Source organism: Bradyrhizobium sp. CIAT3101 (genome assembly GCF_029714945.1).
Classification (GTDB): domain Bacteria; phylum Pseudomonadota; class Alphaproteobacteria; order Rhizobiales; family Xanthobacteraceae; genus Bradyrhizobium.
This window is the reverse complement of sequence record NZ_CP121634.1, coordinates 6,290,806-6,406,148: the sequence shown is the minus strand read 5'-3', so window position 1 is coordinate 6,406,148 and position 115,343 is coordinate 6,290,806. Positions and strand designations below refer to the sequence as shown.

Genomic DNA, 115,343 nt, shown 5'->3' with positions numbered 1-115,343 from the left:
ATGACCCAGAACGAGCCGCTCGCGCTGCTCCGCCGCACGCTCGGCGGTTATGCGCGGCACGTCAACTTCTCCCACGTCATCGTGCTCGGCCTCGGTTGCGAGGTGAACCAGATCGGCGGCTTGATGGAAGAGCAGAAGCTCGCCGGCCGCCTGCGCGCGATGGACATTCAGGAAGTCGGCGGCACCCGCAAGACCGTGGAAGCCGGCATCGCCTTCGTGCGCGAGGCGCTCGCCGACTCCAACAAGGTCAAGCGCGAGTCCGTGCCGGTGAGCGAGCTCACCGTGGCGCTGCAATGCGGCGGCTCCGACGGCTATTCCGGCGTGTCGGCCAACCCGGCGCTCGGTGCGGCCAGCGATCTCATCGTGCGTCACGGCGGCACCGTCATCCTGTCGGAGACGCCCGAGACCTACGGCGCCGAGCATCTGTTGACGCGTCGCGCCGTCAGCCGCGAGGTCGGCGAGAAGCTGGTCGATCTGATGCGCTGGTGGGACGAGTACACCGAGCGCGAAGGCGCCGAGATGAACGCCAATCCCAGCCCCGGCAACAAGGCCGGCGGTCTCACCACCATCCTGGAGAAGTCGCTCGGCGCGATGGCCAAGGCCGGTACCACCAATCTGGTCGACGTGCTGCGCTACGCGGAGCCCGTGACCAAGCGCGGCTTCGTGTTCATGGATACGCCCGGCTACGATCCGGTCGCCGCCACCGGCCAGGTCGCCGGCGGCGCCAATCTCGTCTGCTTCACCACCGGCCGCGGCAGCGTGTTCGGCTGCAAGCCCGCGCCCTCGATCAAGCTCGCGACCAACACGCCCATGTACAAGCGCATGGAAGAGGACATGGACGTCAATTGCGGCACCATCCTCGAAGGCGAGGAGAGCGTGCAGGAGTGCGGCCAGCGCATCTTCGATCTCATCCTCAAGACCGCGTCCGGCCAGCCGACCAAGAGCGAAAGCTTCGATTTCGGCGGCGCCGAGTTCGCGCCCTGGGTGCTTGGCGCGACGATGTAATGCGCGAGCAGCCCGTGCCGTAGGCACGGTCTGCCCGTTGTTAATGCTTGATCGAGGTCACCAGCGGTGTTCTGCTCAAAAAAGCTGCTGGAGCACCGTACCCCGTGTCGATCTACGTCGCATTACACCACGTCACGCACTACAAATACGACCGCCCGATCGATCTGGGACCGCAGACCATCCGCCTGCGGCCGGCGCCGCACACGCGCACGCCGATCCTGAGCTATTCGCTCAAGGTCACCCCCGCCAATCACTTCGTCAACTGGCAGCAGGACCCGCAGGGCAACTGGCTCGCGCGCTACGTCTTTCCGGAGAAGACCACCGAGCTGAAATTCGAGGTCGACTTCACGACGCAGATGACCGTGGTCAACCCGTTCGACTTCTTCGTCGAGCCCTACGCCGACAGCTTTCCGTTCGAATACCCGAAGGATCTCAAGACCGAACTGGCGCCGTATCTCGAGACCATCAAGCCCGAGCCCGCTTTCGCAAAATATCTCGCCTCGATCCCGCGCGAAGCCCCGAACACGGTCAACTTCCTGGTCGACCTGAACAGGGCGCTGCAACAGAAGATCAACTACGTCATCCGCATGGAGCCCGGCGTGCAGACGCCGGAGGAGACGCTCGCCTCCTGCGCCGGCTCGTGCCGCGACTCCGCCTGGCTGTTGATCCAGACCTTCCGCCATCTCGGCCTCGCCGCGCGCTTCGTCTCCGGCTATCTGATCCAGATCCGTCCCGATATCGACCCGATCGAGGGCCCGCCTGAAGTCGAGAACGATTTTACTGATCTGCACGCCTGGGCCGAGGTCTATCTGCCGGGCGCGGGCTGGATCGGTTTTGACGCGACCTCGGGCATGCTCGCAGGCGAGGGGCACATCCCCGTCGCCGCCACGCCGCATTATCGTTCGGCAGCTCCAATCTCCGGCGGTGCCGGCTTTGCCGAGGTCGAATTCGCCTTCGACATGAGCGTCCGCCGTATCCGCGAAGCGCCGCGCATTACAAAACCGTTCTCCGACGAATCCTGGACGCGGCTCAACGATCTCGGCGAGCAGGTCGACGGCGATCTCGCCGCGCAGGATGTGCGGCTCACCATGGGCGGCGAGCCGACTTTTGTGTCCGTGGATGATCTCGAAGCGGCGGAGTGGAATACGGAAGCCGTCGGTCCGACCAAGCGCGCGCTCGGCGACGATCTGATCCGTCGTCTGCGCAATCGCTTCGCGCCCGGCGGTCTGCTGCATTACGGCCAGGGCAAATGGTATCCGGGCGAGAGCCTGCCGCGCTGGGCGTTCGGTCTGTACTGGCGCAAGGACGGCGTGCCGATCTGGAAGAATGGCGACCTCATCGCCAGGATCGAGAATCCCAAGCGCGCCATGACCGAGGACGCCGAGGACTTCATGGAGGGCACGGCGGCGCGGCTCGGGCTCGATCCCGGCTACATCATTCCGGCCTATGAGGACACCGCATACTGGCTGCTGAAAGAGGCCGAGCTTCCCGTCAATGTCGATCCCTCCGACTCCAAATTGTCCAATCCGGAGGACCGCGCGCGCATGGCGCGCGTGTTCAATGAGGGCCTGCGCAAGCCACGCGGCTACGTGCTGCCGGTGCAGCGCTGGAACGCGCCGCCGCGCTGGCGCAGCGAGCGCTGGCAACTCAGGCGCAATCATCTGTTCCTGATGCCGGGCGATTCACCGCTCGGCCTGCGCTTGCCGATCGGCTCGCTCGGCTATGTCCCGCCCGGCGAATATCCCTACATCGTCGAGCAGGATCCGATGGAGGCGCGCGGCAAGCTGCCGGTATTCACGCTCCCGGAGCGCCCGAAAGCGCCACCGCGGGTCTCGCCCGAGAAGCTCAACACGTCCGTCCCCGTCCGCACGGCGCTGTCGATCGAGGTCCGCGACGGCGTGATCTGCGCCTTCATGCCGCCGGTCGAGCGCATCGAGGATTATCTCGAAATGATCGCGGCGGTCGAAGCCACCGCGGAGGAGATGCAGCTCCAGGTCCATGTCGAAGGCTATGCGCCGCCGTTCGATCCGCGCATCGAGGTGATCAAGGTGACGCCTGACCCCGGCGTGATCGAGGTCAACGTTCAGCCGGCCAGGAATTGGTGCGAGGCGGTCGACATCACCGTCGGGCTCTATGAGGATGCCGGCAAGATACGCCTCGGCGCCAACCGCTTCCTGGTCGACGGCCGCCACACCGGCACCGGCGGCGGCAATCACGTCGTCGTCGGCGGCTCGAGCCCACAGGATTCGCCGTTCCTGCGCCGGCCCGATCTGTTGAAGAGCCTGGTGCTGTACTGGCAGCGGCATCCGTCGCTGTCCTATTTCTTTTCGGGCCTCTTCATCGGCCCAACCAGCCAGGCGCCGCGCATCGACGAGGCCCGCCACGACAGCATCTATGAGCTCGAAATCGCGCTCTCGCACGTCCCGCCGCCGGGCTACCAGACGCCGCTGTGGCTGGTCGATCGTCTGTTCCGGCATCTGCTCGTCGACATCACCGGCAACACCCATCGTGCCGAGATCTGCATCGACAAGCTCTATTCGCCGGATGGTCCGACCGGCCGGCTCGGCCTCGTCGAATTCCGCGCGCTCGAAATGCCGCCGGATCCGCGGATGTCGCTGGCGCAGCAGCTCCTGATCCGCGCGCTGATCGCAAAATTCTGGCGCGAGCCGCAACAGGGCAAGTTCGTGCGCTGGGGCACCGCGCTGCATGACCGCTTCATGCTGCCGCATTTCATCTGGGAAGACTTTCAGGACGTGCTCTCAGAGCTCAAGAGCTCCGGCTATCCCTTTGAGCCGGAATGGTATCTGGCCCAGCTCGAATTCCGCTTCCCCGCCTTCGGTCGCGTCCACCATGGCGGCGTGACGATGGAGCTGAGGCAGGCACTGGAGCCCTGGCACGTGCTGGGCGAGGAGGGCTCGGCCGGCGGTACCGTGCGCTATGTCGATAGCTCGGTCGAACGGCTCCAGGTCAAGGCCGAGGGCTTCGTCGAGGGCCGCCATATCATCACCTGCAACGGCCGCCGCCTGCCGATGACCTCGACCGGCCGCTCGGGAGAAGCCGTGGCCGGCGTCCGCTTCAAGGCCTGGCAGCCGGCCTCCGGCCTGCACCCGACCATCCCGGTCCACGCGCCGCTGACCTTCGACCTGATCGACACCTGGAACGGCCGCTCGCTCGGTGGCTGCGTCTATCACGTCGCCCATCCCGGCGGCCGCAACTACGACACCAAGCCCGTCAACACCTACGAGGCCGAGGCGCGGCGGCTGGCGCGCTTCCAGGATCACGGTCACACGCCCGGGCCGATGCAAGCGCCGCCCGAGGAACGCACAAATGAATTTCCGCTGACCCTCGACTTGCGGACCCCGCTTCTGCAATGAGTATGATGGAGGGGCAGGGAGAGGCGCATGGGCGAGGGCGCGGCACAGGACGACAAGGCGGGTAAGGCGCCAGGACAGCGCGAAAGCCAGCGCGACGGCCAGCGCCGCCTCGCGCAATGGGTCCGCGACTATCGCCGCCTGCCCGGCATTCCCGACGAATTCCTGGGGGCCGACGGGGCCCCGCGCCCGGTCTGGGGCCGCTTCTTCGATGCCTTCGGCGGATTAGCGCCCGACGAGGTCGAGCGGCGCTTCGGCATGGCCGACCGCCACCTGCGCGAGGCCGGCGTCACCTACCGTGCCCCCGGCGAAACCGCCGACCGGCCCTGGTCGATCAGCCATCTGCCGCTGCTGATCGACGAGGCCGACTGGAAGCAGCTCTCCGCCGGCATCACCCAGCGCGCCGAGCTCTTGGAGCTCGTGCTGCGCGACATCTATGGCGAGGGCCGGCTGGTCGCGGAAGGTGCGCTGCCCGCCGGCGCCATCGCCGGCAGCCCCGAATATCTCCGCCCCGTCTGTGGCGTGCCGCCGCCGGGCGGGCGCTACCTCTCGCTCTATGCCGCCGACGTCGGTCGCGGGCCCGACGGCCGCTGGTGGGTGCTCGGCGATCGGACGCAGGCGCCGTCAGGCGCGGGCTATGCGCTGGAGAATCGCCTGGTGCTCTCGCGCGCCTTCTCCGATCTCTACAAGTCGATGAACGTGCCGCGCGTCGCGCCGTTCTTCGAGGCGTTCCGCGACAGCCTTCGGGCGCGCGCCGATCGCGACGAGCCGCGCATCGGCGTGCTCACGCCCGGCAGTTTCAGCGAAACCTATTTCGAGCACGCGACACTGGCGCGCTATCTCGGCTTCCTGCTGGTCGAGGGCGACGATCTCGCCGTCAGCGACAATCGCATCCACATCCGGACCGTCGCGGGGCTGAAGCGGCTCGACGTGCTGCTCCGTCGCGTCGATTCCAACTCGCTCGATCCGCTCGAGCTCGACGCCTCCTCGCATCTCGGCGTGCCCGGCCTGATCGACGTGCTGCGCAAGGACGGCGTCGTCGTCGCCAACATGCCGGGCTCCGGCGTGCTGGAGGCGAGGGCGCTGCTCGGTTTCCTGCCGGCGCTCAGCCGTCGCCTGCTCGGCGAAGAGCTGAAGATGCCGCATATCGCCACCTGGTGGTGCGGGCAGAAGTCGGCGCGCGACGAGGTGTTGTCGCGGCTCGACGAGGTCGCGATCGAAGGTGCCTACCGGCGCGGCGTGCCCGGCTTTGACAGCAATGGCCCGGTGCTCGCAAGCGAGCTCGATGCCGCGGGCCATCAGCGCCTGGTCGACGCCATCAATGCGCGCGGCATGGACTATGTCGGCCAGGAGGTGGTGCGTCTCTCGACCATGCCGGTGTGGGAGCAGGGGCAGCTCACGCCGCGTCCCTTCGTGTTGCGCGTGTTTGCAGCCGCAACGCCGGACGGCTGGGCCATCATGCCGGGCGGCTTCTGCCGGATCGCCGAGCAGCAGGACGCGCGCGCGGTGTCGATGGGGGACGGCGCCCGCGCGGCCGACGTCTGGGTGGTTTCGGAGAAGAAGGTCTCGACCGCGTCGCTGCTACCGGCGACCGACAAGGTCCGGATCCGCCGCATCGCCGGCGTGCTGCCGAGCCGTGCCGCCGACAATCTGTTCTGGCTCGGCCGCTATCTCGAACGCGCCGAAGCGACGCTGCGGCTGGTGCGTGCGCTGGGCTCGCCGAGCGGACCCAACAAGGGCACCGCGGCCTCGCTGCAATCGGCCGAACGCATCCAGCGCCTGCTGGTGACCTGGGGCGCGATCTCGCAGACCTCGCGCGCGGCGCCAAGCCGCATCGTCGCCGAAGCCTTGCAGAGCCCGGACCGTTTCGGTTCGGCGCTGTCGCTGGTGCGTTCGGCGCTGCGCACGGCGACCTCGTTGCGCGAGCGGCTGTCGCCCGATGCCTGGCAGGTCATCACCGAGATGGCCGATCGGCTCTCCTACGAGGTCGAGGACGACGACAGCGTGCTGAGCGCGGCCGAACTGACCTTGCAGGAGCTTGCGAGCTTCGCAGGCCTTGCGCAGGAGAACATGAACCGCGCCGCCGGCTGGCGCTTCCTCGATATCGGCCGCCGCACCGAGCGCGCCATCAACACCGCGCGCTTCGCGCGGCAGTTTGCCTATGACGAGGCCGGCGACGAGGACCTCGACATCCTGTTGACGCTGGTGGATTCCCAGATCACTTATCGCTCGCGCTATCTGCTGGCGCCGATCCTGGCACCGGTGCGCGATCTCGCTGTGCTCGACTGCTACAATCCACGATCGGTCGCGTTCCAGGTGATGACCCTGAACGAGCATATCGCCGCACTGCCAAGCCTGAAGGAGCACGGCCTGATCGAGCAGCCGCAGCGGCTTGCGGTGGCCGTGCAGTCGATGCTCGCCACGGCCGAGGCCGAGAAGCTCGAGGTCAAAACCCTGTTCGCGCTGGAGCAGGATCTGCTGAGCCTCGCCGAAGCGATCGGGCTGCATTATTTCCCGCACGGCCCCAACGCAAGCCGGCCGGAAAAGCTGACGGGGCTGGCGTGATCTACGACATAAGGCACGTCACCACCTACGAGTATGAGAACCCGGTCAGCTTCGCCCGCTGCACGCTGCGGCTCGAGCCAAAGAGCGGGAACGGCCAGGAGCTGATCTCGCACAAGGTCGAGATCCGTCCGCGTCCGTCCGAACGCCACGTCCGCCGCGACTTCTTCGGCACGCTGACCGAGAGCATCGTGATCGAGGCCGCGCATCGCAATTTGCGCATCGACTCGCGCTCGCGCATCTCCGTCGAGCGGAAGCCGCCGGCGCGCGATGCCGCGAGCCCATCGTGGGAGAGCATCCGCGACATCGCGTTCGAGGCGACGAGCCTCGGGCCGTCCTCACCGGTCGGTTATGTCTTTGCGAGCCCGCTGGTGCCGGTGCTGCGTCCGGTCAGTGCCTATGCGGCCGAGAGCTTTGCGTCGGGCGCGGGCATTCTCGCCGGTGCGGTCGACCTCATGCATCGCATCCGCACCGAGTTTCGCTACGACCCCAAGGCCACCGTGATTTCGACGCCGCTCAACGAGGTCTTCGACAAGCGTCACGGCGTCTGCCAGGACTTTGCTCATGTGATGATCGCAGGGCTGCGCGGGCTTGGCTTGCCGGCCGCCTATGTCAGCGGCTACTTGCGCACCATTCCGCCGGCGGGCCAGCCGCGCCTGCAGGGCGCGGACGCGACGCATGCCTGGGTGTCGCTGTGGTGCGGGGCGGAGCTCGGCTGGATCGACTTCGATCCGACCAACGATCTCCTGGTCGCCAACGATCACATCGTCCTGGCGGTCGCTCGCGACTTCTCCGATGTGTCCCCCGTCGACGGCATCATCGTCGGCTCGCCGAAGCAGAAGCTCGGCGTTGCCGTGGACGTGCTGCTGGTGGAGTGACCGTAGTTTCACCGATTCCCTTTTGTGACCGAATACGTCCAAGTGCAGGAAATTTGTTTCACCATGTTTCCTGGATGTGACGAACGGCTGTTCATTAACACGCTGTTAACGCTACCCCGCGACATATTGGCTCACTTTTAACGCTGCTGAAGCCGAGCCGATGGTCGAGGGACTTGCATTGCTGACGGACGCTGCCGAACAGGTGGCACTGTCGCGGATCCTGCGAAGTTTCAGGCCGGACCTGACGATCTGGCCGGTGTCTGATATCGCCGGGCTTCGCAAGCTCGAGCCCGCTTCGCTCCGCAAGGCCCGGCTTGTCGCCTTCGCGTCGAGCGTCATCGTGCCGGCCGACCTGCTCGCGCGCTTCGGCCATGGCGCCTACAATTTTCATCCGGGGCCGCCGAACTATCCGGGCTGGGCTCCGGCCCATTTCGCGCTCTATGACCGCGCAGATAGCTTTGGTGTGACCTTTCATGCCATGGCCGAACGGGTCGATTCCGGTGCGATCCTCGACGTCGTGTCGTTCCCGATTCCGCAGGCCTGCACCCTCATGGGGCTCGGCGAGCTCGCCTATGCGCATTTGCTGCAATTGTTCGAAGTGTGGGCGGAGCCTTTGGCGCGCGAGACGTCGCTGATGCCGCGGTGTGCGCTGTCCTGGAGCGGCCGCACCAATACGCGCCGCAGCTATCGGCAGGTCTGTGACATCCCGCTCGACATTTCCAGGGATGAGCTGTGGCGCCGCATGCGCGCCTTCGGCGGCAATCATTACGGCATCGCGCCGGCGATCAATTTGCATGGTGTCACCTTCACGGCGTCACCTCCGGAGAGCACATGACGTCACCTTCGATGGCTCTCGCAGCGCCTGCCACCGGCACGCCTGATGTTTCCGACATGCTGCGCGCCGGGCGCGAGCACTACCGGCGTGGCGAGATCAGGCACGCGATCGCCGTCTTTCAGGTCGGGCTCGCGCGTGCGGCCACGGCGTCGATCGGCGTGGCCGTCGATTGTGTGGCCGATCTTCACGCCGCTCTCGCCAATGCCTTCATGCTCTGCGACGATATCGCGTCTGCGGGAGAGCACTACAAGGCGGCCTTGCGTATCGCGCCGCATCTCGTCGCCTGCTGGTGCAATCTCGGCATCGTGCATCAGCGCCGCGGGCAGACACAGGATGCGATCGCGCTTTACCTCGAGGCGCTCCGGCGCAACCCGGGCCACCGGCCGTCGCGCACGAATCTGGTCCAGGCGCTGGTGACGACGCGGCAATTCGCGATCGCGAGGACGCTGCTGCTCGAATTGCTCGGGGAGACACCGGAGGATGCCGACCTCCGCAGCCAGCTTGGCAAGGTCTGCTTCGAGCTTGGCGAGACGGAGGAGGCCGTGGCGCAGTTCGAGCGGGCCGTGGCGCTCGCGCCCGGACAGGCGGAGAATTTCTACTGGGTCGGGGCGATCCGTCAGGCGCGGGGCGAGCAGGCCGCGGCGCAGGCTGCCTACGCCCTTGCCGCGCAGATGCATCCGATCCTGCGCAGGCCCGCCACCACATCGCCGCCGGCGTTTCGGGCGCTGGCGCTGTTTGCGCCCTTCGTCGGCAACACGCCGGTCGAATTCCTCTTCAAGGACTGCGCCTACCAGACCAGCATCCTGTCGCTGCTGCCCGGCAGCCAGCCTGATCTTGCGCTGCTCGCGCGCGAGGCTGACGTCGTGGTCAACCTCGTCTCCGACGCCGACCAGGGCGCGGAGGTGCTTCCGCTCGCCACCGCGATTGCACGCAGCCTCGGCAAGCCGATCGTCAACGATCCCGCAAAGATCCAGAACACCACGCGCGATGCGACCGCGCTGGCACTCACCGACGTCGAGGGCTGCCGGGTGCCGCGCACGATCCGCATTGCGGCCGGCGAGGAGCTTCCCGACGGCCTCGCGCTTGTCTTTCCGCTGCTGGCGCGCCAGGCCGGCATGCATGGCGGCGACGTCTTCGAGAAGCTCGAGGACGCCGCGGCGCTGGCCGCGTTCCTTGCGGCCCATGCCGACCATGACCGCTACGTCATCGATTATATCGACTATCGCTCCGCCGACGGCTTCTTTCGCAAATACCGGTTCTTGTTCATCGGCGAGGAGATCCTGCCTTATCATCTGGCGATCGGAGACGACTGGAAGCTCCATCGCGATGCCACCGACATGGGGCATCACGCCTGGATGCAGGACGAGGAGGAGCGTTTCCTGCGCGCGCCCGGGCAGGTCTTCGGTACGGCCCATTATCAGGCGTTGCGAGTCATTCGCGATCGCATCGGTCTCGACTATTTCGGCATCGATTGCGGTCTCGACCGGGACGGCGATCTCGTCGTGTTCGAGGTCAATGCCTCCATGCTGGTGCACGACCAGAATCCGGAATTTCCTTACAAGGACCCCTATATCCGCAGCATCAAGGTCGCGTTCGACGGGATGCTCGCGCGCTTTGCACGAGGGAATTGACGCCGCCGTCCGCAACGCGGTGCAGGCGCCTTAGCCCGATCGCGACGGGGACCCACCTCGCGCTCCATCCTTCCTCACAAGATGAACGGTCGGCCATTGGCCGGGCCGGCGAGCGGCCGCACGGCCTCGCCGCCCGGTGCATCGACCCGCGACCGCAACCATGATGCTGCGCGGCGGCACAATATCATATTTACGTATTTTGGGTCCCGGATTTGGCCAGTCGCCCCAGATTGGGCTATGCTGAACCTGCGTCGAGGGCGAGTATGAGGCGTCAGGAGCGAGCGTGGGACACCACCGACAGACGGGGCTGCATCCATGATCACGTTACCCAGACTGGCGGCTGAAAGCCTGGAGAAGCGGCTGGGCTCTTTCATGCGCCGTCGGTTCGGCGATGCCGCGGCAAATATGGTCGAGAGCGCCACCCGTACCACGATGGAATGCATCGGCAATAGCGACGCGCTCTATCACAATATCGAGCACACGATGCTTGTGACGTTGGCGGGGCATTGCATCCTCAGTGGCCGATATCTCCACACTCATTTGGACGCTGAGGACTATGTTCACGTCCTGATCGCATGTCTTGCTCATGACATCGGCTATGTGCGCGGCCTGTTCGAGGAGGATGACGAAGACGGCTTCCTGATCGACGCGGCCGGCACCAAGGTCTCGCTGCCGCGCGGCGCATCCGACGCCAGCCTGATGTTGTATCACGTTGACCGGTCGAAACTTTACGTAAAGAGGAGGCTGCGGCATATTCCGGGGCTCGATCCCGAACGCATTGCGCGCGCTATCGAGGGCACCCGGTTTCCAGCCCAGCAAGGCCAGGAGTATGACGCCGACGCCTCGATCCTGCGCGCCGCCGACTTCATCGGGCAGCTCGGCGATCCCAACTATCTGCGCAAGGCCAATGCACTCTATTACGAGTTCGAGGAGGTCGGCATGAACCGCCAACTCGGCTACGACTCGCCCGCCGACATCGTGAACCGCTATCCACAATTCTATTGGAATAGCGTCGCACCGCACATCCAGACCGAGATCGGCTATCTCAACCAGACCGAGATCGGCCGGCAGTGGATCGCCAATCTCTACAGCAACGTGTTCCGTGCCGAACGCGAGATCTCGCTGTCGGGGCCGCAGAAATAGCCTTTTCAGCCGGTCTGCGTGGCTGCACTGATGGTCCGGCCCTCGACGCAATCGCGCCGAACGGAGTCCAGGGTCCGCCGCAGCCAGGTTTTGATCGTGCCGACCGGCACCCCAAAGCGCTGCGCCAACATCAGCCTGCTTTCACCGTCGAGATAGGCCAGCGACAGCAATTGCCGGCGTTGATCCGGGAGCCGTTGGATCGCGCGGATCGCGATGGGTTGAGCGAGGTCGTAGTCGAATGCGTCGTCGGACTCGGAAACGTCGGGCACCGACAGGGCTTCGTCGAAATCCGCGATCGGCATTTGCTTGAGCCGCGCTGCGTCGATCGCCGTGTGGCGCATGATCGCGCACATCCAGGTGATCGGCGAGGAGCGACCTGGGTCGAAGTGAGCTGCATGCTTCCAGATCTTCAAATAGGCCTCCTGGAGGAGGTCGTCGATATCAGCGCTGGACGGCGCAATCGCGTGGGCGGTCTTGCGCAGCTTGTTGCGCGTCGCGGCAAAAAGTTCGGCGAAGGCCCGCTGGTCGTCGCGCCCGACCCGGGCGAGAAGATGGCTCAGGCGCTCGATCGTCGGATCCCGTGCCGTCAATCTGCCGCAGCTCATGTCCTCGTCCTCCAGCCTGATCTGCCAAGAGAACGACCGCGCAACGTGACTGGATCACATGAGGGCGTTCAAAGCCGCACGAAGGGGGAGATCAACCGGCCGAGCCAGCCGTGCATCTGCAAATCCCCGCTCATCGCCACGAGGCACAGGCACGGCATGTCGCTGCCGACGATCGGCTGATGATCGACCTCGCCGTCGCCGAAGTCGAAATCGCCGGGCCGATATTCGCCGCCCTGATGGCTGAAGCTGCCTTTGAGCACGAGCGTCAGCTCCGTCCCGGTGTGCGTATGCTCCAGCATGCGCGTGCCGGGTGCCGACCACAGCAGAAACGCGCGCGATTTGTCCGCGCCGGGCAGGATGATCGGCTGCATCTTGACCCCAGGCGCGACGCGCCGGCTCTTGCCGAACCGGCAACGGAGCAGGATCTCCGGGAGGTCGTCGTCAAGCAGCTCCACCGGTTGCGAGGAGGCCGCCGCCGGCGGTGACGCCGGTTCATCGATCCTGGCCAAGAGCGTTGCGAACGCGTCGTCGGCCATTGCGACCGGGGGCGCTTGCTCGAGCGCGGCACCCGCAAGCTGCTCGATCGCGGCGATGAAGCGCTGGCACCGCGGGCATCGTGCGGCATGGACGCCGATGACAAGGCGGTCGGCCTCGTCAGGCCGGCCGGCGGCAAAATCGGCCAGCAGATCTTCGGGGGGATGATGGTTGATGGTCATGTCAATCGTCCAAGAGATCTCTGAGCCGCGCCATGGCAAGCCTGATGCGAGACTTGACCGTTCCGAGCGGAAGTCCGAGCCGTTCGGCGATCTCGCCGTGCGGCTGCTCGTCGATGAACGACATCCGGATCACCGTGGATTGCTCCTCCGATAGTCGCAGCAGCGCTGCCGCCACGCGCGAGACGTCGTCGCTCCGGGTCATCATGGTCTCCGGCGATTCCGCGACGTCGGGCGTCTCATCCCGTTCTGCGCTCGCATTGGCCTTGGCCTGCCGTGCCGCTTGCCTCGCGGAATCGATGCGCAGATTGCGCGCGATCGTGAAGATCCATGCGGCCGCACCTGCGGACGCCGGATCGAACTGGGCTGCCTTCCGCCAAACCGTCAGCAGCGTATTCTGCGCGATTTCCTCCGCGGCGTCGGCGGTCATCCCGGTCTTGACCAGGAATCCCTTCACGCGCGGAGCAAAATGCTCGAACAAAAGCTTGAACGCGTCCCGATCGCCATGGGCCGCGACGCGTCCGATCAATTCAGCCCATTCCACTGTCGCCTTGGGCCTTTCGCCTATGAACCGTCGAGGCCGATCCCGCCGGGGAGCCGCCGCAAGGTGGCCGCGCCACAAGGGCCTGCTCACAGCTCGAAGACCGGCGTTCATGGAGCCTCGGTTGACATGTCGCTTCCATAACGACGGACGCGGTCATCCGGATCACCTCCAGAAGCCCTTAGTTTTAAGGGCCCTTTGTTTTAAGAGCCCCTTTGTTTTAAGGGCCCGGCTCGGCGACGACAAGCACCGGTCTCACTGGCCGTGGTTCGAACCGCCGGCTCGCATGTCCGGGGGCAGGCATGCAGGGAACGGCATTCGATAGGAGTTGGAACACCGCGCGGCGCGCGGTAATCTGTTGCCGCGAAGCGAGGGTGCAGCATGCAACAGAAATCCGTCACGACCGACATCCTCGACATCGCCTATCTCGAATACGGCGCGCCGGATGGCTGGTCCTGCATCATGGGCCACGGCTTTCCCTATGACGTGAACGCCTATGCCGAGGCCGCGCCGCTGATCGCGCAAGCCGGCGCGCGGGTGCTGGTGCCGTATCTGCGCGGCTACGGGCCGACGCGGTTTCGCTTCCCCGAGACGCTGCGCTCCGGCGAGCAGGCGGCGCTTGGCGCCGATCTGCTCGCCTTCATGGATGCGCTCGGCATCAGCCGTGCCGTCGTCGGCGGCTATGATTGGGGCGGGCGCGCGGCCTGCGTCGTCTCGGTGCTGCATCCCGAACGCGTGGTCGGGCTGGTCACGGGCAATTCCTACAACATCCAGGATATCGCTCGCTCCATGGAGCCGGCCTCGCCGCCGCAAGAAGCCGCGCTGTGGTATCAATATCTCTTCCACAACGAACGTGGCCGCCGCGCGCTGGAGCGCAATCGCCGCGGCTTTGCCCGTCAGCTCTGGGCGATGTGGTCGCCGACATGGGCCTTCGACGACGCGACCTTCGAGAAGAGCGCCGTTTCGTTCGACAATCCCGACTTTGTCGACGTCGTGATCCATTCCTATCGCCACCGCTATGCGCTGGTCGAAGGCGATCCCGCCTATGCGGCGATCGAGGCAAAGCTTGCAGAGCAGCCGCCGGTCCGCGTTCCCACGATCGCGATCGACGGCGACAGCGATGGCGTCATTTCCGGCACCGCGCACCACGCGCGCAAGTTCGAGGGCTTTTTCAAGCGGCGCGTCTTCGCCGGTGCGGGCCACAATCTGCCGCAGGAGCGGCCGGCCGAATGGGCCCAGGCCGTGATCGACGTGCGCAAGGCGGCCGCAGGATCCTGATTTTCGCGATTCCAGGAACTTTTCGCCGTCGCCGTCGTCCAATCCTGAGCTGCGCGTCAAGCTGCCAGGGAGATGACCATGACCGAGGACAAGAAGCCGAGCGGGCCCGACCTGACCAGGGGCGTGTCGCCGAGCGAGTTCAAGGACGGCAAGCTGCTCGGCCATGTCGGCGAGGACGACGTCCTGCTGGTGCAGACCGGCAGCGATGTCTTTGCGATCGAGCCGTCCTGCAGCCACTATCACGGCCCGCTCGCCGAAGGGCTGGTGGTGGGCGATACCATCCGCTGCCCCTGGCACCACGCCTGCTTCTCCATGCGCACAGGCGAGGCGACGCGGCCGCCGGCGTTGAGCGCCCTGGCGGTGTGGGAGGTGACGCGCGATCGCGACAAGATCATCGTTGCGCGCAAGCGCGAGGCGCCAAAACCGCCGTCGGCTCATCGCAGCGCACCGACAGGCGAAAAGTTCGTCATTGTCGGCGGCGGTGCGGCCGGCTTCGCGGCGGCCGAGACGCTTCGCCGCGAAGGATTTGCCGGCGCCATCACCCTGCTCAGCAGCGACGGCGCGATGCCGGTCGATCGGCCCAACCTCTCCAAGGACTATCTCGCCGGCAATGCGCCGGAGGACTGGCTGCCGCTGCGCAGCGAGGATTTTTACCAGGACGCCGGCATCGATCTCCGGCTCAACACCGATGTCTCAGCGATCGATCCGAAGACGCGCAGCTTGACGCTCGGCCATGGCGACAAGCTGCCGTTCGACCGGCTGCTGCTTGCGACCGGTGCAGAGCCCGTCAAACTCCAGATCCCCGGCGCCGACCAGCCGCATGTCCACACCTTGCGCTCGGTGGCCGACAGCCGCGCCATCATCAAGGCCGCGAGCGGCGCCAAGCGCGTGCTGGTGATCGGTGCGAGTTTCATCGGCCTCGAGGTCGCGGCGTCGCTGCGCGCGCGCAAGCTCGAGGTGCATGTGGTCGCGCCCGAGGAGCGGCCGATGCAGAAGGTGCTCGGGCCTGATATGGGCGACTTCGTTCGCGCGCTGCACGAGGAGAACGGCGTCAATTTCCACCTGAACGACACGGTCACGACGCTCGACGGCACGCGTGCGACGCTGAAGAGCGGAGCCGTGATCGATGCCGACCTTGTCGTGGTCGGCATCGGCGTCAAGCCGCGGCTTGCGCTGGCCGAGCAGGCGGGCCTTGCGATCGATCATGGCGTCAGCGTGAACGACTATCTCGAGACCAGCGCATCCGGCATCTTCGCCGCCGGCGACATCGCGCGATGGCCCGATCCGCATTCGGGGCAGAACATCCGCGTCGAGCACTGGGTGGTCGCGGAGCGGCAGGGCCAGACCGCGGCGCGCAACATGCTCGGCAAGCGCGAACGCTTCGACGCGGTGCCGTTCTTCTGGAGCCAGCATTACGACGTCCCGATCAACTATGTCGGCCATGCCGAGAGCTTCGACGACATCGCCGTCGACGGCAGTATTCCGGACAGGGACTGCCTGCTCAGGTACCGCAAGGGCGGCCGTGTGCTCGCGATTGCCTCAATTTACCGAGATCTCGACAGTCTCAAGGCCGAGCTCGAGATGGAGCGGTCGCGGCCTTGATTTGCGTCAAGGCTGGCGGCCTCCGCGGCTGCTCTGCTGGCTGTCGTCCTGGTGCCATCAGTGCTATCCTGAGATGTGCTCTGGGTCTTCACATTCAGGAGTAGCCGTCATGACAAGCGCTTCGGATACGTCTCCCAACCTCGGCCTCGGCTCGGGCCTTGCTGCGCTGCACGCCAAATGGGGCTGGATCGTCGCCCTCGGCGTCGTCTATCTCGTCACCGGCTTCATCGCGCTCGGCAGCATGGTGATGGCGACGGTGGCGAGCGTGCTCGTGGTCGGTGCGATGATGGTCGTCGCAGGGTTCACCGAGGTGATCGGCGCCTTCCAGATGAAGAGCTGGGGCAAGTTCACGCTCTGGGCCCTGCTCGGCGCGCTCTACATCGTCGCGGGCTTCCTGACCTTCGAGAACCCGTTGTTCGCAGCAGCGCTGCTGACGCTGTTCCTGGGTGCTTCGCTGCTCGCCTCCGGCGCGGTGCGGCTGTTCCTCGCTTTCAGCATGAAGCGCGAGAGCCCGTGGGTCTGGGTCGCGCTGTCCGCGATCATCACGCTGCTGCTTGGGCTGTTGATCCTGGCACGCTGGCCGGTCAACAGTGTCTACATCCTCGGCCTGTTCCTCGGCATCGATCTGATCATGGCGGGCGCCGGCTGGATCAGCCTCGGCTTCAGCATGAAGCGGCGCGGTTGATCGATCAGCAACTCGACGCAAGACCATCTTGCGGAACTCCGCTGAGCTGACGCGCTGGCAAAAGGCAGCACGCCGCGCGGTCGCCTCGCGCGGACGATGAAGCTCCGGGGAGAAACCATGAAAGCCGCTTTGGTCCTGGCCGCAGCGCTGGCTGCCGCCTGTCTGTCCGCGCCTGCCTCCGCACAGAAATCCTACGGTCCAGGGGTCACCGACACCGAGATCAAGATCGGCAACACGATGCCCTATAGCGGGCCGGCGTCGCCGCTCGGCATCACCGGGCGGGTGCTGTCGGCCTATTTCGAAGAGATCAACGAGAAGGGCGGCGTCAACGGCCGCAAGCTCAATCTGTTGTCGCTCGACGACGCCTTCTCGCCGCCGAAGACCATGGAAGCGGCGCGGCGGCTGGTCGAGGGCGACGGCGTCGCCTTCATCTTCGCGACCATGGGGACCGCGCCAAGCTCGGCGATCGCGAAATATCTCAACAGCAACAAGGTGCCGCAGCTGTTCTTGATCAGCTCGGCCTCGAAGTGGAACGATCCCGCCAACATGCCGTGGTCGATGGCGCTGCCCTGGGCGCCGAACTACACCAGCGAGGCCGCGATCGACGTGGCCTATGCCCGCGCCAAGAACCCGAATGCGCGCTTCGCCGTGCTCTACCAGAACGACGACGCCGGCAAGGAATATTTTCGCGGCGTCAAGGAAGCGCTCGGCGCTGACGCCGACAAGGCGATCGCGATGGCCTCGAGCTTCGAGGTCACCGATCCCACCGTCGATTCCCAGGTGCTGACGCTGGCCAACACCAAGGCCGACGTCTTCATGATCTACTCGGTGACGCCGCGCGCCTGCGCGCAGGCGATCCGAAAAGCGCATGAGGTCGGCTGGCAGCCGACGCGCTTCCTGGCCTCCGGCTGCGCCAACAAGGCGACCGTGATGGCGCCGGCCGGCCTCGACGCCGGCAAGGGCGTGCTGTCGCTCGGCTCGCTCAAGCCGTTCACGGCCGAGCCGAAGGACGATCCGGCGATGTCGGCCTATATCGACTTCATGAAGCGGCGCCTGCCCAATGCCGACATCAACAACGTCGCCGCGCTCTACGGCTATACGGTGGCCGAAGCGCTGGTGGTGGTGTTGAAGCAGTGCAAGGACAATCTGACGCGCGAGAACATCATGGCGCAGGCCTCGAACCTGAAGAATGTGCCACTGTCGCTGCTGCTGCCGGGGATCACGCTCAACACCACGCCGCAGGATTTCCGCCCGATCAAGGACGGCTACATGCTGCAGTTCGACGGCAATGACTGGGTGGTTGCGAGCGAGCTGCTGCGGGGGACGTGAGGCGGATCTCTCCGCGAGTCCGCACTCGTAGGGTGGGCAAAGGCGCCCTTGCGCCGTGCCCACGACCTCTCTCGATAGAAAGAAATGCGTGGGCACGCTTCGCTTTGCCCACCCTACGAGACCGACGCGCGACCAAGCGAACAGGAGACCATCATGGACTTTCAACACTCCGCCCGTTCGCTGGAGCTGCAGGAGCGCGTCGGCCGGTTCATGCGGACGCATGTCGAGCCGGTCGAGGAGCTCTATTACGAGCAGGTGAAGCCGGAAGCCGCGCGCTACAAGACGCCGCAAGTCCTGCAGGATCTGAAACGGCTGGCGCGGGAGCAGGGGCTCTGGAACCTGTTTCTGTCGGGCGAGCACGGCCAAGACTTTAACAACACCGGCCTGACCAATCTCGAATACGCGCCCGTGAAGGAGATCATGGGCCGCATCCTCTGGGCGCCCGAAGTGTTCAATTGCTCGGCGCCCGATGTCGGCAACATGGAGGTGCTCGCCAATTACGGCACCAAGGCGCAGCAGGAGCGCTGGCTGAAGCCGCTGCTGGAAGGCCGCATCCGCTCCGGTTTCTCGATGACCGAGCCGCAGGTCGCCTCCAGCGATGCCACCAACATCCAGTGTGCGATCACGCGCGACGGCGACGACTACGTCATCAACGGGCGGAAGTGGTTCACCTCGGGCGCGATGAACGAGGATTGCGAGATCCTGATCGTGATGGGCAAGACCGCGCCCGACGACCCTGATCGTCATCGCCAGCAATCCATGATCCTGGTGCCGAGAGCGACGCCCGGCGTCCGCATCATCAGGGACATGCTCACCTATGGCTATGACGACGCGCCGGTCGGCCATCCCGAGATCGTCTACGAGAATGTCCGCGTGCCCGCCGAGAACATGCTGCTCGGCGAGGGCCGCGGCTTCGAGATCGCGCAAGGCCGGCTCGGCCCCGGCCGCATCCATCATTGCATGCGGCTGATCGGCTGCGCCCAGCGTGCCCTCGAATTGATGTGCCAGCGCTCGGTCTCACGCGTTGCGTTCGGCAAGCCGCTCGCCGAGCAGGGCTCGGTGCGCGAGGACATTGCGCATTCCTTCTGCGAGATCGCGCAGGCGCGACTGCTCACGCTGCAGGCCGCCGACAAGATGGACCGCGAAGGCAACAAGGCTGCGCGTGACCTGATCGCCGCGGCCAAGATCGTGGTGCCCAGCATGGCCGCCCGCGTGATCGATCGCGCCATCCAGATCCACGGCGCCGCCGGCGTCTCGCAGGATACGTTCCTCGCGCGTGCTTACGTCTATGCGCGCTTCATCCGCATCGGTGATGGCCCGGATCAGGTGCATCTCGCCGCTGTCGGCAAGGAGCTGATCAAGCGCGGCGGCGTGATGGGGTAGCGAGGTTGGCGCCTCGTCGTCATCGCAATTTGAAGTCGAATCTCCGCTGCTTTCCGTGAGTTCGCAGTAGCTGCGTGAGCGCTGATCGTTGCGAAACAACGACATGCAGCGTGGCTGCAGTGTGGCGTCATTGCGGTTTTCGCGCGCGCTGCGCCATGCATTGATGTCGCTGACCACGTAAGACTCCGGATGTCGTGCTGCGCGATTCTTCGGAGTCATGTTGCTGACGCATTCCCTGTCTTAGACGTCGACAACGAAAACACTGTGCGGGACCGCTCTGGTTCCTGCGACGGTTCCACAGCCAGGGGTTGGCGCGAATCCGCAAAAGACTGGCGCAAGTTCAAAACGCTTCCGCGTTTGCTTGACCAGGTTCTGCGGCCTCGGGAACCGGACGATCGAAAATCAAAGGAGATGTAATGGTGTTCCGCTCGAGCGCCGCAATTTGCGGCGCCCTGGCTACGCTTGCCGTTTCTGTCAGCGTTGCTCGTAGTGAAACAGTTGGGGTTCATTCAAGTGCCGTCGTCGATGCCGCCTCGGGCAAGGGGATCGTCGGCGCAGCATCCACGTATAATCCATTCAAGCCCGGCAAGGAGGAAGGCGGTCCAAAGACAGCCTCGGGCGAGCGCTATGATCCCGAGGTCTGGACGGCTGCGATCAAGACGAGCCTTCGTCAGAAATTCGGTGGTGTCCAATTCGGTGCGAGACCGAAATTCGCGCTGGTCGAGGCCATCGGCAAGAAGGTCATCGTCAAGATCAATGACGTCGGGCCGCTCAGGCCCGGCCGCATCATCGATCTCAACGAACGGACCATGCGCCATTTCGATCCGAGCATGGAGCTCGGAGTCATTCCCGACGTGACGGTCACGCCGCTGGCCGGCGACGACTGGACTTGCGGGCCGGTTGGCTGAACGTTCGTTGATCTGGATCAACGAGGACATGCCGCGGGATGGCGCGATGCAATTGCGCCATCCCGTCCGCATCGCACCGGAGCCCCGTCATGTGGGTCCTGATGTACGTGTTTTCCTATTCGGTCAGTCCGGCCGCGACCAACGACCGGGCCGAATGGCGGCTGCTGCCGACCGTCGTGTTTCAGGAATTCTCGACCGAGGAGCGGTGCAAGGCGGCCAAGTCGACGCTCGAGGCGAGCTTGAGTCAGGCGGGAGCCAGGTTGAAGAGCGGCCTGGAAGATCTGAAGAGCCTGGGAAAGGCCGATCCAAGTCAGATCATCATCGCCTACAACGTGGAATGCCTGCCGAAATAGGCTGAACAACTTACCTGCTTGGCCCCGCGGCGAACGAGACCTGCCGTCGCCCGTAAATCTCCCAATGGACGTTTTGGCACAAACTGCACAGGTCCTTGACTCGATCATCGGTTAAGTTCGGGCATGGGCATTGAGTTGATCGTGCGTGTGGTGACCATTGCGGCCGGCGTTTTCACCGTCGTCGCCGTGTCCGCGCTCGTATTGCTCCATTGATCTATCTCAACTGGCGACCCCTGCGCGGGTATTTCCTGTCATCGGCAGGACATGCAAGCGGGGTGCAACGATGCGGCCGTGGGCTTTGCATTCGCTGGTTTGGGGCCTGACCGCCATCGGCCTGATAGCCATCGCCTCCATGATGCTCTGAGAATGATGCTCTGAGACGATGGGCCTGCGCGGCCCATTGCAGGCTGCAGCATGCCGATGGATGATGAGGCATGGCAGGTCAACATCCCATTCCCACCCTCATCGTCTTCGGCGGCCTTCCCGGCACCGGGAAGACCACGCTCTCGCGCGAACTGACGCGACGGATGGCCGCGACCTATATCCGCGTCGACGCGATCGAACAGACCCTGCGCGCGGCGGGCCGGGACGTCGGCCCGATGGGCTACGTCATCGCCAATGCACTGGCGGGAGAAAATCTGCGGCTCGGCCGCGTGGTTGTCGCGGACTGCGTCAATCCGGTGCAGGCCAGCCGTGACGGCTGGCGGCAAACGGCGATGCAGGCATCGGCGCGCATCGCCGAGATCGAAGTGATCTGCAGCGACGTGGCTCTGCACCGGCAGCGCGCGGAAGCACGCGCGTCCGACATCGCGGGCCTCAAACTGCCGAGCTGGCAGGACATCGTCGACCGGCACTATGAGTCATGGGATCGCGACCGTCTGGTGCTCGATACCGCCAATGATTCGATCGATCACCTGCTCGAACGTGCCGAGAACTATGTTCGCGACGGGATCGGGTGATCCGGCTTCACGCCCGCGCGACATTTTGTCAGCACGATCCCGTCATCATCCGTTCAAGATTCGCGGCTAGTGTTTCATTCGACGGTTGGTTCGCCGGATGTACGCGGACTGGATCGCAAGCCTCGGCCTTCGTGCCGGGGCTTTTCGTTTTTGGAGCACGAAAAAGCGCGGTCAGCCGCGCTTTCTTCGCGCTTCGTTGTAGCGGAGCGCGTCGACGATCACCTTGAACGCCGCCGAGTTCTGCCGCGAGGTCGGATAATAGATGTAGTAGCCGTCGAATTTCGGCGACCAGTCGTCGAGCACGATGACGAGCTCGCCGGACCGGACCTGCCGCGTCACCATGTCCTCGGGAAGGTAGGCGATGCCAAAGCCGTTCACGGCTGCCTCGATCATGGCGCGGGAGTCGTTGAAGGTCAGTTGCCCCTCGACCCGCACCCGGAGGTCGGGACCGTTTTTGGCGAACTCCCACACATAATGGCCACCGGCCGCCGCGCGCCGCTTGATGCAGACGTGATCGAGGAGATCCTGCGGATGCTTCGGCTTCGGATGCTGTTTCAGATAGGCAGGCGAGGCGACCGCGACCAGCCGCCAATCCGGGCCGACGCGCACGGCGATCATGTCCTTCTCGACGCTCTCGCCGAGGCGGATGCCGGCATCGAAACCGTCTTCGACGATGTTGCGAAAGGCCGTGTCGAGGCTGAACTCGACCTTGATGTCGGGATACTTTTTTAGCACCGGCGCCAGCTTCGGCCAGACCACCTTGTCCAGCGCGTGGTCCGAGAGCGTGATCCGGATGGTGCCGGACGGCGTGTCGCGCAGCGACATCAGCGCGGCGATATCGCGCTCGATCTCCTCGATGCGCGGTGCGACTGACTGCTGCAGTCGCTCGCCGGCCTCGGTCAGGCCGACGCTTCGGGTCGTGCGCGTGAGAAGCCGCAGGCCCATCTGCGATTCCAGCCGCTTGATCGTATGGCTGAGCGTCGACTGCACGACGCCCAGTTTGGCGGCGGCCTTCGTGAAGCTGCGCTCGCGGGCGACCGCCACGAAAGCCAGCAGATCGTTGAAATCCTGAGCTGCCATGGCCGTTACTATTCATGGCCTGCATCGATTAATGCAAGCAAATTATATCGGCTAATCGAACGCCGCACGGGGCTCTATGTGTTGCGATGAACGGCGCCGGGCTTGGGCGCTTACATACGGAACCCCTATGGACGTCACGACAGATCAGAAGACAGTGCAGCCGATGGCCGCATGGAGTGCGGTTTTCGCCGTGTCTCTTTGCGCCTCGACGCTCGTCGCAACCGAATGGATGCCGGTGAGCCTGCTCACGCCGATTGCGGACACTCTCCAGCTGACGGAAGGACAGGCCGGGCAAGCCATTTCCATCTCCGGCCTGTTTGCTATTCTCACCAGTCTTTTCATCTCGGCTTCGACGCGCGGGATCGATCGCCGATCGGTGCTGCTGGGGCTCACGAGTATCACGCTGGTTTCCGGCGTCGTCGTGGCCCTCGCGCCGAACTACCCTGTCTTCATGCTCGGGCGCGCCTTGGTCGGCATGGCCGTCGGCGGTTTCTGGTCGATGTCCGCCGCGACCATGATCCGCATCGTGCCCGCGAAGGACGTGCCGCGTGCACTCGCGGTTCTTAATGGAGGAAACGCGCTGGCGACGACGATTGCCGCGCCCATGGGGAGCTTCCTCGGGCAATATATCGGCTGGCGGGGTGCGTTCTTTTGCGTCGTGCCGATCGCGGCGCTGACCCTGCTTTGGCAATTCGTCACGCTACCGAAGATGCCGAGCCAGGAGCGCGCAGGCGCGGCGGCCGCCTTCAAGGTCCTGCGCCGACCGGAAGTGCCCTACGGGATGCTTGCAGCGGCGTTGTTCTTCCTCGGGCAGTTCTCGCTGTTCACCTATCTGCGGCCGTTCTTCGAAACGATCACGCGCATCGACGTCACGACCATTTCGGCGTTGCTGCTCGTGATGGGCGTGGCCGGTCTCGTCGGCACGTCGTTGATCGGGATGATCGTACGGCAACGTCTTTACACCTTGCTGGTGGTCATGCCGTTCGCAATGGCCGCGATGGCCGTCGCCCTCACGGTGTTTGGCAGTTCACTTGGCGCCACGACGGCGCTGATGTTCCTTTGGGGTTTCGTCGGCACTGCTGCACCGGTCGGCTGGTGGACCTGGCTCAGCAAGGCCTTACCGGATGACGCGGAAGCAGGCGGAGGCCTGATGGTCGCGGTGGTTCAGCTCGCGATCACGTTGGGCGCAGCAGGCGGCGGTGTGCTGTTCGACGGCAGCGGATATCGCGCCACGTTCCTGTTCAGTGCCGTCGTCCTCGTGCTCTCTTCGATCGTCATTCTGATCGGAGCGCTGCGCCGCAAGGTGAAAGCGGACTCGCAGTGCGCCGCCTGCGTGCCGGCGAGCGCCACTCCATAACGCAACTCATCAAGGAGGCAACAGATGCAGATTCGACAAGCAGGCTCCCAGGCGTCGATGCGGGCTCCGGCGGAGTATTTCACCGGCACGGTCCGTATCGATCCCCTGTTTCCGGCCACAGATCCGTCGCGTGTCGCCGGCAACCACGTCACGTTCGAGCCCGGCGCGCGCACGGCGTGGCATACGCACCCGTTCGGTCAAACCCTCATCGTCACGTCCGGCCGCGGCTGCGTGCAGCGTTGGGACGGCCCGATCGAGGATATCCGGCCAGGCGACGTGGTCTCGTTCGAGCCCGGCGAGAAGCACTGGCACGGGGCGTCACAACAGACGGCCATGAGCCATATCGCCATCCAGGAGGCGCTTAACGGCAGCCCGGTCGAATGGATGGAAAAGGTCAGCGACGAACAGTACGGCGCAGCTGCCGCCAACGGAGACCGATAATGAAAGCAACCGTCCTCCATGGGCCCGGCGATGTCCGCTATGAAACCGTCGACGATCCCAGGATCATTCACCCGACCGACGCCATCATCAAGCTGTCGGCCACCTGCATCTGCGGTTCCGACCTCTGGCCCTATCGCGGGCTACAGCCGAAGGAAGGCCCCGCTCATATGGGGCATGAATATTGCGGCGTTGTGATCGAGGTCGGCAGCGCCGTGCGGACCATCAGGCCCGGCCAGTTCGTCGTCGGCTCGTTTTGCCTTTCGGACAACACCTGCCCGCATTGCAAATTCGGTTTCCAGTCGTCGTGTGAGCAGCGGGAGTTCATGTCGGGCGCGCAGGCTCCCTACGCGCGCGTTGCGCTCGCCGATGGCACGCTGGTTGCGACCAGCGAGATGCCGGGACGCGATCTCGTCCCGCATCTGCTCGCGACCTCCGACGTGCTCGGGACCGGCTGGTACGCGGCAGACGCTGCGAACGTAAAGCAAGGCTCGGTGGTCGCGGTGGTCGGCGACGGTGCTGTCGGCCTCATGGGTGTGCTTGCAGCGAAAGAGATGGGCGCGGAGCGCATCATCGCCATGAGTCGCCACAAGACGCGGCAGGATCTGGCCCGGGAGTTCGGCGCCACCGATATCGTCGTCGAGCGTGGCGCCGAAGGCATCGCGCGCGTCAAGGAGCTGACCGGGGGCATCGGCGCCGACTCGGTGCTCGAATGCGTCGGTACGCAGGAAGCCATGTCACAGGCCATCGAGTGCACGCGTCCGGGTGGCACGATCGGCTATGTCGGCGTTCCCCATGGCGTGACCTTCGATGGCCAGGCGCTATTCTTCGGGCAGCGGCGCATGCTGGGCGGTCCCGCTCCGGTGCGGCGGTTCCTGCCCGATCTCATGGAGCGGGTGCTCAATGGACGAATTCAGCCGGGCAAGGTGTTCGATCTCACGCTGCCGATCGATCAGGTCGCCGAAGGCTACAAGGCCATGGACGAGCGCCGCGCGATCAAGACGATGCTGACGGTGTGACGGTGGGGCAGGGCGCCTGAGCGACGAGATTCAGCCCGGCGGAATTTCGTCGAGCGGCCAGATGGGACGGCGGACTTTTCGGTAGGACAGCTTGCTGTGATCGTTGGTGGCAAGGCCGCCGCTGTCGGCCAGGATCACCTCCTTGGCCATAGGCCCGAAGGCAGCCCGGAAGTGGTGCGCAGACTTGACTGCGACGATCCGGAATTGAGCCGGTTCTGCGCCGAGAATTCGGAACATTTCCTGATCGTAGGTCTGCAGCGTGTTGGTCGAGATCGCGATCGAGATGCCGTTGACCTCGAGCAAGGCCGCGGGCCCAAGCGTCATGGGCTGACCGGCATTCATCGGCCCCTCGCAGACGAAGGCGCCGTCCGACAGGCCGGTCACCCGCCCCGTGAGCGTGAGCGGAGGTCCGTAGCTGGCGGGATGCCGCTTGGCGCCGACAACGACATCCAGGCTGGCCCCAAGTCCAGCGGAATGGCAGCGCGCCGCGGCTTCGGGATCGCCGAGGACGCCGAACAGCACGCTTCGGATGTCAGCTTGCAGCAGCGCCTCCAGCAGGCGGACACCGTCGCCGTAGGCGCCCGAGCCCGGGTTGTCGCTGAAATCGCCGATCACGAGGGGGCGGGTATCCGCAACATCAGCCGCGGCTGCGGCGGCAAGCCTCATTGCGGTCGGCAAGTCCAGCGGTGTGACGGTGACCTCGGCGCGCCGGCGGATCATCTCGTCCTGGAGCGCGGTTGCGGCCTGCCGCGCGGCCGCTTCGGCGGCGTTGTGGGAGGCATCATAGGTGACCTGAACGCTGGGGCCGACCTCGGCAATATCAGCGCGGCTGAAGCCGGCGCAGACATCGACGGACAAAAGGCCGGGCGTTTGCGCCTGCATGTCCGCGGCGCGCACCAGCAGGTCGCTCATCACCCCGCCCTGGGTCCGCCCGTGATTGCATCCGTCGAGCAGCGGTCCCTGCAGGCGGAACACTTTCGGGCGGGTCGCGCCGTCCATCGCCGATTGCAGCAGTTCAGCGGCGCGAAACGCCGTCTCATATTGGTCGATGTGCGGGTAGGTGCGGTAGGGCAGCATGATGCTGGCCAGCCGGCCCATGCGTTCAGTGACGTTGGCATGCAGATCGAGCGTCACCGCAATCGGGATTTTTTCGCCGAGACGCTTGCGCAATCCTTCGAGCAGCGCCCCCTCGGCGTCGTCGTCGGTCTCGGTCACCATTGCGCCGTGCAATGCGAGGATGACGCCGTCGAACGGCCCCGTTTCGCAGGCATCAAAGACCAGGCGCTGCAATTCGGCCCAGCACTCGGCCGTCACCTTTCCGGATGGGGTGGCCGCGGCGGCGACCGGCTGCACCAGGGTCCAGCCGTAACGTCTGGCTGCGGCCAGATGCGCGGCGATCTCCATCCTGGTGTCGGCCAGCGCGGCGGCGATCTCGGCATCACGCAGAAACAGCCGCTTGCGATAATCCTCGAGCGTCGTCGGAACGATCGAGAAAGTGTTGGTCTCGTGGGCGACCTGTGCCGAGAGAACGCGCCGCGTCTGACTCATGGAATTTCCCTTTTTTGGTCTTGCTTCATCCAATCCGGCGAAAGCTCAGCCGCGTCGGCACGCATCGATCTCCTGCCTGCCGCGATGCATCCTCGCCACGCCCTGCGCCATATGCAATAGGCTAGTGCAATAGGCTTGCCGCTATCGGTCGTGGCTCTGCAGGCTCCCGATCAGCCGCCCAACCAGCTCGTCGATCTTGCCCAGCGCCGTTGGCGGATCGAGGAACTCGATATCGTCCACGTTCCAGTATTCGACGCGATGGGAAACGTCGGCAAAGCGACGCTCGATCATCGGCCGATGCTCGGCGTCCTTCAGCGCGACCACAAGCTTCGCCTCCGCGAAGTCGGCGACGGTGCAAAGCACCGGACCGCGCGCAGCGCCTCCCGGCGCGATGCCTTTGGCCTGCAAGGCGTTCAACGTGTAGGGCGACATCGGCCCCACGTTTTCAGGGAAGAGCTTGTCGGCGACGCCGCGCGAGAAGGCATGCCAACCCAGCCCTTCGCGCCCGGCCTGATGGTTGAACAGCTCTTCGGCGTAGCGGCTTCGATAGTAGTTGCCCGTGCAGAGAAACAGCACGCGATTGGTCTTGTTCATTCGAGCCGTGATTCCATCAACGATCTGCCCCATGCCAGCTGGCGGTCATGTGGTCCTGCAAGAACAAGCTAGCACGGATCCGCGCCGAGTGACACGTAGCTCTTTGAGCCCTCAACAGCGCAGCCTCGTAACGACCTGCGGCAGTGACGCCAGCAGCAGCACGACGCAGACGCAAAACAGCACAATGTCCTTGAACAGGAACTCGCCTGCCAGATTCCAGGCCATGGGGTCGGTCGAGATGCTCCATGTCACGACGCCAGGCGTGGTGAAAAAGAACGACCACGTGACGGCGAAAGTGACCACGCCCATCAATGATCCCAGCGCCGAGAGGATCGGGCTGAATGCACCGGCAGCCAGCAAGGCCGCAATCACGAGTTCGGTGACGCCGAGAAAGTAGGCTTCGCCTCGCAATCCGAAGATCGATAGCCACGAGACAAACGGGCTGTTGCTGATGAATTGCGCGATGCCTTGGGCCGACTGCGGCGTGAACTTCTGCATGCCGAACGACACGAAGATCACGACCATGACCCAGCGCAGGATCGCCAGCGGTCGATACGACCCAGCCCCGTCCTCTGCGATATGGAAGTTTGTTCTTGCTAGCTCTGTCATTTCACCGCCTTTGATGATGCATTCATTGCTGGCGGTACGGTCGCGCTCCCGGGCTCGTTACGTGCGCTGCGCGCGTTTCAGTTCACGATTGTGTGCGTGCAGCCCTGGCGAAAATTGTCGTGGAGCGCGGGAATAATTGATCTCGAAACGTAATAATGGCCGTTTGCCCCCGAACTCTCTCCTGGGCTCGAATTCAATACGGAGAACGACAATGCTTGGTGAGGTGATCGTGATCGGAGATCTCAAGCTGCGAGACGGCGCGTCGGGGGATGCGTACGATCGCCTCGGTGAGCGCATGTATGAGATCGTGAGCGGCCTTCCGGGATTTCAGTCCGTGAAATCATTCAAGGCGGATGACGGGGAGGAAATCACCGTGTTTCGCTTCGCCTCGGAACAGGCGCTCGAAGGCTGGCGGACCCATCCCGAACATATCGAAGCCATGAAGCGAGGTCATGCCGAATTCTACGCCAGTGGATTTTTGCAGATCTGCCGAGTCATCCGCGAAGTTGGCCCGTTCGAGCACGGGTGATGCGGCCGGGGCCGTGCCGGACGGTGTCTGCGGTAGGCGTGTTCAGTCGTCGCCTGAGGTTCGGGGGCACCCATGATGACATCATGCCGGTGTTTTGCCCGACGTGTCAAATTGATTTCGTAAAATCAGTAGTCGTGTGGCGTGGGGCTTGCCGCGCCTACTGTGCATCGGGTTGTTTTCGCGTTTTTGGTTTGAGCGGCCTGCCCGGAGCCGGCAGACGCCCGCGATCACCCGGCCTTGGCGATGCGGCTGTCCGAGCGCAGGTTCTGGAAGAATTTTTCCACCTCGCGCGACAGCGTGTCCGCCGTCGAGGTCAGGCTGCTCGCCGCCGTCAGCACCGAGGTCGCCGCCGTGTCGGTCTCGCCGATGGCGTCGCGCAGCGAGGTGATGTTGGCGACCAGCGTCTCGTTGCCCTGTGCTGCCGATTGCGCGTTGGAGGAGATCTCGCGCGTCGCCGCATCCTGCTGGCCGACGGCGCCGGCAATCGCCGATGTCACCTCGTTGATCTCGCGCACCGCGCCGCCGATCTCGCGGACGGCGTCGACCGCGTTGCGGGTGGAGGACTGGATCATCGCGACGTTCTCGCTGATGTCGGCGGTCGCTTTCGCGGTCTGACCGGCCAGTGCCTTCACTTCATGCGCAACGACGGCAAAGCCGCGGCCGGCATCGCCGGCGCGGGCGGCCTCGATGGTGGCGTTGAGCGCCAGCAGGTTGGTCTGCTCGGCGATCGTCTGGATGAGGGTCAGCACGCCGTCGATGCGCTGCGTGGCTGCGGCGAGGCTTTCGATCTCGGCGATCGATTTTTCGGTGCGCTGGCCGGTCTGCTCGACGGCGCTTGCGGACTGCCGCACCTGGCGGCCGATCTCTTCCACCGACGCCGACAGTTCCTCGGCTGCACCCGCCACCGCGGTGACGTTGTTCGAAGCCTGCTCGGTGGCGCTGGCCGCCGTGCCGGCGCGGCTGTTGGCATCCGCAGTGACGCGGGTGATGGTCTGCGCGGTCTCGCGCATGACGGAGGCGTTGTCGCTCAGCCCGCGCATGATCGCGCCGATCGCCTCGCGGAACGCGTCGACGGACTGCTCGATGTGGCGCGCGCGCTCTTCGCGTGCGGCGGAATCCCGCGAGACCTGCGAGGCGAGGTTGCGGTTGCGGCCCATCGCGTCCTGGAACACCTCGATGGCGCGGGCGAGCGCGCCGATCTCGTCGGCGCGGCCGGAGTGCGGCACCACGACGTTCTCGGCGCCGTCGGCAACCTGCTTGATGGTCGCGGTGATCGCGGCGAGCGGCCGCGCGATCGAGCGGGCGATGATGATGATGCCGATCACGACCAGCGCCAGCGCGACGCCGCCGAGGCAGGTCAGCACGAAGGACAGCGTGCGGTTGGTCTCGGTCTCGCGTGCGATCTGCCTGGCGCGCTCGGCATAGACCTTGGAGAGCGCCTCGAGATCCTTGTTCAGCGCGGAGCGCACGGCGCGGTTGGCGTCGTTGTCGCCCCATTCGCGGCCCGCGGCCGCATTGATCTCGACGCCGCGGCGCACGAGCTCCTTGCGGAAGTCGACGAACTGCTCGATGCGCTTCTTGAAAGTGGCGAACTGCTCGGAATCGTCAGCCTTGACGATGGTCTCCCAGCCTTTCACCACATTGAGGATCTGCTCGTTGAACTTGAGCAGGCCCTCGCCGTATTTCTTCACCACCGCCGGCTCGCTCGACATGTAGACGCCGCGCGACTCCATCACGACCGCATAGACCAGCGAGTTGACGCGCTCGACGTTCAGCGCCGCCGCATTGGCCGTCTCGATCGCGCTGGTCAGCTCGGCGCTGCGGCGGCTGTTGTAGTCGGACAGCATCGCGATCGCCGCGGTGAGCAGGGCGAACAACGCGAAGATCGCGTAGAGCTTGGTCGCCAGCGAGAAGCGGCCGGCCAGGCCGGCGGCATTCCCAGATCGGTCTGATGTCATGGTGCAGGGGCCCGAATGGCCGGGAGTGGCCGGACGCGCGATCGTCAAAAATGATGCAAAACTATGCAGAATGAAGATGGACGCGGCGTTAACGCGGCCCTGGGCCCCCTTCGCCCTTGGTCGAAGGAAAGGTAAGATATTTCAGCGTCTTGATCCGGGGGTATAATCTTCGGATCGCCTTGGAGTCGGTCACTGGCCGATGAACCTGCGGAGCTGCCTTTGGTCTACCGCCATACGATCGACGCCACGACCTACACCTTCCCCGACCTGCGCGACCTCCTCGCCAAGGCGACGCCGCCGCGCTCCGGCGACCGGCTGGCCGGCATTGCCGCTGGGACCGCCGAGCAGATGATCGCCGCGCGGATGGCGCTGGCGGACGTTCCCTTAAGTCAATTCCTCAACGAGGCCGTGATCCCCTACGAGGCCGACGAGGTCACCCGCCTCGTCATCGACAGCCATGACGCCAAGGCGTTTGCCCCCGTGGCCTCGCTGACGGTCGGAGCTTTCCGCGACTGGCTGCTGTCGGACGCCGCCACGTCGGAGGTCCTGCGCAAGCTCGCGCCCGGCATCACGCCGGAGATGGCGGCCGCGGTGTCGAAGCTGATGCGCAACCAGGACATGATCCTGGCGGCGCGGAAATGCGAGGTCGTCACTGCCTTCCGCAACACCATCGGCCTGAAGGGCCGGATGAGCACGCGGCTGCAGCCCAACCATCCCTTCGACGATGCCAGGGGCATCACCGCCTCGATCCTCGACGGGCTGCTGCTCGGGGCCGGCGATGCCTGCATCGGCATCAATCCGGCGAGCGACGATCCGGCCGTCATCGCGCAATTGTTGCGGCTCCTGGACGAGGTCATCGCTCGGTTGAAGATCCCGACGCAGGGCTGTGTGCTCACTCATGTCACCACGACGCTTTCGCTGATCGGGCAGGGCGTGCCGGTCGACCTCGTCTTCCAGTCGGTCGCCGGCACCGAGGCCGCCAACCGCAGCTTCGGCATCGACCTCGCATTGCTGAAGGAGGCGCACGAGGCCGGGCTGTCGCAAAAGCGCGGCACAGTCGGCGAGAACGTGATGTATTTCGAGACCGGGCAGGGCTCGGCGCTGTCGGCCAATGCCCACCACGGCGTCGACCAGCAGACCTGCGAGGCGCGCGCCTATGCGGTCGCCCGTGCCTATGCGCCGTTGCTGGTCAACAGCGTGGTCGGCTTCATCGGCCCGGAATATCTCTATGACGGCAAGGAGATCATCCGGGCGGGACTGGAGGATCATTTCTGCGGCAAGCTGCTCGGCCTGCCGCTCGGCATCGACATCTGCTACACCAACCATGCCGAGGCGGACCAGGACGACATGGACAACCTCCTGACGCTGCTCGCGGCTGCCGGCGTCACTTTCATCATGGGGGTGCCCGGCGCCGACGACGTCATGCTGAACTACCAGTCCACCTCCTTCCACGATGCGCTCTATGTCCGCGACGTCTTCGGCGCGGCCCGGGCGCCCGAGTTCGACGACTGGCTGGTCCGGACCGGGATTGCGGGTCCCGACTTCCGGCTTGCCCGCGACGCAGGCCTGTTGCCCGATTTCGCCTCCCGGTTGATCGCATGACCAAAAATCCCGCGAAAAACTTCCATCTGCCGGCGTGAACCGGGGAAACCATTGGCGCGTCTCACGAATTAGTTCGGTGCCACAATATTGAGGAATTCCGGTTGCAGCGTTACGCTATGTTTCTGGAGACCTCGTCAGTACCGTTCGTGGAACGTGGTTGGGGGAAGTTCGATGCGCGCTGAAAGCAACGGAACGAGCCGGCATATTCTCTGCGTCTTCCCGCGTTACACTTCATCTTTCGGCACCTTCGAGCATTCCTATCCGCTGACCGACGGCGTCCGAGCCTTCATGCCGCCGCAGGGCCTGCTGCTGCTCGCGGCCTATCTGCCGAAGGAGTGGCAGGTCAAATTCGTCGACGAAAATCTTCGCCGTGCGACGAAGGAAGAGTTCGAATGGGCGGAAGCCGTCTTCGTCAGCGGCATGCACATCCAGCGCCAGCAGATGAACGACATCTGCCGCCGCGCCCATGAGTTCGACCTGCCGGTCGCGCTCGGCGGTCCGTCGGTCAGCGCCTGCCCGGACTATTACCCGTCGTTCGACTATCTCCATGTCGGCGAGCTCGGCGACGCCACCAATCAGCTGTTCGAGATTTTGGCGCGCGATACATCGCGCCCCGAGAGCCAAGTCGTGCTGACGACCAAGGACCGCGTGCCGATGACGGAGTTTCCGATCCCGGCCTACGAGCTCGCCGACGTGAAACGCTATTTCCTCGGCAGCATCCAGTATTCCAGCGGCTGTCCGTATGAGTGCGAGTTCTGCGACATCCCCGGCCTCTACGGGCGCAACCCGCGCATCAAGTCTCCGGAACAGATCATCGCCGAGCTCGATCGTCTGCGCGAATGCGGCATGACCGACACCGTCTATTTCGTCGACGACAATTTCATCGGCAACCGCAAGGCGGCGTCGGATTTGCTGCCGCATCTGATCGAATGGCAGAAGAAAACCGGCTATGTGGTGCGGCTTGCCTGCGAGGCGACGCTCAACATCGCCAAGCGTCCCGAGATCCTCAAGAAGATGCGTGAGGCCTATTTCATCACCATTTTCTGCGGCATCGAGACGCCGGACCCGGACGCGCTGAAGGCGATGCACAAGGACCACAACATGATGGTCCCGATCCTGGAAGGCGTGCGCACCATCAACTCCTACGGCATGGAGGTGGTGTCCGGCATCATCATGGGGCTCGATACCGACAAGCCGAACACGTCGGAGGCTCTGCTCGCCTTCGTCGAGGAGTCCCGGATTCCGCTGCTCACGATCAACCTGCTTCAGGCGCTGCCGAAGACGCCGCTGTGGGACCGATTGGAAAAGGAAGGGCGCCTGGTCGATGACGAGGGGCGCGATTCCAACGTCAACTTCCTGCTGCCTTATGACGAGGTCGTCGCATCCTGGAAGCACGCCATGAGCGTCGCTTACGAGCCCGAGAAGGTCTATGCGCGCTTCCAGTATCAATGCGACGAGGTTTATCCCCATCGCCTCAAGATGCCGGTGCCGGACGAGATGAAGACCTGGCCGAACGTCAGGCGCGGGCTCGTCATGCTGCGCAATATCTTCTGGAAGGTCGGCGTGCTCGGCGACTACAGGCGGGTGTTCTGGAAATTCGCGCTGGGGCGGATCCGCCGCGGTGACATCGAAGGCCTGATCGGCTGCACCTTGATCGCGCATCACCTCATCACCTTTGCGCGGGCGGCATCGAGCGGCAAGCAGAACGCGTCGAACTATTCGATCCGACTGCGCGAAGCGTCCGTTCCCGCCGAATGAGCGACAAGCCCGTCCCGGCGCGCCCGACCGTCGACCTGCGATCGTTCACGCCCGCGCGCGTCGCGCTCGGGCGCAGTGGCGCGAGCCTGCCGACCAAACCGCTGCTCGATTTCACGTTGGCCCATGCCCGTGCCCGCGATGCCGTGCACGCCGCCTTCGACGCGCCGGGTCTGGTTGCCGGGGTGAGGGCGCTCGGCCTTGGCGCCACCGAGGTCACGAGCCGGGCCGCCGATCGCGGGGATTACCTGCGCCGGCCGGATCTCGGACGGCAGCTCGATGCCGGCTCCGCCGCAGCGCTGGCCGATGGCGCCATCGCACCGTGCCAGCTTGCAATCGTCATCGGCGACGGACTGTCTGCGGCGGCGGTCCAGGCCCATGCAGTCGCGCTGCTGCAAAGCCTGCTGCCGCTGCTCGGCGAAGGCGACGATGTCGCGATCGGCCATGTCGTCGTCGCCTCAGGCGCGCGGGTTGCGCTCGGCGACGAGATCGGGGCCATTCTCGGGGCGCGCATGGTTTTGATGCTGATCGGCGAGCGGCCTGGCCTGTCCGCGCCCGACAGCCTTGGTGCGTATCTGACCTTCGCGCCGAAGCCCGGACTGACCGATGCGGAGCGCAACTGCGTGTCGAACATCCACAAGGCTGGGTTGAGCCATCATGAGGCCGCGCTCAAGATCGCCTGGCTGGTCCGCGAGGGACTGGCGCGGGAGGTCACGGGCGTGGCGCTCAAGGACGAGAGCGCCGACCGCGCGCCGCGTCGAATCGGCACGGCTTTGCCCGAATGACGGGCAATTCGGCAAAATCGCCGCATCTTGATCGATTTGGAGACCCTTGGCGTGCTTGCGAGTCGGGCTCATCACCTGCTAAACCGCTGCCGGCGATTTTCCGCGCATTTTCAACGGGCAAGCCTCCCATTGGTATGGCGTTTTCAAGCCGTTCGCGGGGCGCAATAAGCTCACTGACCGAACCGATTTAGGAACTGGACAAGGCATGCTCGAAAAGCACCGCGAGAATGAGGTTCATGTCGACAAGGTCGAGCAGGGGCCTACGTCCTCCATCGCCTTCGGGCTGGAGCGCATCGGGCTGATCGCAGTCCGCGCGCCGATCGTCTCCTGCATCATCCTGCTCGCGCTGATCGTTGCCGCGGTGTTCGGCATCTATCGGATCAAGATCGACGATTCGCTGTCGCAGCTGTTCCGCTCCAACACACCGGAATTCCGCCAGTATGAAGCGGTGACCAAGAAGTTCCCGGCAGAGGAATTCGACGTCCTCGTCGTGGTCGAAGGCCAGAAACTCCTGGCACGGAAGAACCTCGAGAAGCTGCGCGACTTCGTCACCGACATGCAGCTGGTCGAAGGCACCCGCGGCCTGGTCTCGCTGTTCTCGGCGCGCCAGGCGCCGGCGCCGGGCAAGTTGCCGGCCGCGTTGTTCCCGGCCGAGCTGCCCGAAGGCGCGGCCTATGACCAGTTCATCGAGACCGTCAAAAACAACGAGATCATCCGCGGCAAGCTCTTGTCCGAGGACGGTACGCTCGCGCTGATCGTGCTGTCGCTCGATCCGGCAGTGGTCGCCTCCAACAAGCTCACCAAGACCGTTGGCGACATCCGCGCATTGATGAAGGAGGATCTCGGCGACACCGGGCTCAGCGTGCAGCTCTCCGGCGTGCCGGTGATGCAGCTCGAGATCCGCAACGCGGTCGAGCGCGACGGCCTCACCTACAACATCCTCGGCATTCTCGCCGGCTGCGTCATCGCCATCATCTTCTTCCGCAAGATCTCGTTCATGGTGGTGGCGGCGTTCCCCCCGATGATCGCGATCCTGATTGCACTCGGTGCGCTCGGCTGGGCGAATTTCAATCTCAACATGTTCCTGAACGTGATGACGCCGCTCATCATGGTGATCTCGTTCTCGGACTCGATGCAGCTTACCTTTGCCGCGCGTGACCGGCTGATCGCGGGCCAGGACAAGTTCACCGCGTTCAAGAATGCGGTGCTGGTGGTGGGCCCGGCCTGCGTGCTGACGCATGGCACCGCCGGCATTTCCTTCATCGCGCTCCAGTTCTCCGATTCCGACCTGATCCGCAAATTCGGTGAAGCAGGTCTCGCCGCGACCATCATCGCGCTGGTCACGGTGCTGTCGCTGGTGCCGGTGTTCGGCGTGCTGTTCGTACGCAACGAGAAGCTCTTTGCGGTCAAGTTCCAGAGCGCGGATGCCGGCGTGCAGGCGCTGCGCAATTTCTGCTACTGGATCGCGGTGCGCATGGTCGGCCGGCCCGGCCTGTTCAGCCTGATCGCACTGCTGTTCGTCGCCGGCCTCGGCGTCGTCTACGCCAATCTTCAGCCGCGCTACCGGCTCGCCGACCAGGTGCCCGACAAGCGCCAGGCGGTCGCCGCCAGCAACCGGCTCGACGCCAAGCTGACCGGCGCCAATCCGGTGAACGTCCTGATCCAGCTTCCCAAGGGCGAAACGCTCTACTCGCCGGAAACGCTGCAAACCATCGCCGACGTGCATGCGACCGTGGAGAAGGCGGCCGGCGTGGGCAATGTCTGGTCGCTGGAGACGCTGCGCCGCTGGCTGGCGGAAAAGGCCGGCAGCGACGATGTCGCAACCCTCAAGGAATATGTGAACGTCATTCCCGAGCATCTGGTGCGACGCTTCATCGATGCCGAGCAGGATGCGGTGGTCGTGGCTGGCCGCGTGCCGGACAAGGACTCCAGCCAGCTCCTGCCGATCGTCGACAAGCTCGACTCCGAGCTCGACGCCGTCCGCAAGAAGCATCCCGGCTACGAGGTTGCCGTCACCGGTCTCGCCGCCATCGCGGCACGCAATTCGGCCGGCATGATCGAGAAGCTGAACCGCGGTCTCACCGTCGAATTCGCGCTGGTCGCGATCTTCATCGGCCTCGCCTTCCGTTCCTGGGTGGTGATGTTTGCCTGCATCCTGCCAGGCATTTTCCCGGTGGTGATGTCGGGAACGGTGCTGTGGGCGATGGGCGAGGGGTTGCAATTCGCCAGCGTCGTTGCGCTCACCGTCTCGTTCGGCCTGGGCTTGAGCGCCACCATCCACTTCCTCAATCGCCTGCGATTGGAGAGCAAGCCGGGCGTCGGTTCGGCGCTGGCGGTCGAACGTGCGACGGTTCTGGTCGGCCCGGCGCTGATCCTGACCACGGTGGTCCTGGCCAGTGGCCTCGTCGTCACCGTGTTCTCGGACCTGCCGTCGCTTCGGCTGTTCGGCTGGCTCAGCGCCTTCTCGATGGTGGCGGCGCTGGTGGCCGACCTCTTCATCCTGCGGCCGACCGCGATGTGGCTGATCAACCTGCACGCCAAGCTTCAGGGCCCCGACAAGCCGGCGATCTGAGCGGGGCGGCAGACGCCGCCTCACGCTCACGCGTCGATGCGAACGATCCCGTACGGGTTGAACTTGAAATCGTCCTGGGCGTAATCCTGTTCTCGTGAGAGCGTGAGCTTGCGATCGCCCAGCGTCGCGTCGATGCCACGTTCGGCCATCGCGTCGGCGATCTCGTCCATGAGCTTCACCGCGTCACGATCGCTGCCGCGCGCTTTCGGCACATAGATCTCCGGCAGCCCGACGAGATGGAATCCAACGCTTTCGTTGTAGGCCGCGCCACCGAGCGGGCGCTTGGCGAAGGCGAGGCGACAGGTCCGCCCCATCGCGGCCGTGAGGGCGAGGCCCTGGTTCGTCTTCGCCGCCGCCTTGCACTCGCCGGCCAACTGCATCCACCGCTTGATCCCGTGGGCGACGCCCGCGCTCTCCCCCTTCACGGCGGTGGCTCCAGCCTCGATCAGCTCTTCGACGATACGCAAGGCCGCGGCCGAATAGGCGACCGCCTTCTGCTGCTCCATCGGCGGGCTCAGCACGTAGAGCACGGATTTGTGGCTGGCGACGGCGGCCTCGTCGGCGGCGGACCACGCATTGGGAAAGACGCGGTCCCAGCAGACCCCGAACGATCGCGGCATATGCGGATCGGGCTGCGCTTGTGAATAGCTGCGGTCGATCTCGAAACCGAAATCGGTGATCGTCTTTGCGACCGCTTTCGGCGGATGCAGCAGGCTTTCATCCTTGCCGAGGAAACAAAGCACGTGACGCGGTTTCACTGACGAAGCCGACATATCCGCTCCTCCCTGGGGTGGCGGTTGATCGTTGGCCCGGGCACGGTGAGTTGCGAGGAGCCCAACTCCCCAACCAAGTCCCCAAAGCAGCTGTCTGCGAAATCGGTCCATGTCAGTAAAAAGCCCCCGGCTCGCGAAAACCGGGGGCGTGTTCTCTTGGAAGCGGGAAGGGCGATCAGCCCTTCGTCATCGTGATATTGACGCCGCGGATCTCACCCTTCGACGAGATCTGCACGGTCTGCTTGGAGCCGTTGGTGCGCAGCGACAGATTGGCGGCGAAACCATTGGCCTCGACGAACACGTCGATCTGACCGCCGCCCGCGGTGCCCTGCAAATTGCCAAAGATGTTGCGGTTGGACTCGCTCCAGTTGCCGGAGATCCGCTCGCCCTGGCTCGTCACGTCGCTGGTGAGGTCGAACTTGTAGCTGTCGGACGCGCAGTGCAGCGCCTGCTTGAGGTTGAGGCCCGTGCCGGCAACCTTGTAATCCGCCTTGCATCGGATGCGCTCGGTCGAGCCGTCCGACAGATTCACGGTGCCGGTCCCGGTCCACGCCCCGTCGAAGCCGGCGAACGGCCCGGACGACTGAGCGTGGCTTGCCGCAACTGAGAAGAGCAGCGCCGCACCAATGCCGGCCGCCTTGATCGCCAGTTCAGATCGCCCAAAGAATTTCATCATCAATATCCCGTTTTGGAACCACGTCCGTTCATGACAGGACGTCTCGCCACATCGAAAGTTTAGTGTTGTGAGCCCGTGTCAGGTTCAAGAGCCTGCGCGGGTTCAAAGTCTAGCCGCCCACAATGTTGGGCTCGCGGAGCGGTCTTGCCACGAGCTGTCCCCGGATTTCCTCTGTTTCCATGTATTTCCGGCCGAAATGGCCGCTCGGACAGATGCAGCTCTGCAACAGGTATGCAGTAAAACGCCGCTTGCCCGAATTATGACGTAGTATCAAACCCTTACATCTGCCAATGAAGACCCAGGGAAGACCTGATTTGGTAGGCGCGGCGCCAATTTGGCCGCATTTACCAGCGCTTGTGCCTTCTCCGGTGCCGCTCTTTCCGCGGCAACTTGCCATCAGAACAATCCGTTCCCGTCGTCCGCCCTGTGCTGTCCGGGATTGGTGAGATTCTGCCGTCAGAATGAAGGAATACAATGCGTAAGCTTCTCGTCGCCCTCACCGTGCTGTCGGCCACCCTGTCCACGGCTGCGTTCGCCCAGCAGGGGCGTGGCACGGACGCCGAGCAGAAGGCCTGCACGCGCGACGTGCAGAAGTTCTGCCGTCCGGTCATCGACCAGGGCGATTTCACCATCCTGGCCTGCCTCAAGGAGAACCGGGCCAAGATCTCGCAGGCCTGCGACCAGGTCCTGAAGAACCACAACCAGTAAGCTCGGCCACTGGCCCACAAAGGCGGCCGTGGGGCCGCCTTTTTCAGGCCGGATCCGCAGGGCTGCCATCGAGAGACAGGATTGGTTTTGCGGCCGTATTCCCCTATATGGGGGCCGCGGCGGCGTCGCTGGCATGAGCCCGCGCGAGCGCAAAAGCCCTTCCTGTCCAAACGATTGTTGATCAGCCCTCGATGACCTCTGCGAGCGAATTGCGATCCGGCAAGGGTGACCGCGACGAGAATTTTCCCGTCGCGTCCTGGATCATTCATCCGCGTCATCGCGCGCTGATTCTGGCGTATTACAATTTCGTCCGCACGGCCGACGACATCGCCGACCACGCAACCCTGTCGGCGGACGAAAAGCTTCGCTATCTCGACCTGCTCGAGGCGGAACTGCTCGGCAAGGGCGACGCCCAGGCTGAAGCCGTCGCGCTGCGGCGTGCGCTCGCCGAACGTGGCATGGCGCCCCGCCACGCGCTCGACGTGCTCATCGCGTTCCGCATGGACGTGACAAAACTGCGCTACGAGAACTGGGACGAGGTCATCCACTATTGCCGCTATTCGGCGATGCCGGTCGGCCGATTCATGCTCGACGTCCATGGCGAGAGCACCTCGACCTGGGCCGCGTCGGATGCGCTCTGCGCGGGCCTTCAGATCAACAACCACCTCCAGGATTGCGGCAAGGATTTCCGCGAGCTCAATCGCGTCTATCTGCCGCGCGATGCCCTGGCCGCAAGCGGCGCCTCGGTCGAGCAGCTCGGACTTGCGCAGTCGCCGCCGGCGATGCTGGCCTGCCTCCAGGGGCTCGCCGTGCGCAACGAAGCGCTGCTGGGCGAGGGCAGGTCGTTAGCTGCGGAGATCCGGGATGTCCGCCTCGGCGTCGACGTCGCGGTGATCCAGGCCTATGCCGACCGTATCGTGCGCCTGCTCAAGGTGCGCGATCCCCTGCGCGAGCGCGTGCATCTGAACAAGTTTGAACTGCTCACCTTCAGCCTCGCCGGCATGATCGGCGAAGTCGGCCGCCGTGCGATCGGCCGCAAGGCCATCTCTAGTCCGGGGACTGCCCATGACGCTTGAGGCGACCGCGCCCAGCGCCAATTATGGCTCGTCCGCATCGAACAGCTCCTTCTACGCTGCGATGCGTATACTGCCGCGCGACCAGCGCGAGGCGATGTTCCAGATCTACAGCTTCTGCCGCCAGGTCGACGACATCGCCGATTCCGACGGCCCGCGCGACGAGCGGCTCGCCGCGCTCCAGGAATGGCGCAACGACATCGACGCGCTCTACCAGGGCAATCCGCCGCCGCGGCTGAAGGACTACGTCACCTCGGTGAAGACCTTCGGGCTGAAGCGCGAGGATTTTCTCGCCATCGTCGACGGCATGGAGATGGACGTGCCGCAGGACATCCGCGCACCTGACATGGCGACGCTGGATCTCTATTGCGATCGTGTTGCCAGCGCCGTCGGACGGTTGTCGGTGCGGGTGTTCGGCCTGCCGGAAGAGGACGGCATCCAGCTCGCTTATCACCTGGGGCGCGCGCTGCAGCTCACCAACATCCTGCGCGACATCGACGAAGATGCCACGCTCGGCCGGCTCTATCTGCCGCGCGAGGCGCTGCTGCATGCCGGCATCACCTCCAACGATCCGAACCGCGTGATCGCCGAGCGCGGGCTGCCGAAAGTCTGCCTGCCGCTGACGCAGCGCGCGAAGGCACATTTCGAGAAGTCGGACGAGATCATGAATCGCAACAGGCGCCGCGCGGTGCGCGCGCCGCGGATCATGTCGAAGTACTATCACGCCATCCTGGACCTCCTGATCGCGCGCGGCTTCAACGCGCCGCGCGAGCCGGTGCGTGTGTCGAAGGTCACACGCTTCGCGATCCTGTTCCGCTACGCTTTCATCTGATGCAAAACACAGCTCACATCATCGGCGCTGGAATTTCCGGCCTCTCCGCCGCTGTGCGGCTCGCCAATGCCGGCTTCAAGATCGCCGTGCACGAGGCGACGCACCAGGCCGGCGGCCGCTGCCGCTCCTACTTCGACGGCGCCACCAATCTCACCATCGACAACGGCAACCATCTGCTGCTGTCGGGCAACAGCCATGCGCGGGCCTATGCGCGATCGATCGGCACCGAGGCGGGGCTGGTCGGTCCTGAAAGCGCGCAGTTTCCGTTCGTCGACATCAAGACCGGGCAGCGCTGGCAGATCGATCTTGGTTCGGGCCGGCTACCGACCTGGGTGCTCGACGAGAGCCGCCGCGTGCCCGATACCGGGCTCACCGATTATCTCAAGCTGGCTCCGCTGATCTGGGCGTCGGAACAGACGCTGGTCGGCAAGTCCATTCCTACCGAGGGCACGCTCTATCATCGCCTGGTGCAGCCGCTGCTGCTCGCCGCACTCAATGTCGATCCGCCCGAAGGTTCGGCCGGGCTGGCCGGTGCCATCGTGCGCGAGACGCTGCTTGCGGGCGGGCAGGCCTGCCGTCCGCTGATCGCGCGCGACGGCCTCAGCGCCGTGCTGATCGAGCCTGCCGTGAAATTCTTGGACGAGCGCGGCCACACCGTTCAGCTCGGCCATGAGCTGCGGTCCTTCATCACCAGCGACGGCAAGGTCAGCGCGCTGAATTTCGGCGGCGAGGATGTGGTCCAGCTTGCTGCGGGCGACGTGATCGTGATGGCGGTGCCGCCACGCGCGGCGACGAGCCTGCTGCCGGGCCTGACGGCGCCGACCGAATTCCGCGCCATTGTGAATGCGCATTTCCGCTTCGAGCCACCGCCGGGCGCGGCGCCGATCCTGGGCGTCATCGGCGGCGTCGTCGAATGGCTGTTTGCGTTCCCGAACCGGCTCTCCGTCACCATCAGCAACGGCGACCGTCTCGTCGACATGCCGCGCGAGGAGCTCGCGCAGACGATCTGGAACGACGTCTGCGCGGCCGGCGGTGTCTCCGGCGAATTGCCGCCGTGGCAGATCGTGCGCGAGCGCCGTGCCACATTTGCGGCAACGCCGGCGCAGAATGCCCTGCGTCCGGGGCCGGTCACCGCGCTGAAAAACCTGTTCCTTGCCGGCGACTGGACTGCTACGGGATTGCCGGCAACGATCGAGGGATCGGTCCGGTCCGGTGATCGCGCCGCCGATCTGGTTTTGGCCGCAAAGCGGCCCTGACGGGCAATGTCCCCGTCACTTTCAATCGACACTCGGAGCAATCGAGCGACATGGATTCCGTGACCGCGACCAACCGCGAAGCTTTGGAATCGAGCATTGCGTCGGCCACGCAAGGCGTGCTCGGCCTTCAGCAATCCGACGGCCATTGGGTCTTCGAGCTCGAGGCCGACTGCACGATCCCGGCCGAATACGTCCTGCTGCGCCATTACCTCGCGGAGCCGGTCGACACCGCGCTCGAGGCCAAGATCGGCAACTATCTCCGTCGCATCCAGGGCGCCCATGGCGGCTGGCCGCTGGTGCATGACGGCGAGTTCGACATGAGCGCCAGCGTGAAGGCTTACTTCGCGCTGAAGATGATCGGCGATTCCGTGGACGCGCCACACATGGTGCGCGCGCGCGAGGCGATCCATTCCCGCGGTGGCGCCATCAACAGCAACGTCTTCACGCGCTTTCTGCTTGCGACGTTCGGCGTGGTGACATGGCGCGCGGTGCCGGTGTTGCCGATCGAGATCGTGCTGCTGCCATTCTGGTCGCCATTCCACCTCAACAAGATCTCCTACTGGGCGCGCACCACCATGGTGCCGCTGATGGTCATCGCCGCGCTCAAGCCGCTGGCGCGGAATCCGAAGGGCGTCGGCATCGACGAATTGTTCCTGCAGGATCCGCGCTCGATCGGCATGACCGCCAAGGCGCCGCATCAGAGCATGGCCTGGTTCCTGCTGTTTCGTTCGCTCGATGCGATCCTGCGCGTCATCGAGCCGATGTTTCCGAAGAGCCTGCGCAAGCGCGCGATCGATGCCGCGCTCGCGTTCACCGAAGAGCGGCTCAATGGCGAGGACGGCATGGGCGCGATCTATCCGCCCATGGCCAACATCGTCATGATGTATGACGCGCTCGGCAAGGACGAGAACTTCCCGCCGCGCGCGATCACCCGGCGCGGCATCGACAAGCTGCTCGTGATCAAGGGCGACGAGGCCTACTGTCAGCCCTGCGTCTCGCCGGTGTGGGACACGACGCTCACCGCACATGCACTGCTCGAGGCCGGCGGCGACAAGGCGGTGCCTGCGGCGAAGCAGGGTCTCGACTGGCTGATCCCGAGGCAGGAACTCGAGGTGAAGGGCGACTGGGCGGTGAAGCGGCCCGACGTGCGTCCGGGCGGCTGGGCGTTCCAGTACAACAATGCCCATTACCCCGATCTCGACGACACCGCCGTCGTGGTGATGTCGATGGACCGCATGCGCCGCGAGCACGGAGCGACCGGCTATGACGCCGCGATCGACCGCGGCCGGGAGTGGATCGAGGGCATGCAGAGCGACGATGGCGGCTGGGCCGCCTTCGACGTCAACAACCTCGAATATTACCTGAACAACATCCCGTTCTCGGACCATGGCGCGCTGCTCGATCCGCCGACCGAGGACGTCACGGCGCGCTGCATCTCGATGCTGGCCCAGCTTGGCGAGACCGAGAAGACCAGCAAGCACGTCGCCGATGGTGTCGCCTATCTGCGCAAGACCCAGCACCCGGAAGGCTCCTGGTATGGCCGCTGGGGCATGAACTTCATCTATGGAACCTGGTCGGTGCTCTGCGCCCTCAACATGGCTGGAGTTCCCCGCACCGATCCCATGATGCGCAAGGCGTCCGACTGGCTGGCCTCGATCCAGAACCAGGACGGCGGCTGGGGCGAGGACGCCGTCAGCTACCGGCTGGACTACAAGGGCTGGGAACCCGCCCCGTCGACCGCCTCGCAAACGGCATGGGCCTTGCTTGCCCTGATGGCTGCTGGCGAGGTTGATCACCCGGCCGTCGCCCGCGGGGTGGAGTACCTGATTGCAACACAGAACGAAAAAGGACTGTGGGACGAGCAGCGGTACACCGCCACAGGCTTTCCCCGCGTGTTCTATCTGCGGTATCATGGTTACCCGAAGTTCTTCCCACTATGGGCGCTGGCGCGGTATCGGAACTTGCGGAACACCAACAGCAGGGTGGTAGGGGTCGGGATGTGACTTTGGGGACGGGGGACTATATTACCGCGGGTAATGCCATTGATCCGCGGCCGATTCTGATCGTGACCGGATTGGTTCAGGAGGCCCGCATTGCTGCCGGGCCCGGAATGGCGGTTATTTGCTCGTCGAGCAGCCCGACCCAGTTGCGTGCGCTGCTGACGGTGGTGGATCCCCAGACGATTCGTGGCGTGATCTCGTTCGGTGTCGCCGGTGGGCTCGACCCGACGCTGCGTTCCGGTGACGTCGTGGTGGCGACCGAGGTGCTCTCGGGCGACGCCCGCTGGGGCGCCGGCCTGTCGCTCAGCGACGACCTCATCGACAAGCTGACCTCCGGCCGCCGCCGGGTCGTACGCGGTTCCCTGGCCGGTGCCGAGGAAGTGGTCACCGGGAGCTCCTGCAAGGCCGCGCTGCATTCGGAAACCGGCGCCTCCGCCGTCGACATGGAAAGCCACATCGCGGCCGCCTATGCCGCCGAAGCCGGTCTGCCGTTCGCCGCGGTCCGCGTCATCAGCGACCCCGCCCACCGCGCGCTCCCGGCGCTCGCCCGCGCCGCCATCAAGCCGAACGGCCAGATCGACCTCGCCGCGGTCCTGCGCGGCATCGTGCGCAACCCGGCGACGCTCCACGCCCTGGTCTCGACCGGCATCGACTTCAACCGCGCGCTGCGCTCGCTTCGTGGCTGCCGCGACTTCCTGATCGGCACCGAGCTGGTGGAGAGCGAGGCCGCGGTTTCCGAAGCGGCCTGAGCGGCTTCATCGAGCTGACAAAAGAAAAGGCCCGGTCGCAGGACCGGGCCTTTTTGCTGTTGGTGCCGACTTGCGCGCTTACGCAGCGGTCGAAGCCTTCCGTGCGGCCTTGGCCTGAGCTGCCTCGGCTTCGTCCTTGCGGATCTCGGAGAGCTTCTTCTGGACCTGCTCGGAGAAGATGTACTGCGCCGGGCGCTGCTTCGACATGTCGATCTCCGGCACCATCGGGCCCGAGGTCTTGATGCCGCGCAGCGACACCCACATCGCCTTGATCGGGTTGTTGAGAGCGGCGGTCGCGGCCGTCGGCTCGTAGCCGCAATGGGCCATACAGTCGGCGCACTTCTCGTACTTGCCGGTGCCGTAGGTTTCCCAGTCGGTGGTGTCCATCAGCTCCTTGAAGGTTTTTGCGTAGCCTTCACCGAGGAGATAGCAGGGCTTCTGCCAACCGAAGATGTTGCGTGCGGGCATGCCCCACGGCGTGCACTCGTATTCCTGGTTGCCGGCGAGGAAGTCCAGGAACAAGCCGGAATGCATGAAATTCCACTTCTTGCCCTTGCCCATCGCGAAGACGTCGCGGAACAGCTTCTTGGTCTTGGTGCGGTTGAGGAAGTGCTCCTGGTCCGGCGCGCGCTCATAGGCGTAGCCGGGCGACATCGAGACGCCGACACCGAGCTCGACGGTGAGGTCGAGGAACTTTGCGATCTCCTCGGCCGGGTGGCCGTCGAATATGGTGGCGTTGACGTTGACGGTGAAGCCGCGGGCCTTCGCCGCCTTGATCGCGGAGACGGCGCGGTCGAACACGCCCTTCTGCGAAACGGCCTTGTCGTGATGGTCCTTCAGGCCGTCGAGATGCACGGAGAAGAACAGGTACGGGGAGGGCTCGAACAGGTCGAGCTTCTTCTCGAGCAGCAGCGCGTTGGTGCAGAGCGAGACGAATTTCTTGCGCGCGACCAGGCCGCGCACGATCTCGCCGATCTCCTTGTGGATCAGCGGCTCGCCGCCGGGGATCGCCACCATCGGCGCGCCGCACTCGTCGGCCGCGTCCCAGCACTCCTGTGCGGTCATGCGGCGGTTGAGGATCGCATCCGGATAATCGATCTTGCCGCAGCCGACGCAGGCGAGGTTGCAGCGGAACAGCGGCTCCAGCATCAGCACGAGCGGATAGCGTTTGCGGCCAAGCAGTTTCTGCTTGAGCAAATAGCCGCCGATACGCATTTCCTTGAAGAAGGGGATTGCCATTACACGTTTCTTTCTGGGCTTGAAATTCGGGTAGGTCAGCTTGCAGCCAGTTGAGCCGGAAGCCTGAATTCGATGTTTTCCTCGCGGCCGGGGAGCACCGAGACCGTCACCGGTCCGATCCGCCGCAGCGCTTCGATCACGTCATCCACCAGCACCTCAGGCGCCGAGGCGCCGGCTGTGAGGCCGACGGTCCTGGCACCATTCAACCACTCCGGATTGAGCTCGCGGCCATCGGCGATCAGATAACTCGCGACGCCGGCTTCAGTGCCGATTTCGCGGAGCCGGTTCGAGTTCGAGCTATTGGCAGCACCCACCACCAAAATCACGTCAACCAGCTTGCTCAAGTCCCTTACCGCAGATTGGCGGTTCTGTGTCGCATAGCAGATATCCCGGATGTCCGGGCCTTGAATATCTGTAAATTTAGCTTGAAGGGCCTCGATAATGCCCTTGGTGTCGTCGACCGACAGCGTGGTCTGGGTGATGTAGGCCACTGGCGTATCCGCCGGCAGCGCCAGGGCCTTGGCCTCCTCGACGCTCTGGACCAGCAAAACGGGCCCGGGAACCTGGCCCATCGTGCCCTCGACCTCGGGGTGGCCGGCATGGCCGATCAGGATCAGGGTACGGCCCTTGGTGATGTAACGCTTCCCCTGATTGTGAACTTTCGTGACCAGGGGGCAGGTGGCATTGAGCACCGGAAGGTCGCGGGCGGCAGCCTCTTCCTCGACGCTGCGGGCGACGCCATGGGCACTGAAAACGGTGACAGCCTTCGGTGGAACTTCGGACAGTTCCTCGACGAAGATCGCGCCCTTGTTCTTCAGGCTCTCGACGACGTATTTGTTGTGCACGATCTCATGGCGCACGTAGACCGGCGGGCCATACTTCTGCAGGGCCTTTTCCACGATCTCGATCGCGCGCACCACGCCTGCGCAAAAGCCGCGCGGCTGCGCTAGATAAACTTCCATTGGACGCCCATCACGCAATTTGCACCAATCCGCTCAATTGTCCCGGGCGGCACCCCGATAGGGCCAATGTTGCAATATCCGCACCATTGGTGTCGCGACCGCGGTAACCGCCCACCCCATCTGGGCCCAGGCGCATGCAGGCACAGCACTTTGTGTCAAAAAATCGGCGGCAAGGAAAGGTGGAACAAGTCCAGCGGTTCCCGGCGACATCGATCTGAGGTATTATAATGCCGCATTTTACCTGAGCAAGATGGCGACATTTGTGCTCACCCCTTCGTCACTTTACCGCCTCATCTCCCCGGCTATACCGGCGCTCCCGCATGATTTTGCCACGGTCTCCCGGCGTTTACTTCGAACCTTGTTCCCGCGAGAGCTACCCAAAACAGCAATAGGTTTCGCCCGGGAACTCCGTTAAACAGCGGGCGTTTTCGGCAGGCTGTTAACACTAGAAAGAAAATACGTGCTGCAAAGCGTAGTCGTTGCCATCGTCAGGGCCTGTACCCGGTTTGCTACCCTTGTCGTCGTTCTCGGGCTCCTGCTGGCGGTGGGGGCGGGCTACTACACGTCCCAACACTTCGCCATCAACACCGACATCAATTCGCTGATTGCCCAGAATCTGGACTGGCGCCAGCGCGACCAGCAGTTTGACCGCGCCTTCGATCGTGACGCGACGATCCTCGCGGTCGTCGAGGCCAGGACGCCGGAGATGGCGACCGCAGCCGCGGACGCACTGTTTGCCAAGCTGAAGGACAACAAGACCGACTTCCAGTCGATGCAGCAGCTCGGCACCGGTGAGTTCTTCGAGAAGAACGGCCTGTTGTTCCTGCCGACCGAGGAAGTCGGCAAGATCACCAGCCAGTTCGAATCCGCAGCGCCCCTGATCGAGATCATGGCCGGCGATCCATCGATCCGCGGTCTGACCGGTGCGCTGGAGACCGGGCTCGCCGGCGTCAAGCGTGGGCAGGTCAAGCTCGACAGCACCGCGCGGCCGTTCAACCAGATCGCGGGGACGGTCGAGACCGTGCTCAACAAGGGCAATGCGAGCTTCTCCTGGCGCGAGCTCGTCAGCGACCAGCCGCTGTCGGATTCGGACAAGCGCGCCTTCATCGAGTTCAAGCCGATCCTCGACTACAACGCGCTCGAGCCCGGCAAGGGCGCCACCGACGCGATCCGCAAGGCCGCGGCCGATCTCGATTTTGCGACCAAATATCAGGCGCGGGTACGCCTGACAGGTCCGGTCCCGATCGCCAACGAGGAATACGCCACCGTCCAGGAAGGTGCTGTCGTCAACGGCGTCGGCACGGTGCTCGTCGTGCTCCTGATCCTGTGGCTTGCACTGCACTCCTCGAAGATCATCTTCGCGGTGTTCATCAATCTGTTCGTCGGCCTTGCGCTGACAACCGCCGCCGGCCTGATGATGGTCGGCTCGTTCAACCTGCTGTCGATCGCGTTCGCCGTGCTGTTCGTCGGACTGGGCGTCGATTTCGGCATCCAGTACAGCGTTCGCTACCGCTCGGAGCGCTACAAGCACGACGATCTCACCGCCGCGCTGGTGCGTGCCGCGAAGCGCTCCGCGGTGCCGCTGTCGCTGGCGGCCATGGCGACGGCCGCCGGCTTCCTCTGTTTCCTGCCGACCGATTACAAGGGCATTTCCGAGCTCGGCCAGATCGCCGGCGTCGGCATGCTGGTGGCGTTCCTCTCCAGCATTACGATATTGCCCGCGATGCTGAAGCTGCTGAACCCGCCGGGCGAAAAGGAGCCGGTGGGCTATGCCTTCCTGGCGCCGCTCGATTACTTCCTGGAGAAGCACCGCGTCCTGGTCGTGGGCGGCACGTTGCTGCTGGCGCTCGCGGGCCTGCCGCTGCTCTACTTCCTGAAGTTCGACTTCAACCCGATGAACCTGCGCAACCCGAAGGCCGAGTCGATCGCCACTTTCCTCGACTTGCGCAAGGATCCCAACACCGGCGCCAACGCCATCAACGTGATGGTCACCACGGAAGAGCAGGCCAAGCAGGTCGAGGCGAAGCTGGAGAAGGTGCCGGAAGTGTTGCGCGTGATGTCGCTCAACAGCTTCGTGCCGGAAGACCAGCAGCCGAAGCTGAAGCTGCTCGCGCAGGGCGCCAAGGTGTTGGGCCCCGCGCTCAATCCCGACCAGGTCGACGCGGCGCCGTCCGACCAGGAAAATGTCGAGTCGCTGAAATCCTCGGTCGAAAATCTGCGCCGGACCGCCGGTGACGCCAAGGGCCCGGGCGCGATCGCCTCGCGGCGGCTCGCGGACGCGCTGGAGAAGCTCGCCAATTCGGACGAGGCGACCCGCAACAGGGCACAGGACGTGTTCGTCACGCCGTTGAAGATCGTGTTCGACCAGCTCAGGAACGCGCTGCAGGCCGAGCCGGTCACCCTGAAGTCACTGCCGCCCGATCTCGTGAACGCCTGGAAGAGCAAGGACGGAATCATCCGCGTCGAAGCTCAGCCGAAGGGCGATCCCAACGACAACGACACGCTGCGCAAGTTTGCGGCAGCCGTGCTCGAGGCCGAGCCGACCGCGATCGGCGGACCGGTCTCCATCCTGAAATCCGGCGACACCGTGGTGAACGCCTTCATCCATGCCGGCATCTATGCGTTGCTGGTGATCGGCCTGCTGTTGTGGATCACGCTGCGCCGCGTCGTTGACGTGCTGATGACGCTGGTGCCGCTTCTGGTTGCGGGCGCGGTGACGCTCGAGATCTGCGTGTTGATCGGCCTGCCGCTCAACTTCGCCAATATCGTCGCGTTCCCGCTGCTGCTCGGCGTGGGTGTCGCGTTCAAGATCTATTATGTCGTGGCGTGGCGGTCCGGCAGGACAAACCTGCTTCAGACCAGCCTGACGCGCGCGATCTTCTTCAGCGCACTGACGACGGCGACCGCGTTCGGCAGCCTGTGGCTGTCGAGCCATCCGGGCACATCCAGCATGGGCAAGCTGCTCGCACTTTCTCTGGTGACGACGCTTGCCGCAGTGCTGCTGTTTCAGCCGGCCCTAATGGGCAAGCCCCGCAATCTCAGGGAGTAGGCAGATGTCGCCGACGGAATCGGCGGTTGCGCTCTTCTGACCAGGCTTGGCGGCGACGGCAGCGTTCTTCGGTGCCGTGGCCGCAGGTGCTGGCGCAGGCGCTGCAGCAGGTGGCGTGGTTGCGGCCTTTGGCGCCGCTCCGGTGGTTTTCGGTGCACCCTTGGCCATCGCATTGGAAGAGCTCGAAGGAATGGGTGGACCGACCCGGGTCCAGGTCTCGCCGCCGCACAGGAAGCCCAGCACGCAGCCCTTGATCTCGAGCTGGTCGGTGCCGACAGGCGTGATGGTCGCGCTGTACATCTGACCATCTTTCGCGTTGTAGACCTGACCCTCCCACTGCTCGGCGCCGGCCGCCTTCTTCATGTTGATCAGGGTCGCCATGCCCAGTGTCGGTCTGTTCTTTTTTGAGACATCGGGGTTGTTCTCGTCGCGGCCTCCGGGCTGCTTTTCCCAGGAAACCGCGCCCCACATGCTGCCGTTGCATTGGGCGACGCGGATATTGGCAACGCCGTCGGCGACCCGCCAGTCGCCGGTGGGATCGGCGGCAAGCGCCGGTGTCAGGCCGACGTAACCGCCCGCCAGTATTATTCCGGTGTAAATGGCCAAACGCATGAGTGTTCCTTGGCAGTGCAACATGGTTTAAAGCTGTGCTTGCGAAGATGGTCCGAAAAAGGGCAAAAGGCCGCACAGACCCTTTTCCGTTTGCTGACCGTTTTCAGTTGACGAAGCGGCCCTCAACCGAAGTATGTAGCGGATGAACAGTCCAAATCCAGACATGTCCCAGTTGTTCGCGGACCGTCAGGCCCAGCGCAGCACCCTGCATAATCGGTACCTGAACGAGCAGTTCGTCCGGGTTCTCAAGACCATCGGCTACGATGTCGGCTTCCAGAAGGGGCAGGGGCAGTACCTCTACGATCGCGAGGGTGCGCGCTATCTCGACCTCCTGTCCGGCTTTGGCGTGTTCGCAATCGGTCGCAACCATCCGGTGATGCGCGACGCGCTGAAGAGCGTGCTCGACGCCGATCTGCCCAATCTCGTCCAGTTCGACGTCTCGGTGCTCGCCGGCGTGCTCGCCGAGCGGCTGTTGAAATACGTTCCCTATCTCGACAAGGCGTTCTTCGCCAATTCCGGCGCCGAATGCGTCGAGGCGGCCATCAAGTTCGCCCGCGGCGCCACCGGCCGCCCCGGCATCGTCTACTGCGCCCACGGCTATCACGGCCTGACCTATGGCGCGCTGTCGCTGACGGGTGATTCGAACTTCCGCACCGGCTTCGAGCCGCTGTTGCCGGGGTGCACCTCGGTTCCGTTCAACGATCTCGCCGCGCTCGAGAAGGCGCTGGCCTCGCGCGAGGTCGCGGCCTTCGTGGTCGAGCCGATCCAGGGCAAGGGCGTCAACATGCCCTCCGACGAGTTCCTGCCGGGGGCCGCAGCGCTCTGCAAGAAGTACGGCACGCTGTTCGTCGCCGACGAGATCCAGACCGGCATGGGCCGCACCGGCCGCTTCCTCGCGGTCGAGCACTGGAACGTCGAGCCCGACATGGTGCTGCTGTCGAAGTCGCTCTCGGGCGGCCACGTGCCGGTCGGCGCCGTGCTGACGCGCAAGAACATCTTCGACAAGATCTTCAACCAGATGGACCGCGCGGTGGTGCACGGTTCGACCTTCTCCAAGAACGATCTCGCGATGGCCGCCGGCATCGCCACGCTCGACGTGATGGAATCGGAGAAGCTGATCGAGTCCGCCGCCAAGCGCGGCGCCGAGCTTCGCCTCGCGCTCACCCGCATGGTCCCCGGCTACGAGCTGATGAAGGAAGTGCGCGGCAAGGGCCTGATGATCGGCATCGAGTTCGGTCCGCCGAAATCGCTGCGGCTGCGGGCATCCTGGAACGTGCTGGAGGCCGCCAACAAGGGCCTGTTCTGCCAGCTCATCACCGTGCCGCTGTTCAAGGATCACAAGATCCTGACGCAGGTCGCCGGCCACGGCAGCCACACCATCAAGCTGCTGCCGCCGCTCACCATCACCGAAGAAGACTGCAACTGGATCGAGCGCGCGTTCGACGACGTCATCGCCGGCAGCCACAAGGTCCCCGGCGCGATCTGGTCGCTCGGCAAGACGCTGGTCGACAACGCGGTGCGGCGGTCGGCGTAGGACCCCGCGGCGTGGTGTCGCGACGTGCGACCTGCTGAAGCAGGACGCCTCCCAAAACGCCAACTCGGCACTTACTTTCCCGGCACTGATCTGGCCGGGAGAGGAGTGAGCCGTGCCTGTAACTGGTGGCTGCCATTGCGGCGCGATCCGCTATGAAGTGAACGGCGACACGATGGTGCACGCGCTCTGCCATTGCGTGGATTGCCGTCGCCATTCCGGGGCACCGATGGTTGGCTGGGCGATGTATTCGCGCGAAGCGGTCAAGCTCGTGCGCGGCCAGCCCAGCATCTATCACTCCTCTGAGCATGGACGACGTCACTTCTGTGCCGATTGCGGCACGGGGCTATTCTATATCAATGAAAGCCTGATGCCTGGCATCATCGACATCCAGAGCGGCACCTACGATCACCCCGATGCCGTTCCGGCCATGATGCACATCCAGGTCGCCGAGCGGATTGGCTGGATGGAGAGGGCACACGAACTGCCGGTGTTCGAACGATTTCCTCCGCTCGAATAGCGGCGGGACCGGCTCGTTCGCCAGGACTACACGGGGTAGTTCCAGGCGCGGAGGATGCCCAGGGTCAGTATTCCGCCGACGCCTGCGAGCACGGCGAGAGCTGCAAACCATATCCACTGCTTGCGGTCTTTCAACGCCAGCACCGCGGCACAGCCGGCAGCGAACATCGACGGCAGGGTGGTCGAGACAATCAGTAACGGAATCATTTTTGTCCTCCTTGATGACGGCTGCAATCTGCCGCGTTGCGCCTGGGAGGACCGTGAGACCCGTCACGTTGAACGTTCGCGGGGGCGGCGGTGAGGCCGCTATCCCTCCACGTTCGCCTTCATGGCCGTCTCGAACTTGTCGACGAACTCGGTAAGCTCGTCGCCGCCGATATCGCTGACGGCCCAGAAATTCAGGCCGCGCTCGCCCCAGCGGCGGCAGTTGAAGCCCTGCATGGTCTGCGTCTTCGGCGGCCGATGCTCGGTGCTCGCGGTCTGCGACACGAACAGGTTGATGATGTGCTGCCGGCGCTTGTAAACGACGGCGCCGATGGCGCGCGCATCGACATAGTCGAGCCGGCCGCCGACCAGCGTGAAGCCCTGCGCGGTGAGATCGATCACGGGCGGGGCGACGTCGAGCTTGCCGTTGAACCAGGGTTTGACCGTGTGCTGGTCGGTCGAGACGACGTCGATGAGATGGCCGGCCTGCAGCGAGCGCAGATGGGCGGAGACGACTTCCGAGAGGATGCGCTGCTGGTCGTCCTGGCGCAGCACGACGGCGACGACGCCGGAGGCGGCAAGCGCCGAGACTGCCGAACCCATCGCGAAACCGCGCAACACGGAGCGACGGCTCGGCTGCGGCCGCGCCTGCGGCATCGATGCCTCGATGCGGGCGCGCAGGCTAGCCGGCGCGCTGTAGCGCAGCTTGGTGTCGGCCAGCACGCGCTTCATCTCGCGCTGGGCCGTCAACTCGGCCGTGCAGGCGGGACAGCCGGCGATATGGGCTTCGACCTCGCGCGCATGGCCGGCATCGAGCTCGTTGTCGAGCAGCGCGTGAAGCAGGATTTGTGCTTCGTCGCAGGTCATTTCGAATGCTCCTCTTCCGCCGTCCAGGCCGCGCGCAGCATGGCGCGGGCGCGGGCGAGGCGGGACATCACGGTGCCGACGGGGGCACCGACGGCTTCTGCAATTTCACGATAGGACAGGTTGTTGATCTCCCGCAGCACGAAGGTTTCCTTGAACGGCTCGGCGAGCGCGTCGATCATCTTGCGAATGGCGCCGGCGTCGCGGCTGCGCAGGACCTCGGTCTCCGGGCTCGCCTCGTTCTCCTGCCACATCGGCGTCTGGTCGGCGGCGCCGGGCGTATCCTCGATCGCGGCGTGCGAGTGCGCGCGCCTGGCATATTCGGCGTTGCAGACGTTGCGCAGGATCGCGAACAGCCACGGCTTCATCGCCGGGCCGCGATAGCTGTCGAAGTGCTTCAGCGCACGCAAATAGCATTCCTGCACCGCGTCCTCAGCGTCGGAGGCGTCGCGCAGCAGATATCGTGCGAGCGTGTAGACGTCGTCGAGATAGGGGAGCGCCGCCTCGCGGAAGCGCTGCGCCTTCTGGAAATCGTCGCTGACGGGCATCGCCTCTCGCTTTGCCTCTTGCTGCGTTTCGTCCGTCGTTGCGTGCGCGTCGTTGTTGGGCCTGACCGAAGGCACGCGAGCCCGGCCGGCGTGGGACCACCGGCCGGGCAAGACAGAGATGCCTTGGTTGGAGACGTTACTCAACCTTGATCATCCCGGTCATGTGCGGGTGCAACGAACAAAAATACTTGTAGTCGCCCGCATTGGTGAAGGTGAACGTGAACTTGTCGTCGGTATCCAGGGTCTTGGACCGGAACTTGCCGGCCGACACCACCGTGTGGGGGATGTCGTCCCGGTTGGTCCAGGTGATGGTCGTGCCGACCTTGATCTTGAGTTCCGGAGGCTGGAAAACGAAATTGTCGATATGCACCTCCATGTTGCTGTCGTCGGCACGGGCGGTCGTGACGGGGATCAGGATGGCCGCGGCCACGGCGACCCCGAAGTCGCGGCGATTGAGTGTCTTCATTGTCAGCTTCCGTTCAGCCCTGAATCAACCCTGCAGCGGCGTGTCGATGATCGCGAGCCGCTGCTCGTTCTGCTTGAAGTTGATGCTGGCGACCCCGAGCATCGAACGGAGCTTGGCGTCCTCGACCTTCATCGGTCCGGGCGAGGCGGCGGTGCCCGGCGCCGGCTGCGGGAAGGCGGTCGAGCGCGCGGTGTGGAAGGTGACGTTGCCCTCGACCTTCTGCATCACCTGGTGGATGTGGCCGTTCAGCACGGTGACCGAGCCGAAACCCTTGACGTATTCGAGCGCGCGGCCGCCGTCCTCGGTGCCCCAGCCCCATTCCGGATAGACGGTCCAGAGCGGGATGTGGGCGAACAGCACGATCGGGGTAGACTTGGACTTGCCGCGGAGATCGTCCTCGAGCCAGGCGAGCTGCTCGGCGCCGAGATTGCCGAGGCCGCCGCCCTTGAGGTCGACGACATTGACGAGGCCGACGAAGTGCACGCCGCCGGCGTCGAAGGAGTACCAGCCCGCACCCTTGGTGCCGCGGCCGTAACGCTCGCGATAGAACTTCACCTCTTCGTCGAGGAAGTCATGCTCGCCGGGGACGTAATGCACGTCCAGCTTGGACTGCGAGATAATGCGGTCGGCATTGTCGAACTCGGAGGCTTTGGACAGATGGGTGATGTCGCCGGTGTGGATCATGAACGACGGCTTGACCGGCATCGCATTGATCTTGTTGACGGCTTCCTCCAGCGTGCCCAGCGCATTGGGGTTGGCCGGCTTGTCGAAGCCGACATGGCTGTCGCTGATCTGGAGGAAGGTCATGCCGGGCGCGGCGGCGGTGGCGGCCTCAGCTGAATCGATGATGCCGAGCGAACGCGGCACGCCGCCCGTGATGGTCCAGAGCACCCCGGTGCCGGCCCAGGTCATGCATTCCAGCACCTTGCGGCGGCTGACGCCGTCGTCCCCGTGATCGTGTCCGCTCATCGCACGTCTCCTTTGGCCCGGAATTGGGCTTCGGGGAGGTGATCGGGGGAGGGAGGGGTTATTCCCGGTTGCGATGACGTTTTCGTGAGGTTGGGTCACACAGGCCGGGCGCGGCCCGGCAGCGCGCCATTTGCTGCGCTGGTCCTGGGACTTGGAAGATGAACGGGGATCTACGCCGAAAATTCCCGGACCGCCCGCAGCACGAGGGCGGGAGCTTCCTGCGCCACGCAATGGCCGGCACCTTCGAAGGCGAGGGTACGGGTGTGCGGGATCAGCGCCACGGCGCGCGCGGCCATCTCCCTGTAGATCGGCCCTGACATCTCGGCGGTGGTCACCGTCACGGGGCATGCGATCTCGCCGAACCAGGCGAACGGATTGCCGCGCGCATCGCCGGTGTAAACCTGCTCCATCGCCTCGTAGATCGGGCGCAGCATCGCCGACTCGATCTCGGGCGTGCAGCAAAGCCGCACCCGGCCATCGCCGAGCGGCGTAAAGCCGTGCCGCACATAGGCCCAGAGCGAAGCCTCGCTCCAATCCGCAAAGGCGGGCGCGGCACGGTAGCGGTTGAAGACGGCCTCGTGATTGTCGAACTCCGCCTGCCGGCGCAGCGCGCCCTGCACGCGGGACAGCGATTGTTCGCTCAGTCCCACGGACGGATCGCGCGCCGCGTGCGGGTTCATCACGGTCGGCTCCATCACGAACAGGCGGGTGAAGCATCCCGGGAGCAGCTTGGCTGCCAGCAACAGATCGGTGGCGCCCGCGCTGTGGCCGATGCCGTAGACGTCGCGCAAGCCCAGCGCGCCGATCACCCGGCAGATATCGTCGGCATAGTCCGCAAAATGATAGACGCTTGGCTTGTGGCTCGCGCCATGGCCGCGGCGATCGAGCCCATAGACGGTGTAGGTCGCTGTGAGGTCGCGCGCGACCTCGTCCCAGACGTCGGCGACGAAGCCGGTGCCATGCACGAGCAGAGCTGGCGGCTTGCCGCTCTCGCCCCATTGCAGCATGGCGATCTCTGCGCCGGCGGGGCCGATGGAAAAGCGCTGAGGGATCATGGGGACGAGATGCTACTTCGCATCCTCCAGGATCATCGCAGCACCCTTCTCGGCGATCATCGCGGTCGGCGTGTTGGTATTGCCCGAAGTGATCGTCGGCATGATCGAGGCGTCGACGATGCGAAGACCGCTGAGGCCATAGAACCGCAGGCGCTCGTCGACCACCGCCATCGGATCGCTCACCGCGCCCATCTTCGCCGTACCGACGGGATGGAAAATCGTGGTGCCGATATCGCCGGCGGCTTTGGCGAGCGAGGCGTCGTCGTCGCCGACGGTGGGGCCGGGCAGATATTCGCTCGGGCGATATTTTGCCAGCGCCTCCTGCTGCATCAGCCGGCGCGTGGTGCGGATGGCATCGGCGCCGACCTGGCGGTCGTCGTCGGTCGACAGGTAGTTCGGCGCGATGATCGGCTTTTCGTCCGGCGTCGCCGAGCGCAGCCGCACGGTGCCGCGCGAGGTCGGCTGGAGATTGCAGGCGCTCACCGTGATCGCAGGGAAGCGGTGCAGGGGATCGCCGAACTTGTCGAGCGACAGCGGCTGCACGTGAAACTGGATATTGGCGCGCGCACGTGTCGCATCGGAGCGCGTGAAGATGCCGAGCTGCGATGGCGCCATGGTCAGCGGACCGCGGCGGCGGAAGGCGTAGTCGAGGCCCATCAGGCCGCGCCGGAACAGGTTGTAATAGGTCTCGTTCAGCGTCCGCACGCCCTCGACCTTGTAGATCGCGCGCTGCTGCAGATGGTCCTGCAGATTGCGGCCGACGCCGGGCTTGTCCATCACGATGTCGATGCCGAGCGGCGACAGCCAGTCCGCGGGCCCGATACCGGAGCGATGCAGCACCTGCACCGAGCCGATCGAGCCTGCCGAGAGGACCACCTCGCGCTTGGCACGCGCCTCGATGATCTCGCCGTTCTGGATGAAGCGCACGCCGACGGCGCGGCCCTGCTCGATGATGAGACGGTCCACCAGCACGTTCTTCTCGAGCCGCAGGTTCGGCCGGTTCAGCGCCGGCTTGAGGAAGCCGCGCGCCGACGACCAGCGCCGGCCGCGCTTCTGGTTGACGTGGAAATAGCTCGTGCCTTCGTTGTCGCCGGTGTTGAAATCGGGGATGCGCTTGATGCCCATTTCCTCGGCGGCATCGCCGACCGCATCGAGAACGTCCCAGGACAGTCGCGGCGCCTCGATGCGCCAGCCGCCGCCGGTGCCGTGATGCTCGCTGGCGCCCAGGAAGTGATCCTCCAGCCGCCTGAACAGCGGCAGCACGTCATCATAGCCCCAGCCGGTCATGCCGAGCTGGCGCCAGTGATCGTAATCGGCGGCCTGTCCGCGCATCGAGATCATGGCGTTGATCGCCGAAGAGCCGCCGATCACCTTGCCGCGGGGATAGGCGAGCGCGCGGCCGTTCAGGCCCGGCTCGGCCTCGGTCTTGAACATCCAGTCCGAGCGCGGATTGCCTATCGCGAAGAGATAGCCGACCGGAATGTGGAACCAGATCCAGTTGTCGTCCCCGCCGGCCTCGAGGATGAGGACGCGGTTGTTGGGCTCGGCCGACAGCCGGTTGGCGAGGATGCAGCCGGCCGTGCCGGCGCCCACGACAATGTAGTCAAATTCCCCTTCGAGCCGTCTTGGCATTCTGTTTCCACCCGGATGGTCTCAACGTTCAATCCTAATAGGCAGACGGAGAGGACCGGGACAAGTCCGGCCATGCCGCATGGCCGAGACCCGATCCCTTGGCATCCCTTGGCAGTTGGGTGGACTGGTGCTTGCATGGTAGACAGAGCTGCATTTTCAACAAAGTTCGAGACCCTCCATGCCCATCGTGAATCGCGTCGCCGACCTTCAACCCGACATCCAGGCCTGGCGGCGGGACATCCACCAGCACCCCGAGCTGCTGTATGATGTCCACCGCACCGCAGCATTCGTCGCGGATCGCCTGCGCGAGTTCGGCTGCGACGAGGTCGTGACCGGCATCGGTCAGACCGGCGTGGTGGGCGTGATCAAGGGCAACAAGCCGGCCGGCGAGGGGCTCAAGGTGATCGGCATGCGGGCCGACATGGACGCGCTGCCTGTCGATGAGCAGACCAACCTGCCTTACGCGTCCAAGACTCCGGGCAAGATGCACGCCTGCGGCCATGACGGGCACACCGCGATGCTGCTCGGCGCCGCGCGCTATCTCGCCGAGACCCGCAACTTCGCCGGCGACGCCGTCGTGATCTTCCAGCCGGCCGAGGAAGGCGGCGCCGGTGGCGCGGCCATGGTCAAGGACGGCATGATGGAGCGCTTCGGCATCGAGCAGGTCTACGGCATGCACAACGGCCCCGGCATTCCGATCGGCTCGTTTGCGATCCGGCCGGGCCCGATCATGGCGGCGACCGACGAGGTCGACCTCATGATCGAGGGCCTCGGCGGCCACGCCGCGCGTCCGCACAAATGTATCGATTCCGTTCTGGTCGGTGCGCAGCTGATCACCGCGTTGCAGTCGATCGTCGCGCGCAGCGTCGATCCGCTGGAATCGGCCGTGATCTCGATCTGCGAATTCCACGCCGGCAACGCCCGCAACGTCATCCCGCAAACCGCGACGCTGAGGGGAACGATCCGCACGCTGACGCCGGAGGTGCGCAAGCTGGTCGAGAAGCGGGTGCGCGAAGTCGTGGCGGGCGTCGCCCAGATCACAGGTGCGAAGATCGATCTGCACTACAAGCGCAACTATCCCGTGGTGAACAACCACGCCGCGGAGACCGAGGTGGCGTCGCGCATCGCCAGGCAGGTCGCAGGCGATGCCAATGTGCTCGAGATGTCGCCGCTGATGGGCGGCGAGGATTTCGCCTACATGCTGGAAGCGCGTCCCGGCGCGTTCATCTTCTGCGGCAACGGCGACAGCGCGGGCCTGCATCACCCCGCCTATAATTTCAACGACGAGGCGATCGTGTTCGGCACGTCGTACTGGGTCAAGCTGGTCGAGGAACAGCTCGCGGCGTCGTAAGCCAAGACGCAGGCAGACATGAAAAAGGGCCCGTGCATCGCACGGGCCCTTTGATGTGAGTGGCGGTGCTCTCTCAGAAGAGGTGAGAGAACAGATAGTACAGCGTGCCCGAGATGATCATCGCGGCCGGCAGGGTCAGCACCCAGGCCATGGCGATGTTGCGGATCGTGGACCATTGCAGGCCGGAGCCGTTGGCGGCCATGGTGCCGGCGATGCCGGACGACAGCACGTGGGTGGTCGACACCGGCAGGCCATAGATGTCGGCGGCGGCAATGGTGGCAGCCGCCGTGATCTCGGCGCAGGCGCCCTGCGCGTAGGTCAGGTGCGTCTTGCCGATCTTCTCGCCGACCGTCACGACGATGCGCTTCCAGCCGACCATGGTGCCGAGGCCAAGCGCGATGGCGACCGCGATCTTCACCCAGCCGGGGATGAACTTCGTGGCGCTGTCGAGCGAGCCCTTGTAGGCGTTGAGCACGGCGACGTCGTTGGCGCTGAGCTCGGCTTCCTTGTCCTTCATCAGGAAGCGGAGTGCTTCCGAGACGAGGTACATGTCGTTGCGGGTGTTGCCGACGAGGTCGGCCGGCACCTTGGCGAGCGAGCCGTAGGTGGTCACCTGCTTGGCGATGTCGCGCACGAGCACGGCGAGCGACGGGAACGTGCCGCCGTTGACTTCGTGCTGCGCGACATAGTTGGTCACGGCGGGGCGCGGATTGCCGATCACGCTGTAGCCGGCGGCCTTGCCTTCGATGATCTTGCTGGCGGCGTCCGAGTTCTGGATGAACGCGGCGATCTGGCCTTCCGGGAGCGCGCGGTTGAGCGCGTACGCAGTCGGCACCGTGCCGATCAGGATCAGCATGATCAAGCCCATGCCCTTCTGACCGTCATTGGAGCCGTGGAAGAAGCTCACCAGCGTGCAGGTGAGGATCAGGATGCCGCGGATCCACCACGGCGGCGGCTGGTCGCCCTTCGGCTCGCCGAACAGGGCCGGCGTGGCGCGCAGCAGCGCGGTGCGCAGGATCAGTAGCAGGCCGGCGGCGAGCGCGAAGCCGAACAGCGGCGACAGCAGCAGCGCCTTGCCGATGTTGGTGGCCTGGGACCAGTCGACGCCCGAGGTGCCGCTGCGGCCGTGCAGGACCGCGTTCATGATGCCGACGCCCATGATCGAGCCGATCAGGGTGTGCGAGCTCGAGGCCGGCAGGCCGAAATACCAGGTGCCGACGTTCCAGATGATGGCAGAGATCAACAGTGCGAACACCATCGCGAAGCCTGCGCTGGAGCCGACCTGGAGGATCAGCTCGACCGGCAGCAGCGAGACGATGCCGAAAGCGACCGCGCCCGAGGACAGCAGCACGCCGAACAGGTTGAACATGCCGGACCACACCACGGCGACGTGGGCGGGCAGCGAGCGGGTGTAGATCACGGTCGCGACCGCGTTGGCGGTGTCGTGGAAGCCGTTCACGAACTCGAAGCCGAGTGCGATCAGAAGCGCGACGAAGAGCAGGAGGAAGGGGGCGATGGTCTTGACCTGCGCGCCGGCTGCATCGACGTCGACCCAGATGCTGTAGGCGACGAAAAGCAGAGCGGCGGCGATCACCCCCATATAGATCACGCCGGTCAGCGGGTGAAATCCGCGATTGAGGTCTGGCCCCTTACTCAAGGCCGGCTCGATGGAGCCTGGCAAAGCAACGTCACTCATTGGAAATTCTCCTGTCCCAAGGCCCCGATTTTGCGCGCGGCATGTGACAGGCGGTTGAAATGGCGGCCACGCGGTTGAAATGATGGAACTTATCCACGCTCTGTTGCTGTGCGTGACAGCCGGCTCAGGCGGCGTGGGCGGACTTCTTCTGCAAGCGGGCTGCGATCGTCAGATCCTCGACAAAGCGCTGATATTCCAGCACCTTCGCTTGGGGATCGGGGAGCCGCAGCAGATAGGACGGATGCACCGTCACCAGAGCCTTGCGTCCGTCGGGGAGGTCTATGAGCCGGCCGCGGGTCTTGCCGATCGGCGTGATCTTGCCGAACACGGTCTGCGCGGCGGTGGCGCCCATCGCCACGATGAGCTCGGGCTGGATTGCCGAAACTTCCCGCTCATACCATTGCCGGCAGGCCTTGATCTCCGGCGTCGCCGGCTTCTGGTGCAGGCGGATCTTTCCGCGCGGCACGAATTTGAAGTGCTTCACGGCGTTGGTGACGTAGACCTTGCTGCGATCGACGCCGGCTTCCGCGAGCGCGCGGTCGAGCATCTGGCCGGCCGGCCCGACGAAGGGATGGCCGGCGAGGTCTTCCTTGTCGCCGGGCTGCTCGCCGACCAGCATGATGGTGGCGTCCTTCGGACCTTCGCCGAACACGGTCTGCGTCGCGTCCTTGTAGAGCGGGCAGGCACGGCAATGCGCGGCCTCCTCGCGGAGCGCTTCGAGATCGTTGGCAACGGTCTTGCGTATCATCGGAGCCTCCGGCCGCTTCTGAGGCTTGTGCGGATCGGTTGCGGCATTGGCGATCATGGCGCCGGTCATGCGCTCGGCATCCTCGATCAAGGGTTTAATGATCGAGGCCTCGGGCAGGTTCCTCCAGTATTTCTTCGGCATCTCCGTCTGCATCGCCTTCACCTTCAACCGCGCCGGGTTGAAGATGCTGGCGTAGTAACGCCGCCAGGTTTCTTCCAGCCGGTCTTCGCCCGGCGCCTCGCTCTTGCTCACGCCCGGCGTGAACGACAACGCGTGTCCGTCCCAATGCGCGCAGAGATCGGGCGTCAGGATCGACCAGGGCATGTCCGCAAAGCGCTTGGCGAAGAACGGGGCTGCGAGCTCGACGATGTGATGCTCCGGCTCGAACCAGGCGACATAATGCGCCGCGCGTTCGCGACCGATCTCGCGAAAGCGCACGAAGGCGTGCATCTTGTGCTCGTCGCGGTGAACCGCTCTCGCCATCGCCGTGACCAGCGCGACGTCAGCATCGGTTGCGACCTCGATGAGATCGTGATTGTCCCTCAATCGCCAGAGCAGGCGATAGAGGATCGCAAAGCGCTCGGGATCGCGATGCAGGATGGCGGCCTGGGCGAGGTCGACGAATTTTGCGGACACGCTGAAGGTGCCATCGTTCACCTCGAGGATCGGAGACGGCGCGGACGGTGCGAACAAGTCCGCTTCGCCGCCTTGCACGGCCCAGGTGACATCGACGGGCTGCACATGATGAAGCACGAGGCTGCGCGCGGCTTTGCGCCAGCCGTCGAAATCGGTTTCGGTGTCGAGGATGATGTACTGCATCAGAAGCCAAACCCCAGTTGCGTTGCCTTCGGCTTGAATCGTTCGATCAGGCGCGCCTCGTCGAGACGATGCGGTGCGGGCCGGTGATCGCTGAGCACGATGAACAGCAGTGCCTTGTTGCGGGGCACGTGCAGCCGCGCCAGATCGGAGAGGCGGATCGTGGTGGTGCGCCGCGTGGCGATGATGCGCTCGACCGCCTTGGTGCCGAAGCCCGGCACGCGCAACAGCTCCTCGCGGCTGGCACGGTTGACGTCGAGCGGGAAACGGTCGCGGTGGCGCAGCGCCCAGGCGAGCTTTGGATCGATGTCGAGCGGCAGCATGGCGCTGTCGTCGACGATCTCTGCAACGTCGAAACCGTAGAACCGCATCAGCCAGTCGGCCTGGTAGAGCCGGTGCTCGCGCAGCAGCGGCGGCTGGACCAGAGGCAAGGCGCGGCTGGCATCGGGGATCGGGCTGAAGGCGGAGTAATAGACGCGCCTCAATTTGTATGAGCCGTAGAGATTTGAACTTGTGTGAAGAATGGTGTGATCGGAGGCCGCGTCAGCGCCGACGATCATCTGCGTGCTTTGTCCTGCCGGCGCAAAACGCTGCGGTTTTGCTTTTGTCTTTGTGCTGCTGATATCCTCGGCCTCGTCGAGCTTCAGCCGCAGCCGGCCCATGGTGCGGCGGATCGCGCGCACGTCCTTCTCCGGCGCGAATTGCTGCAGGCTCGTCTCCTCAGGCATCTCGATGTTGATGGAGAGACGATCGGCATATTTGCCGGCCTCCGTGATCAGCGCGTCGTCGGCTTCCGGAATGGTCTTGAGATGGATGTAGCCGCGGAAGTGATGCTCCTCGCGCAGTTTTCGCGCGACGCTGACAACCTGCTCCATGGTGTAGTCGGGACTGCGGATGATGCCGGAGGAGAGAAACAGGCCTTCGATGTAATTGCGCCGGTAGAAGTCGAGCGTCAGCTTGACCACCTCGTCGATGGTGAAGCGGGCGCGCGGCACGTTGGAGGAGGCGCGGTTGACGCAATAGAGGCAATCGTAATTGCAGGCGTTGGTGAGCAGCACCTTGAGCAGCGAGATGCAGCGCCCATCCGGCGCGTAGGAATGACAGATGCCCATGCCGGGCGCGGTCGAGCCCATGCCCTTGCCGTCGCTGGAATCCCGCTTTTCGGTGCCGCTGGAGGCACAGGAGGCGTCGTACTTGGCGGCGTCAGCCAGGATCTCCAGCTTGCGTTGTACGTCCATCCCGGAATCCCTTTGATTCAGCTCATGAATCCAACGGAGCGCCAATTCGATTGACTCTTCGCACGCCGTTAGCTTTATATTAGAACATATCATGAACAAATGAGCCAGCCGCAGGTTCTTATTTTTGAGATCTCGGCAATCACCTCTGAAGGAGCGGCGAGCATGAGCGGCGCACGCATGAGCGCGCTTGCGACCTTGCGCAGCCAGATCGAACGGATCGAGACGGCGGAAGTCGTGCATCATCGCGACCGCGTTGCGCTCGGCCATGGTGAGGTCGACCGCGCCTTGAAAGGCGGGCTCGCACGCGCGGCGATCCACGAGGTGTTTTGCGAGGGGCGTCAGGGCGCGGCCGCGACCGGTTTCGTCACCGGCCTTGCGGGCCGCGTCACGACGCAACGGCCGCTGTTGTGGGTGCGGCAGGATTTTTCGGAACTTGAAACCGGTGCGTTGTCGATGAGCGGCCTTGCCGAACTCGGCCTCGATCCGCGCCGCGTGGTGATGGTGCGTGCGGCTGACGTCGAGAGCGCGCTGCGCACCTCGGCCGATGCGCTCGCCTGCGATGCGCTCGGTGCTGTCGTGCTCGAGCTCTGGGGTGAGACGCGCCAGTTCGATCTGGTGGCGAGCCGCAAGCTGACGCTGGCCGCGCAATCCTCCGGCGTCACCGGCCTCTTGTTGCGGATGGCGGCGCAGCCGCTGCCCTCGACCGCGGAGACGCGATGGATGCTGCGTGCGGCGCATTCGCCGCCGGGGTCAGCATCAATGCCTGCGGCGCCTTGGAGCGCGTGGGGCGCGCCGCGCTTCGATGTCGAGCTGTTGCGTAATCGTCATGGCCCGTGTGGCCGGTGGATCATGGAATGGAAATGTGATGAGTGCCAGTTCTCTGAACCATCGGCGTATCCTCAGCCTGTGGCTGCCGCGCCTGCCCATCGACCGGATCCAGCGGTTCTTCGGCGCGCTGGGTAATGGCAACGAGCCCAGCATTGTCGTCATCAAGGAGAACAATGCGCTGGTGATCCATGCGCTGGATGAAGCTGCTGAGCGGCTCGGCCTGCACATCGGCCAGCCGCTCGCGAACGCGCGGGCGATGTGCCCGGATTTAAAAGTGTTCGACGCCGATGTCGTGGCCGATGCGAAGACGCTCAGCGACATCGCCGACTGTTGCGACCGCTTCACGCCGCTGGTGGCGCTCGATCCGCCGCACGGGCTGTTTTTGGACATCACCGGCTGCGCGCATCTGTTCGGCGGCGAGGCTGCGTTGTTGCAGACGCTGGTTCGCGCGCTGGCGCGACAAGGTTTTGCCGTCAGCGCGGCGATCGCCGGGACCTCGGTCTGCGCGCGCACGCTGACGCGGCAGACGCCTGGCGTTATCGTTGCCGATGGCGGCGAGGCCGCGGCGATCGACCGGTTTCCGGTGTCCGCGCTCGGTGCGGACGAGATGATCACCACCGGCCTGCGGCGCGCCGGGCTGAAGACGATCGGCGATGTTGCCTCGCGCGCGCCGAGTGAAATCACGGCGCGGTTCGGCGCGCGGTTCTCCACGCTGCTCGCGCATGCGCTGGGGCAGGGCGATGCGCCGATCAGCCCGCGAAAACCGCTGCCCGACTACATCGTGGAAAAGCGCTTTGCCGAGCCGATCGCGACCGACACCATGATCGCGATGACGCTGTCGCGGCTGGCCGATACGCTGATCGCCTCCATGGAAAAACAAGGCAAGGGCGCGCGGCGCCTGGAGGCCGCGTTCTTCCGCACCGACGGCGTGGTGCGCGCGATCATGGTCGAGACCGGGCGTCCCGTGACGCGAAGCAAAGTGATCGACCGGCTGTTCCGCGAGCGTCTCGATGCGCTTGCCGATCCCCTCGATCCCGGCTTCGGCTTCGACATGGTGCGGTTGTCGGCGAGCCGTACCGAGATCGTGGTGCAGGAGCAGCGCGATCTCGACGCCCATGTCCACGACAATGACGAGCTGGCCGCGCTGATCGACCGCATCGCCGCGCGTATCGGCGGAAAACGCGTCGTCGTGCATCTGCCGCAGGACACCCATATCCCCGAACAGGCGGTGCTGGCCGCGCCAGCGCAGCATCATCTCACCGCCGCCATGCAGGCCGAATGGCCGGCGCGCGCCGAAAGCGAGCCGCCACTGCGTCCGCTACGGCTGTTCGACAAGCCGGAGCCGGTCACAGTGCCGTTCGCGACCGTGCCTGACGGCCCGCCGCATCAATTCACCTGGCGGCGTGCAAAACATGCCGTGGTGCGGGTGGAAGGACCCGAACGCATCGCGATGGAATGGTGGCGGCAGGACGGCAAACAGCTGACGCGGGATTATTTCCGCATCGAGGATGCCGAGGGCCTGCGCTTCTGGATCTTTCGCGATGGTCTTTACGAGGGAGAGGTGTTCGACGGCGACGGCAAGCCCGCTCCGCCCCACTGGTACGTGCACGGTCTCTTCGCATGATTACGCCCGCTTATGCCGAGATCGGCATCACCACCAATTTCTCGTTCCTGCGCGGCGGCTCGGATCCGCGCGCTTATGTGCATCAGGCCAGCAAGCTCGGCATTCCCGTGATCGGCATTGCCGATCACAACACGCTGGCCGGCGTGGTGCGCGCCTGGAAGGAACTCGACAATGACAAGGTGCTGCACAAGCCAAAGCTCCTGATCGGCGCGCGCATCGTCTTCATCGACGGCACGCCCGACATTTTCGTCTATCCGCGCGATCGCGCCGCCTATGGTCGGCTGTGCCAGCTTCTGACCCGGGGCAAACGCGGCGACGACATCATGCGGATCGAGAAGGGCGAATGCCGTCTCAACTTCACCGATCTGCTGGAGTTTTCGCAAGGTCAGCTCCTGGTCCTGACGTTGCTGCATCGGTTTGATGATGCGCAAACGCTGGATGTGCTTTCAAAACTCAAAGCCAGCAGCGCCGAAGGCGTGTGGCTGGCCGCGAGCCTGGTCTATCGCGGCGACGACCGTCGTCGCCTGGCGCGGCTCGACGATCTCGCCGCCAAAGCAGGAGTGCCGCTGCTTGCGACCAACGAGGTGCTCTATCACGATCCCGGCCGTCGTCCGCTTCAGGACGTGCTGACCTGCATCCGGGAAAAGACCACGATCGAGGCGGTCGGACGCAAGCTAGAAGCCAATGCGGAGCGTTTTCTCAAGACGCCCCGCGAGATGGCGCGCCTGTTTCGCGATTTCCCCGAGGCGATCGCGGAGACCATGCGCTTTGCCGACAGGATCGACTTCTCGCTCGATCAGCTTAGATATCAATATCCGGACGAGCCGGTGCCGCCGGGCAAGACCGCGCAGGGGCATCTGGAAGACCTGACCTGGGCGGGCGTCGACACATATTTCGGGGGCAAGATCGACGACAAGTTGCGCGCGACGCTGAAGAAGGAACTCGCGCTGATATCAGAGCTGAAATACGCGCATTACTTCCTCACCGTGCACGACATCGTCCACTACGCGCGCAGCGAAAATATCCTGTGCCAGGGGCGGGGATCGGCGGCGAATTCGGCCGTGTGCTACGTGCTCGGCATCACCTCGGTCGATCCGACCAAGGTCGATCTGCTGTTCGAGCGCTTCATCTCCAAGGAGCGGCTGGAGCCGCCCGACATCGACGTCGATTTCGAGCATTCGCGGCGCGAGGAGGTGATGCAATATGTCTATCGCCGCTACGGCCGCCACCGTGCGGCGATCATCGCCACCATCATCCATTATCGTCCGCGCAGCGCCATCCGCGACGTCGGCAAGGCGCTGGGCCTGACCGAGGACGTCACCGCCGCGCTCGCCGACACCGTCTGGGGCAGCTGGGGCAAGGGCCTGAACGACATGCAGGTCAGGCAGGCCGGACTCGATCCCCAAAATCCCATGATCAATCTCGCGGTCGAGCTTGCGACCGAGCTGATCGAATTCCCGCGCCATCTCTCCCAGCATGTCGGTGGCTATGTGCTGACCCAGGATCGGCTCGACACCTATGTGCCGATAGGCAACGCCGCGATGGACGACCGCACGTTCATCGAATGGGACAAGGACGACGTCGATGCGCTCAATATGATGAAGGTCGACGTGCTCGCGCTGGGCATGCTGACCTGCATCCGGAAATGTTTTGATCTGATCGACCAGCACAAGGGCGAACGTTGGGTTCTGGCGAGCGTCCCGCAGGACGATCCCAAGGTTTACGACATGCTGTGCGCCGGTGAATCGCTCGGCGTTTTCCAGGTCGAGAGTCGCGCGCAGATGAACATGCTGCCGCGCCTGAAGCCGCGGACCTTCTACGATCTCGTCATCGAGGTCGCGATCGTACGCCCGGGCCCGATCCAGGGCGACATGGTGCATCCATATCTGCGCCGGCGGAACGGTATCGAGAAGGTGACCTATCCCTCGCCAGCGCCCGAGCATGGTCCCGCGGACGAACTCTACAAGGTGCTGCACAAGACCAAGGGCGTGCCGCTGTTCCAGGAGCAGGCGATGCGCATCGCGATCGAGGCGGCGAAATTCACCTCCGAGGAAGCCAATGGCCTGCGCCGCTCGATGGCGACCTTTCGCAATGTCGGCACCATCGGCCAATACGAGGAGAAGCTGATCGGCAACATGGTCGCGCGCGGCTACGATGCCAATTTCGCCAGAAGCTGTTTCGACCAGATCAAGGGCTTTGGCTCCTATGGCTTTCCCGAGAGCCATGCCGCGAGCTTCGCCCAGCTCGTCTACATCTCCTCATGGCTGAAATATCATCACCCCGATGCCTTCTGCTGCGGCCTCTTGAACTCGCAGCCGATGGGCTTTTACGCGCCGGCGCAGATCGTCGGCGACGCCCGCAAGAACGGCGTCGAGGTGCGCGAGATCGATGTCTCCCACAGTTTTGCGCAGAACACGCTGGAGAACACCGACGACAGATATTGCGCCGTTCGCCTGGGTTTTCGTCAGATCGACGGCTTTCACTGGCTCGATCCCGATGAGGAGTTCCTCAAAGCGGAGCAAGCGAAACGGCAGGGCAAGGTCCATGTCACTCAGGAAGACTGGGCTGACCGCATCATCAAGGCTCGCGACCGCCAGCCCTTCACCTCGCTCGAAGATTTTGCCCGCGACACCGGCCTGCCCAAGCGCGCGCTGATCTTGCTGGCGGATGCCGATGCGTTTCGCTCGCTCGGGCTCGATCGCCGCGAGGCGCTGTGGCAGGTGCGGCGGCTGCCCGACGATGTGGCGCTGCCGCTGTTCGAAGCGGCCACCGCGCGCGAGCAGCCCGACGAGCAGGCCAAGCCACTCCCCGTGATGCCGCGTCCCGAGCAGGTCGTCGCGGACTACCAGACCATCCGCTTGTCGCTCAAAGGCCATCCGATGGAATTCCTGCGCGAGATGTTTTCACGCGAGCGGATCGTCGCCTGCAAGGAGATCAGCCATGAGAACGAGCGGCGCCGCGTCCGCTGCGCCGGTGTGGTGCTGGTGCGGCAGCGGCCGGGCAGCGCCAGCGGCGTCGTGTTCATGACGCTGGAGGACGAGACCGGTATCGCCAATGTCGTGGTGTGGCCCAAGGTCATGGAGCAGTACCGGAAGGAAGTGATGGGCGCGCGCCTCATCGAGGTCCAGGGCTATATCCAGAGCAGCCCCGAGAAGGTGACGCATCTGATCGCCCAGCGCATGATCGACCGCTCGCACGATCTGGTCGGCCTCGCCAACGACGCCCTGAGCCGCAAGCCTCCGGTGCCGGCAGGCGCCACCGTGGTCGAGCCCCTCAACGAAGACCCCCGCGCCCTCGCGGATATGCCCGCGCAAAAAATCCGCCACCCCCGCAACGTCCGCATCCTGCCACCGTCGCGGGATTTCCATTGAGGGGCATGAACAACCGCAAGGATCGGCCGATCTCGTCCAATGATCAATACGATTTGAATTGAGTCTCTAAGCAACCTGAAAGCGAGCAGGTCCATATAGTTCGTAGAACTCGATTTGGACATAACGGGGTAATGCTTGCAGCAGCCAGAATCGTCGCAACGATCGCGTGGCCTGGCAGTCGCCGTGAAGTCAGATCGAAAGCCATCCCGCATCGATAGGCTGGGCCTCTGGTTCTCCAAGAGCAGCATGATCGACGGGCTGTGGATTGGGACGACCGAAAGCAAGCCTTACCCGGCGCTGCGTCGCGTAGAAGAGGCCCTCCAACTCATCAAGCGCCACGACGCGCTTGGCTATGCCCGGATCACGCGCGATCTCGACCGGATATGGGTACATCTGCTCCCCAGCGCCCAAGCACACTATGATCGATCGATGAACGCCTGCGTTGTCGACGAGCGCTACATTCTCGGGGGCCCGATGACCCTGGAGCAGATCGCGTCGACCTTCATCCATGAAGCGACCCACGCACGCCTCGAGGGCTGGGGAATCTCCTATGTCGAGGCGATGCGTCCCCGGATCGAAGCGATCTGTCTTCGCCGGGAGTTGAGCTTCCTCAATAAATTGCCGGACACCGAGACGCTAAGAGACGAGATCGCACGGACGCTGGAGTGGTGTGTTGCGGATTCCGGTGGCTACTTTGCCGATGCAAGCTTCCGTGTGCGCGAAGAGGACGGACAAATCGAAACATTGCGCCATCTAAACGTCCCGGACTGGCTCATCACATGGGCGACCTGGCTGATCAGCAGGCGGCGAAAACGCGCATCGGTGTCGCAAGGGTCTTAGCCGTTGCCGTGGATGGCCGGGACTAGCCCGGCCATGACGGCGGAGAGAGGTTCGCAAACTACGCCATTCTAGAAATTCACCCGGTTCGAGATCGCGCCGTCCACGATGAGATTGGCGCCGGTCGTGAACGACGAGGCCGGGCTTGCCAGAAACACCGCGGCGTTCGCGATTTCCTGTGGCGTCGCCATGCGCCCGGTCGGATTACGCTTCATCGCGTCGTTGTAACGCTCGGGCATGTTCTGCTCGATCATGTTCCAGACGCCGCCCTTGAAGTAGACGGTGCCGGGCGACACGACATTCACGCGGATCTTCTTCTTGGCGTATTGCCGCGCCAGTCCCTTGGCCATGTGGATCAGCGCCGCCTTGATCGGGCCGTAGGAGCTGGCGAGATCGGCCTGCGCCGCCGAGATCGAGGAGATGATGACGAAGGCGGCATCGCCGCGCGTCTCGCCGCTAGTCTCGAGGAACGGCCGCGCGGCGTCGAACGCATGCACGGCGCCGAGCACGTCGAGCCGGAAATTCTGCTCCCATGACGCGGGATCGTGGCCTTGCGCCATCGCGCCGGCATTGGCGAACAGCAGGTCGATGCCGCCGAACTCCTTTGCCGCGCCCTCGACCCACGCCTTCAGCGCCGCGCCGTCGGTGACGTCGACCGTGCCGCCGGTGGCGCGGATGCCGCTGGCCTTCAGCTCGGCCACGGTGGCGGCGACTTGCTCCGCATTGCGCGCGCACACGGCAACATTGCTGCCTTCACCGGCCAGCGTCGCCGCAATTGCCCGACCGATGCCGCGCGTGCCGCCGAGCACGATGGCGTTTTTTCCTTTGAGACCGAGATCCATTGTTTGGGTCTTCCCTTTTTGTTGGTCGTCACGAGTGTAGCCGCGGAGACGGAGAAAGTCCTCCCCTCACTCCGGCGAAGCCCCCACCGGCGGGCCGCCGGGCGGACGATGCAGGAAGGTCAGCGAGGCGTAAGCGCCGGCCCAGGAGCCGATCGCCGCGAAAGCGACATAGAACGCGTTTTCGGTGTAGCTGATCACGGCATAGGAGGAGAGCAGATACCAGACTGCGCTCCAGTTCGCCGCCGGCACGCGCTTGCGCGCAATCACGGCGGAGGTGAACATCACATAGACTGCGTCGGTCGCCGCGGTTGCGACGAACACGGCGCCTGCGGTGAGGGGATCGATGGCGGCCATTGCATTCCCTTATGTGCTAGTGAATGGTCACCAAAAACTAGGGGAGAGAAGAGGCCATGCAAAGCCCTGCCGACATTCTTAGGGATATCTGGACCTCTGCCGGAGGCGATGTCGCGGCCCTTGAGCGCGTGCGCCTGGCCGGCGACGAGCCGCAGATACCGTCCTCGTTCCGTGTCGCCGTCGCCGGACAAACGACGATCGCCGCTGCCGGCCTTGCCGCCGCCGAGATCTGGCGGCAACGCAGCGGCGAGGCGCAGGATGTGACCGTCGACATGCGTCACGCCGTCGTCGAATGCCGTTCCGAGCGCTATCTGCGCCTCGACGACAAGCCGCCGCCTCCGGCCTGGGACGCCATCGCCGGCGTCTACAAGACCGGCGACAACCGTTTCGTGCGCTGCCACACCAATTTTCCGCATCATCGCGACGCCGTCTGCAAAGTGCTTGGCTGTGTGCCCGAGCGCGAGAAGGTGCAGGCCGCGCTGATGCAATGGAAGGGCGAGGATTTCGAGACGGCCGCTTATGCCGCCGGCGGCGTCGTCGCGCTGATGCGCTCCTACGACGAATGGTCGGCGCTGCCGCAGGCGCGCGCGCTGGCCGAGCTGCCGCTGATCTCGATCGAGAAGATCGGCGATGCTCCGCCCAAGCTTTGGTCCAAAGGCGATCGCCCGCTCGCAGGCCTGCGTGTGCTCGATCTCTCCCGCGTCATCGCCGGTCCCGTCGCCGGCCGCACGCTCGCTGCGCACGGCGCCGATGTGCTGCTGGTCTCGGGGCCGGACCTGCCCGCGATTCCCTGGCTCACCATCGACACCGGCCGCGGCAAGCTCACCACCTTCATCGCGCTGAAGAGCGAGGCGGGCCGGGCGCAGATGCGCGCGCTGTTGCAGGACGCCGACATCGTCTCGCAAGGCTATCGCCCGCGCGCGCTCGCCGCTCTTGGCCTCTCGCCGGAGCGGGCCGCGGAGATCAATCCCGGCATCGTCTACGTCACACTGTCGGCTTATGGCCATGCCGGCCCCTGGGCCGAGCGGCGCGGCTTCGATTCGCTGGTGCAGACGACGACTGGCTTCAACGATGCGGAAGGCAAGGCCGCCGGCATCGACGGTCCGAAGGAATTGCCGGCGCAGATGCTCGATCACGCCACCGGCTATCTGATGGCGTTCGGCGCGATGATGGCCAAGGCGCGCCAGGCCCGTGAAGGCGGCAGCTGGCACGTGCGCGTGTCGCTGGCGCAGACCGGACGCTGGCTGTGGAATCTCGGTCGGCTCGAAGGCGGTCTCGATACCCCGGATCTTACGGGTGAGGCCGTACATGCTGCGTTCATGGAAACGGTGTCATCTGGCTTCGGCACGTTGAAGGCGGTGCGCCATTCGGCTGTGCTGTCGCGGACGCCGGCGCAATGGAGCCTTCCGGCGATGCCGCTCGGCAGCCATCCGCCGCAATGGCCGGGCTGAAGCTGACGTGAAGCTGACGTGTCGCAAAATTTTAACGCAAACCGAAGGACGGCCAGCGTTTTTTAGGTTGTTTGCAATCCCAATTCGGCACTATTAGCGCGACCGATGAGGCAGCCGTCTGCCGAGATCGTCGCAGACAAGACCGGGCCCCATGGTAGTTGAAAATACCAAGCGTTTGCAGGTGCTTACAAAACAACGGATGATCGTATCCGTAGTTTTACTGGCGCTTGCCGGGGCCGGCGCCTACGGGTTTCTCTATGCGGGCGTCAAGGACAAGAACCACTCCGAAGTCTCCAGCCAGTCGCGCAGGAACGCCCAGAATTTCACGCCGACGCCGTCCGAATGGGCGACGCTGACGATCGAGCCGGTCAATGCCAAGGCCTTCCGCGCCGAGTACGTCACCGAAGGCAAGGTCGCGGTCGATGAAGACCGCTCGACACCGGTGTTCTCGCCTTATGCGGGCCGGGTGACCAAGCTGCTCGCCAAGCCGGGCGAGAGCGTGACCCAAGGTCAACCGCTGTTCACAATCGAGGCCGCCGACACCGTGCAGGCCCAGAACGATTTCATCGCGGCGATGACGTCGCAGAACAAGGCGAAGTCGGCGCTCGAGCTTGCCGACATCCAGTACCGGCGCGCCAAGGATCTCTACGAAGGCCGCGCCATTCCGCTCAAGGATTATCAGCAGGCGGAGGCCACCCAGGTCCAGGCGCAGAACGACATGCGCTCCGCGGTGACGGCGCTCGAGGCCGCAAACAACAAGCTGCGCATCCTCGGCTTCACCGACGAGACGATCAAGGCGTTCCAGACCAAGAGCACCATCAATCCGGAGATCACGATCTATGCGCCGATCGCGGGCACGGTCGTGCAGCGCAAGATCGGCCCCGGGCAATATGTCAGTGCCGGCGCGAGCGACCCGGTTTTCGTGATCGGCGATCTCTCCACCGTCTGGCTCACCGCCTTCGTGCGCGAGAGCGACGCTGCTCAGGTCAGCATCGGGCAGGACATCAACGTCAACGTCATGGCGCTGCCGGGCCGTCCGCTGACCGCCAAGATCAACTATGTCGCCGCCGCGATCGATCCCAATACCCGCCGCCTGCTGGTCCGCGCCACCATCGATAACAAGGATGGCCTGCTCAAGCCGGAAATGTTCGCCAACGTCACGATCTATTCGGCCGGCGACCGCGCGGCGCCTGCGGTGCCGAAGCAGGCGCTGATCTACGAAGGCGACCAGGTGCGCATCTGGGTCGCGCGTGACGACAAATCGGTCGAGCTCCGCCAGATCAAGATCGGCCTCATCAATGGCAACCTCGTCGAGGTGACCAGCAACCTGAAGCCCGGCGAACGGATCGTCGTCAAAGGCAGTCTGTTCATCGACCGAGCGGCGTCCGGTAGCTGATCGACGAGCCCCACGAAACTGCGAAAAAACTGAATGGATCGTCTCGTCGCCCTAGCCGTCCACCGGCGCTTCCTGATGGTCGGCATGTTCGTCGCCGTGTTCATCGGCGGCCTGATTGCGTTCAATCAGCTCAACATCGAGGCCTATCCCGATCCGACCCCGCCGATGGTCGACATCGTCACGCAGAGCCCGGGCCTGTCGGCGGAAGAGATCGAGCGCTACATCACGATCCCGATCGAGACGCAGGTCGCGGGCCTGAAGAACCTCACGACCATCCGCACCATCTCGCTCTACGGCCTCTCCGACGTCAAACTGCAGTTCTCGTTCGCCTACACCTATGACGAGGCATTGCAGCAGGTCCTGAACCGCCTGGCGCAACTCGCGCCGCTGCCGGGCAACGTGCAGCCGCAGATCTCGCCGCTGAGCCCGATCGGCGAAATCTTCCGCTATCGGCTGGTCGGCCCGCCGAACTACAGCGTGCTCGACCTCAAGACCATCCAGGACTGGATCCTGCAGCGCCGCTTCCGTTCCGTGCCCGGCGTGATCGACGTGACCGGGTGGGGTGGCAAGAGCAAGACCTATGAGCTCCAGGTCGACAACAACAAGCTGGTCGCAAACGGCCTGACGCTGCCGCAACTGCTCCAGGCGGTCAGCAATTCCAACGTCAATGTCGGCGGCAACACCGTCAATATCGGCCAGCAATCGGCCGTGGTGCGCGGCGTCGGCCTGATCAAGTCGATCGACGACCTCGCCAACACCATGATCGCCCAGACCAACGGCAATCCGGTGCTGGTCAAGGACGTCGCCACCGTCACGATCGGCCAGAAGCCGCGTCTTGGCATCGCCGGCATCGACGATTCCGACGATATCGTGCAAGGCATCGTCCTGATGCGCCGCGGCGAGCAGAGCTCGCCGACCATCAAGCGCGTCCACCAGCTCGTTCAAACCATCAACGAGTCCAGCATCCTGCCGCCCGGCGTGCGCATCGAGCGCATCTATGACCGCGGCGACCTGATCGAGCTCACCACCCACACCGTGCTGCACAACATGGTGGTCGGCATCCTCCTGATCGTGCTGCTGCAGTGGATCTTCCTCGGCGATCTGCGCAGCGCGCTGATCGTCGGCGCCACGATTCCGTTCGCGCTGTTCTTTGCCGTGATCATTCTGGTGCTGCGCGGGGAATCGGCAAACCTGCTGTCGGTCGGTGCCATCGATTTCGGCCTGATCGTAGATGCCACCGTCATCATGGTGGAGGCGATCTTCCGCCGCCTGACGCAGACCACGCCGCCGACGGAATCCGAGCAGATGTCGCCCGAGACGCTGTTCGGCATGAAGAGCCACGCCATCCTCAGCGCCGCGGCCGACGTCTCGCGCTCGATCTTCTTTGCCGCCGCGATCATCATCGCGGCCTTCCTGCCGCTGTTCACGCTATCCGGCGTCGAAGGCAACATTTTCGGACCGATGGCGCGCACCTATGCCTACGCGCTCGCCGGCGGCCTGCTCGCGACCTTCACCGTGACGCCGGCGCTCTCCGCGATCATCCTGCCGGCCCATGTCGAGGAGACCGAGACCAGGGTGATGCAGATCCTGCATCGGATCTACATGCCGGTTCTGAATTGGGCTGTCGCCAACCGCGCCATCATGCTCGGCGCCTCGGTCGGCCTCGTGCTGATGACGGTCGCGCTCGGCCGGCTGCTCGGCCTCGAATTCCTGCCCAAGCTGGAAGAGGGCAATCTCTGGATCCGTGCCACGCTGCCGCCGACCATCTCGCTCCAGGAGGGCAACTCCTATGTCAACGAGATGCGCAAGCTGATCCGCGCCCGGCCCGAGGTCGAATCCGTGGTGTCGCAGCACGGCCGTCCCGACGACGGCACCGACGCCGCCGGCTTCTTCAACGCCGAGTTCTTCGCGCCGCTGAAGCCTGCGAGCCAGTGGCCCGGCACGCATGACAAGGAGGAGCTGACCGCGGAGCTGCTCAAGCAGCTCGACGACCGCTTCCCCGGCGTCGAGTTCAACTTCTCGCAATATCTCCAGGACAACGTCTCCGAAGCCGTCTCCGGTGTGAAGGGCGAGAACTCGATCAAGCTGTTCGGCAGCGATCTCCAGGCGCTGACCGACACCGCCAACAAGATCAAGTCGGTGCTCGCGACCGTGCAGGGCGTGACCGACCTCGCGGTCTTCACCTCGCTCGGGCAGCCGACGGTGCAGATCGACATCGACCGCGCCAAGGCCGCGCGCTACGGGCTCGCCCCCGGCGATATCAACGCCACCATCAAGGTCGCGATCGGCGGCGACTCCGCGGGCGACATCTACGAGCCCGGCTCCGACCGCCACTTCCCGATCATCGTTCGCCTTGCGCCGGAATATCGCCGCAGCGCCGAGGCGATCCAGAACATTCGGATCGGTGCGCCCGGGCCGAACGGCTCCGTCACCCAGATTCCGCTCAGCGAAGTTGCCTCGATCAGCCTCGTTTCCGGCGCAGCGTACATCTACCGCGAGCAGCAGGAACGCTATCTGCCGATCAAGTTCTCGGTCCGTGAGCGCGATCTCGGCAGTGCCATCCGCGAGGCCCAGCAGAAGATCGCCGACCAGGTGCAGCTGCCGCCCGGCTCGCACATGGAATGGGTCGGCGAGTTCGGCAATCTCCAGGACGCGATTCGGCGGCTGTCGATCGTGGTGCCGATCTCGCTGGCGCTGATCGGCATCCTGCTCTGGTTCAATTTCGGCTCGATGACCGACACCCTGCTCGCCATGAGCGTGATCCCGATGGCGATCTTCGGTGGCGTGCTCGGCCTGCTGATCACCGGCACCGCCTTCAGCGTCTCGGCCGCGATCGGGTTCATCGCCCTGTTCGGTATCGCGGTGATGGACGGCATCATCATCCTGTCGCAGTTCAATCAGTTGATCGACGAAGGCATGGACCGCGTGAGCGCGGTGATCCGCACCGGCGAATTGCAGCTTCGCCCCGTGCTGATGACATGCGTCGTCGCCGGCGTCGGTCTGCTGCCGGCCGCGCTGTCGGCGGGCATCGGCTCGCAGGTGCAGAAGCCGCTCGCGGTCGTCGTCGTCACCGGCATGCTGCTGGCGCCGATCGTGATCCTGGTGACGTTGCCGGTGCTGATCTCCTTCTTCTCCCGCCGCGCGCGCTGACGCGCGAGCTAGCCCAACGCGCGCTGCGCGATCCGCAGCAGCATCGTGGTGCCGAGCCCGAGCAGCATCAGGCTCGCGAATCGGCTGCTCAATGACAGCATCCGCGGCGTCAGCCGCGAGCGCGCGGTGGCGACGATCGTGCTGAGGATCATCCACCACACCGCAGAGCCGACGAACACGCCCGCGATCATCGGTGCAGCTGCGGCCTGCGTGGAGAACGCGTGCAGCGCTGCGAGAAACAGGATGACCGTCAACGGATTGGTCAGCCCGAGCGCGATGGCGCTGAGATAGGCGCGGGCGAGACGCACGCGGTCGATCTCGCCGGCGTCCTGCAGCACGATGGAGCACCGGTGGGTGCGAAGCGCGAACCACAGCAGCGTCAGCGCCGAGACGACGCCGAAGATAACGGCATTCGCCTCGACCCAGGGCTGCGCAAGCGCGCCCAATCCCAGGACTGCGAAGGCGCTGTAGGTGAGATGCACGGTCGCTGCACCGAAGCCGGTGGCGAGGCCTGTGGCCATGCCCGACGCCAATGTGCGCTGAATGCACAGCATGCCCATGGGCCCAATCGGAGCCGCGACGGTGAAACCAATTCCGATGCCGGAAAAAAGCGCGGCAAGAAAATGCGATAAGGGCATGCATCCGCACGATCAAATGAAATCTATGCGTGTGCGTAGCCGCGAAATTGAATCGTCGCCTCAACCGGAAGGCTGAAAAGCAGACGAGAGCGCAAACACGAACGTGTGAGTCAGCGTCGTTGTGCTCGCGTGACAACAGTTCCATCACCCGACATGGAACAGCGTCGCATTTTGTTTGAACCTTATTGAAGGTACCGCGACTCAGAAGCCGTAGAGTCGCGCCGGATTGTCGACCAGGATTTTCCTGCGTACATCGGCATCCGGCGCCCAGAGCGGAAGCTGGTTGAGCAGCCGGCCATCGTCGATGGCGTGGAAGGGTGCGATGTCGGTGGCCTTGCGACCATCGACTTGCGCCGAATCCGGATGCGGCCAGTCGGTGCCCCAGACGATGCGGTCCGGGTTCGCGGCGATCAGTGCGCGCGCATAGGGCAGCATGTCCTGATAATCGGGCGCGAGGTTCGACGAGCGATAGGCTCCTGAAATCTTCACATAGGCTTTTCCGGATTTGACCAAAGCGACGAGGTCGGCAAAGCCCGGCTGCTCCAGTCCGAGCGAGGCCTCGAGCCCACCAAAATGGTCGAACACCGCAGGCACCGGTGAGGCCAGCACGAGATCCCGGATCGCGGAGATCATCGACAGCGTGGTGTAGAGCTGCACATGCCAGCCGCGCGCCGTCATGCGCTCGACGGCAGCGGTGAAGCGGGCGCGGCCGACATCGGGATTGTTGACGCCGTCAGTCGCCAGATTGATGCGGATGCCGCGGAAGCCGGCCGCATGCATCGCGTCGAGCTCGGCTTCCGTGGTCTTGTCATCGATCACGGCCACCCCGCGCGCGGTCGCGCCGCGCGCCTTCATGCCGAACAGGCTGGAGGAATTGTCGGTGCCGTAGACGCTCGGCGTGACGATCACGACGCGCTCGATATGCAGCGCCTTGTGCAGCGCCGCCATTTCCTCGGGGCTTGCCGGTCCCGGCGTGTAAACGCGCCCCGTGAAGAACGGAAATGTCGCGACATCGCCATGGATATGGGTGTGACAGTCGCAGGCATGGGCCGGCACGTCGAAATTGATCGGCGTCGCGGGTTGCGCTGCGCGCGCGTAAACTGTGTCGGTCATGGCTGCTCCGGCGGCGGGGAAGGCGCGCGCACGATATCACATCAGCCGGGCAGTCCCGCCAATTCGCTGCATAGCTGCTCGACCAGTTCCGCAAGCGGACGTGCGCCGTCGACGCGAACGACCGGGCAGGGCAGATCCGCGAGCCACGTCTCATCTTTTGCGAGACTGCGGCCGTCGCGATCACCGGCTTCGTAGTGCGCGGCCCAGTCGACGAACGCCTCCATCTCCGCGTGACGCCAGCCTCCGGGCGCGACAGCATCGGCACCGAAATGAGCAGCTTCGCGCGCACGCAGTCGCTGCAGGCGAAGCTCGCTCGGCGTTGACACGAAGATGACGACATCGAAGAACGGGACGAGCTCGTTGCCCCAGCCGGTGACGGTTCCGCTCAGCACCCAATCGAGCCGTGGCAGAAACATCTCGCGCATCAGGCGCAGCCGATCGGCGGCAGGGCGTGTCGTCTGGTAGGGTGGAACAGTCGGCAGCCAGAAATAATCGTCACTGTCGTGATGCGGCAGCGCCAGCCGGCCCGCAAGCGCGCGGCCGAGCGTCGTCACGCCGGAGCCCGAAGCTCCCATCAGATGGATGCGGCGGCTCTTCATCGAGATCGACCGGAAGATTTGAAGTTATTGCCCCGACGGCGTGCGCAGGCCGTGCCAGGCGTCGCGGACCTGCTGGTAGTGCACCTCGGGCAGATAGTCCGGGGTGTTCAGGCTCAGCGTCTTGACGTCCAGATGACCGACGGCGCTGAGCAGCGTGTAGGAGGCGATGACGCGGTCGCGCAGCGCGCCGATCAGGCGGGCCCTGGCCTGGATCAGATCGGCCTGCGAGTTCAGCACGTCGACGGTGGTGCGCTGTCCGCCGGCGGCCTCGCGCTGGACGCCCTGGAGCGCGACGGTCGCTGCTTTCACTTCGGATTCCGAGGCCGAGACCGCGATCTTGGCGCCTTCATTGGCGACCCAGGCGCTGACCGCTGCGGTGCGCGCCTGGTTGCGTACCTGGTCGAGCACGAGCCGGCTCTGCGCCGTGACTTCCTTGGCCTGCCGGGTCTGAGAGGCGGCCTGGCCGCCGTCATAGATCGGTGCGGTGACGTTGGCGACGATCGAGGCCTGGTCGGTGGCGAAGGTGCCGAGCGTCTGGTCGGCGTCGCGGCTGCGGCTGACGCTGCCCTGGAGGCTGGCGCTCGGCAGCAGCGCGCCTTCGGCGACGCGGATATTGGTCGAGGCGACGTCGACGTCGAAACTGGCTGCCATCACCGCCGGATGCTCGCGGATCGCCATCGTGATCGAATCCTCGCGGGTCTTCGGCAGATAGCGATCGACCACCTCGGCAGGGCGGAGCGCCGAGGGCGCATTGCCGATCACCTGGGAATAGGTCGCCTGGCTCACCGCAAGCGCGACTTCCGCGGCATTGAGGTCGGCAAGGCCGCGGTTGAGGCGCGCCTCGGCCTGGGCGCTGTCGGTCGGGGTGACGTCGCCGGCATTGAGTCGGCGCTGGGTGATGGCGAGCGTCTCGCGCAGGAAGGCGACGTTGGAGCGTTGCGCCTCGACCAGCGACTGGTTGGCCAGCACGTTGGTGTAGGCGGTGACGGCGTCGAGCAGCACGCCCTGGCCGACATTGCGCAGCGCCTCGCGGCCGGACTGCACCTGGAGTTCCGCGACCCGCACGTTGTTGGCGGTGCGGAAGCCGTTGAACAGGGTCTGCGACACCGTGACCCCGATGGTCCAGGGCTTCAGCGTCGCGGTCTGGATGGTGTTGTCCGGAAGCAGGTTGCGCACCGCCTGCAGGCCGGCGCTGAGGCTCGCCACGATCTGCGGCCGGTAGCCGGCCAGCGCCTGCGGCACGTTCTCGTCGGTGGCGCGCTGCCTTGCGCGCTCGGCGTTGAGTTGGGGGTTGGTCTGGTAGGCCTTGACCAGCGCCTCCGGCAGGGCTTCCGCGCAGGCCGCGGCGGGTAGGGCGCAACACAACGCGACCGTGGTCCATGCCGCCAGGACAGGACCCACGCCCGATCGACGCCGCGTCATCACGCGGCCAGCTCTGGCGGCACGCCCAATCATGTAATCCCGCAAAACCCCGGCTGTCCGCCCCCGCCGACGGCGGCTCTCTTAACTGTTTACCCAGCGCCGGTCCCGCAGGCAAACTGCCGCGGAGGAAACCCCCATGAAATCCGTGCTTGTTGCAGGTGCGTCACACAGCGATTCCGCCTCGAATGCGCTATAGGGGACCCATGGCGCCTTCCAATTCCGTCGGGCGCCTTTGCCATGCGGTCCGGACCCACGGATGATGCCGAAATTCTTCTCCGATCCCGATGCGCTCGCGGAGGAGATCATTCGCGAGGTTGGAACCGATCTGGTGGTCGGTCTGCCGCTCGGCCTCGGCAAGGCCAATCACGTGGTCAATGCCCTTTACGCGCGGGCCTGCGCCGATCCTTACATCAAGCTGACATTGCTGTCGGCGCTGACGCTGGAGAAGCCGAAGCCGAAGGCCCTGATCGAAAGCCGCTTCATCACGCCTGTCATCGACCGCCTGTTTGGAGGGTATCCCGACCTGGCCTATGCCGATGCGCTGCGCGCGAATCGGCTGCCGCCCAATATCGGCGTGGTCGAGTTCTTCTTTCTTGCCGGACGCTGGCTGCATGTGCCGGCCGCACAGCAGAATTACATCTCGGCCAACTATACCCACGCGGCGAGCTATCTGCTGGCGCGCGGGATGAACGTGGTGACGCAGCTGGTCGCCAAACGCGTCGTCGATGGCGTGCCGCGCTACAGCCTGTCCTGCAACACCGACACGACGCTGGACGTGCTGCGCGAGCGTCGCGCCGGACGCGCGTCGTTCAAGCTGATCGCACAGGTGAATTCCGAGCTGCCGTTCATGCCGGGCGAGGGCGATCTTCCGGCCGAGGAGTTTTGCGCCGTGCTGGACAGCGCGGCGACCGACTTTCCCCTGTTCGCGCCGCCGTCGGAGCCGATCTCCGATACCAAATACGCGATCGGCCTGAATGCAGCCTCTCTCGTGCGCGACGGCGGCACGCTGCAAATCGGCATCGGACAGGTCGGCGATGCGCTGGCGCAGGGCCTGATCCTGCGCCATCGCGACAGTGCGGCATTTCATCATGTCGTCACACGGCTGTCTCCGGCGCGACCAGCCGTCGCGCAGGAGGCCGGTGCCTTCGAGGCGGGCCTTTACGGCGTCAGCGAGATGGTCACCGAGGCGTTCATCGGCCTGATCGACGCCGGCATTCTCAAGCGCGCCGTCGACGGCGTGGTGCTGCACGGTGCCTTCTTCCTCGGTCCAAAGTCGTTCTATCGCGCGCTGCGCGAGATGCCGCCGGAGTTGATCGCACGCGTCCAGATGATGCCGGTGTCGTTCACGAACGAGCTCTACGGCGATGAGGACCAGAAGCGTCGCGCCCGCATCGACGCACGCTTCATCAACGTCACGATGATGGCGACGCTTCTGGGCGCAGCCGTGTCCGACGGCCTCGACGACGGCCAGGTCGTGAGCGGCGTCGGCGGACAGTACAATTTCGTGGCGCAGGCTTTTGCCCTGAACGCAGCGCGATCGGTCCTGACGCTCGAGGCCACGCGGCAGGCCGGCGGCGCCTTGAAATCCAACATTCTCTGGCGCTACGGGCACGAAACCATCCCGCGGCATCTGCGCGATGTCTTCGTCACCGAATACGGTGTTGCCGATCTCAGGGGAAAGTCGGACGCCGATGTGATCGCGGCCATGCTCGAGATTGCTGACTCGCGCTTCCAGGACGAGCTGGTGCGGGTGGCGAAGGAGGCCGGCAAACTGCCGCGGGGCTACGATATCCCGGCGGTCCATCGTGAAAACCATCCGGAGCGGATCGCGGCAGCACTCAAGCCCGCGCGCGAGGCCGGGCTGTTGCCGTCGTTTCCGTTCGGCTGCGATTTTACCGAGGTCGAGCAGCGCCTCATCCCGGCGCTGGAAATCCTGCAGGGCGCGCAGCATTCATCGCGCGCGCTGGCGGGCCTGTTGTGGCAAGGCTTGACGCAGAAACCTGATGCGGCGGATCAGGCGTGTCTCGCACGCCTCGGCCTCGATCGCCCAAAAACCTGGGCCGAGCGCTTCTACTGCGCGCTCGTCGGCGCGGCTTTGGCACGTAGTCACGTCTAGCCTCGGGTGTCGTCCCGGCGAAAGCCGGGACCCATAACCCCAGGGAGGAGTTTGACGAAGACTCGTTGTTTGGTACGTCCACTTTCCGCCATCGATGGATTCCGCGGTATGGGTCCCGGCTTTCGCCGGGACGACTGCGGAGAGTCTTACCGGTTCTTGTTCACCGGCTTGCGCTTCTCGATGAACGCGGCCATGCCCTCGGAGCGGTCTTCGAGCGCGAAGGTCGAGTGAAACAGATTGCGTTCGACGCTCATGCCTTCGGCGAGCGTGGTCTCGAAGGCGCGGTTGACTGCTTCCTTGGCCATCGCAACGGCAGGACGCGACATGGAGGCGATCTTCTCGGCAGCCGCCATGGTCTCGTCCATCAACTTGTCGGCCGGCACGATGCGGCTGACGAGGCCCGAGCGCTCGGCTTCGGCTGCGTCCATCATGCGGCCGGTGAGGCAGAGATCCATCGCCTTGGACTTGCCGATCGCGCGGGTCAGGCGCTGGGTGCCGCCGATGCCGGGGATGGTGCCGAGCGTGATCTCGGGCTGGCCGAATTTGGCGGTATCGGCAGCAATGATGAAGTCGCACATCATGGCGAGCTCGCAGCCGCCGCCAAGGGCATAGCCTGCGACCGCCGCAATGGTCGGCTTGCGGCAGCGCGCGACGCGGTCGCCGCCGATCGCGGCAAAGTCCTCGGAGAACATGTCGATGAAGCCTTTCGGCTGCATCTCCTTGATGTCGGCGCCGGCGGCAAAGGCCTTCTCGCTGCCGGTCACGACGATGCAGCCGATGGCGTCATCGGCTTCGAGATCGTCGACGGCGGCAGCAATCTCGCGAAACACGCCGAAGGAGAGCGCGTTGAGCATCTTCGGCCGGTTCAGCTTGATGATGCCGACCGCGCCTTTGCTTTCGACGATGATGTGTTCGAACGTGCTCATGGTCCACCCACGCGTTTGATTGGGCAGGCAATGTGCCCGCTGGCGGGGTGGGCTTCAAGGGGTCCAAAAGCGGCCGGGACGCGCGCGCAGCGCGCCCCGAGACGGGGCGTTAGGCCAAGACCTAAGCCATGAACATGCGGGCGGCGGAGGCCAGTGTCAGCAGCGTGCCGACGCCGATGAAGATCTTGCCGATCAGCGAGCTCTGGTCCCAGGCCGAGCTCGGCTGGCTGCTCGCCATCATCGGCGCGGGACGCGGCTGCGCGTCGGTTGCGGCGACCACCGCCTTCTGCACGGGCGGGTTGTCCTGTGGCAAGGCGCGATCGAGGTCGTTGAGCTGGTCGGGCGCGACCACCTGGTTCTCGGCATTGGCGGCAGCGTTCGTGTCGGTCGCTGCTTGCACATTGTCGTTGGCGCGGCCCGTCATCGCCGAGGCTGCGGCCGCAGTCGGCGTGTCCGCGGCGGCGAGCTGCGCGTTCGCATTGGCGACTTCCGGCGGCATCTGGCTCGAGGCCGGGACGTCGGTCGCGGACTTGCTGCTGACCTTGGTCTGGTCGGCCTGCGGCGTGGCATCCGCCTTGTCAGTCTTGTCGGCCTTGTCGTCGGATTTCTGCGCCGTCTTGCTGTCGGTGTGGCGGCGCGACGAATGGCGTCGCTGCTTGCTCGGCTTGACCTCATCGGCCTGTTTGCTTGCGCCGTCCGGATTCGTGCTCGCAGCGCTCGGTGCGGCCTGCACCGAGGCTCCAAACAGCAGGAATAGTCCGGTCAGAGCGACCAATGCCGCGTGTCCGCTGGCTTTCATCATGTTGATGATCTCCCCAATTCGCCCGTCCCGGGGCGAACAGAGACCCCGGCCCATGACGACAACGGGGCAAAATATGGGAATCTTCGGGCCACACCGGGCAAAACCGGGGCAAACCTTGTCCGGTGCATCGGCCCGCCGGGTGCGGCACGGACCGATCGGTGTTATGAGCCCTGCGAGAGCTTTCTGCGGCTGCTTCGGGGCAGGATCAGTCTTGATCACGACTTTGTGATCAAGTAGGCCCCGACGTAACAAATTGAAAGAGCGGCCGAATTGCAATGGTGAGGGGCGCGCGTGCGCGGACGTGAGGACGAGTGGACCGACCTGATGCGGTCGGCCATGGCAGGCGATGATGCGGCGTATCATCGCCTGTTGAAGGCGGTCACGCCGGTGCTGCGCGCTGCCGCAAGGCGCGGCCTGGCGAGGGCCGGGCAGCCTCCCGATCAGGCCGAGGATATCGTGCAGGAGATTTTGTTGGCGGTGCATCTGAAGCGGCACACCTGGGATAGCGAAGCGCCCTTCGCCCCCTGGCTGTTCGCGATCGCGCGCAACAAGCTGATCGATGCGCTCCGGCGTCGCGGCCGGCGTGTCTTCGTCAACATCGACGATTTCGCCGAAACGCTGCCCGGCGAGACGCCGCAGGAGACGGCCTCGGCAGGCGAGGTCACCGCGCAGCTCAATACGCTGCCGCAGCGCCAGCGCGACGTGTTGCAGTCGATCGCCGTCGACAGCGCCTCGATCAAGGATACGGCGACGAAATTCTCGATGAGCGAAGGTGCCGTGCGGGTCGCGCTGCACCGGGGCCTTGCGGCCCTGACGGCCAAACTACGGGACCACTAGTCATGGACACCGATCAACTCATTCGCAGCCTCGCGGCCGACAATGCCCACCGTGCCCCGCGCGTCGGCGGCTTGCTGACCATGGGCCTGTTGGTGGCAGCGCCGTTCTCGATCCTGATTTTTGCAACCTTCCTGGGCGTGCGGCCGGACGTGATGACGGCGATGCACAACCCGTTCTTCGACACGAAGTTCGCCGTTACCTTGTCGCTCGCGATCCCCGCGATCATCATCAGCCTGCATCTGTCTCGGCCCGAAGCCTTGATGCGCGGCTGGGGCTGGCTGCTGTTGCTCCCCGTTGGGCTGCTTGCGGTCGCGATCGGCAGTGAAGCGATGATGACGCCGGCCATGCCGATGACGATGCGGCTCGTCGGCAAGAACTCGCGGTGGTGCATGGTGGCGATCCCGGCGATGTCGCTGCCGCTGCTCGCGGGCGCCCTGTTCGGTCTGCGCCATGGTGCGCCGTCGCGGCCGGCGCTTGCCGGCGCGCTCGCCGGCCTGTTGTCGGCCGGGCTCGCCGCGACGCTCTACGCCTCGCACTGCACCGACGACTCGCCGCTGTTCGTCGCGACCTGGTACACGATCGCGACCGCGGTCGTGACCGCGATCGGCGCGGCGGTTGGATCGAGGGTGTTGCGGTATTAATTTGCTCCCTAGGAGGAAGCACCAGACTAGCTCTCTTAGCCATTTGGCGTAGAGAGTCTCTTTTGCGTGATGCTCATCTTGCATGCAGCTGGACGTTGAGGAATGATCCCCTAGGGAGGGGCGATGCGCTTTTGTGGTCGCCGCAGCGGGGCAATGCTTTCTTTTTGGAAGGCCGAAGATTTTCGGCCGGAACCTCTTGGACTTATTGCAGCAGCGGACCATTGGGAACCGCCGAGCCGGATTGATCCCCGTGTTCTCGCGCTTGAGCAAGTCTTCGAAGCGCGAGATTGGGACTTTTGGGACCCGTTGTCTAAGCGGTCGGAAGCCCCCGCCCCCCTCCTCGGACGGCAGTCCGGCTGGTTCGACTATGTCGAACTTCCTCGTTTTGATGCGAGGGCTGCCGAACAGCCATTTGCACCGCCTCGTCATAGGCCCGAAGCCGAGGCTATGTCGGAGCGGAGAGCTCGATGGCTGCTAAGTCTGCTCGATGTTCCTGCCAAAAGTCGCCACAAGGAGCTCTATCAACAATTTGTTGAGCTGTTCGATTGTTTCAGTCACCCGTCATCCTTCAGAGCGATATCAGATCTAGCGCTTCACGATGTTACTGCAGATGAGATTCTCTGCGCGTTTCATTTGAAACTCGGTTGGAGCGAGAGCCCGAAATTCTGGAGTGTTCGCCGGTCAAGGTTGGGAGCGCCATTCGTTCCGGATTCCGGACGAGCGATGCTTACTTGGAGCAGAGCGGCGCGAATGGCGCTTTTGGCAAAAGGGTTGCCGGCCGAATGTATCATTCGAGATGACTGGTATGATGATTGGCTCTCAGTTCCATTTGGAGACCCAATGTTTTGGTCGTTTATTGATTATACGACCTTTCGACTAGAGGCGTTTTCCGCGGGTGCGCTCGATCTTCCTCACGAACTCAAACGGGATGGCGGGCAAGCTTCGTCTGCGAGCTTCGGAGGAAACTCTCTTGACGGTACGCTCCTTGGAACTCCTTCCCGTACGGGGCAGCTTGTGCGCCTAAACACCGATACGTGGGGGCTCTCACACCTAACAGCTAAAGCATCCGAAGTGGCCGCCAACTAAGTAACTAATTTAATGATTGATCAGCTTGTCCCTATCGAAGGCGCTTGGGTCTGTCGGCGATCCAATCCAAGCGAAATCGGCGTCGTTGTAGCCGCGAGAGAAACGTCGAACGGCCCCCTGATCGAGGTGGATTTTGGACCAAGCACTGGTAGAGGCACTTTGGGGCCCGATGAGTGGGGCTGTGGGCTTCAGATAGGGCATTGCGTCCAAGATGTACCTCTTTCCGGCGTTAGAGAAACTTTAGGCGCAGGAAGCGTCCTACATGTACGTGAGCTGGCGACCCGCTTGCAGGTTCTCGTCCAGTTGCATTCGACGGGTCAATCGATTTGGCTCCCGTTCGAGCGATTGCGTCGAATTATGGATCCGGAGCTTCTTTTTCGCCGAGCAGGTCCAATTGCCGAAAACGGAGCTGAGCGTTTCTCACTAAATATTATTGCGCATGCGCTGAGTAAGTGGAACGAGGCGACCGGAGCTCTAGATCGGCTCGACGTCGATCCCTTGCCTCACCAGATTTCGCTTGTTCATCGCATAGTGAACTCAGGACAGACAAATTGGCTTATTGCTGACGATGTTGGCTTAGGAAAAACTATAGAAGTGGGCCTGCTGTTGGCTGCCCTTGAGCGTCGGCAAAATCTGCGAAGAATTTTGTTCGTCGTTCCATCTGGCCTGACCCGTCAGTGGAAAGAGGAGATGCTTTCGAAGTTTGATCGGCGTTTTCTGATCTTTGGGTCAGATTTTCGTATCTCAGATCATAAAGAATGGGGGCTCTTCGAACGAGTGATCGTCTCGCTTGATCTGGCGAAGCCACGTGACGCCGAAGACGATGGAGCGAATGATTCAACATCGTTTGGTATGTTGTTGGCTGCTGGAACGTGGGATCTGATTGTTTTTGATGAAGCGCATAGGCTTGCACGGGACGATAGAGGACGATCTACGCTTCGATTTAAGCTGGCGCAGGCGCTGCGCTCAAAGACTGATAGGCTCGTCTTGCTCACAGGCACGCCACACCAGGGTGACACAGGGAGATTTCGAAATCTGCTGACGCTTGTGCGTCCCGATCTTGCGAAGGCAATAGCGGAGATTGAGACTGAACCAGACGTTGTTCAGGAGATAGTCCTTCGAAATCGAAAAATTGACGCGGTCGATCTGGATGGCGCTTTTCTGTTCAAAGGATTGATCGTTCGGCGCGCAACGATAGATCACGATCCTCAATTCGAGCTCCTTGAACGCCAGCTCCGTGATTATCTCCGTTTGGGCTATCGCGCGGGTGACTCTTTGGGCGGCGCCGAGGGTAGGGCGATTGGATTCGTCATGACGATCTATCGAAAGATGGCGTCTTCATCGATAGCGGCACTTTATATTGCGCTGAAGAATAGGTTTGAGCGGCTCACTGCACAAGGCGATGCGGACAACGCACAATATGCGGCGTTGGATGATGAAGAATCCGATGGAGATGATCAGCTAGATGAACGCTCTCGCGGACCGGGACGTGCTCCATTCTTCGAAACGGAAACGCAGTTGCTGCGCGATTTGATGGCCAAGGCAGCCGAGGCCATGAGGAATGACAAGAAGGGCGACGCTCTGGTTTCCCTGGTTCGAGACATTGTCCTTGTTCAGAAAAAGAAGGTTCTGATCTTTACGGAGTACCGGTCGACTCAGGCGTATCTACTCTATCGGCTGCAATCTATCTCCGGTGAGAAGCCTGAAATCATCAACGGTAGCAAGACTGTTGAAGAGAAGCGTGAGGCTATCAAGTCTTTTGAATCTGAAAACCCAATTCTCATATCAACCGAAGCGGGCGGTGAAGGTCTGAATCTTCACAAGGATTGCCACATAATGATCAACTACGACCTTCCGTGGAATCCTGCGAGAATTTCGCAGCGGATAGGTCGCCTCTATCGCTATGGGCAAAAACAACAAGTGATCGTAATAAACTTCCTTGCGCGAGATACTATCGACAATGAAATAGTCTCGATTTTGTTTGAGCGGCTTGACACGATCGTCCGAGAGATGGCGACTGTTGGTCCTGAGTTCGATGAGCGCTACGCGGCAGATATTCTTGGTGAGCTGCTGGAGCGCGTGGACATTACTGCACTGATCGAGGAGGCGCAGAACGGGCGTGTCGATCGGACGCAAGATCGTATCGACGCTGCTTTGAATCAAGCAAAGAGGGCGAAGCTAATTCAAGACGATGTATTGAGTTTGGCTGCGTCTACAGGAGCGTTGGATTTGGAGTCTCTCGGTCAATATGCGACTGTGGATGTTGCAGCTTTTATCAAGCGCGCGACTCCCTTCTTTGATATCGAAATTGAGGAAACGGGAGACCGAGAGAGATTTACGATGCGCCTGCCAAGTCATATGAGAGGCAGGTTTGCGGAATTTGGTGGGAGAACTGTCGTTAGCGCCACGACACGCCGAGCTGACTGGATCCCAGGCGAACGTGTACTGGTCGATTTCTCAACCCAGTTTCTGAATTGGCTCATCGGAAGTGTAACAGCCGATCACTTTAACGGAAGCTATGCGGCTCTCGCCAGCCAAGGAGCGGAAGAGTTTATTGCAGCATTTTTGGCGAGGTTTCAAAACGATCAAGGTCACACTCTGAGCGAGAGGTTGATCGTGCTAACTCAGGAGTCGGGATCCGCTCCTGCTGTGAACACAAGTATTGTCAGGCGGCTCTTGTCCCGAGGTTGCGAGGACGGCGAGCCGAGAGCGAGAGATTCTGCCGATCGGAAGCGGCAAATGGATCTCGCTCGGGATCATGCTGAACTGCTGATGGCTCAAGAGCTGACGCGATTTAAGCATCCGAATGACTTGGTGACCTTGGCGGCGGGCGAAATTCAGAGCATATGAAGGCACAATTCGGCGGCCAGTTGCGAGGGACTTGATCGCCAAGAAATTATGAGACTCTCTTTTGCTCAAAGGTGTGGTTAGTCCAACCTCAGGCCGCGGACGTCGTGTTCTGCATGCGGTGGAAGCGCAGCACCTGCTGAGCCGTCGAGCTGCGCAGGGCTTCGTAGGTATCGCGCAGGATCAGCATGTCGGTCTGCGAGCCGCCGGAGAGCTTTTCGCGCATGGCGATGATCGCGCGCACGCTCGACCATTGCATGCCGGCGACCTTGGCGAGGATCATCACGCCCTCGGTCCGGCTCTCGATCATCATGTTTTCGGCGGTCTCGACCGAAACGCCGGCCAGTGCCGCGAGCCCCGCATTGGTCTCGTCGAACTTGCCCTGCTCGGCGAAAGTCGTGACCTGGAATTCGTTGAGACGGCCGTCGTCGTGAAGTGATTTCACCAGCGCGCGCGCCATTTCGGTCTGCCGGGTCATCGCGGCGGCCCGGACCCGCTGCGCCGCTTCCTGGACCACGCTCGACACTTCGTCGGCGAGCTCCGGATGAGCGGCCTCCAGCTTCCTGCGCACGCTCAGGGAAGCCTTGGCGATCAGCTTCAGATAATGATGGCGCGGCAGGTCGGGCCGCACGCCGATGCAAGTGGCAAGATCGTCGTCGCGTTCGGCGCGCGTCACGAGGTCGGTGAGGCTGCCCTCGGAGAGCTGCGCACCCGGATTGCTGACGGTCGACTGCACCACGTCGTTGTTGCCGCGGCTCACCAGCACGTCGGTCAGCGCCTCCGACAGCACCCGCCGCAGCGAGATCGCCTTGAGATGGGCCTGGCTCTTGCTGCGCGCGATCTCGATCAGGGTCGTCTCGTCCAGCCGCTCCGACTTCGTCAGCACGGGGCCGGCGACCTCGATCACATCGTCGAGTGCGAGCGTGCGGATGATCTGGGGCGGTGCGGCCGGGATCGGCGCGAGCCGGTCGGCGAGCAGCGCTTTTGCCGAGGTCTCGATCTGCTCGATCAGGCACTGGAACACGTCGTCGAAGACGCGGACATGGTCGTCGGAATAATCCACCGCGTTGTTGACGAAGAGGTCGGTGACGCGGCGTAGCGTCTCGACCCGGCGCGCGACGGTGCCGTGCGAAAGCGCCGACTGCAATTCCTCGAGCAAATTCTCGGATGACTTGACGGTTTTAGAGTTCATAGCCCTGTCCTGGAGCGTTCGGTCCGGCGGCGTATTCTCACGCACCGGCGGGAAATGGATCGGTCAGCTCGTAGCAATGCGGTTGCGCCCTTGCGCCTTGGCGGAATAGAGCGCGCTGTCGGCGCGCGCGAGAAACGTGTCGGCAGTATCATTGTCGCGCAGCGTCACGACGCCGGCGGAAATCGTCACGCGCATGCCGGGCGAGAATGCGCTCCAGTCGAGCTCGGCGACGATGCTGCGCAGCCGATCGAGCATGCGCGATGCGGCCTCGCTCGCGGTGCCGGGCAGCAGCAGCAGAAACTCCTCGCCGCCATAGCGGCCGAAACGGTCGTCGGGCCGGATATTGGCGAAGATGGTGATGGCGAAGGTGCGCAGCACCTCGTCGCCGACGGGATGGCCGTGGGCGTCGTTGATGCGCTTGAACCAGTCGAGATCGATCAGCGCGATGGCGCAAGGCGCGGTCGCCTGCCGCGACTTTTCCATCTCCGCGTCGAGAAGTCGCATGATGCAGCGGCGATTGTAGGAGCCGGTCAGCTCGTCGAGCTCGGCGAGCTCCTCGATGCGTCGATAGGCATCTTTCAGCTCGATGCTGCGCCGGTAGAGGATCTTGCGCAGCGTGGCGCCGAACAGGCCGAGGAAGGCGCACTGGCCGATCACCAGCATGAAGCAGAGCATCGAGGCGGTCCGCTGCAGCCGCGTCGCCACGGGCATGCCGATCGGCAGGTCCGAGCCGAGGAACACGGCCGCAAGTGCTGCGGAGGCGAGTGCCCAGGTCAGCATCGCCTGGGCCGAGGTCATGCGCAGCGTGCCGAATGCGAAGATCAGGAACAGCACGCTGATGAAGGCGATGCCGATCGTCGGTACCGACAGCAGGAACACGAACTGCAGCGCCATATGCGCCGAGATCTGGAACACCGTGAGATAATGGTCGGTGTGCTTGTCGCCGACGCCGGCCTCCGACATCACCACGAAGATGCCGATGATCGAGAGGCCACCGACCCAGAACAGCGACGGAACGTTGATGTGAACGGCGCCGTCATAGGCGTAGAGCAGCAGGACAGAGGCGCCGAGGGAGTAGCTGACGACCTGGCCGATATACATCTGCCGGCGCTGACGGATCCGCCGCGCCAGCACCTCGGGCGCAGCCGCCTCGGGCGTGAGGACGAGATCCGCGACCTCTGCGGCATTCCTCTCCGGAAAGGACGTCGCGGCCGTGCTCATGGTCCCGCCAATGGTGGATGTCAGCCGAAAAAATCTACGTGGCAAGCCTTTAGGTTTGGTATCCTTTTGCACCGAATCCGGGGGACATGGCGCGGGTGAGGGGCTCGTGCAGTGCGGGATTTTGCGGCCGGTTAGGCATCGCAGGCGATATCGCGGACCAAATCCGGCCCCGTGCGACATAAGGTGCACAGGGCCGTGTTATGGACCGGGCCCGGCCGGGCCGTCCGTTCAGGCTCACGGCAAATCCGCGAGAGAGTGTTTCCGTATTATGTTACCGTTCTGCAGCGAAGCGGCCAACTGCCACGGGTGGGATAAGGAAATTGCGCGTATGTGTGGTAGATCACACGCATCCCCGTATGACTGCGGTAGGTTGAAGAATTTCACCCCTCCCGTCGAACCGTCCCCCGCATCGACCCGACCAACTTTGCGAGACGGCCTTTGAGCGTGACACAGGCGGCTACGGACGAGGTCCTTATCGCCAGGATCGCTCAGGGCGACCGTCTTGCCATGCAGGTGCTGTACGGGCGGCACCATGTCAGGGTGTATCGGTTCGGGCTGAGGCTCGTGCGGGACGAGCAGACGGCGGAAGACCTCATCAGCGAGGTGTTTCTCGACGTTTGGCGTCAAGCCGGCAAGTTCGAGGGCCGATCCGCCGTTTCCACCTGGCTGCTGGCAATCACCCGATTCAAGGCCCTGTCTGCGCTTCGGCGCCGAAAGGATTTTGAACTGGACGACGAGGCCGCCAATGCGATCGAGGATTCGTCCGACAATCCAGAAACGGTGGTCCAGAAAAAGGATACCAGTGAAGCGTTGCGGGAGTGTCTGACGGGCCTCTCGCCGGACCATCGGGAAATCGTCGACCTCGTCTACTACCACGAGAAGTCCGTGGAAGAGGTGGCCGAGATCGTCGGGATCCCGGAGAACACTGTGAAGACGCGCTTGTTTTATGCGCGCAAGAAATTGGCCGAACTGCTGAAGGCAGCCGGCATTGAGCGAGGCTGGCCATGATGGCACTGAGCAAGAAGATGCTGGAGCAAGAGCCCGGTGAGATCGAGATGCTGCTGCCGTGGCACGCCGCCGGCACGCTGAACGCGCGCGATGCCCGCCGTGTGGAAGAAGCGCTCGCCAGCGATCCGGCGCTCGCGAAGCAATATGCGGCGATCCGTGGCGAATACGAAGAGACCATTCATTTGAACGAGAGCCTGGGCGCTCCGTCGGCGCGCGCGATGCAGAAGCTGTTTGCCGCGATCGACGCCGAGCCGGAGCGGGCGACCAGTTCGCTGCCGTTGTCGGCGCGCGTTGCCACCTTCTTCGCCAGCCTGTCGCCGCGCACGCTGGCCTGGTCGGCGAGCCTTGGCGCCATCGCGCTGCTGCTGCAGGCCGGCATCATCGGCGCCGTGCTGATGAAGACCCAGACCTCGACCTTCCAGACCGCATCGCTGTCGACCGGCGCGCCGATCACGCGCGAACTCGGGGCGGCGGCTCCTGCGCGGGCGCTGGTGCGCTTCACGCCCGAGGCGCGCGTGGCCGATATCACCGCGCTGCTCGACAGCTACCAGGCCTCGATCATCGGCGATGCCAGAGGCGGCATGTTCCGCCTGCAGTTCGACAAGGCGATGAGCCAGGACGAGCTCACCGCGCTGCTCGGCAGGATGCAGCGCGAGAAGTTCGTCAACCTCGCCGTGGCGGCGCCTTAAGCGCGCCGCTGCACCAATGACGCGCAAGTCCGAGAGTCAGTTGCGAGCCGGGGCCTACGCTTCGTCGGTCGGAGCCGCGCTCCTGCTCGCCGCCTGCCTCGGCATCGAGGTGGCGCACGCCCAGGCGATCATGCGCACGCCGACCATCAGCGTGCCCTCGCGAACACCGACCATCAGTCCAAGCATTGCCGCCAGGGCGGTCAGCGTCGATCGCGGTCCGCACGTGGTGACGACCGCCCGGATCTCGGCGCGGATGGCGACGACCCCGGTGCTGCCCTATGCGCGCTACTCGCCGAACCTCTATCCGACCTGCACGGCGGCCTATCGCGATGCCGACGGCGAGTGCCTGGGGCAGCCGAGCGGAGGCGGCGACGGTTCCGGCAAATCGACCAGGAAGAGCGCCGGCAAGGGGCGCGGCAACAATACGCCGGTCGCCGTCAATCTGCGCAGCTTCGCCAACGAATTCGTGGCCGAGATCGACAGCGCGCTGTCGCTGACGGAGGCCGATGAACTCGCGCGGCGCCACGGTTTGAGGCGCGTCTCTTCGGAGAATTTTCCGCTGATCGGGGCCACGGTCGGCTTGTTCCGTATCGCCGACGGCCGGCAGTATGAGACGGTGCGGCGCGAATTTGCCGCCGACGGCGGCGTGCGATCGCTCCAGCCGAACTTCCGCTACCTGCTCCAGGACCAGAAATCGGCGGTGCCGAGCGAGGGTGATCCGGCCCAATACGTGCTGCCGAAGCTGCGCCTGCCGCAGGCGCACACGCTGGCGCACGGCGCCAATGTCACGGTGGCCGTGATCGATTCCGGCATCGACGCCAAGCACCCCGAACTCGCCAACTCCATCGCCGACAATTTCGATGCGCTCGGCAGCAGCGAGGGCCCCCATATCCACGGCACCGGCATTGCCGGCGCTATCGTGGCGCATGCGAAGCTGATGGGCAGCGCGCCGGAAGCGCGCATCATCGCCATTCGCGCCTTCGGCGGCACCACCGGCAGCGCCGAGAGCTCGTCCTACATCATCCTGCGCTCGCTCAATTACGCAGCCGAGCACGGCGCCCAGATCGTCAATATGAGCTTTGCCGGTCCGAAGGACGCGGTGATCGAGCGTGCGATCGCGGCAACTGCCGCGCGGGGCCTGGTGCTGATCGCGGCCGCCGGCAATGCCGGCGCCAAATCGCCACCGCTTTATCCCGCCGCCAATCCCAACGTGATCGCGGTCAGTGCGACCGACCAGCAGGACAGGCTGTTCACCGCCTCCAACCGCGGCAACTACATCGCGCTGGCGGCGCCGGGCGTCGACATCTTCCTGCCGGCGCCGGATGGCAAATACCAGATGACGTCGGGCACCTCGTTCTCGGCCGCCTATGTCTCCGGCGTCGCGGCGTTGCTGCTCGAGCGGAACTATTCCCTGAAGCCGGAAGCGCTGCGCATGACGCTGTCGAAGACCGCGCGTGACCTCGGTTCACCCGGGCGTGATGATCTCTTCGGCGACGGCGAGCCCGATGCGTTCGCCGCGGTCATGGCGGTTCCGGTCGACAACACGACGCCGGTCGCGGCTGCGTCCGGTACAACTAAACGTGAAGATGCCGAGAAGCGCCGCGACGACCCCGGCATCCGCGCAATCGAGCAGCCCTCGCTGTCGAGCGCGACCGATAAATCCACGGTTTCTCAGGTGGATAGGCCGGCGGCGCGATAGTGCCTGCGACAACATTGCGCGTCGGCCAAAGGTTAAAAAATCGAGCGCCACTTTGAACGTTCAGCCTGCTGCCACGACCAATTTATGTGGGAGCGGTCATCCCTCCCCATCAGTCATATTAGGCGCGAGCGCCCATCCACCCCAAGCGCCCATATGGCTCGACCCGTCCGGTTGTCCCCCCGGACGGGTCTTTTCTTTTGGGCGTCCGACTTCTTGAAGCGTGATTCGAGATCACCTCGCGGTTGAGCGATCGTCGTGATGAATCGGCAACGACAGCTGGCAAGCCCGCTATGCTTGCGCGAAGCTTGACTCGAAAAGCCCTGAAAACTCCGCACGACTACGGTCTTTCGTGACGACGGCCGTGTCGTTGCTGGACAAGTCAAAACTTTTCCACAAAATATTCATGTCGCGCCTAAATTGATTCGTGTGCGTTGCGTCGCGTCCGTATTTTCTCCTGACGGGCTGATTTATGACTCATCGCCATGGCGCGGCTGGAAGCCGCGAGCTTGCCGCGCGCTGGTGCGCTCTCGCCGAACAGCGGCTGGAACATCTCTCCGAAATGTTCGAGACCGGACGCTGGCGCCGCTATCACAGCGAGCTGGCATTCCTCGAAAACATCCAGGAAGCCAAGCGCGCGGTCCAGACCTGGCGCGCCCTCGCGAATGGCGGGGACGTCGCCGCCGCTGCCGCGAGCGTGACGTCCGCATTCGGCTGGTCGCCCGCGACCATGCCCCGCGTGTTCCCGCGCGAGCAGGCCCAGACCATGCAGCCCAAAGCCGTGCAGCCCAAGGCCGTGCAGCCCAAGGCCGTGCAGCCCAAGGCCCTGCAGCCCAAGGCCGTGCACATCGCGCCCGAGACCGTCGTCCCGGTTGCGCTCGAGCCCACGCTGGATGTGCTCGCCGAAATCCTCGCGGCACCGATTGCACCGGTCGCCGTACCTGCATCAGCCGAGGTGGCTGCTTTGATGGCGTCGTTCACCGCGCCCCCCAAGATGCCACCACTGAAGGCGCCCGCCGCGCGGGCGTCGGTCGCGGCACCTGCCGTCAGATCACCGGTCGCCGCGTCCATCGCAGCTGCGCCGCGCACCGCGCCTGCAGTGAAGCCGCCGCTTGCCGCATCTGCAGTACCACCGGTCGCCGCGCCTGCGGTGAGGCCACCAGTCGTCATGCCCGCTGCAATGGCGACGCTGTTGCCGCAATTCGCCCCGCCGGCCGAGGAAATCGTCGCAGCCCCCGAGCGCGTTGTCGAATTCACCTTCAGCCTCGACGGCCTCGAAGCAAAGTACCCGCTGCTGCGGAATGCGTTCTGAGGCCTTGGAAGCGAGGGCGGCGCTTACTGCCGCACCGCGTTGCCGCCGACCACCACCTGCGCAAAGCGTTGGGCGCCGTCCGCCGACAGGTCTGACGTCACGGCGCGCGCATGGTCCAGCCCGACCACGGCGCCGCGCGGGGTTTCCGAGATCATGTTGTTGTTGACGAGCGCGGTGCCCGCGCCCGACACCACGGACACGCCGACGCCGGCCAGCACCTTGCGGATCACATTGCCGGAGATGACGACGTCGCGCAGATATTTGCCCCAGCCGGCGACGATGCCGTAGGACGGCGCATTCTCGATCACATTGCCGGTGACCGAGGTGTCGGCTTCGATATAGATGCCGACGCCGGCATCGTCGTCGGGCGCGGTCCCGATCGGGCGCTTCGGGATCAAATTGCGGATGATATTGCCTTGAACCACCGCGATGCGGCCGCCTTCGTTGAAATTGCAGACGGAGACGCCGACGGCGGCGCCATCGACGGTGTTGTTGGCGATCACCGCGGCCTCGAACGCGAATTCGGAATAGAGCGCGACCTCGCGCACGTCGCTGACGCTGTTGCCGGTGATCTGGATATTGGAGGCCGAGTTGCCGCGCACCGCGGAGTAATCGCAGTTTTTGATGCGGTTGCCGCGCACGATCACGTTGCCGGCGCGGAAGGCGTTGATGGCGTTGCCGTACTGGCCGGAGCCGCCGGGGCCGGCCTTGATGCCCTCGATACGGTTGTCCGCGACCAGCGTGCCGTCATCTCCGATCGCGGTGCGCAGGATTTCGATGCCGTTGTCGTTGGTGCCGATGATGGTGTTGCGGGACACGGTGAGGCCTTTGGCGTCGAACGAGACCACCGCCGTCACGGCAATGTTGGTGAAGACGTTGCCGGAGATCTCGCCGGACACCTGCTCCAGCCAGATGCCGCTGCCGCCGGAACCGGTGATCTCGCAATCGGTGATGCGGACGCCGCGGCCGCCGAGGACATGGACCAGCCCGCGCCGCGTCGGCAGTGGAATGCTGCCGCCGTCGAAAGTGAGGCCGGTCAGCCCGACCGAGTCCGATCCGTCGCTCTGAATCGCCGAGGCCCCGCCGGTGAAGATCAGCTTCGTCGCGCCGCGCACGCCGATCAGTTGCGCGCCATTTGGCAGCCGCAGCAATCCGGTTCGGTAGATGCCGGGCGGAAGCGCAAGCGGCATCTGCGCGCGCGAGGCCTCGTCGATCGCGCGCTGGAGCGTGCGTGTCTGATCCTCGGCCGCGCCGGGCCGCACGCCATATTGGGTCGCATCGCGGCCGAGCAGGGAGGTCAGCGGCGCGGCGCGCGCGGCGTCGACAGGTATGTAGAGCGCACCGGCGATGCCGGCGGTCGAGGCTCCAATGAGATGACGGCGATTGAGGTCCATGACGCGTCCTTCGGCGGACGCGGGAGGTCCGCGGGGATTAGGTAGCGCAGGGCGGAAGGGGTCGTCGGGATTGTTCGTAGTAGGGTTAAATGTTTACCGCAGCGGAGGTGCCGTAGGGTGGGCAAAGCGACTTGTCCGCCGGAGCTCGAAGAGCGAAGGCGGAAGCGTGCCCACGATTGACGGCAGATGGAACGAGATCGTGGGCACGGCGCAAGGGCGCCTTTGCCCACCCTACGAGGCCTGCGTGTTCCGCGTCTTCCGTGCCAGGTTCACCATCTCCATCAGCATCGCTTCCCCGGCATCCACCAGTTCGTCCAGCGTGATCCGTGGAAATCCCTTGCGCCGCACGGCGCCGCTGCGCGCTAGCAAGGGAATGTGGATGAACGCAGCAAGCTTTGGTCCACCGCCGCGCACGTTCTCGATCGCGCGCCAGCTCAGATAGTTGCAGAGATAGGCGCCGGCATCGCGTGAGGGCCGTGCGTCGATGCCGGTGAGACGCGCGGCGCGCAACAGCCTTGCCGTGTGCGGGCCGAACGTCATCGCGTCAGCATGACCGGCGATGCCGCGCTTGCTGGAGCGGGTGTTGGCGGCATCGGGCCACAGCATCGTGACGGCGTTGCGCGCGCGGCTCTCGATGCGCAGGTACGGCGTGCGCGCCGCGAGGCCGAACATCAGCAGCGCATGCGGCTTCACTTTCGCCAGCACTTCCGGCAATTGCCGGTCCACTGCAGCATAGGTCACCGGAAAGATGTGGCGCGATAGCGTGACGCCATCGAGCGCGGGGCGGCGCAATTGCGCCAGCCGCGCCACCAGCGGCTGGGTCGGATTATGCGGCGCGCCGGGAAACGGGCCGAAGCCGGTGAGGAGAATGCGGAGCTGGTCGCTCATTGCAGCAACCCCAATATCTGTTCGGCGGCGAGCGCCGGCGTCAGGTGACCGTCGGCGACCTCCGCCTCGATCTTCTTCACCTTGGCCCGCACCGATGCCTCGCTGCGCAGCCGCGCCAGCATGCGCTGCTCCAGCATCGACCACATCCATTTCACCTGCTGGTCGCGCCGGCGCGCGGCGAACTCGCCGGACGCGTTCATTGCCGTGCGGTGTTCGAGGATCTTCTGCCAGAGCTCGGCAATGCCGGTGCCGGCCAGCGCCGAATAGGTGACGACCGGCGGGTGCCAATGTTCCGACCGAGGGCTGAGGATATGCAGCGCGCCGCGATAATCGGCCGCGGTGATGTTGGCGCGCTTGAGATTGTCGCCGTCGGCCTTGTTGATCGCGATCATGTCGGCGAGCTCGACCAGGCCCTTCTTGATGCCCTGCAACTCGTCTCCGCCGCCTGGCAGCATCAGCGCGAGGAAGAAATCGGTCATGTCGCAGACGGCGGTCTCGGACTGACCGATGCCGACGGTCTCGACCAGCACGACGTCGAAGCCGGCGGCCTCGCACAGCAGCATCGCTTCGCGCGTCTTGGCCGCGACGCCGCCGAGCGTGCCTGACGACGGCGAGGGGCGGATGAAGGCATCGTCGGACGACGACAGTTGCGCCATCCGCGTCTTGTCGCCGAGGATCGAGCCGCCGCTACGCGCCGAGGACGGATCGACCGCGAGCACCGCGACCTTGTTGCCCTGTTCGATCAGGTAGGTCCCGAGCGCATCGATGGTGGTGGATTTGCCGACGCCGGGCGAGCCGGTAATGCCGACGCGAACCGCCTTGCCGGTATCGGGCAGCAGCATCTGGACCAGCTCACGCGCCTGCGCCTGATGATCGCCACGCCGGCTCTCCACCAGCGTAATGGCTCGCGCCAGCGTCGCGCGATGGCCGGCGCGCAAGTCGCGGGCGAGGGCGGTGATATCAAGCGAAGTCTTCTTCTCAACCATGCCCTGCTTTACAACGGCGCGCGCAGGCAGGCGAGTGCCCGCGGGACAAAGCACGCGTGGTTACGTCAGGCCTTGGCAAAACCCGCCGCCTTCATCGCCTGGCCCATCTGGCTATCCGCCTGGTCCATGAAGGTCTCGAACTGGCCGGCATCGCGCCAGACGGTGCCAAACCCGCGTCCGGTCATGAAGTCCTTGAATGCGGGGGAATCGTACACGTTCTTCAAGGCCGCGGTCAGCTTGGCGGCAACGGCCGGAGGCAAGTACTTCGGGCCGCCGATGCCACGCCACGAGCTGGTGGAATAGTCGACACCGATCGTCTCCTTCAGCGTCGGGACGTCCGGGAAGATCGGATTGCGCGCATGCGCCATGATCGCGAGGCTCCGGGCCTGGCCGGCCTCGATGGTGGCGCGTGCTTCCGGCACCGAGCAGGTGGTGAGATCGAGGCTGCCCGCGACGAGATCCTGCATGGCCGGTGCTGCACCATTCGACGCCGACCACGCGACCTGGTTGGCCGGCAATCCCATTGCCTGCATCCAGCCGACGAGGGCGAGATGCCAGATGCCGCCTTGTCCGGTGCCTGAAGCCTTGAACCGTCCGGGAGGTGCCAGCTTGATGGCGTCCATCAGCTCCTTCACCGTCTTGTAGGGCGAGGACGTCGAGACCTGGATGCCCGGCGGGTCCTCGTTCACCAGCGCCAGCGGCGTAAAATTCCGCGGCGTCAGCTGCGTCAGGGCTTGCCAATGCAGCATTGCGATTTCCACGGTCAGCGTGCCGATCGTGTAGCCGTCCGGCGCTGCGGTTGCGATCTCGGCATGGCCAATTGCGCCGGATCCGCCGGTGCGGTTGACGACGTTGAACGGCTGGCCGAGCTCCTTCTCCAGCAGCGTCGCGACGATGCGCGCGGTCGCATCCGTGCCGCCCCCCGCACCCCACGGCACGATCAAGGTCACCGGCCGCGCCGGATAGGCTTGCGCGCGCGCAGGTGAGAGGAGGGTGGACGTGGCGGCGGCCACAGAAGAGGCCGCGAAAATGCGGCGCGTAATTCCTGGCATCAATAATCCCGGCGGCGCCCTCGGGAATCGGGCTGGTCAATGCAATATGCTACGCGGCTTTGCAGGGATGTCGCAAGCGGCCGCCCAACGGCGCCGTGAGCAACGGTTCCGCTGGAACTCATTGCGGCTGGTCGGCATCGCCTTTTGGCCGCGTGCCGCCGAAGATGCGCGCGCCCTCCGCCGTGAGATAGGGCTTCAACGTCTCCCACGGAACGAATGCGACATATTGGCCCTCGGCATAGGGGCCGACCGCATAGGGCGGGTAGTGGAAGGTGAGGCCGGAGCTCTTGCCTGGTTCGGTCGACGGCGCGAGCGTCGCCGCGCCGATCTTGAGCAGGCTGGGCTCCACGCCCTTGAACCATTCCTCAGTCGCTGTCTCGCTGGTGTCGCGCTTCTTCTTCTCGATTCTGAGCGAGGCGATCACGGCCTTTACCATCGCCTTCATGGTGGGGCCGTTGTCGGCGGTCTCGGCGAAGAACGGGCGGATCGAGATGCGCTTGTTCTCGGACTTGTCCCACAGCACCGTGTTCACGTCCGAATTAGGATGGGCGCCATGGGTGTCCATATAGTCGTCACGCAGGAGGCTGACATAGCGGTCGGCAACGACGGAGCGGATCGAATATTTGCGCTCAAAGTCCCAGCCGCCGTCCTTGAAGAATTGCGGGTCCTGCTTGCGTGAGGCAGCCGCGTCAGCCGCGTTCTTGTCGAGCCATTTCCTGCCCTCGGCAAGGCAGTCGGCCGCGAGTGGCGCGTCGGCCTTGATCTTGTCGTCGAGGAAGACACGCGCCTCGATGTTTCTGTTCTTGACGACGGCGTCGGGCTTGGGATCGGCCGCGAGGGAGGGGGATGTAAGCGCGATCGTCGCGATGGCAAAAAGGCTCGCGAGCCATTCTGCCCGCACGTTTGCACGATATGTCACTTCAATATCCATCAATTTTACATCCGACCGCCGTCGACGCGTTCGGACATCGGCATGAGCATAATGATCGCAAGATGAACCGGCGCAGAACGCGCGGCGCGAACACCGGGACGTGAAGATTGGTCGCAGCAGCCCGTCCGCCGGTTTGATGCGGGCGCCCAGGCGCGGCGGAGCTATTCCGCCGCCTCGCTATGCCCGAGCCGGGCGTTCAGCTTGCGGATCAACTCCTCGGCCGCGTCCGCGATCACCGTGCCGGGCGGGAAGATGGCTTCGGCGCCGGCCGCATAGAGCGCGTCATAATCCTGCGGCGGCACCACGCCGCCGACGATGATCATGATGTCCTCGCGGCCCTGCTTCTTCAGTGCGGCCTTGAGTTCAGGCACGGCCGTGAGATGGGCGGCGGCGAGCGAGGAGACACCGAGAATGTGAACGTCGTTCTCAACGGCCTGTCGCGCGGCTTCGTCGGCGGTGGCGAACAGCGGCCCGATGTCGACGTCGAAACCGATATCGGCGAAGGCAGACGCGATCACCTTCTGGCCGCGGTCATGGCCGTCCTGGCCGATCTTGGCGACCAGGATGCGCGGGCGGCGGCCTTCCGCCTCCTCGAAGGCGTCGATCAGCGCCTGAACCTTCTCGACCTGGTTGCCCATGCTGGATGCTTCCCGCTTATAGACGCCGGTGATGGATTTGATCTCGGCGCGGTGCCGGCCGAACACCTTTTCCATCGCGTCCGAAATCTCGCCGACGGTCGCCTTGGCCCGCGCCGCGTCGATGGCGAGCGCGAGCAGATTGCCGTTGCCTTCGCCGGCCGAGCGCGTCAACGCGGCGAGCGCGGCCTCGACGTCCTTCTGGTTGCGCTCGGATTTCAGCCGCGTCAGCTTGTCGATCTGCAGCCGGCGGACATTGGTGTTGTCGACCTTGAGAATGTCGATGGCGGCTTCGTCCGATGGCTTGAACTTGTTGACGCCGATCACGGCCTGCTTGCCGGCATCGATGCGCGCCTGGGTCTTGGCCGAGGCCTCTTCGATACGCAATTTCGGCACGCCGGCTTCGATCGCCTTGGCCATGCCACCGAGTTCCTCGACCTCCTGGATATGGCCCCACGCCTTCGCGGCGAGATCGCGCGTGAGGCGCTCGACGTAGTACGAGCCGCCCCAGGGATCGATGATGCGGGTGGTGCCGCTCTCCTGCTGCAGGAACAGCTGGGTGTTGCGGGCGATGCGCGCCGAGAAATCGGTCGGCAGGGCCAACGCTTCGTCGAGCGCATTGGTATGCAGCGACTGGGTGTGGCCTTGCGTGGCCGCCATCGCCTCCACCGTCGTGCGCATCACGTTGTTGAAGACATCCTGCGCGGTCAGCGACCAGCCCGAGGTCTGCGAATGCGTGCGTAGCGACAGCGAGCGCGGGTCCTTCGGATTGAACGGCTTCAAGAGCTTCGCCCAGAGCAGGCGCGCGGCGCGCAGCTTGGCGACCTCCATGAAGAAGTTCATGCCGATCGCCCAGAAAAACGACAGGCGCGGTGCGAAGCGGTCGACGTCGAGACCCGCGGCAAGTCCGGCGCGCAGATATTCGACGCCGTCGGCGAGCGTGTAGGCGAGCTCGAGATCCTGCGTCGCACCGGCTTCCTGCATGTGATAGCCGGAAATCGAGATCGAATTGTACTTCGGCATCTTCTGCGACGTATAGGCGAAGATGTCCGAGATGATCCGCATCGAGGGCGCGGGCGGATAGATGTAGGTGTTGCGCACCATGAACTCTTTCAGAATGTCGTTCTGAATGGTGCCCGACAGCTTTTCCGGCGCGACGCCCTGTTCACCGGCGGCAGCGACATAAAGCGCGAGGATCGGCAGCACCGCGCCGTTCATGGTCATGGACACGCTCATCTGATCGAGCGGAATGCCCGCAAACAGCGTGCGCATGTCGTAGATGGAGTCGATCGCCACGCCGGCCATGCCGACGTCGCCGCCGACGCGCGGATGATCTGAGTCATAGCCGCGGTGGGTGGCGAGATCGAAGGCGACCGAGAGGCCCTTCTGTCCGGCCGCAAGATTGCGGCGGTAGAACGCGTTGGAGTCCTCTGCCGTGGAGAAGCCGGCATATTGCCGGACGGTCCAGGGCTGGTTGACATACATGGTCGGGTAGGGGCCGCGCAGGAACGGTGCGATGCCCGGATAGGTGTCGAGGAAATCGAGCCCGGCCAGATCAGCCTCGCCATAAGCAGGTTTTACGAGAATACCCTCGGGCGTGAGCCACGGCTCGGCGCTGCCGGTCGGAGCGGCGCTTGCGGTCCGCTCGAAGGCGACATCGGCGAAATTGGGAATGCGGGTCATTCCTTGGATTCCTCAAACCTGCGGTGATGCTCGATCAGCCGCTGCAAATTCTTCTTGTAAGCGGGATTATCCGACGACCGGTTCTCAGTCATCATACCAGTCCCGCTCCACAGAAGCCGGGCGAGCAGCTTCCCGACGTTCGCCTTCCACTCTGTCAAGCCGAGCAGTATTTCTCCCAGCGCCTGAAGCATGGCATAGCCTACCACGGATTGATCTCAATCATGATCCGGATGCTGATGGCTGACGATGGTCGCCATCTTCTCCGGCCCGTAATTCTGCTGTGTGGTCTGGCTCGGCAGATTGGAGATGCCAACCACCCAGCCCAGGCGAGACTCGCTTCCATATTGTCGCGTCGGCACCAGGCGATCGGGCCGGTCGAACGCGCCCGTCATGATCTCGATCCGCTCGCCGTCGATGCGGCCGAAGCTCAGCGGCGTGCCGCAGGCGGCGCAGTAGCCGCGGTCGGCGATCGTGGAGGAGCGGAAGAACGACGGCTTGCCCTTGGTCCAGGCGAAATCGGTGCGGTTGATGTCGGCGAAGGAGGCGAATGGCGCGCCGCTCGCCTTCTGGCACATCCGGCAGTGGCAGATCGAAACCCGGTTCGGTGTGGCCGAAATCGCAAAGCGCACCGCGCCGCATTGGCAGCCGCCGGTGAGAACGGGTTTGCTCGTATCGGTCATGCCTGTTCCATCCGCAAATAAGCGTCCTGCAACGTGGCGAGCGCGTCGCCGCCGGCAAACACGAAGCCGGTGACACCGGCCGCCCGCAGCGCCGCCTCGGCCTCGGTCGGACGGCCTGCGAGATAGATATGTCGGCCGCCTGCCGTTTGCAGGGCCCTTGCCGCCGCCTCGGCGTGTTCCGCATAGACCTTGTCGCTGGAACAAAGGCAGGCGAGCGCAGCGCCGGAGGCCTTGAAGGCGGCGGCGAGCTTGGCCGGATCGGCAAAACCCTCGCTGTCGACCGTCTGGATGCCGCTGGCCTCGAAGAAGCTTTTTGCAAAGGTCGCGCGCGCGGTGAAATCCGCCGGCGTGCCGAGATTGGCCAGGAATACGCTCGGCCGCGTGCCGCGCGCTTTCAACGCTGCATCGGATTTGTCGCGCAGCGCTTCGAACGGCGCGGCGAGGCGCATCGGCGCCAGCGCATCGAATTTGCATTTCGGCTCGCCGGAGGGCGGCAGCGCGATCGGCTTCACGTCGAGCACGGTGGCGTCGGCCTCGTGCAGATTGGGAAACTCGCTGGCGCCGGTCAGCACGTCGCGGCGCTTTGCGATGTTGGCCTCGCGCGCCTTGCGCGTGGCTGCGACCTTGCTCTGGAACAGGCCCTGTTGAAGAGCGGCGAAGGCGCCGCCGGCTTTCTCGGCCTCCTGGAACAACGCCCATGCCGTCGCGCACAGTTCCGACGTCAGCGTCTCGATGCCGCCGGATCCCGCCGCGGGATCGCTGACTTTTGCGAGGTTGCTTTCTTCCAGCAGCAGCAGTTGCGTGTTGCGCGCCACGCGCCGCGCGAACGGGTCAGGCAGCCCGCGTGCCAGCGTATGCGGCAGCACGGTGATTGCGTTGGCGCCGGCAAGCCCGGCAGCGAAGGTCGCGATGGTCGCACGCAGCATGTTCACATAGGGATCGCGCTGCGTCAGCATGCGCCAGGCGGTTTCCGCGGCGATGAAAGCGGGCCGAGGCGCGAGGCCGCACGCCTGCTCGACGCGGGCCCAGAGCTGCCGCAAGGCGCGGAACTTGGCCATGGTCAGGAACTGGTCGGCGTCGGCGCTGAGCCGGAATGAAACGGCTTGTCGCGCGACATCGAGATCGATGCCGCCGCGCTCGAGCATGCGCAGATAGGTCGCACCGAGCGACAGCACGAATGCCAACTCCTGGGCCTCGGAACCGCCGGCGTCGTGGACGGGACGGCCGTCGGCGAGCACGAACGGACCTTTGAAGCCGCGCCCGATCAGGCCCGACACGATGCGCGCAAAGGGTGCTTCGTATTCCGACCATGGCGCGAGCGCGGCGCCGCGCACGGCGAACGTGCTCAGGGCCTGGTAGTTGAAGCGCACGTCGATCCCAGCGGGATCGAGCTTTTTGGCCTCGACCATATCGGCGAACAGCGTGCCGGCATCCTGCCGGCCGGCCACCGGGTTGAGCGAGATCGCGACGCCGGCATCGAGGAACACGCCGTCGAACAGCCGCGCCAGCGTTGCCGGATCGGCGTCGATGACACCGAAGCCGCGTGCACCCGGTCCTCCGGCGAACTCGATCTCGAGGCCCGTCGCCCCGTTCTCCAGATCCTGCAAGGCTTGCGCATTCGCCGCCGCCGCATCGGGATGATCGACCCGCTGCATGATCAGCCATGGTGCAGCCGCCGCGCGCCCCGTCAGCAGCGCGGCGCCCTTGGTGCGCGGATAGAGCGGCTGGATCTTCAGGCCGTCATAGGTCTTGCCGACCAGCTTCTCGAATGGCGCGCCCTTCAGCACACCGTCGACCAGCTTGCGCCAGTCCGCGTCCGTCGCCTTGGGAAAATCGGCCGCCAGCGGCAGATTGTCAGTCACGGAGGTCATACGGCCAAGGGCTCCCAAACGTCTCGTTATTCGCAGGCGAAATTGCCACGGCCGGCCCTCCCTGCAAACGGTTGTTTTTGGTTAACCGGTATCCGAAAGCCGCTCAATGCCTTGCGTCGAGACGCTGGCGAGGCCGTCACGCACACGAATGCCCGAGATCACGCGGTCGGGCGCGATTTCGGCCAGCGGCACCAGCACGAAGGCGCGCTCGAACAGCCGCGGATGCGGCAGGGTCAGGTCGGGCTTTTGAAACGACACATCGTCATAGGCGATCATGTCGAGATCGAGCGTGCGCGGGCCCCAGCGCCGATCCTTGTCGCGCGTGCGGCCGAATTTCTGCTCGACTTTCTGCATGACGAACAATAGCGCGTGCGGATCGAGGTCGGTCTCGATCTCGACGCAGGCGTTGATGAAGGGATCCTGGTCCACGTCGCCCCAGGGCGGCGTGGTGTAGTCCGACGAACGCGCGATAACCGCGGCTTGCGCCATGCCGCAGATATGGGCGATCGCCTTGCGGAATGTCGCTCGGACATCGCCGACATTGCCGCCGAGTGCGATCAGCACGCTCGCCATGTCAGGGGTGCCGCGAGCGGGTCAGCATGATGCCGACATCGTCGAAGATCGCGGCGATCGGCGCATGCGGCTTGTGCACGGTGATCTTCACGGCGCGGATGCGCGGGAAGTGCGACAGGATGGCGTCGGCGACCGCACCGGCCGCGCGCTCCAGCAGCTTGTAATTGGTGTTCTTGAACGCCGCCGTCGTGGTCGCCACCACGTCGGCATAGGACACGGTGTCGGAGAGGCGGTCGCTGCGCGAAGGCTCCGACAGGTCGGTGTAGAGCTCGAGGTCGATGACGAAACGCTGGCCGACTTCGGTCTCGTGATCCATCACGCCATGGCGCGCGTGGATCGACAGGCCGGTCACGAAGATCGTATCGGTCATTGCTTGCTCTCGATTGCGTTGGCGACCCGCAGGGCCTGCAGGGTCTCGGCGACGTCATGGGTCCGGATGATCTTCGCGCCCTTCCGGGCTGCGATCAGATGCGCGGCGATCGATCCGGCGAGCCGCTCTTTCGGCTCTGACGGCGACACCGAGGCGATGAAACGCTTGCGCGAGGCGCCGACCAGGATCGGCAGGCCGAACATGTCGAGCTCGTGCAGCCGCGCCAGCGCGATCATGCTCTGCTCGGCGGTCTTGCCGAAGCCGATGCCGGGATCCAGCACGATTCTGTCGCGTGCGATGCCGGCTTTCGCGGCGATATCCAGCGAGCGCAGGAAGAACGCCTTCATGTCCGCGACGATGTCGATGGCGGAATCGACGCTGTCGCGGTTGTGCATGACGATGACGGGGACGCCGCGGGCAGCGACCACCGGCGCCATATCGGCGTCGCGCTGCAACCCCCAGACGTCGTTGGCGATGGCCGCGCCCCGGTCGAGCGCGAAGGCCACCACCTCCGCCTTCATGCTGTCGATCGAGACGGGAACGCCGAGCGCGACGATGTCAGACAGCACCGGCTTCAGCCGGGACAACTCGTCCGCCGCGGTCACCGGCTGGGCGCCCTTGTAGGGCCGGGTGGATTCGGCGCCGATATCGATGATGTCGACGCCGGCCTCGATCATCGCCCGCGCCCGTGCCAGCGCCTGGTCCGGCGCGATAAAGTCGCCGCCGTCGGAAAAGGAATCCGGCGTCACGTTGAGCACGCCCATCACCGCCGGCAGAGGCCGGTCGAGCAGCGTCCGCAGCGCATCTGGCCCGGCCGAGCCGGCCGGCGGGACGGATGGGGAGGGCGAGGCGTTCATGCGCGTGGCTTTGCGCGGTCGGGGAGGGGGAGTCAAGGCCAATACCCTCACTGTCATTGCCCGCGAAAGCGGGCAATCCAGTACTCCGAGGCAGTGCGGTAATACGGAGGCGCTGCGGCGTACTGGCTACCCCGCATTCGTGGGGTATGACATCGAGAGTAACGCGGCTCGTCGTATGCCGAGCGAGAGGCCTAATACGTGATCTTCGGCGGCAGCTTCCTGGCCTTGGCGATGATGTCGCCGACCGACTTCTCGGAGGGAAGGATGCGGACGAGCTTTCTGCGATCGTTGGCCTCGCGCATGCTCTGCGCCAATCTTGCCGGATTCCGATAAGCGAGCTCGCGCACCGTGGTGACGCCGGCGGCGCGGACCAGGCCGACCTTGGCCCGGCCCATGCCGGGAATGCGCATGTAGTCGGAGACGTTGGCCCACTCCAGCAGCGACTGCTCGCTGATGCCGGTCTTGGCCGAGAGCGCCTTGCGGCCCCTGGCCGTGCTCGCGGCTTCCAGCAGCGCGTCGGTCGTGCGGATCCCCTGCGCCTTCAACTTGTTGGCGGCAAAGGCCGGCAGGCCCTCAATCTCTGAGATCGGATATGTCATGATACTCAATATGAAATGCGTCGCTCAGGCGAATTGGCTAAGGCCCGGCGTGCCCGCGATGATCTTGCCCATCTGATCCGCTCCGATTTTGTCTCGACCAAAACGAAAAAGTTCACGCGCAATGGTTTGGATGTCGGACATGCCAAGCCCAAGGCCCATCAGGCGCGTGCCGACGGCCATCAGGCCGCCGCCCATCAGCCGCGACAGTCCGCCACCGCTCTTGGACGCCTCGATCGCGCCTTCCGCACCGGGGATTTGGTCGATCAGAGCCTGCACGCTGTCGGGAGGACCTTCGCTGCGGAGGAAACCCAGGATAATGCCGACGGTCTTTTCAGCGACAGCACTATCTATGCTGGCGTTTGCCGCCAGCTGTCCGATCAGCTCGTCCATATGGGCCTGCCCCTCAGCCGGTTCACATGCCGGAGAATATTTTCGAAAAACGATCTTGAGCCGGTGCGATGTGAAATACAAGCGATGAACGCACGCAACGTTCCGAAGACGCAAAAAGTGTTGCAGCGATGCAAGAGCGGAGAAGGAATCCGTGAAAAATTGCCGCGGTGCGAATGTATCACTCCGACTTTTGGCGCATGCCGCGCGCGGTGTCTCCGACAATGTCGCATGTGAACGCCGTCTTGAACGGTTTCAATCGGCTCGCGACATGCGTTAAACTACGGAACTGGCGGGCCCGAGTTTCAATACGCGAAACTAACGATAGAGAGAATGATGACGGCGCAGGACAACAAGCTCGGCGATACCGACGACAAAATCTTCGTCGGCAAGGGAGACGAGCAGGCCTGGCTGACGCTGGCGCTCGCCAATCGCCATGGCCTCGTCACCGGCGCGACCGGAACGGGCAAGACGGTCACGCTGCAGGTCATGGCGGAAGGATTTGCGCGGGCCGGTGTTCCGGTGTTCGCCGCCGACATCAAGGGCGACCTCTCCGGCATCTCCGAGGTCGGGGAGGCAAAGGACTTCATCGTCAAGCGTGCCAGCGAGATGGGGCTGACGTTCCAGCCCGACCAGTTCTCGACGGTGTTTTGGGACGTGTTCGGCGAGCAGGGCCATCCGGTGCGGGCCACCATCACCGAGATGGGGCCGCTGCTGCTGGCGCGCATGCTCGATCTCAACGACGTGCAGGAGGGCGTGCTCAACGTCGCCTTCCGCGTCGCCGACGACAACGGTCTCGCGCTGATCGACATGAAGGATCTGCGGGCGCTGCTGGATGCCATCGTGCCCGACAGCGGCAAGAAGGGACCGGATGCGGACGAGGATCCGCTCGCGCCGATCCGCAAGGCCGCCCAGGGTTTTGGCAACGTCACCAAGGCCACCGTCGGCACCATCCAGCGGCAGCTGCTGGTGCTGGAGAACCAGGGCGCGACAAAATTCTTCGGCGAGCCGGCGCTGACCTTGAAGGACTTCATGAAGACCGACCGCGACGGCCGCGGCATGGTCAACATCCTGGTCGCCGACAAGCTGATGCAGAGCCCGCGGCTTTACGCGACATTCCTGCTGTGGATGCTGTCAGAGCTGTTCGAGGAATTGCCCGAGGCCGGTGACCTTCCCAAGCCCAAGCTGGTGTTCTTCTTCGACGAGGCGCATCTGTTGTTCAACGACGCGCCGAAGGCGTTGATGGACAAGATCGAGCAGGTGGTCCGGCTGATCCGCTCCAAGGGCGTCGGCGTCTATTTCGTCACGCAAAACCCGATCGACGTGCCCGACCGCGTGCTCGGGCAGATGGGCAACCGCGTGCAGCATGCGTTGCGCGCCTTCACTCCGCGCGACCAGAAGGCGGTCGCAGCAGCCGCCCAGACCTTCCGGCCCAACCCGAAGCTCGACACCGCCAAGGTGATCATGGAGCTCGGCAAGGGCGAGGCGCTGGTGTTATTCCTCGAAGGCAACGGCACGCCGGCGATGGTCGAGCGGGTGCTGATCCGCCCGCCGTCGGCCCGCATCGGGCCGATCACGGCGGAGGAGCGCAAGGCGATCATGGATGCGAGCCCGGTGAAGGGCAAATACGACACCGCGATCGATTCCGAATCCGCCTATGAGATCCTCCAGAAGCGCATCGCCGGCACCGCGGCGCCGGCCGATGGCCAGGCGGGTGGAGGCGGTGGCGGCATCCTCGGCCAGATCGGCTCGATCGTCGGTACCATCTTCGGCACCAACACCGGCCGCAACCGGCTGACGACGGGACAGCGCATCGCGCGCGACGTCACGCGCACGGTCACCGACAAGGTGGTCGGCGGCGTCGTGGCCGATCTCGGCAAATCGGTCGGCGGCCAGTTGGGCGGCTCGGTCGGCCGCGCACTCGTCCGCGGCGCGCTCGGCGGGCTGCTGCGCAGGTAGGCAGAATGCCCGGTTGCGGGCCAGCGGTCCGCAACGCCGTTGCGGTTGCGCGAGAAGCGGCGTCTTTGCAAGGCACAAATTCGGGTGATGGGGACTCTCCAAGCGTCCGTCGGTCTGCTACGTGCTATTTGTTTCCGACTGGACATAATGTGACTCTCTCGAATCCATCAGACAAACCCGGCGCGCTCCGATCTCTTTCACTGCGCGCACCGCTCGACCTGCTCTTCCTGGTCTGCTGCTTGATTCTGACCGCGGACGTCCTCGGGCCGGAGATCTTCGGCCGCGGCAAGACCAAGGACTACGCGCTGTGGTACTGGGCCGGGCAGCAGGTGCTGCATGGCGGCCCGCTCTATCCGAGCGACATCCATGACCAGTTCGAGTTCATCTATCCGCCGCTGCCGGCGATCCTGCTGGCGATCCCGAGCTGGTTCGGCAAGATCCCGCTCTATGTCGTGCTGTCGATCCTCAATGTGGTGGCGTGGTTTTCAACGGGCGTTCTCTCCAATGCCATGACCGGCTCGGACCGCAAGCCGGGCCCGTGGCTCGAAGCGCTGCCGGCATTCGCCACCGTGACCTTCGTGTTCGACATGTTCGATCTCGGTCAGCCGAACCTCGTTCTGCTGGCGATGATGCTGTACGGCTTCTGGAGCCTCCAGCATCGACGATCCTGGTTGGCAGGCTTCATGTTCGCGCTCGCCACCGCCATCAAAGTGTTTCCGATCGCGGTGCTGCCTTATCTGGTTTGGCGGAGGCAGTGGGCGGCCGTCGTCAGCATGATCGCCTTCATCGGCGTGCTGCTGTACGTCGTGCCGGCGCCGATCCGTGGCTTCGAGCGCAATGCGGCCGAGCTCAACACCTGGTACCAGGGCATGGTCGGCTCCAGTTCGGAGAAGGGTTTTGGCCAGCGCGACGAGCAGAACTGGTCGTGGGTCAACCAGTCCATCATCGCGGTGACGCATCGGCTGGTCCGCCCGATCAACTACAATCTGGAGGACCCCAGCAAGCCGGTGCGCACGATGAATGTCATCGACGTCGACTACAAGACGGCGAACTGGATCGTGCTCGCGGTGTCGGTGTTGCTCGGGCTCGGCTTTGTCGCGGTCATGCCGCGGCAATCGCAGCGAACGGCGCGTTCGGATGCCGAGGAGCTCGGCATTCTGTTCTGCCTGATGACGGTCGCCTCGCCGTTGGCGCGACAATATTACTTCATGTGGCTGTTCCTGCCGTTCACGGTGCTGATGCATCGGGCCGCTTTCGACGTGCGGCCGAATGTGCGGCTGGGAACCT

98 protein-coding genes (2 of these 98 only partly in view) are annotated in these 115,343 nt (G+C 64.5%); 51 read left to right on the top strand and 47 right to left on the bottom strand.

What is annotated here, in order from left to right:
- The 7 genes from QA645_RS30195 to QA645_RS30165 form a co-directional block, all read left to right on the top strand.
- Positions 1–1,005: the 3' portion of an altronate dehydratase family protein gene (locus tag QA645_RS30195; protein ID WP_254130069.1), read on the top strand. The gene continues 519 nt to the left of window position 1, outside the view; only the last 1,005 of its 1,524 coding nucleotides appear in the window; its start codon lies off the left edge, out of view; its stop codon occupies positions 1,003–1,005.
- 104 nt (positions 1,006–1,109) lie between these two features.
- Positions 1,110–4,379: a transglutaminase family protein gene (locus QA645_RS30190; RefSeq protein ID WP_283044994.1), complete on the top strand. Its 3,270-nt coding sequence runs from the start codon at positions 1,110–1,112 to the stop codon at positions 4,377–4,379.
- A gap of 27 nt (positions 4,380–4,406) precedes the next feature.
- The gene (locus QA645_RS30185) at positions 4,407–6,941 is read left to right on the top strand and encodes a circularly permuted type 2 ATP-grasp protein (protein ID WP_283044993.1); all 2,535 of its coding nucleotides are present in this window, start codon (positions 4,407–4,409) and stop codon (positions 6,939–6,941) included.
- Positions 6,938–7,816 (top strand): transglutaminase family protein, encoded by an 879-nt coding sequence (locus QA645_RS30180; protein WP_254192696.1) that lies wholly within the window; start codon positions 6,938–6,940, stop codon positions 7,814–7,816. The genes QA645_RS30185 and QA645_RS30180 overlap by 4 nt, the downstream gene beginning before the upstream one ends.
- 160 nt (positions 7,817–7,976) lie before the next feature.
- Positions 7,977–8,651 (top strand): formyltransferase family protein, encoded by a 675-nt coding sequence (locus QA645_RS30175; protein ID WP_283044992.1) that lies wholly within the window; start codon positions 7,977–7,979, stop codon positions 8,649–8,651.
- Positions 8,648–10,282 (top strand): tetratricopeptide repeat protein, encoded by a 1,635-nt coding sequence (locus QA645_RS30170; RefSeq protein WP_283044991.1) that lies wholly within the window; start codon positions 8,648–8,650, stop codon positions 10,280–10,282. Before QA645_RS30175 ends, QA645_RS30170 begins: the two co-directional genes overlap by 4 nt.
- A gap of 315 nt (positions 10,283–10,597) precedes the next feature.
- Positions 10,598–11,425: an HD domain-containing protein gene (locus tag QA645_RS30165; protein WP_283044990.1), complete on the top strand. Its 828-nt coding sequence runs from the start codon at positions 10,598–10,600 to the stop codon at positions 11,423–11,425.
- A gap of 5 nt (positions 11,426–11,430) precedes the next feature.
- Here the strand turns inward: QA645_RS30165 and QA645_RS30160 are convergent, their stop codons facing one another.
- The 3 genes from QA645_RS30160 to QA645_RS30150 all read right to left on the bottom strand — a co-directional run bounded on the left by QA645_RS30160 (position 11,431) and on the right by QA645_RS30150 (position 13,287).
- Positions 11,431–12,030 carry a sigma-70 family RNA polymerase sigma factor gene (locus QA645_RS30160; protein ID WP_283044989.1) on the bottom strand — a complete coding sequence of 200 codons (600 nt, stop codon included), beginning with the start codon at positions 12,028–12,030 and terminating at the stop codon, positions 11,431–11,433.
- Between the two features lie 68 nt (positions 12,031–12,098).
- Positions 12,099–12,746 carry a ChrR family anti-sigma-E factor gene (locus QA645_RS30155; protein WP_283044988.1) on the bottom strand — a complete coding sequence of 216 codons (648 nt, stop codon included), beginning with the start codon at positions 12,744–12,746 and terminating at the stop codon, positions 12,099–12,101.
- Between the two features lies 1 nt (position 12,747).
- The gene (locus tag QA645_RS30150) at positions 12,748–13,287 is read right to left on the bottom strand and encodes a sigma-70 family RNA polymerase sigma factor (protein WP_283044987.1); all 540 of its coding nucleotides are present in this window, start codon (positions 13,285–13,287) and stop codon (positions 12,748–12,750) included.
- Between the two features lie 378 nt (positions 13,288–13,665).
- On the opposite strand from QA645_RS30150, the gene QA645_RS30145 reads away from it, so the two are divergent.
- From QA645_RS30145 to QA645_RS30110, 8 genes are all read left to right on the top strand, one after another.
- The gene (locus tag QA645_RS30145) at positions 13,666–14,562 is read left to right on the top strand and encodes an alpha/beta hydrolase (RefSeq protein ID WP_283044986.1); all 897 of its coding nucleotides are present in this window, start codon (positions 13,666–13,668) and stop codon (positions 14,560–14,562) included.
- A gap of 78 nt (positions 14,563–14,640) precedes the next feature.
- Positions 14,641–16,164 (top strand): FAD-dependent oxidoreductase, encoded by a 1,524-nt coding sequence (locus QA645_RS30140; RefSeq protein WP_283044985.1) that lies wholly within the window; start codon positions 14,641–14,643, stop codon positions 16,162–16,164.
- A gap of 109 nt (positions 16,165–16,273) precedes the next feature.
- The gene (locus tag QA645_RS30135) at positions 16,274–16,849 is read left to right on the top strand and encodes an HdeD family acid-resistance protein (protein ID WP_254130080.1); all 576 of its coding nucleotides are present in this window, start codon (positions 16,274–16,276) and stop codon (positions 16,847–16,849) included.
- Positions 16,850–16,966: 117 nt separating this feature from the next.
- On the top strand, positions 16,967–18,178 hold the full coding sequence (locus tag QA645_RS30130) for an ABC transporter substrate-binding protein (protein WP_283044984.1): 1,212 nt from the start codon (positions 16,967–16,969) through the stop codon (positions 18,176–18,178).
- Positions 18,179–18,331: 153 nt separating this feature from the next.
- On the top strand, positions 18,332–19,561 hold the full coding sequence (locus tag QA645_RS30125) for an acyl-CoA dehydrogenase family protein (protein WP_283044983.1): 1,230 nt from the start codon (positions 18,332–18,334) through the stop codon (positions 19,559–19,561).
- A 416-nt stretch (positions 19,562–19,977) separates the two neighbouring features.
- Complete coding sequence (locus QA645_RS30120; RefSeq protein ID WP_283044982.1) at positions 19,978–20,469, top strand: septal ring lytic transglycosylase RlpA family protein; 492 nt, start codon at positions 19,978–19,980, stop codon at positions 20,467–20,469.
- Between the two features lie 89 nt (positions 20,470–20,558).
- On the top strand, positions 20,559–20,822 hold the full coding sequence (locus tag QA645_RS30115) for a hypothetical protein (protein ID WP_283044981.1): 264 nt from the start codon (positions 20,559–20,561) through the stop codon (positions 20,820–20,822).
- Positions 20,823–21,256: 434 nt separating this feature from the next.
- Positions 21,257–21,781: an AAA family ATPase gene (locus tag QA645_RS30110; RefSeq protein WP_283044980.1), complete on the top strand. Its 525-nt coding sequence runs from the start codon at positions 21,257–21,259 to the stop codon at positions 21,779–21,781.
- A 171-nt stretch (positions 21,782–21,952) separates the two neighbouring features.
- Here the strand turns inward: QA645_RS30110 and QA645_RS30105 are convergent, their stop codons facing one another.
- Entirely contained in the window at positions 21,953–22,861 is a 909-nt protein-coding gene (locus tag QA645_RS30105) for a LysR family transcriptional regulator (RefSeq protein ID WP_283044979.1), read from the bottom strand.
- A 127-nt stretch (positions 22,862–22,988) separates the two neighbouring features.
- Between QA645_RS30105 and QA645_RS30100 the strand changes: the two genes are divergently transcribed.
- Genes QA645_RS30100 through QA645_RS30090 form a run of 3 tightly spaced genes read left to right on the top strand, consistent with a single transcriptional unit; the run spans position 22,989 to position 25,675 of the window.
- On the top strand, positions 22,989–24,218 hold the full coding sequence (locus QA645_RS30100) for an MFS transporter (protein WP_283044978.1): 1,230 nt from the start codon (positions 22,989–22,991) through the stop codon (positions 24,216–24,218).
- A gap of 24 nt (positions 24,219–24,242) precedes the next feature.
- Positions 24,243–24,659, top strand: coding sequence for a cupin domain-containing protein (locus tag QA645_RS30095; RefSeq protein WP_283044977.1), 417 nt, complete (start codon positions 24,243–24,245; stop codon positions 24,657–24,659).
- Positions 24,659–25,675, top strand: coding sequence for a zinc-dependent alcohol dehydrogenase family protein (locus QA645_RS30090; protein ID WP_283044976.1), 1,017 nt, complete (start codon positions 24,659–24,661; stop codon positions 25,673–25,675). Before QA645_RS30095 ends, QA645_RS30090 begins: the two co-directional genes overlap by 1 nt.
- A gap of 30 nt (positions 25,676–25,705) precedes the next feature.
- Here the strand turns inward: QA645_RS30090 and QA645_RS30085 are convergent, their stop codons facing one another.
- From QA645_RS30085 to QA645_RS30075, 3 genes are all read right to left on the bottom strand, one after another.
- Positions 25,706–27,223 carry a M81 family metallopeptidase gene (locus QA645_RS30085; protein WP_283044975.1) on the bottom strand — a complete coding sequence of 506 codons (1,518 nt, stop codon included), beginning with the start codon at positions 27,221–27,223 and terminating at the stop codon, positions 25,706–25,708.
- A 141-nt stretch (positions 27,224–27,364) separates the two neighbouring features.
- Positions 27,365–27,817: a low molecular weight phosphatase family protein gene (locus QA645_RS30080; RefSeq protein WP_283044974.1), complete on the bottom strand. Its 453-nt coding sequence runs from the start codon at positions 27,815–27,817 to the stop codon at positions 27,365–27,367.
- Between the two features lie 111 nt (positions 27,818–27,928).
- Entirely contained in the window at positions 27,929–28,426 is a 498-nt protein-coding gene (locus QA645_RS30075) for a DUF417 family protein (protein ID WP_283044973.1), read from the bottom strand.
- 211 nt (positions 28,427–28,637) lie between these two features.
- Between QA645_RS30075 and QA645_RS30070 the strand changes: the two genes are divergently transcribed.
- On the top strand, positions 28,638–28,955 hold the full coding sequence (locus tag QA645_RS30070) for an antibiotic biosynthesis monooxygenase (RefSeq protein ID WP_256568469.1): 318 nt from the start codon (positions 28,638–28,640) through the stop codon (positions 28,953–28,955).
- Between the two features lie 227 nt (positions 28,956–29,182).
- Here QA645_RS30070 and QA645_RS30065 read toward each other — a convergent pair whose 3' ends face one another.
- Positions 29,183–30,913 (bottom strand): methyl-accepting chemotaxis protein, encoded by a 1,731-nt coding sequence (locus tag QA645_RS30065; RefSeq protein WP_283044972.1) that lies wholly within the window; start codon positions 30,911–30,913, stop codon positions 29,183–29,185.
- A gap of 219 nt (positions 30,914–31,132) precedes the next feature.
- Here QA645_RS30065 and QA645_RS30060 point away from each other — a divergent pair, with 219 nt between their 5' ends.
- From QA645_RS30060 to QA645_RS30045, 4 genes are all read left to right on the top strand, one after another.
- Entirely contained in the window at positions 31,133–32,515 is a 1,383-nt protein-coding gene (locus tag QA645_RS30060; protein ID WP_283044971.1) for an ethanolamine ammonia-lyase subunit EutB, read from the top strand.
- Positions 32,516–32,686: 171 nt separating this feature from the next.
- Positions 32,687–34,273 carry a B12-binding domain-containing radical SAM protein gene (locus tag QA645_RS30055; RefSeq protein WP_283044970.1) on the top strand — a complete coding sequence of 529 codons (1,587 nt, stop codon included), beginning with the start codon at positions 32,687–32,689 and terminating at the stop codon, positions 34,271–34,273.
- Positions 34,270–35,055, top strand: a complete 786-nt coding sequence (eutC, locus tag QA645_RS30050; protein WP_283044969.1) for an ethanolamine ammonia-lyase subunit EutC — start codon at positions 34,270–34,272, stop codon at positions 35,053–35,055. Before QA645_RS30055 ends, eutC begins: the two co-directional genes overlap by 4 nt.
- Positions 35,056–35,260: 205 nt before the next feature.
- Positions 35,261–37,627, top strand: a complete 2,367-nt coding sequence (locus tag QA645_RS30045; protein WP_283044968.1) for an MMPL family transporter — start codon at positions 35,261–35,263, stop codon at positions 37,625–37,627.
- Positions 37,628–37,653: 26 nt separating this feature from the next.
- Here QA645_RS30045 and QA645_RS30040 read toward each other — a convergent pair whose 3' ends face one another.
- Entirely contained in the window at positions 37,654–38,400 is a 747-nt protein-coding gene (locus tag QA645_RS30040) for a hypothetical protein (protein WP_283044967.1), read from the bottom strand.
- 175 nt (positions 38,401–38,575) lie between these two features.
- Positions 38,576–39,073, bottom strand: coding sequence for a hypothetical protein (locus QA645_RS30035; RefSeq protein WP_254135329.1), 498 nt, complete (start codon positions 39,071–39,073; stop codon positions 38,576–38,578).
- A 477-nt stretch (positions 39,074–39,550) separates the two neighbouring features.
- Between QA645_RS30035 and QA645_RS30030 the strand changes: the two genes are divergently transcribed.
- From QA645_RS30030 to QA645_RS30005, 6 genes are all read left to right on the top strand, one after another.
- Positions 39,551–39,784: a hypothetical protein gene (locus QA645_RS30030; RefSeq protein WP_188101991.1), complete on the top strand. Its 234-nt coding sequence runs from the start codon at positions 39,551–39,553 to the stop codon at positions 39,782–39,784.
- 191 nt (positions 39,785–39,975) lie between these two features.
- Positions 39,976–40,860 carry a squalene synthase HpnC gene (hpnC, locus tag QA645_RS30025; RefSeq protein WP_283044965.1) on the top strand — a complete coding sequence of 295 codons (885 nt, stop codon included), beginning with the start codon at positions 39,976–39,978 and terminating at the stop codon, positions 40,858–40,860.
- Positions 40,850–41,689, top strand: coding sequence for a presqualene diphosphate synthase HpnD (gene hpnD, locus QA645_RS30020; RefSeq protein WP_254192719.1), 840 nt, complete (start codon positions 40,850–40,852; stop codon positions 41,687–41,689). Before hpnC ends, hpnD begins: the two co-directional genes overlap by 11 nt.
- Complete coding sequence (hpnE, locus tag QA645_RS30015) at positions 41,689–42,945, top strand: hydroxysqualene dehydroxylase HpnE (RefSeq protein WP_254192720.1); 1,257 nt, start codon at positions 41,689–41,691, stop codon at positions 42,943–42,945. Before hpnD ends, hpnE begins: the two co-directional genes overlap by 1 nt.
- A 50-nt stretch (positions 42,946–42,995) precedes the next feature.
- Complete coding sequence (shc, locus tag QA645_RS30010; protein WP_283044964.1) at positions 42,996–44,948, top strand: squalene--hopene cyclase; 1,953 nt, start codon at positions 42,996–42,998, stop codon at positions 44,946–44,948.
- On the top strand, positions 44,945–45,694 hold the full coding sequence (locus QA645_RS30005) for a phosphorylase (RefSeq protein ID WP_254130103.1): 750 nt from the start codon (positions 44,945–44,947) through the stop codon (positions 45,692–45,694). The genes shc and QA645_RS30005 overlap by 4 nt, the downstream gene beginning before the upstream one ends.
- 78 nt (positions 45,695–45,772) lie before the next feature.
- Here the strand turns inward: QA645_RS30005 and hpnH are convergent, their stop codons facing one another.
- On the bottom strand, positions 45,773–46,933 hold the full coding sequence (gene hpnH / locus QA645_RS30000; RefSeq protein ID WP_254130104.1) for an adenosyl-hopene transferase HpnH: 1,161 nt from the start codon (positions 46,931–46,933) through the stop codon (positions 45,773–45,775).
- A gap of 35 nt (positions 46,934–46,968) precedes the next feature.
- Positions 46,969–47,895, bottom strand: coding sequence for a 4-hydroxy-3-methylbut-2-enyl diphosphate reductase (ispH, locus tag QA645_RS29995; protein WP_283053417.1), 927 nt, complete (start codon positions 47,893–47,895; stop codon positions 46,969–46,971).
- 460 nt (positions 47,896–48,355) lie between these two features.
- Between ispH and QA645_RS29990 the strand changes: the two genes are divergently transcribed.
- Positions 48,356–50,944 carry an MMPL family transporter gene (locus QA645_RS29990; protein WP_283044963.1) on the top strand — a complete coding sequence of 863 codons (2,589 nt, stop codon included), beginning with the start codon at positions 48,356–48,358 and terminating at the stop codon, positions 50,942–50,944.
- Here the strand turns inward: QA645_RS29990 and QA645_RS29985 are convergent.
- Positions 50,912–51,556, bottom strand: a complete 645-nt coding sequence (locus QA645_RS29985) for a DUF2147 domain-containing protein (protein ID WP_283044962.1) — start codon at positions 51,554–51,556, stop codon at positions 50,912–50,914. The genes QA645_RS29990 and QA645_RS29985 overlap by 33 nt on opposite strands.
- A 142-nt stretch (positions 51,557–51,698) precedes the next feature.
- Here QA645_RS29985 and hpnO point away from each other — a divergent pair, with 142 nt between their 5' ends.
- Entirely contained in the window at positions 51,699–53,090 is a 1,392-nt protein-coding gene (gene hpnO / locus QA645_RS29980; RefSeq protein ID WP_254130107.1) for an aminobacteriohopanetriol synthase HpnO, read from the top strand.
- Positions 53,091–53,262: 172 nt separating this feature from the next.
- The gene (locus QA645_RS29975) at positions 53,263–53,607 is read left to right on the top strand and encodes a GFA family protein (RefSeq protein WP_254196187.1); all 345 of its coding nucleotides are present in this window, start codon (positions 53,263–53,265) and stop codon (positions 53,605–53,607) included.
- Between the two features lie 26 nt (positions 53,608–53,633).
- Here the strand turns inward: QA645_RS29975 and QA645_RS29970 are convergent, their stop codons facing one another.
- From QA645_RS29970 to QA645_RS29940, 7 genes are all read right to left on the bottom strand, one after another.
- Entirely contained in the window at positions 53,634–53,813 is a 180-nt protein-coding gene (locus QA645_RS29970) for a hypothetical protein (RefSeq protein ID WP_254130108.1), read from the bottom strand.
- Positions 53,814–53,912: 99 nt separating this feature from the next.
- On the bottom strand, positions 53,913–54,677 hold the full coding sequence (locus QA645_RS29965; protein WP_254130109.1) for an anti-sigma factor: 765 nt from the start codon (positions 54,675–54,677) through the stop codon (positions 53,913–53,915).
- Positions 54,674–55,222 carry a sigma-70 family RNA polymerase sigma factor gene (locus tag QA645_RS29960; RefSeq protein ID WP_187437320.1) on the bottom strand — a complete coding sequence of 183 codons (549 nt, stop codon included), beginning with the start codon at positions 55,220–55,222 and terminating at the stop codon, positions 54,674–54,676. Before QA645_RS29960 ends, QA645_RS29965 begins: the two co-directional genes overlap by 4 nt.
- A 136-nt stretch (positions 55,223–55,358) precedes the next feature.
- A complete protein-coding gene (locus QA645_RS29955) occupies positions 55,359–55,688 on the bottom strand; it encodes a cupredoxin family copper-binding protein (protein ID WP_254130110.1) in 330 nt (109 codons plus the stop codon).
- Between the two features lie 24 nt (positions 55,689–55,712).
- Entirely contained in the window at positions 55,713–56,657 is a 945-nt protein-coding gene (locus QA645_RS29950; RefSeq protein ID WP_283044961.1) for a metallophosphoesterase, read from the bottom strand.
- Between the two features lie 170 nt (positions 56,658–56,827).
- Positions 56,828–57,712, bottom strand: coding sequence for an alpha/beta hydrolase (locus QA645_RS29945; RefSeq protein WP_283044960.1), 885 nt, complete (start codon positions 57,710–57,712; stop codon positions 56,828–56,830).
- Between the two features lie 12 nt (positions 57,713–57,724).
- On the bottom strand, positions 57,725–59,344 hold the full coding sequence (locus QA645_RS29940) for a GMC family oxidoreductase N-terminal domain-containing protein (RefSeq protein WP_283044959.1): 1,620 nt from the start codon (positions 59,342–59,344) through the stop codon (positions 57,725–57,727).
- 178 nt (positions 59,345–59,522) lie between these two features.
- Here QA645_RS29940 and QA645_RS29935 point away from each other — a divergent pair, with 178 nt between their 5' ends.
- Positions 59,523–60,695 (top strand): M20 aminoacylase family protein, encoded by a 1,173-nt coding sequence (locus QA645_RS29935; RefSeq protein WP_254130114.1) that lies wholly within the window; start codon positions 59,523–59,525, stop codon positions 60,693–60,695.
- 73 nt (positions 60,696–60,768) lie between these two features.
- On the opposite strand, the gene QA645_RS29930 is transcribed toward QA645_RS29935, so the two are convergent.
- The 3 genes from QA645_RS29930 to QA645_RS29920 all read right to left on the bottom strand — a co-directional run bounded on the left by QA645_RS29930 (position 60,769) and on the right by QA645_RS29920 (position 65,193).
- Entirely contained in the window at positions 60,769–62,391 is a 1,623-nt protein-coding gene (locus QA645_RS29930) for an inorganic phosphate transporter (RefSeq protein ID WP_254192728.1), read from the bottom strand.
- 124 nt (positions 62,392–62,515) lie between these two features.
- Positions 62,516–63,958, bottom strand: a complete 1,443-nt coding sequence (locus QA645_RS29925; protein WP_283044958.1) for a UdgX family uracil-DNA binding protein — start codon at positions 63,956–63,958, stop codon at positions 62,516–62,518.
- On the bottom strand, positions 63,958–65,193 hold the full coding sequence (locus QA645_RS29920) for a putative DNA modification/repair radical SAM protein (RefSeq protein WP_283044957.1): 1,236 nt from the start codon (positions 65,191–65,193) through the stop codon (positions 63,958–63,960). The genes QA645_RS29925 and QA645_RS29920 overlap by 1 nt, the downstream gene beginning before the upstream one ends.
- Before the next feature lie 162 nt (positions 65,194–65,355).
- Between QA645_RS29920 and QA645_RS29915 the strand changes: the two genes are divergently transcribed.
- From QA645_RS29915 to QA645_RS29900, 4 genes are all read left to right on the top strand, one after another.
- Entirely contained in the window at positions 65,356–66,156 is an 801-nt protein-coding gene (locus QA645_RS29915; protein WP_254130118.1) for a DNA repair protein, read from the top strand.
- On the top strand, positions 66,059–67,645 hold the full coding sequence (locus tag QA645_RS29910; protein WP_283044956.1) for a DNA polymerase Y family protein: 1,587 nt from the start codon (positions 66,059–66,061) through the stop codon (positions 67,643–67,645). Before QA645_RS29915 ends, QA645_RS29910 begins: the two co-directional genes overlap by 98 nt.
- Positions 67,642–71,016, top strand: coding sequence for an error-prone DNA polymerase (locus QA645_RS29905; RefSeq protein ID WP_283044955.1), 3,375 nt, complete (start codon positions 67,642–67,644; stop codon positions 71,014–71,016). The genes QA645_RS29910 and QA645_RS29905 overlap by 4 nt, the downstream gene beginning before the upstream one ends.
- Before the next feature lie 246 nt (positions 71,017–71,262).
- On the top strand, positions 71,263–71,856 hold the full coding sequence (locus QA645_RS29900) for a hypothetical protein (RefSeq protein WP_283044954.1): 594 nt from the start codon (positions 71,263–71,265) through the stop codon (positions 71,854–71,856).
- A gap of 68 nt (positions 71,857–71,924) precedes the next feature.
- Here the strand turns inward: QA645_RS29900 and QA645_RS29895 are convergent, their stop codons facing one another.
- Both QA645_RS29895 and QA645_RS29890 read right to left on the bottom strand, forming a co-directional pair.
- Entirely contained in the window at positions 71,925–72,695 is a 771-nt protein-coding gene (locus tag QA645_RS29895) for an SDR family oxidoreductase (RefSeq protein ID WP_283044953.1), read from the bottom strand.
- Positions 72,696–72,761: 66 nt separating this feature from the next.
- Positions 72,762–73,049, bottom strand: coding sequence for a hypothetical protein (locus tag QA645_RS29890; RefSeq protein ID WP_254130123.1), 288 nt, complete (start codon positions 73,047–73,049; stop codon positions 72,762–72,764).
- A 56-nt stretch (positions 73,050–73,105) separates the two neighbouring features.
- Between QA645_RS29890 and QA645_RS29885 the strand changes: the two genes are divergently transcribed.
- The 3 genes from QA645_RS29885 (at position 73,106) to QA645_RS29875 (ending at position 79,046) form a co-directional block, all read left to right on the top strand.
- Entirely contained in the window at positions 73,106–74,500 is a 1,395-nt protein-coding gene (locus tag QA645_RS29885; RefSeq protein WP_283044952.1) for a CoA transferase, read from the top strand.
- A 151-nt stretch (positions 74,501–74,651) separates the two neighbouring features.
- Positions 74,652–75,896: an efflux RND transporter periplasmic adaptor subunit gene (locus QA645_RS29880; protein ID WP_254130125.1), complete on the top strand. Its 1,245-nt coding sequence runs from the start codon at positions 74,652–74,654 to the stop codon at positions 75,894–75,896.
- Positions 75,897–75,929: 33 nt separating this feature from the next.
- The gene (locus QA645_RS29875) at positions 75,930–79,046 is read left to right on the top strand and encodes a CusA/CzcA family heavy metal efflux RND transporter (RefSeq protein WP_254130126.1); all 3,117 of its coding nucleotides are present in this window, start codon (positions 75,930–75,932) and stop codon (positions 79,044–79,046) included.
- Between the two features lie 8 nt (positions 79,047–79,054).
- Here QA645_RS29875 and QA645_RS29870 read toward each other — a convergent pair whose 3' ends face one another.
- From QA645_RS29870 to QA645_RS29855, 4 genes are all read right to left on the bottom strand, one after another.
- The gene (locus tag QA645_RS29870) at positions 79,055–79,684 is read right to left on the bottom strand and encodes a LysE family transporter (RefSeq protein WP_283044951.1); all 630 of its coding nucleotides are present in this window, start codon (positions 79,682–79,684) and stop codon (positions 79,055–79,057) included.
- 201 nt (positions 79,685–79,885) lie between these two features.
- Positions 79,886–80,797 (bottom strand): amidohydrolase family protein, encoded by a 912-nt coding sequence (locus QA645_RS29865; protein WP_283044950.1) that lies wholly within the window; start codon positions 80,795–80,797, stop codon positions 79,886–79,888.
- A gap of 41 nt (positions 80,798–80,838) precedes the next feature.
- A complete protein-coding gene (locus tag QA645_RS29860; RefSeq protein ID WP_283044949.1) occupies positions 80,839–81,396 on the bottom strand; it encodes a hypothetical protein in 558 nt (185 codons plus the stop codon).
- A 24-nt stretch (positions 81,397–81,420) separates the two neighbouring features.
- Positions 81,421–82,818 carry a TolC family outer membrane protein gene (locus QA645_RS29855; RefSeq protein WP_283044948.1) on the bottom strand — a complete coding sequence of 466 codons (1,398 nt, stop codon included), beginning with the start codon at positions 82,816–82,818 and terminating at the stop codon, positions 81,421–81,423.
- Positions 82,819–83,077: 259 nt separating this feature from the next.
- Here QA645_RS29855 and QA645_RS29850 point away from each other — a divergent pair, with 259 nt between their 5' ends.
- Positions 83,078–84,934, top strand: a complete 1,857-nt coding sequence (locus QA645_RS29850) for an acetyl-CoA hydrolase/transferase C-terminal domain-containing protein (protein WP_283053416.1) — start codon at positions 83,078–83,080, stop codon at positions 84,932–84,934.
- A gap of 146 nt (positions 84,935–85,080) precedes the next feature.
- On the opposite strand, the gene QA645_RS29845 is transcribed toward QA645_RS29850, so the two are convergent.
- Positions 85,081–85,860, bottom strand: coding sequence for an enoyl-CoA hydratase (locus QA645_RS29845; RefSeq protein WP_234681289.1), 780 nt, complete (start codon positions 85,858–85,860; stop codon positions 85,081–85,083).
- 121 nt (positions 85,861–85,981) lie between these two features.
- Positions 85,982–86,662: a hypothetical protein gene (locus QA645_RS29840; protein ID WP_283044947.1), complete on the bottom strand. Its 681-nt coding sequence runs from the start codon at positions 86,660–86,662 to the stop codon at positions 85,982–85,984.
- 291 nt (positions 86,663–86,953) lie between these two features.
- Between QA645_RS29840 and QA645_RS29835 the strand changes: the two genes are divergently transcribed.
- From QA645_RS29835 to QA645_RS29820, 4 genes are all read left to right on the top strand, one after another.
- On the top strand, positions 86,954–87,499 hold the full coding sequence (locus tag QA645_RS29835) for a sigma-70 family RNA polymerase sigma factor (RefSeq protein WP_254130135.1): 546 nt from the start codon (positions 86,954–86,956) through the stop codon (positions 87,497–87,499).
- 2 nt (positions 87,500–87,501) lie between these two features.
- A complete protein-coding gene (locus tag QA645_RS29830; RefSeq protein WP_283044946.1) occupies positions 87,502–88,140 on the top strand; it encodes a DUF1109 domain-containing protein in 639 nt (212 codons plus the stop codon).
- A gap of 123 nt (positions 88,141–88,263) precedes the next feature.
- On the top strand, positions 88,264–89,226 hold the full coding sequence (locus QA645_RS29825; RefSeq protein ID WP_283044945.1) for a hypothetical protein: 963 nt from the start codon (positions 88,264–88,266) through the stop codon (positions 89,224–89,226).
- 285 nt (positions 89,227–89,511) lie between these two features.
- Positions 89,512–92,076 (top strand): DEAD/DEAH box helicase, encoded by a 2,565-nt coding sequence (locus tag QA645_RS29820; RefSeq protein ID WP_283044944.1) that lies wholly within the window; start codon positions 89,512–89,514, stop codon positions 92,074–92,076.
- Between the two features lie 88 nt (positions 92,077–92,164).
- On the opposite strand, the gene QA645_RS29815 is transcribed toward QA645_RS29820, so the two are convergent.
- Both QA645_RS29815 and QA645_RS29810 read right to left on the bottom strand, forming a co-directional pair.
- Positions 92,165–93,265, bottom strand: a complete 1,101-nt coding sequence (locus tag QA645_RS29815; RefSeq protein ID WP_254130137.1) for a DUF2336 domain-containing protein — start codon at positions 93,263–93,265, stop codon at positions 92,165–92,167.
- Positions 93,266–93,328: 63 nt separating this feature from the next.
- Positions 93,329–94,486: a GGDEF domain-containing protein gene (locus QA645_RS29810; protein ID WP_254130138.1), complete on the bottom strand. Its 1,158-nt coding sequence runs from the start codon at positions 94,484–94,486 to the stop codon at positions 93,329–93,331.
- A 438-nt stretch (positions 94,487–94,924) separates the two neighbouring features.
- On the opposite strand from QA645_RS29810, the gene QA645_RS29805 reads away from it, so the two are divergent.
- From QA645_RS29805 to QA645_RS29790, 4 genes are all read left to right on the top strand, one after another.
- A complete protein-coding gene (locus QA645_RS29805; RefSeq protein WP_200517090.1) occupies positions 94,925–95,494 on the top strand; it encodes a sigma-70 family RNA polymerase sigma factor in 570 nt (189 codons plus the stop codon).
- Complete coding sequence (locus QA645_RS29800; RefSeq protein WP_254130139.1) at positions 95,491–96,183, top strand: hypothetical protein; 693 nt, start codon at positions 95,491–95,493, stop codon at positions 96,181–96,183. Before QA645_RS29805 ends, QA645_RS29800 begins: the two co-directional genes overlap by 4 nt.
- A gap of 16 nt (positions 96,184–96,199) precedes the next feature.
- Positions 96,200–97,882: a S8 family serine peptidase gene (locus QA645_RS29795; protein ID WP_283044943.1), complete on the top strand. Its 1,683-nt coding sequence runs from the start codon at positions 96,200–96,202 to the stop codon at positions 97,880–97,882.
- Positions 97,883–98,351: 469 nt separating this feature from the next.
- Positions 98,352–99,191, top strand: a complete 840-nt coding sequence (locus tag QA645_RS29790; RefSeq protein WP_283044942.1) for a TIGR03809 family protein — start codon at positions 98,352–98,354, stop codon at positions 99,189–99,191.
- 23 nt (positions 99,192–99,214) lie between these two features.
- Here QA645_RS29790 and QA645_RS29785 read toward each other — a convergent pair whose 3' ends face one another.
- From QA645_RS29785 to QA645_RS29720, 14 genes are all read right to left on the bottom strand, one after another.
- Entirely contained in the window at positions 99,215–100,585 is a 1,371-nt protein-coding gene (locus QA645_RS29785) for a TIGR03808 family TAT-translocated repetitive protein (RefSeq protein WP_283044941.1), read from the bottom strand.
- 231 nt (positions 100,586–100,816) lie between these two features.
- On the bottom strand, positions 100,817–101,473 hold the full coding sequence (locus QA645_RS29780) for a pyroglutamyl-peptidase I (RefSeq protein WP_254192747.1): 657 nt from the start codon (positions 101,471–101,473) through the stop codon (positions 100,817–100,819).
- Positions 101,470–102,459 carry a methylmalonyl Co-A mutase-associated GTPase MeaB gene (meaB, locus tag QA645_RS29775; protein WP_283044940.1) on the bottom strand — a complete coding sequence of 330 codons (990 nt, stop codon included), beginning with the start codon at positions 102,457–102,459 and terminating at the stop codon, positions 101,470–101,472. Before meaB ends, QA645_RS29780 begins: the two co-directional genes overlap by 4 nt.
- Before the next feature lie 65 nt (positions 102,460–102,524).
- Positions 102,525–103,511, bottom strand: a complete 987-nt coding sequence (locus QA645_RS29770) for a tripartite tricarboxylate transporter substrate binding protein (RefSeq protein ID WP_283044939.1) — start codon at positions 103,509–103,511, stop codon at positions 102,525–102,527.
- A 118-nt stretch (positions 103,512–103,629) separates the two neighbouring features.
- Positions 103,630–104,379: an RsiV family protein gene (locus tag QA645_RS29765; RefSeq protein WP_283053414.1), complete on the bottom strand. Its 750-nt coding sequence runs from the start codon at positions 104,377–104,379 to the stop codon at positions 103,630–103,632.
- Positions 104,380–104,603: 224 nt separating this feature from the next.
- Positions 104,604–106,760, bottom strand: coding sequence for a methylmalonyl-CoA mutase (gene scpA, locus QA645_RS29760; RefSeq protein ID WP_283044938.1), 2,157 nt, complete (start codon positions 106,758–106,760; stop codon positions 104,604–104,606).
- Positions 106,757–106,966, bottom strand: a complete 210-nt coding sequence (locus QA645_RS29755; RefSeq protein ID WP_283044937.1) for a hypothetical protein — start codon at positions 106,964–106,966, stop codon at positions 106,757–106,759. The genes scpA and QA645_RS29755 overlap by 4 nt, the downstream gene beginning before the upstream one ends.
- Positions 106,967–106,975: 9 nt before the next feature.
- Positions 106,976–107,440, bottom strand: a complete 465-nt coding sequence (locus QA645_RS29750) for a GFA family protein (protein WP_254130148.1) — start codon at positions 107,438–107,440, stop codon at positions 106,976–106,978.
- A complete protein-coding gene (locus QA645_RS29745) occupies positions 107,437–109,311 on the bottom strand; it encodes a methylmalonyl-CoA mutase subunit beta (protein ID WP_283044936.1) in 1,875 nt (624 codons plus the stop codon). The genes QA645_RS29750 and QA645_RS29745 overlap by 4 nt, the downstream gene beginning before the upstream one ends.
- A gap of 81 nt (positions 109,312–109,392) precedes the next feature.
- Entirely contained in the window at positions 109,393–109,884 is a 492-nt protein-coding gene (folK, locus tag QA645_RS29740; RefSeq protein WP_254130150.1) for a 2-amino-4-hydroxy-6-hydroxymethyldihydropteridine diphosphokinase, read from the bottom strand.
- 1 nt (position 109,885) lies between these two features.
- Positions 109,886–110,254, bottom strand: coding sequence for a dihydroneopterin aldolase (folB, locus tag QA645_RS29735; protein ID WP_097662915.1), 369 nt, complete (start codon positions 110,252–110,254; stop codon positions 109,886–109,888).
- The gene (gene folP / locus QA645_RS29730; protein WP_283044935.1) at positions 110,251–111,111 is read right to left on the bottom strand and encodes a dihydropteroate synthase; all 861 of its coding nucleotides are present in this window, start codon (positions 111,109–111,111) and stop codon (positions 110,251–110,253) included. The genes folB and folP overlap by 4 nt, the downstream gene beginning before the upstream one ends.
- A gap of 191 nt (positions 111,112–111,302) precedes the next feature.
- The gene (locus tag QA645_RS29725; protein ID WP_283044934.1) at positions 111,303–111,710 is read right to left on the bottom strand and encodes a DUF4332 domain-containing protein; all 408 of its coding nucleotides are present in this window, start codon (positions 111,708–111,710) and stop codon (positions 111,303–111,305) included.
- A gap of 24 nt (positions 111,711–111,734) precedes the next feature.
- Positions 111,735–112,100, bottom strand: coding sequence for a DUF2267 domain-containing protein (locus QA645_RS29720; RefSeq protein ID WP_254130153.1), 366 nt, complete (start codon positions 112,098–112,100; stop codon positions 111,735–111,737).
- 333 nt (positions 112,101–112,433) lie between these two features.
- Here QA645_RS29720 and QA645_RS29715 point away from each other — a divergent pair, with 333 nt between their 5' ends.
- Together QA645_RS29715 and QA645_RS29710 are read left to right on the top strand one after the other, a co-directional pair.
- Positions 112,434–114,056 (top strand): helicase HerA-like domain-containing protein, encoded by a 1,623-nt coding sequence (locus QA645_RS29715; RefSeq protein WP_283053412.1) that lies wholly within the window; start codon positions 112,434–112,436, stop codon positions 114,054–114,056.
- Between the two features lie 149 nt (positions 114,057–114,205).
- Positions 114,206–115,343, top strand: partial view of a glycosyltransferase family 87 protein gene (locus tag QA645_RS29710; RefSeq protein ID WP_283044933.1) — the 5' portion only. 191 nt of this gene lie beyond the right edge of the window; only the first 1,138 of its 1,329 coding nucleotides appear in the window; its start codon is at positions 114,206–114,208; the stop codon falls past the right edge of the window.

Excerpts from the sequence above, each read along its gene's own strand:
- QA645_RS30045 (WP_283044968.1), top strand. The coding sequence starts at position 35,261 with ATGCTCGAAAAGCACCGCGAGAATGAGGTTCATGTCGACAAGGTCGAG.
- QA645_RS30165 (WP_283044990.1), top strand. The coding sequence starts at position 10,598 with ATGATCACGTTACCCAGACTGGCGGCTGAAAGCCTGGAGAAGCGGCTG.
- QA645_RS29950 (WP_283044961.1), bottom strand. The coding sequence starts at position 56,657 with ATGAGCGGACACGATCACGGGGACGACGGCGTCAGCCGCCGCAAGGTG.
- QA645_RS30090 (WP_283044976.1), top strand. The coding sequence starts at position 24,659 with ATGAAAGCAACCGTCCTCCATGGGCCCGGCGATGTCCGCTATGAAACC.
- QA645_RS30125 (WP_283044983.1), top strand. The coding sequence starts at position 18,332 with ATGGACTTTCAACACTCCGCCCGTTCGCTGGAGCTGCAGGAGCGCGTC.
- QA645_RS29745 (WP_283044936.1), bottom strand. The coding sequence starts at position 109,311 with ATGACCTCCGTGACTGACAATCTGCCGCTGGCGGCCGATTTTCCCAAG.
- QA645_RS29840 (WP_283044947.1), bottom strand. The coding sequence starts at position 86,662 with ATGATGAAAGCCAGCGGACACGCGGCATTGGTCGCTCTGACCGGACTA.
- QA645_RS30120 (WP_283044982.1), top strand. The coding sequence starts at position 19,978 with ATGGTGTTCCGCTCGAGCGCCGCAATTTGCGGCGCCCTGGCTACGCTT.
- QA645_RS29965 (WP_254130109.1), bottom strand. The coding sequence starts at position 54,677 with ATGACCTGCGACGAAGCACAAATCCTGCTTCACGCGCTGCTCGACAAC.
- QA645_RS29970 (WP_254130108.1), bottom strand. The coding sequence starts at position 53,813 with ATGATTCCGTTACTGATTGTCTCGACCACCCTGCCGTCGATGTTCGCT.
- QA645_RS30115 (WP_283044981.1), top strand. The coding sequence starts at position 20,559 with ATGTGGGTCCTGATGTACGTGTTTTCCTATTCGGTCAGTCCGGCCGCG.
- QA645_RS29870 (WP_283044951.1), bottom strand. The coding sequence starts at position 79,684 with ATGCCCTTATCGCATTTTCTTGCCGCGCTTTTTTCCGGCATCGGAATT.
- QA645_RS29955 (WP_254130110.1), bottom strand. The coding sequence starts at position 55,688 with ATGAAGACACTCAATCGCCGCGACTTCGGGGTCGCCGTGGCCGCGGCC.
- QA645_RS29930 (WP_254192728.1), bottom strand. The coding sequence starts at position 62,391 with ATGAGTGACGTTGCTTTGCCAGGCTCCATCGAGCCGGCCTTGAGTAAG.
- QA645_RS30035 (WP_254135329.1), bottom strand. The coding sequence starts at position 39,073 with ATGAAATTCTTTGGGCGATCTGAACTGGCGATCAAGGCGGCCGGCATT.
- QA645_RS29890 (WP_254130123.1), bottom strand. The coding sequence starts at position 73,049 with ATGGCCGCCATCGATCCCCTCACCGCAGGCGCCGTGTTCGTCGCAACC.
- QA645_RS30145 (WP_283044986.1), top strand. The coding sequence starts at position 13,666 with ATGCAACAGAAATCCGTCACGACCGACATCCTCGACATCGCCTATCTC.
- QA645_RS29920 (WP_283044957.1), bottom strand. The coding sequence starts at position 65,193 with ATGGACGTACAACGCAAGCTGGAGATCCTGGCTGACGCCGCCAAGTAC.
- QA645_RS29815 (WP_254130137.1), bottom strand. The coding sequence starts at position 93,265 with ATGAACTCTAAAACCGTCAAGTCATCCGAGAATTTGCTCGAGGAATTG.
- QA645_RS29885 (WP_283044952.1), top strand. The coding sequence starts at position 73,106 with ATGCAAAGCCCTGCCGACATTCTTAGGGATATCTGGACCTCTGCCGGA.
- QA645_RS30100 (WP_283044978.1), top strand. The coding sequence starts at position 22,989 with ATGGACGTCACGACAGATCAGAAGACAGTGCAGCCGATGGCCGCATGG.
- QA645_RS30080 (WP_283044974.1), bottom strand. The coding sequence starts at position 27,817 with ATGAACAAGACCAATCGCGTGCTGTTTCTCTGCACGGGCAACTACTAT.
- QA645_RS30095 (WP_283044977.1), top strand. The coding sequence starts at position 24,243 with ATGCAGATTCGACAAGCAGGCTCCCAGGCGTCGATGCGGGCTCCGGCG.
- folP (WP_283044935.1), bottom strand. The coding sequence starts at position 111,111 with ATGAACGCCTCGCCCTCCCCATCCGTCCCGCCGGCCGGCTCGGCCGGG.
- QA645_RS29895 (WP_283044953.1), bottom strand. The coding sequence starts at position 72,695 with ATGGATCTCGGTCTCAAAGGAAAAAACGCCATCGTGCTCGGCGGCACG.
- eutC (WP_283044969.1), top strand. The coding sequence starts at position 34,270 with ATGAGCGACAAGCCCGTCCCGGCGCGCCCGACCGTCGACCTGCGATCG.
- QA645_RS29880 (WP_254130125.1), top strand. The coding sequence starts at position 74,652 with ATGGTAGTTGAAAATACCAAGCGTTTGCAGGTGCTTACAAAACAACGG.
- QA645_RS29945 (WP_283044960.1), bottom strand. The coding sequence starts at position 57,712 with ATGATCCCTCAGCGCTTTTCCATCGGCCCCGCCGGCGCAGAGATCGCC.
- QA645_RS30185 (WP_283044993.1), top strand. The coding sequence starts at position 4,407 with ATGGGCGAGGGCGCGGCACAGGACGACAAGGCGGGTAAGGCGCCAGGA.
- QA645_RS29785 (WP_283044941.1), bottom strand. The coding sequence starts at position 100,585 with ATGGACCTCAATCGCCGTCATCTCATTGGAGCCTCGACCGCCGGCATC.
- hpnO (WP_254130107.1), top strand. The coding sequence starts at position 51,699 with ATGAACAGTCCAAATCCAGACATGTCCCAGTTGTTCGCGGACCGTCAG.
- QA645_RS30155 (WP_283044988.1), bottom strand. The coding sequence starts at position 12,746 with ATGACCATCAACCATCATCCCCCCGAAGATCTGCTGGCCGATTTTGCC.
- folK (WP_254130150.1), bottom strand. The coding sequence starts at position 109,884 with ATGGCGAGCGTGCTGATCGCACTCGGCGGCAATGTCGGCGATGTCCGA.
- QA645_RS30075 (WP_283044973.1), bottom strand. The coding sequence starts at position 28,426 with ATGACAGAGCTAGCAAGAACAAACTTCCATATCGCAGAGGACGGGGCT.
- QA645_RS29720 (WP_254130153.1), bottom strand. The coding sequence starts at position 112,100 with ATGGACGAGCTGATCGGACAGCTGGCGGCAAACGCCAGCATAGATAGT.
- QA645_RS30140 (WP_283044985.1), top strand. The coding sequence starts at position 14,641 with ATGACCGAGGACAAGAAGCCGAGCGGGCCCGACCTGACCAGGGGCGTG.
- QA645_RS29715 (WP_283053412.1), top strand. The coding sequence starts at position 112,434 with ATGACGGCGCAGGACAACAAGCTCGGCGATACCGACGACAAAATCTTC.
- QA645_RS29850 (WP_283053416.1), top strand. The coding sequence starts at position 83,078 with ATGCCGAAATTCTTCTCCGATCCCGATGCGCTCGCGGAGGAGATCATT.
- QA645_RS30070 (WP_256568469.1), top strand. The coding sequence starts at position 28,638 with ATGCTTGGTGAGGTGATCGTGATCGGAGATCTCAAGCTGCGAGACGGC.
- QA645_RS30135 (WP_254130080.1), top strand. The coding sequence starts at position 16,274 with ATGACAAGCGCTTCGGATACGTCTCCCAACCTCGGCCTCGGCTCGGGC.
- QA645_RS29750 (WP_254130148.1), bottom strand. The coding sequence starts at position 107,440 with ATGACCGATACGAGCAAACCCGTTCTCACCGGCGGCTGCCAATGCGGC.
- QA645_RS30105 (WP_283044979.1), bottom strand. The coding sequence starts at position 22,861 with ATGGCAGCTCAGGATTTCAACGATCTGCTGGCTTTCGTGGCGGTCGCC.
- QA645_RS30130 (WP_283044984.1), top strand. The coding sequence starts at position 16,967 with ATGAAAGCCGCTTTGGTCCTGGCCGCAGCGCTGGCTGCCGCCTGTCTG.
- QA645_RS29795 (WP_283044943.1), top strand. The coding sequence starts at position 96,200 with ATGACGCGCAAGTCCGAGAGTCAGTTGCGAGCCGGGGCCTACGCTTCG.
- QA645_RS29940 (WP_283044959.1), bottom strand. The coding sequence starts at position 59,344 with ATGCCAAGACGGCTCGAAGGGGAATTTGACTACATTGTCGTGGGCGCC.
- hpnC (WP_283044965.1), top strand. The coding sequence starts at position 39,976 with ATGACCTCTGCGAGCGAATTGCGATCCGGCAAGGGTGACCGCGACGAG.
- QA645_RS29855 (WP_283044948.1), bottom strand. The coding sequence starts at position 82,818 with ATGACGCGGCGTCGATCGGGCGTGGGTCCTGTCCTGGCGGCATGGACC.
- QA645_RS29810 (WP_254130138.1), bottom strand. The coding sequence starts at position 94,486 with ATGAGCACGGCCGCGACGTCCTTTCCGGAGAGGAATGCCGCAGAGGTC.
- QA645_RS30110 (WP_283044980.1), top strand. The coding sequence starts at position 21,257 with ATGGCAGGTCAACATCCCATTCCCACCCTCATCGTCTTCGGCGGCCTT.
- QA645_RS29985 (WP_283044962.1), bottom strand. The coding sequence starts at position 51,556 with ATGCGTTTGGCCATTTACACCGGAATAATACTGGCGGGCGGTTACGTC.
- QA645_RS30040 (WP_283044967.1), bottom strand. The coding sequence starts at position 38,400 with ATGTCGGCTTCGTCAGTGAAACCGCGTCACGTGCTTTGTTTCCTCGGC.
- QA645_RS29780 (WP_254192747.1), bottom strand. The coding sequence starts at position 101,473 with ATGAGCGACCAGCTCCGCATTCTCCTCACCGGCTTCGGCCCGTTTCCC.
- QA645_RS29830 (WP_283044946.1), top strand. The coding sequence starts at position 87,502 with ATGGACACCGATCAACTCATTCGCAGCCTCGCGGCCGACAATGCCCAC.
- QA645_RS29860 (WP_283044949.1), bottom strand. The coding sequence starts at position 81,396 with ATGAAGAGCCGCCGCATCCATCTGATGGGAGCTTCGGGCTCCGGCGTG.
- meaB (WP_283044940.1), bottom strand. The coding sequence starts at position 102,459 with ATGGTTGAGAAGAAGACTTCGCTTGATATCACCGCCCTCGCCCGCGAC.
- folB (WP_097662915.1), bottom strand. The coding sequence starts at position 110,254 with ATGACCGATACGATCTTCGTGACCGGCCTGTCGATCCACGCGCGCCAT.
- QA645_RS29900 (WP_283044954.1), top strand. The coding sequence starts at position 71,263 with ATGATCGACGGGCTGTGGATTGGGACGACCGAAAGCAAGCCTTACCCG.
- QA645_RS30160 (WP_283044989.1), bottom strand. The coding sequence starts at position 12,030 with ATGAGCTGCGGCAGATTGACGGCACGGGATCCGACGATCGAGCGCCTG.
- QA645_RS30065 (WP_283044972.1), bottom strand. The coding sequence starts at position 30,913 with ATGACATCAGACCGATCTGGGAATGCCGCCGGCCTGGCCGGCCGCTTC.
- QA645_RS30170 (WP_283044991.1), top strand. The coding sequence starts at position 8,648 with ATGACGTCACCTTCGATGGCTCTCGCAGCGCCTGCCACCGGCACGCCT.
- scpA (WP_283044938.1), bottom strand. The coding sequence starts at position 106,760 with ATGACCCGCATTCCCAATTTCGCCGATGTCGCCTTCGAGCGGACCGCA.
- QA645_RS29975 (WP_254196187.1), top strand. The coding sequence starts at position 53,263 with ATGGTGCACGCGCTCTGCCATTGCGTGGATTGCCGTCGCCATTCCGGG.
- QA645_RS29910 (WP_283044956.1), top strand. The coding sequence starts at position 66,059 with ATGAGTGCCAGTTCTCTGAACCATCGGCGTATCCTCAGCCTGTGGCTG.
- shc (WP_283044964.1), top strand. The coding sequence starts at position 42,996 with ATGGATTCCGTGACCGCGACCAACCGCGAAGCTTTGGAATCGAGCATT.
- QA645_RS29800 (WP_254130139.1), top strand. The coding sequence starts at position 95,491 with ATGATGGCACTGAGCAAGAAGATGCTGGAGCAAGAGCCCGGTGAGATC.
- QA645_RS29960 (WP_187437320.1), bottom strand. The coding sequence starts at position 55,222 with ATGCCCGTCAGCGACGATTTCCAGAAGGCGCAGCGCTTCCGCGAGGCG.
- QA645_RS30175 (WP_283044992.1), top strand. The coding sequence starts at position 7,977 with ATGGTCGAGGGACTTGCATTGCTGACGGACGCTGCCGAACAGGTGGCA.
- QA645_RS29905 (WP_283044955.1), top strand. The coding sequence starts at position 67,642 with ATGATTACGCCCGCTTATGCCGAGATCGGCATCACCACCAATTTCTCG.
- hpnE (WP_254192720.1), top strand. The coding sequence starts at position 41,689 with ATGCAAAACACAGCTCACATCATCGGCGCTGGAATTTCCGGCCTCTCC.
- QA645_RS29725 (WP_283044934.1), bottom strand. The coding sequence starts at position 111,710 with ATGACATATCCGATCTCAGAGATTGAGGGCCTGCCGGCCTTTGCCGCC.
- QA645_RS30055 (WP_283044970.1), top strand. The coding sequence starts at position 32,687 with ATGCGCGCTGAAAGCAACGGAACGAGCCGGCATATTCTCTGCGTCTTC.
- hpnH (WP_254130104.1), bottom strand. The coding sequence starts at position 46,933 with ATGGCAATCCCCTTCTTCAAGGAAATGCGTATCGGCGGCTATTTGCTC.
- QA645_RS29790 (WP_283044942.1), top strand. The coding sequence starts at position 98,352 with ATGACTCATCGCCATGGCGCGGCTGGAAGCCGCGAGCTTGCCGCGCGC.
- QA645_RS29825 (WP_283044945.1), top strand. The coding sequence starts at position 88,264 with ATGCGCTTTTGTGGTCGCCGCAGCGGGGCAATGCTTTCTTTTTGGAAG.
- QA645_RS29925 (WP_283044958.1), bottom strand. The coding sequence starts at position 63,958 with ATGCAGTACATCATCCTCGACACCGAAACCGATTTCGACGGCTGGCGC.
- QA645_RS29770 (WP_283044939.1), bottom strand. The coding sequence starts at position 103,511 with ATGCCAGGAATTACGCGCCGCATTTTCGCGGCCTCTTCTGTGGCCGCC.
- QA645_RS29875 (WP_254130126.1), top strand. The coding sequence starts at position 75,930 with ATGGATCGTCTCGTCGCCCTAGCCGTCCACCGGCGCTTCCTGATGGTC.
- QA645_RS30030 (WP_188101991.1), top strand. The coding sequence starts at position 39,551 with ATGCGTAAGCTTCTCGTCGCCCTCACCGTGCTGTCGGCCACCCTGTCC.
- hpnD (WP_254192719.1), top strand. The coding sequence starts at position 40,850 with ATGACGCTTGAGGCGACCGCGCCCAGCGCCAATTATGGCTCGTCCGCA.
- QA645_RS29865 (WP_283044950.1), bottom strand. The coding sequence starts at position 80,797 with ATGACCGACACAGTTTACGCGCGCGCAGCGCAACCCGCGACGCCGATC.
- QA645_RS29935 (WP_254130114.1), top strand. The coding sequence starts at position 59,523 with ATGCCCATCGTGAATCGCGTCGCCGACCTTCAACCCGACATCCAGGCC.
- ispH (WP_283053417.1), bottom strand. The coding sequence starts at position 47,895 with ATGGAAGTTTATCTAGCGCAGCCGCGCGGCTTTTGCGCAGGCGTGGTG.
- QA645_RS30085 (WP_283044975.1), bottom strand. The coding sequence starts at position 27,223 with ATGAGTCAGACGCGGCGCGTTCTCTCGGCACAGGTCGCCCACGAGACC.
- QA645_RS29915 (WP_254130118.1), top strand. The coding sequence starts at position 65,356 with ATGAGCGGCGCACGCATGAGCGCGCTTGCGACCTTGCGCAGCCAGATC.
- QA645_RS29845 (WP_234681289.1), bottom strand. The coding sequence starts at position 85,860 with ATGAGCACGTTCGAACACATCATCGTCGAAAGCAAAGGCGCGGTCGGC.